The following is a 114,953-nucleotide window of genomic DNA, read 5'->3' as shown; positions in this document are numbered from 1 at the left end:
TTCGGGTTCCTGCTCAACCTGTCGTTCTGGCCGTTCTCCCTGGACCCGAACAGCTCCATCGCGTACGAGCCCGGCCTGCCGCTGCTCGAACAGCTCCAGCGCTACCTGGTGTTCTTCACCGTCACCTCGCTCGGCTGGGACACCGGCCGCGCGATCACCACGGCCGTCCTGGTGGTCCTCACCGGACCGGCCGTGCTCGGCGCCCTGCGCCGCGCCGCCCGCCGCGCCAGCTTCCACGCCGCTGCGGGCTTCGACCCGCCACCCTGACCCGGTTGCGGGGTCACACCGCATACGGTGTGGGCACACCGTATGCGGTGTGGGTCGCCGCCGGTGGGTAAGCTCGCGGACCGTGGATGATCTTGTGCGTCGGCTGTCGGAAGTGCGCGGAGTGGTGGCGGTGGTGCTCGGCGGGAGCCGGGCGCGCGGCGAGCACCGGCCGGACAGCGACTACGACTACGGCCTGTACTACCGGGGCGAGCTGGACGTCGATGCGCTGCGGGTGCTGGGCTTCTACAGCCACGCCTACGCGGGGGAGCTGGCGCTGTGCCAGGTGCTGGCCGACCCGACCGGCGAGGTGTCGGCAGTGCGGGAGCAGGCGCAGTACTACCCGCAGCCGCTGGCCGAGGCGCTGGTCGCGGGGCTGTGGGAGGCGGACTTCATGATCGGGGCGGCGCGCAAGGCGCCGCTGGACCGGGTGTACGTCACCGGCTGCCTGTTCCGCGCCGTCGGCGTCATGGCCCACGCGCTGCACGGCCGCGCGGGCCGCTGGACGGTCAACGAGAAGGCATCGTCGCGTCGGCGGCGAAGCTGGCGATCGCGCCGCCCGGGTTCGCGGCGGCGGCCGAGGCGGCCGTCACCGATACCGACGCTGCGGCCGAACTGCTGGACCGGGTGCGGGCCGCGACCCGCTGACGAGGCGAGACAAGGATTTAACACGCGGTTCAGTGCCATTTTCCATTCATAAACTTCCATTGTTGGTACGTCCGCGCAACGATGGCGCCTGATCGCCAACCCGCTGCGGAGGTACCCCCATGACCCTCGCCCTGCGCACCCCGGCCCGCCTGTCCTGGCCGCTGCGCGCCGCCCTCGTCCTGGCCATGCTGCTCACCGCCCTGGTCGTCCCCGCGACCAGCGAGCCCGCCTCGGCCGCCGTCTACAGCACGTGCACCATCTCCCGCTGCGCCGACGCGCGCACCGCCCGGTCCGGCTGGTCGGCCAAGGGCTTCCCGACGACCTCCGGCTGGTACTCGTGGAGCGGCGGGCTCTACAACTACACCGGCGGCCAGTTCTTCAACCGCGAGGGCCAGCTGCCGGCGGGCGCCACCTACTACGAGTACGACGTGTACCCGCGCACCAAGGGCGCCGCCCGCGACGCGTACCGCATCGTGGTCAACCGGGCGACCGGGGTGACCTGGTTCTCGCCGAACCACTACACCGACTTCTACCGGCTCTGAGACGAGGTCGCCGTGCCGACGCCCGATGCCCTGCCGCGCTGGCTGGACCTGCGCGACGGGCCCGCGCCCGCCGGTGACCGCACCGTCGGCGGACAGGCCTGCCGCACCCGGGCGGGCCTGTTCGCCGAGTTCGCCCGCGCGCTGGCCTTCCCGGCGCACTTCGGCGCCAACTGGGACGCCTTCGCCGACTGCCTGCGCGACGCCGTCCAGGCCGATCCCGTGCTCACGGTCGCCCACGCCGAGGACCTGCTCGTCGCCGAGCCGCACCACCTGCCCGTACTGCTGGACATCGTGTCCGTGCTCGCCCAGACCACGGCGCCGGTGACCCTCATCCTGCACGCCGTGCCGCCGTCCACGCAGCTCGTGGCACGGTTGCACGCGGCCCTGCCGCGCTGACCCGGACCGCGTACGCGGCGCGGTCCAGGTCGGCGCCGGTCAGTAGCCGGTCAGTAGCCGGACGGCAGGCGCGGGGTGTAGTGCTCCTCCAGCAGCCGGGCCTGGTCGTCGGTGAGCACGAGGTCGAGGGCGGCGGCCGCGTCGGCGAGGTGGTGCGGCTTGGTCGGGCCGACGATCGGGGCGGTGACCACCGGGTTGCGCAGCACCCAGGCCAGCGCGACCTGCGCCATCGGCACGCCGTGCGCCTGCGCGACGGCCTGTACGGCGTCGACGATCGGCTTGTTGAACTCGCCGTCGTAGCGCGACTGGAGCGGGTCGGTGGCGGCGCGCTGGGTCGTGTTCTGGTCCCACGGCCGGGCCAGCCGCCCCTTGGCCAGCGGGCTCCACGGGATGCTGCCGACGCCCTGATCGGCCAGCAGCCCGAACATCTCCCGCTCCTCCTCGCGCTGCACCAGGCTGTACTGGTTCTGCATGGAGACGAACCGGGTCCAGCCGTGGCGCTGCGCGGCGTGCTGCATCTTGGCGAACTGCCACGCCCACATCGACGACGCGCCGAGGTAGCGGACCTTGCCCGCCCGGACCACGTCGTGCAGCGCCTCCATCGTCTCCTCGACCGGCGTCTCCGGGTCGAACCGGTGGATCTGGTAGAGGTCGACGTAGTCGGTGCCCAGGCGGCTGAGCGAGGCGTCGACCTGCTCCATGATCGCCTTGCGGGACAGGCCGGAGCCGCCGGGTCCGTCGTGCATCTTGAAGAAGACCTTGGTGGCCAGGACGATGTCGTCGCGGCGGGTGTACTTGCGCATCGCGCGGCCGACCACCTCCTCGGAGCTGCCGACGCCGTACGCGTTGGCGGTGTCCCAGAAGGTGATGCCGAGCTCGACGGCCTGCCGGAACACCGGCTCGGCGGCCGCGTCGTCCAGGGCCCACTTGTTGAAGCCGCGCGAGGTGTCGCCGAAGCTCATGCAGCCGAGCGCGATCCGGCTGACCTTGAGACCCGACGTGCCCAGGCGTGCGTACTGCATGAGGATGATTCCCGTCTGCCGTGGTGGACGAGCCCGCCCGGCTCCGCGCTGTCGCGAGCCTGGACGCGGGCCACACCTGGACATTATCCGTCGTACCGCACAGTGATCACCTCACCGGCCGCCGGGGCGGGGCGGGATGGTGCCGGGGCGGTCGCAGCCGCTAGGGTGTACGCAGGAGCGCCGGGAAGTCTGGTCGGCACGGTATTCGCCGTCGACCAGAGAGGTTTCCTCCCATGCGCGCGTCTGATCTGGCCGTTCCGTGGCCGACCGTCGAGCTGTCCACTCCCGCGCTGGCCGCCGCGCGCATGCTCGCCGACGCCGACCTGCCCGGACTCATCGTGGTGGACCGCTCCGGGGCGCCGTTCGCGGTGCTGCCGGGCACGCAGGTGCTGCGGCTGGCGGTCCCCAGCTACTGCCAGGAAGACCCCACGCTGGCCCACCTGGTCGACGAGGCCGCCGCCGACGTGTTCATGCGCGGGCTCGGCGACCTGTCCGTGCGCGAGTGCCTGCCGCCGCAGCCGCATGAACTGCCGGTGGTCGAGCCGTCGGCGACGGCGCTGGAACTGGCCGCGCTGATGGCCCGCACCCGCAGCCCGCTGGTCGCGGTCGTCGAGCGCGGGCGGCTGCTCGGCGCGGTCACCCTGCACAACCTGCTGGACCGGGTGCTGCCGGTATGACCCTCCAGGCATGGCTGGCCGTGGCCGTCTTCGTCACCGCGTACGTGCTGATCGCGACCGAGTGGGTACACCGGGTCGCCGCGGCGCTGGGCGGGGCGGTGGCGATGGCGCTGATCGGCGCCACCGACGCGCACACGGCGTTCTTCTCGCCGGAGTCCGGCGTGGACTGGAACGTCATCGTGCTGCTGATCGGCATGATGCTGATCGTCGGGGTGCTGCGGCGCACCGGCCTGTTCGAGTATCTGGCGATCTGGTCGGTGAAGCGGGCGCGCGGGCGGCCGTACCCGGTGCTGGTCCTGCTCGTGGTCATCACCGCGGTGGCGTCGGCCGGGCTGGACAACGTGACCACGGTCCTGCTGATCGCGCCGGTGACCCTGTTCGTGTGCGACCGGCTCGGGCTGCCCGCGGCCCCGTTCCTGATCGCCGAGGTGATGGCGTCGAACATCGGCGGGGCGGCGACGCTGATCGGCGACCCGCCCAACATCATCGTGGCGAGCAAGTCGGGGCTGGGCTTCAACGACTTCCTGTCCGTCATGGCGCCGATCGTGGCGATCATCCTGGTGGTCTTCCTGGCGCTGTGCCGGTGGCTGTTCCGCGACGCGCTGCACCCGAACGCGGAGAAGGCGGCGGCGGTGCTCGCGATGCGCGAGCGCGACGGGATCCGCAAGCCCCGGCTGCTGGCGGTGAGCCTGGTGGTGCTGGCGGCGGTGCTGGCCGGGTTCGTGCTGCACCCGCTCCTGCACCTGGACCCGGCGATCGTGGCGATCATCGGCGGCCTGGTGCTGCTGGCGGCCTCGCGGCTGGACCCGGACGAGGTGGCCAAGGACGTCGAGTGGCACACGCTGCTGTTCTTCGTCGGCCTGTTCGTGATGGTCGGCGCGCTGGTCGACACCGGGGTGATCGACCGGCTGTCGCAGGCGGCGGCCCAGGCGACCGAGGGCCGGCTGTGGGGCACGACGATGCTGCTGCTGTGGGCGTCGGCGGGCCTGTCCGCGGTGATCGACAACATCCCGTACGTCGCGACGATGAGCCCGATCGTGGCCGACCTGGTGCACAGCGGCGGGCAGGGGCACAACGTGCTCTGGTGGGCGCTGCTGCTCGGCGCCGACCTGGGCGGCAACGCGACCGCCATCGGCGCCTCGGCCAACGTGGTGATGCTGGGCGTCGCCGAGCGCGCCCACCGCCCGATCACCTTCTGGCAGTTCACCCGGTACGGCCTGATCGTCACCGTGATCACGGTGGCCGTCTGCGTGCCGTACCTCTATCTGCGTTTCTTCTGACGGGGGAGGGCCGCTCCCCCTCAAGACGGGGGAGCGGCCCTCAATAGGTCACCAGCCGACGGCGATCAGCAGGTACTGCGGGTTGCCGTGGGAGATGAACGAGGACTGCTCGGTGACGTCGTCATAGGGGAAGCCGTACGCGAGCTTGTTGATGGCGTGGTCGTGCCAGAACCGGGCGTAGTAGTTGGCCGGGGCGGCCTGGTAGAAGTTGCTCACCGTGCCCCACTGCGACTGCGGCAGGTGCGCCACGTGCCGGTTGAGCGCGGCGCACATGTTCGGGTTGCCCGCCAGGACGCCCGCGCAGCCGGTGATGTCGGAGGTGGTCGCGGTGATCCCGACCGACGCCGCGTAGCTGCTCAGGTAGTTGGCGTACTGGCCGCCGGTGCGGAAGTCGGCGTCGCTGCCCGGCGTGATGATCCGGTACGGCGCCTGCACGGTGGCCAGGTGGTCGAACTCGGCCGGGACCTCGTTGACGAACTTCTGGAAGGTCACCGCCCGGTCCTCGGCGAAGGTGGCATAGTCCTCGCCCACGGACGCGTCGTAGCCGTCGTGGGCGTGCAGCCGCATCGCGAGCTTCAGGCCGAAGGCGTCGACGCGGGTGGTGTTGCCGTTGAACACCGACGGCCCGACCGTGAACTCGATGAAGTCGTAGTACAGGCTGTTCGGGGTGCCGAGGTAGAAGTACATCCGGCCGGCGGTGTTTACCGGCATGTCGAAGTACGGCTGGTCGGCGATGGAGTGGACGGTGCCGTTGTAGCTCCAGAACACCTGGCTGTCGGGGTACTTGCCGTTGGTCCGGTTGAGGATCTTCAGCATGACCACGTTCTGCGCCGCCGGGATGCTGCTGGTGTCGCCCCAGAAGTTGTTCGGGTCGGTCGGCGACGGCGACGTGCTCGGCTGCGGGCTCGGGCTCGGGCTGGTGGCGCCGGAGCCCAGCCGCACCGCGAACTCGAACAGCGAGTAGCCGTAGGCGGTGTTGCGCGCGGTGCCGTTCATGCGCACGTACCGGCCGTTGCCGTTGACGTCGAGGGTCTGGGTGCCGCCCGCGCCGGTGGTGGTGGAGTAGAGGTTCGTCCACGGGCCGGTCGCCGAGTTGGAGACCTGGAGCTGGAACGACTTGGCCGAGGCCGCCTCCCAGGTCAGCACGACCTGGCAGATCGGCTGCGCGGTGCCCAGGTCGACCTGGATCCACTGCGGGTCGGCGAACAGGCTGGACCAGCGGGTGGTGGTGGCGTTGCCGTCGAACGCCGCCGAGGCCGAGAACGTCGCGTTCTCCGCCGACGAGGCGGTGGCGGGCCGGTTCAGCGCGGCGTTGGCGGTGGTGCAGCCGCCGCCGGTCGGGAACGTGCCGAACACCTGGAACTCCCACAGCGAGTAGCCGTAGGCGGTGTTGCGGACGGTGCCGTTCACGCGTACGTACCGGCCGCTGCCGCTGACCGCCAGCGTCTGGACGCCGCCCGCGCCGGTGGTGGTGCTGTAGATGTTCGTCCAGGGACCGGTCGCCGAGCCCGCGACCTGGAGCTGGAACGACTTGGCCGAGGCGGCCTCCCAGTTGAGCACCACCTGGCTGATGGTGGCGGTGGCGCCGAGGTCGACCTGGAGCCACTGCGGGTCGGCGAAGGCGCTGGACCAGCGGGTGCCGGTGTTGCCGTCGACCGCCGCCGAGGCCGGGCTGGCGGCGTTCTCGGTGGAGGAGGCGGTGGCGGGCTTGCCCTGCGAGATGAGCGGGTCGGCGGCGCGGGCGCTGCCGGTGGCCAGGGCGAAGATGTACGCGGCCAGTAGCACCATGGTCGCGGAGATGACCGCGAACAGGTACGCCGGCCGCCGTCGGACGGTCGGTCGGAGCTCGATGGGCATGGAGGTCTCCCTGTCGTGCTGGACGTGCGGCACGGCCGGCCGGGAGGCCGCGTCGCGGCGGGTGCGGATCGATCATTCAGAGAGCGCTCTCTGGCAAGATTCGACCCGGATCGCATGTCTGTCAATACGATCGGCGTGCCACAGTTCGGGCGTCGATCCTCGACCGACTGTCGCGCAAGGATGGGCATGTCTCCTGGCCAGGATATTTGTTGTCGGCGACACCATTGCCGACCGTGGATCCCGCCGAAATCTCTCGGACACGATCCGGCAACGATGCAAATCGATATATGGCAATGGCGTGGATAGGGCAGGATGAGCGGTATGCCAGTCGTACAGGCCGTCGTGGTCGTCCCCGTCACCCCGGCTGTCGCGTTCGCGGTCTCGCAGACCACCGGCGCCGCCCGCTACCGGTGGGACCCGTTCGTGCGCGAGCAGCACCTGCTCGACGGCGCCGTCCGCCCCGCCAAGGGCGTGCGCACCTTCACCCGGTCCCGCCACGGCCTGACGATGACCAGCGAATACGTCTCCTACAACCCGCCCACCAACGTCGGCATGCGTATGGTCGACGGGCCGTGGTTCTTCGCGATGATGGCGGGCGGCTGGCGGTTCGCTCCCGCCGAGCAGCCCGGCCACACCGTCGCGACCTGGCGCTACCACTTCCGCACCCGTCCCGCGCTGATCCGGCCGATCGCCGACCGCATCGGGGTGTGGCTGCTCGGCCGCGACATCCGCCGCCGCATCGAGGGCTTCGCCCGCGGCTGCCAGGACCCGGCCGTCCTCGCCGCCACCGTCCCGCCCGCCGCCGTCCCGCCCGCCGCCGCCAAGGGCCGGGGCGCGGTCGGTTGATCGCCGCCTGCGGTCAGAACCTGACCTAAAAGCGCACCTTCTGACCTCAAACGGCGATCTTCGCGGGAAGATCACCGTTTGAGGGCTGAAAAGGTGGTGTCGCTGGGGCGGCGCCGGTAGGGAAGTGGCCGGACTTGGCGATCAAGGTCGGCCCGGGTCGTGTCGGCGGGTGGGGGCCGGGTTGGGTCAGTCGTGGTTTCCGTTGTCGCGGGGGAGGGCGGCGACTAGGGCGCCGGACAGCTCGGCGAGGCGGTCGTAGGCCTCGGGGGAGAGGCGGCCGTCGCGCCGCAGGTCCTGGAGCCGGTCGATGAAGTCCTCCGCCTGGCTGCGTCCCTCGCCCGCGTCCTTGCGGAGCCTCTTGTCGAGATCGGACAGCCGTTTGCGCAGGTCCCGTGCCGTTCGGTCGTCCACGGCACCGGAGTCGGCCAGCCGGTCGACCTCCTGTGTCAGCGAGCGCAGCAGCGCGTCGGGCCGGGCGGCCGCCACCGGCGACGCGGCCACCGAGCGGGCGGGGCCGGAGGTCGCCCCGGCCATCGGCACCCCGGCTCGCTGCCCGGCGGACTGGAGCAGCAGCAGGCCGAGCATCACTGCGGTGACCGCGCTGACCAGCCCGCAGGCGACCAGCACCGGCCGCAGCCAGCGGTTGCCGCCGCGCCGCCCGACCGGCACCGCGGGCAGGTCGACGGCGGTGGCGGGGCCCGGCACCGGCACCTGGGCGCGTCCGGCGGGCGGCTGCGCCGCCATCACCCGGGTCGTCGCGGGGCCGGCCGCCGTGAACAGCTGCGTGGCGGCGGTCTCGTCGGCGCGCAGCCGGTCGAGTTCGGCGGCGACCTCGGCCGCGCTTTCGGGGCGGTCGGCGGGGTCCGGCGCGGTCAGGCGGCCGATCAGGTCGGCCAGGGCGGGCGGTGCCGGGTGGGGCGGGACGGCGGCGGGTCCGGGCGGGGCGCCGGTGATGAGGGCGTACAGGACGCAGCCGAGGCCGTACAGGTCGGTGCGGGCGTCGACGGGGCCGCCCCGGGCCTGCTCCGGTGCGGTGTAGCCGGGGGTGCCCGCGACCAGCGCCGGGTAGGCGTCCTGCTCCCAGGCGGCGATGCCGAAGTCGCACACCTTCAGCGCCCCGGAGCCGGCCAGCAGCAGGTTGCCGGGGGTGATGTCGCGATGGACCACCCCGGCCGCGTGGGCGGCGGTCAGCGCGGCGCAGGTCTGCGCGGCGATGTCGAGGGCCTGCGCGACCGGCACCGGACCCGACTCCAGCACCTGCGCCACGGAGGGGCCGTCGACGAGTTCCATCACCACGTACGCGCGGTCCTGGCCGACGGAGACGTCGTATACGGCGACGATGGCGGGGTGGGCCAGCGCGGCGATGGTCTGCGCCTCGCGCCAGAACCGCTGGCGCATGTCGGGGTCGTGCAGCATCGCCGCGCCCAGCGCCTTGATCGCCACCGGGCGCCGCAGGCGCAGGTCCAGGCCGCGCCATACGGTGGCCATGCCGCCCTCGCCGATCTGCTCCAGCAGCTGGTACCGCTGGTCGAGCACTGTGGTCATGGCACGTCCCTCCCGGTCTGCCAGCCGTTTCTACCCGGCGGGCGGGTGGATGCAACAACAGAGGCGGGTTCTGTTGAAATGCCCACATCCGGGTGACGTTTGCGACCGCTGCGGCGCTGCTTGATCGGGGCCGTCGAATAGCTGGAGTGACCGGGCGCGGGGGTGCGTCCCTTGCTTCGGGTCGGCGGCCCACCCCTGCCTAGCATCGACGCTGGCCTATCAAGAGGACGGATCTTGGAAAATTGTCCTCTGGATAGGCCAGCGTCAATTTAAAACGGGGTGGGGAGGCGGGGCGGGGGTCAGCCGGTTATGTCGACCCGGTCGGCGACCACGAAGGTGTCGGTCGCCGACGGGCTGGCGGTCGCGGTGACCCGTACCCGCAGCGTGTGCGATCCGGCGGTCAGCACCGGGCTCGTCCACACCAGCAGGTTGCCCTGGCGGGCGCTGCTGTAGAAGTCGACCGCGGTCTCAGCCCCGCCGTCGATCGACACCATGGCGATGCCGTGCCTCGGATCGCGTACGCCGTACAGCCTGATCTGGGTACCGGTGAACGCGACCGTGAACTGGCTGTTCGCGGTGTTGCTCCAGCTGTTGGTGCCCGAGTAGAGGTCGGCGCCGCAGTTGGTGCACGACTGCCAGGTGCCGGTGTAGTTGAACTGGTTCTGCCCGGTGCCGGTGGCCCGGTCGTCGACCGTGGTCGTGCTCACGCCCGAGGTGCGGATCTTCAGATCGGCGATGCTGGCGTACTGCCCGTCGGACGAGCTGAGCACCCGCAGCCGCACGTACCGGCCGGACCTGGCCGTGAACGACACCGTCTGCGCGGCGGTGCTGTTGGCGAGGGTGCCGGTGGCCGCGGCCGAGCCCCAGTTGCTGCCGTCGGCGCTGACATAGAACTCGTACTGGCCGATGCGCCCGTTCGCGCTGTCCTGCCGGGGCAGGTACGTGAACCCGGCGACCGGGTAGCTCGCCCCCAGGTCGAGCTGGAGTTCGTGCGGGAGCGGGTCGATCCCGGTGGACCACCGGGTGTGCCAGAACGTCTTGGTGCTGCCGTCGAACGCGCTGATCGCGGGGCCGGACAGGGTCTGCCCGTCGCCGTTGAAGTCCTGGCTGTCGACGTAGCGGACCGAGTAGCGCGACTGCGGGATCACGTCGGGGCTCGCGGCGACCGGCGCGGACACCACGGTGGGCGCCGCGGCGAGCACCGTGGCCCGGTCCAGGGCCACCGGCCCGTTGCCGACGACCCGTACCCGCAGCGTGTGGCCGCCCTGCGCGAGCGTCGCACTGCTCCACAGGGCGGTGTTGGCCCGGCGGGTGCCGGTGAACGACACCGTCTGCTCGGTGCCGCCGTCGACCGACACCGCGGCCTGCCCGTGGGTGGTGTCGAGGATGCCGTAGAGGACCACCCGGGTGCCGGTGAAGGCGAGGGTGGCGGTGTCGTTGGCGGTGCCGCTCCAGCTGTTGTCCTTGCTGAACGCGTTGGCGTCGCCGCCGTTCTGCCAGCCGGTGCCCGCGTAGTTGAACTGGTTCTGGCCGGTGCCGGTCACCCGGTCGTTGACGTCAACCGGGAACCCGAACGTGTACGCGCCGCTGACCGGCACGATCGGGTCGGTGAACGCCGCCGCGGTGACGGAGGCGGTCGCCGAGGCCAGGCCGGGGGAGGCGGCGGTCGCGGCGATGGTGCCGGTCTGGCCGAGCGCCGTCTTGACGTACACGGCGCCGACGCCGCCCTCCAGCACCAGCGGGCTGCTGCCGACGACGGCGCCGGGGCCGGTGACGCTGAACGTGACGGCCGCGTTGCTGGTCGGCACGACCTGGTTGTTGGCGTCCAGGGCCTTGACCACGACCCGGGTCATGTCGCCGCCGTCGGCCTTGAGCGAGGCGTCGTCGGCGGCCAGGCTGAGCTTCACCGGCGCGCCCGGGGTGTACTGGGTGTCGGTGGCCGCGATCGCCCCGCCGATCCAGCAGTCGGCGCGCAGGCTGCCCGCCGCCCAGGTCACGTTGTCGAACTGGAAGAACGGGTGCGGCAGCGACGTGTACGCGTTGGGGCTGATCCGGCCCTTGGAGACGCCGTTGGCGAACAGCTCCACCTGCTGGCAGTTGCCCGCGACGTACACGGTGGTCGAGGAGCCCTGGGCCCAGTCGTGGGCGATCTGCACGAAGGCGCCGTACTTCGCCGGGTCGCGCTGGGAGGTGAAGGCCGACGCGGCCGGCTTGGCGATGCGGAAGATGTCCGATACGCCGTGGTAGCAGGTGGAGTCGATGCAGCTCTCGGTGTCGAAGGTGGTGTTGTAGTCGAACGCCGCCCAGCCCAGCGCCCCGGCCACGTTCGTACGCGAGGCAGCCTGGTTCTGCACGTTGAGGTGGGTGAGCATGGTGTGGGTGAGCACCTGCTCGGGGTCGTTGCTGCGGTCGGGGTCGGTGTGCCCGACCGACTCGGTGACCAGCCACGGCAGCACCGTCGGGGCGATGGAGCCGCCGGAGAAGTCGTTGAACGTGTAGACGTCCTCCAGCTTCTCGCTGCCGGTGAAGTTGCGCACGCCGCCGGTGGGCCGGGACGGGTCCAGCTGGTGGGCCAGCGCGTTGGTGCGGGTGTAGAAGTTGTGGTTGTCGCCGGACTCGTTGATGCGTACGCCCCACATGATGATCGAGGGGTGGTTGCGGTCGCGGGTCACCATCTCGCGCACGTTCTCCACCGCCACGTCCTGCCAGGCGGTGTCGCCGATGTGCTGCCAGCCCGGGATCTCCTCGAACACCAGCAGGCCGATCTCGTCGGCGCGGTCGAGGAACTCGGGGTCCTGCGGGTAGTGCGAGGTGCGCACGAGGTTGGTGCCCAGCTCGTACTTGAGGATGTCGGCGTCCTTGGCCTGGAGGCGGTTGGGCGCGGCGCGGCCGATGAAGGGGTACGACTCGTGCCGGTCCAGCCCGCGCAGCTTGACCGCGGTGCCGTTGAGGTAGAACTTCCCGTCGGTGGCGTTGAACGCCACCGTGCGCACGCCGATCCGGGTGCGGTGCTCGTCGACCCAGGTGGAGCCGTCGCGGACCTGGGTGTAGACGGTGTACAGGTACGGGTCGTCGACGTCCCAGCGGTGCGGGTCGGCGATCGCCGAGGTGTTGTAGTTGAACTCGAACGCCGAGTTCGCGGCGATGGTCTGGGTGCCGGTGCCGGTGGCGACCACGTTGCCGCCGGTGTCGACGACGCTGGTGACGACGGTGACCGACTTGGACGCGCCACTGTCGTTGCGGACGCTGGTCCGTGCGTTGACCGTGGCGCTGGACGCGCTGACGCTCGGGGTGGTGACGAACGTCCAGTCGGTGTGCAGCGGGTCGGCGACGATCATGTTGACGTCGCGGACGATGCCGCCCCAGACGAAGTAGTCGACCGCGCCGCCCTCCGGGGGCAGGTCGTTGCGGGTCATCGAGTCGACCTTCACGGCGACAACGTTGTCAGCACCGCCCACGGTGACGTACGGCGTGACGTCGACCGTGAACGAGGTGTAGGCGCCGTTGTGCTGGCCGGCGAGGGTGCCGTTGACGTACACCTGCGCGGCCTTGGCCACGCCCTGGAACTCCATCAGCACGCGGCGGCCGCTGTAGCCGCTCGGCAGCGCGAAGTGGCGCCGGTACCAGGAGGCGGGCACCTCGAAGTCCCCTCGGGGGAACCCCTTGTGCGGGTGGGTGCGGAAGTAGGGCAGCGTGACCGGCACGAACGCCGCTTCGCTCAGCCCCACGGCCTGGCCGTTGCCCGCGGGCACGTCGCCCGCGAACAGCCAGTTGGTGTCGAAGTTGAGGACCTGCCGGTTGGACGGCTGCGGGACATAGGGCGCGGCCCAGGACGTCGTCGGCGCGCCGACCAGGGCGATGGTCGCCACCGGTGTCAACAGCGCCAACAGGGCCGCCACTCTTCGCCTGCTCACATGGACTCCCTCGGGGACGGGTAAGGGACTTTGTTCGACCTTGTGTGATCGTGGTCGATCCCGTTCTACCCCGATACATGCCCATGGGTCAATGAAGGCGGCCCTGCGGCCTGCTGTCAGCCCTTCACACAGATGATCTGCTTGAGGCGGGCCTCGATCTTCACCAGGTCGGACTGCTGGGCCATGACCTGGTCTATGTCCTTGTACGCCGACGGGATCTCGTCGACCACGCCGCTGTCCTTGCGGCACTCCACGCCCTTGGTCTGCTCGGCCAGGTCGCGGGCGTTGAACTGGCGCCGCGCCTGCATCCGGCTCATCTTGCGCCCGGCGCCGTGCGAGGCCGACCGCAGCGCCGCGTTGGAGCCGAGCCCGCGCACGATGAACGACGACGCGCCCATCGAACCGGGGATGATGCCCAGCTCGCCGGAGCCCGCCCGGATCGCGCCCTTGCGGGTGACCAGCACCTCCGTGCCGTCGTGCACCTCCTCGGCCACGTAGTTGTGGTGGCAGGAGATCTCCGGCTCGAAGCTCACCTTGCGTACGTGCTTGGCGATGACGCCGCGCAGCAGCGACATCATGACCGCGCGGTTGCGCCGGGCGTACTCCTGCGCCCAGAACAGGTCGTTGCGGTAGGCGTCCATGGTCGGTTCGCCGGTGACGAACACGGCCAGGTCCGGGTCGGGCAGGTCGGCGTTGTGCGGCAGTTCCTTGGCCTTGGCGATGTGGTACTGGGCCAGGTCGTTGCCGATGCCGCGCGAGCCCGAGTGCAGCATCAGCCAGACCCGGTTCTCGGTGTCCAGGCAGATCTCGATGAAGTGGTTGCCGCCGCCGAGCGTGCCGAGCTGCTGCATGACGCGGCCCTTGCGGTGCAGCACGTGCTGGGCGGTCAGGTCGTCGAAGCCGGTCCAGAACCGGTGCCAGCCGCGCAGCCCGGTGTCGAGGTGGTCCACGTCGACCGAGTGCTTGTGCGCGCCCTGGCCGACCGGGATCGCCTTCTCGATGTCGGAGCGCAGCTTCGACAGGTCGTCGGGCAGCTGGTCGGCGCGCAGCGAGGTGAGCTGCGCGGTCATCCCGCAGCCGATGTCGACGCCGACGGCGGCCGGCGACACCGCGCCGCGCATGGCGATGACCGAGCCCACGGTCGCGCCGATGCCGACGTGCACGTCGGGCATCACGGCCACGGCGTGCGTCCATTTCAGGTCGGCGACGTTGCGCAGCTGCGCGAGCGCGCGCTCGTCGACGGTGGCCGGATCGGCCCACAGGCGCAGCGGTGCGCCGGTATCGGTGATCGTTTCGAAAGGCATGTCGTTCCCCCGGTCGGTGCTGCCGAGGAGGAAGTGTGCTCGATCGGCCCCCTCGGCGCGACCCGATATCCACTGTCGCGCGGCCAGGCTGCCCCCGTCCACCCCCGCCCGCACGGCGCGCCGAACGGCGGGGTGCGTGTTAGTTTGATGCCCACGCCCGCCGACGGCGGTCGCGCTGGCGGTGTTCGCAGCGATGCACGGCAAGGGGTTCCCGGATGCTCGATCAGCCCCGGCCCCGGGAGTGCGTGTCATGAGGACCGGCGCTGCCGCGGGCCACCCTGGCTTCTACCACCAGACCGCGTTGTACGGCTCCGACGAGGAGTTCCTCGGGTTCGTGGTGCCGTTCCTGGCCGACGGGCTGGCCGCGGGGGAGACCGTGGTCGCGGCGTTCGCGGGGCGGATGCAGGAGCTCGTGCGCGACGCGCTGGGCAGCGGCAGCGGCGTGCTGTTCCTCGACGGCGACGGGCACTACGGCAAGCCGGCCCAGGCGGTCCGGCGCTACCGCGAGCTGTTCGAGCAGCAGACGGCCGCCGGGGCGGCGCAGATCCGCGTGACCGGGGACGTGCCGCATCCGGGCGTCGGGGTGCCGTGGGAGTGGTGGGCCCGCTACGAGGCGGTCGTCAACCGGGTGTACGACGACTGGCCGGTGTGGGGGCTGTGCCCGTACGACACCCGCACCACCCCGCCCGAGGTGCTCGACCACGTGCTGGCGACCCACCCGCGGCTGGCCACCGCGGACGGCGACCGCGCCAACGGCGCCTACGAGGGACCCGAGCGGTTCCTCGGCCGCCAGCCGGTGGTGTGGCGCGACCCGATCGAGCAGGAGGCGCCGCACCTCATGCTGCGCGACCCGTCGCTGGCGGACACCCGGGCGGCGGTGACCCGGCTGGCGGGGCGGACCGGACTGGCGCCCGACGACGTGGACGCGATGCAGCTGGCCGCCTCGGAGGCGGTCACCAACGCGATGACGCACGGGCGCGGGCAGGTGCAGGTGTGGCTGTGGGCGGCGCCGCGGCGGCTGGTGGTGACGGTGCGCGACCACGGTCGGGGTCCGGCCGACCCGTGCGCGGGGCTCGTCCCGACCGGCGCGGACGTGGGCGGGCTCGGGCTGTGGCTGGCATACCAGGTGTGCAGCTACGTGTCGCAGCAGCGCGACGGGGACACGTTCACGTTGCGGCTGGTGACGGGCGAGCTGCCGCGGATCTGACCGCGGTCACCCCGGGGCGTTGCGGTTGGCCGGGCGCCGCGACCGCCGCCAGCGCCCGGACCGGCCGAGCCGGGGCGCTTGCAGCGTACGCCGCCGCACGCGGTTCACGCCGGTGCGCAGCACCCGTACCCCCGCGGTCACCGTGCGGCGCCCGGAGCCCGCGCGTGCCGCCCGCCACCACCTGCCCAGCAGCATCCCGCACCCTGCCGCGACCGCGACCACCGCCAGTACCAGCCCTGCCACCCGCACCTCCCCTCACCGCACCTGTCCCTGCCCTGCCAACGACAGACGTCGCTGCACGGCGCGGACGGGTTTGCGCGATCGCGTCCCGGCAGGTCAGCGACGTGAGCCGGACGGGCGGGACGAACCGCCGGGACGGGGGAGGGCCAATGCGCCCCGGCGTACAGGCGGACGTGCTACAAAGGCCGCGTGACCGCAGCCGTTCCGCCGCTTCGCCACGACGTCCGCGTGGCCGGGGACAGCGTCACCGCGGTCCTCGCCGGGGAGATCGACTTCGCGTCGGCGCCCGGTCTGCAGGAGTGGCTCGGGGCGCAGATCTCCGCCCATCCCGGTGCCCAGGTCCTGGTCGACCTGGGTGAGGTCGGGTTCATCGACTCGTCGGCCATCCACGTGTTCGTGCGGGCCCGCAAGCTGGCCGACACCGCCGGCGGCGGGCTGCGCCTGGTCAACACCGGCGGCATGGTCCAGCGGGTGCTCCAGGTCGCCGGGGTGTACGCGCACCTGTGCGGCGGCCCGGCCGCCTCCTGACCGGCCGAGCCTGACAGGTCCGTGGCCGGCGGCCGCGTTTACCGCCTCGGCGGTCGGGTATCGGGGAGCCGTTGCCCCGACCTACGACCGCTGCCGACAGGCAGGAGGCGAAACGATGATTCTGCTGGGATTGCTGCTGGTGCTCGGCCTGAGCGGGCTCGCCCTGACGGCCTTTCTCACCAATGACGGCCTGTTCACCACTCCGGTGGGTGCCGTCGAGTTGTTCGGCTACCACGCCGAGCCGACCGTCGGGCAGGTGTTCTCGGTCGGTGCCGCCGCCGGGGCGCTGGTCCTGATCGGTCTGATGATGATGTTCGGCGGTGCGGGCCGCCGTGCCCGCCGCCGCGTGGCGTCGCGCCGCGAGCAGCAGGCGCAGCGCGCCGAGCTGCGCGACCTGCAGCGCCGCCACGACAGCATCCAGTCGGAGCTGGCCGCGAAGCGCTCGGAGGATGCCGCCGACAGCGCGGAGCGTGCCGACGCCGACGCCGAGGCGGAGAAGGTCGCCGTCCGGTAACGGAAACAGCTGGTCAGGACAGGGGAGGGCCCGGCGGGTCCGCCCCTGTCGGCATCACGTCCGGCGTACGTTGGTGCCGGGCTGGCGTACGGACTGGACGGTCGCGTCGCTCTTGACGTCGGCGCCGACGACCTGGGCGATGGCGTTCTGCACGTTGACGCCCAGCGCCTCGACGGCCTTGGCGACCTGCTCCCAGGCTTTGAGCACCTCCTGCTCGTTGACCCGGTAGCCCTTGTTCTGGCCGCCGTCGCCGACCTCGACCTGCTTGCCGATCTTGTCCATGCTCCAGGGCGGCCCGGCCGACAGCGTCTGGATCAGGTGGCCGATGTCGCGGTGCAGGTCGGCGAGGTCCTGCCCGGCGAAGGCGATCTCCTTGCCCGCCCGCACCGCACCGGTCGTGTCGACGACGATCTGGCGCTCGTCAGCCATTGCCGTTCTCCTCTGCGGCCTGCTCGACGGCCTCGTCGGCCCGGCGCAGCAGCGACCCGAAGTCGCCGGTGCGCACGAACTCGGCCGCGCCGGTGTCCGGCGGGATGAACTCGCCGAGCAGCTGCTGCATCTGCTCGGCGGCCTGCGCCGCCGCGGTGTGGGTCAGGCCGGTGATCACCGAACCGAGTTCGCGGGCGGGGTAGCGGCGGTAGGCGTCGTCGTGGATGACCAGCTCCAGCAGCTGGCCCTGCGGGCCGACCTTCACCTGCACCAGGCGGTCCCTGGTCGCGGCCGTGCCGTGCAGGTCCTTCATGCGCGCCTGCAGGGTGCCCAGGCCGCCCCGCAGTCTGGTGTACCGGTCGTACACCTCGTCGAAGCGGGCCATCAGGTCGTCGTTGGCATGCCGGTCAGCGAAACGCACCGCTCAGATCCCTTCCAGTCCGATCAGTTCCAGCGTGCCGTCCTCGCGCACCCGCCGGGGCGCCTGCCCCAGCGTCAGCGCGGTCGCGGCGACGTCGAAACCCTCGCCGTAGCACCATTCGCCGCCCTGGTCGGCGGCGAAGACCCTGCCCGCCGCGTCGACGGCCAGCACCGCGCCGCAGTCGTCGCGCCCGATCGGGAACACGGCCCGGCCGAGCCGGTGCCCCAGGTCGGCCAGCACGGCGCCGACCCCGGCCAACCCCGCATGCCCCACCTGGTACGGCGTGATCCACTCCTTGACGCCGCGGCCGCGCACCGACACCGCCAGCGACGGCCCGAACTCGGCGAACACCTGCCGGGCCGCGGCCAGCGGCGGGAGCCCGGTCTGCTCGGCGATCTGCTCGACCACGGCCTCGGCCAGGTCGAGGCGCTGCGCGGGGTCGGGGAAGGCGCCCCAGCCCCCGGCGTGCAGCGCGGCCGAGACCAGGCCGGGAAAGCGGGTGCCCGCCAGCTCCAGGCGCGGGTCGGGCGCGACCGGATCGGTCAGGCGCAGCAGATCGGGTTCGAGCAGTCCGAAGTCGACCCAGGCGCGCAGGCAGCCGGCGCAGGGCGTGGCCAGGTCGGACTCGTCGACGGCGCCGTCGCGCACCTGCCGCAGCCGCACCCGCGCCCCGGCCAGCCCGGCGCGCGCCTGCTCGGCGGTCAGCCCCGGCCGGCCCGACGCGGCCCGCACGGCGTCGGTGCGCAGCAGCCAGTCCGACAGGACGATCAGCTCGGCGTGGCGGTCCTGGCCCCGCACGGCCATGCCGGTCGGCTGGGCGGCCAGCCACGCGCCGACGAGGCGGTGGTGGGCCGGGGCCCGGTCGACCTTGCTGCCGACCGCGGTGTGCACGCCGCCGTCGGCTGTCTGCAGCACGACGCTGCTGGTGAACGCGCTGTCGCGGCCGCCGGTGCGGCCCAGGCGCGCCACCGCGCCCACCGCCCGCCGGGCCGCGGTCGCCCGCCCCTGCGATCGCCACCGGTCGTGGGCCTGCTCGGCGCCGATGGAGCCGAACGCGACCTCCGCGCCGGTGGCCCGCTCGTACAGGGTCTTCGCGCCGCTGCCGGGCACGGGCGGCTGCCCGTCGGCGGGGGTGGTCCAGACCACGAACGCGTCCGGGAACTCCTGCACCCAGCCGCGCCACGGGCGGCCCGCCGGATCGGTGTACGACCGGGCCAGCCCCGCGGCGACCAGTTCGGCATCGTGCCGGGTGAACGCGCTCACGGCGCGAATCTACCGCGTACGCCCGGGACGCGCCGCACCGCTGCGGATGCCGGACCTGCCCGGGGCGGTCCGGGACTGCGACGGGGCGCCCGTTGCGATAGTTTGCAGGTTCGCGACAGGCGAGGGTGTCCGGTCAGGAGGGTGGCGTATGTCCGTTCTGCCGTCCCCGATTCCGAACCCGATGGAACTGCTGCACGTGCCCAGCGAGGTCCGCCCGCTGCTGGAGTGGGTGATCGGCGCCGACTGGCCCGACGGCAACGAGAAGACCATCTGGGATCTGGCCGACCAGTGGTTCCACGCCGCCGAGAAGGCCGCCACGCCGCTGCACGATGCCGCCGCGCAGGTCACGAACGCCGTCTACGCCACCGGCGGTACGCAGACGCAGCTCGGCGAGGCGATCAAACTGAGCTGGGACAAGCTCGGCGCCACCGAGGAGGCGGCGCTGCCGCAGCTCATCATGATCCTCGGGGTGATGGGCCAGGTCGTCGAGGGCGCGGGGCAGGACATCCAGGCCGCGAAGATCGAGTTCTACATCGAACTGGTCCTGTTCGTCATCGAGGTCATCTCCTTGATCGTCGCCGCGTTCTGCACCTTCGGCGCCGCGTCGGCGGGCATCCCCGCGGTGCAGGTCGCCACGCAGATGACCATCAAGGAGATCGTCAAGAAGCTGCTGAAGAAGCTCGCCGAGAAGGGCATGAAGGAGCTCACCAAGCAGGCGCTCAAGAAGATGATCAAGGAGGGGGCCAAGGAGGCCCTGGAGGAGCTGGTCACCGAGACCGCGATCCAGGGGGCGCAGATCGCCGACGGCCACCGCGACGGCTTCGACGTCACGCAGATCGGCATGTCCGGGGTGGCCGGGTTCGCGGGCGGTTTCGCCGCGGCGGGCGTCGGCCTGTCCATGGGCCCCGGCAACGGCTTCGCCCGTACGCTGCGCAACGACGTGCTCAGCGAGGTCACCGGCGACGTGGCGGGCAACCTGGCCACCGGCAACGTCCCCGGCTGGGACGACGTCGGCATGGCCGCCACCTCCGGCGCCCGCTCCAGCGTGCTCGGGCAGGGCACCCATTCTCTCGACGGGCTCACCAGCAACATCAACACCCAGGTCCAGAACCTGAACACGGCCGTCAACGGCGCCGACGGGTCGCTGTCGGTCGACACCGGCACCGGGCCGGTGCCGACCACCACCACGACCACGTCCGGCAATCCGGTCACGACGGTGAGCACGACCACCGGCAACGGCGGCAACCAGGGCGGACACACCAACACCGGCGGGTCGGCCGACCCGAGCTTCGGTCCGTCGCTGAGCGGCATCGCCCCGGCGACCACCGCCGGGGCCGGGTTCGACGCCACCGGCGCGGGGCCGGTGCGGTTCGACACCGTCGCCGACGCGACCCCGCCGTCGCAGCAGGCCGCCGCGCAGCAGGCCGCGATCCAGCAGAACGCCGCCACGCAGCAGGCCGCCTCGGGCGCACCGAGCCTGAGCCAGACGTCGACCGGGCAGCAGCCCGCCGCCGCACCCGCGCCGGGCACGAGCGGCAGCCAGCCCGGCTCGCCCCCGGCGGGCCGCCCCGCCTCACTGGCCGGACCTTCCGTGAGCACCACCGGCAGCCTGGCCGTTACCACCGGCACGAACCCGAACACCGGCCCTAGCGGCAGCACCGGCGTCAACACCGGCACCGGCACGAATACGAACACCGGCACCGGGACGTCCGCCCATCCCGGGACCTCGTCGCCGAACACGGCCACGAGCCCGGCCAGCACCGCGCCGCATCCGGGCAGCACGTCGCCCACCTCGCCCGGAACGCAGGCCAACCCGGGGAGCACGGGCACGGCGCCGACCGGCTCCACCGCGACGACGCCGGGTGGCCCGGCCTCCACCGACAGCCGTCCGCCGGGCACGAACACCGCGACGCCGGGGCAGGGCGGGCCGCAGTCCCCGGGCTCGGGCCGCGACGGGCATCCGGCGACGACCGGGAACACCGACACGCAGAGCCCCGGCCAGCTGTCCGAACACGACGCCACCCGGATCGCGCGTGCGGCGAAGATCACGGCGGCGATGCAGTGGGTGGCCACGCACCGCGACGCGCTCAGCCCGCACCACCTCGCCGGGCAGCTCGTGGACCTGGCCCGGGTGCGCATCCGCGCCCAGACCGACGTGCAGGCGCTCTACGCCGACCGCCGCACCGGCGACGCCGACCCCGACATCGGCGAGAACATCGTGCACAGCCGCCAGATCCTCAGCGACGCGCTGCAGGACGCGCACGACCGCACCACCCCGGCGCCGGGCGGGCTCGACCCGGCCGCGCAGCCGACCGGCGGGCCGCCCCCGGGGGTGGAGGAGAGCCGCAACTACGGCGACCCCGACGGCCACACCATGCCGACGGCCGCGCAGCAGCGCGACCTGGAGGGGTCGCTGCCGCGGACCGCCGACGGCTCGTTCGCCGCGCACACCGACCCCGAGACGGGGTGGGGTGACGCGTTCGACCCGGTGTCGCCCAGCGACGACCCGACCCGGGCCACCGCCTGCGTCGACCGGGCGCTGTCGTTCGCCTCGACGTACGCGGGCCAGCCGCGCGTGGCCGCCGGCCGTACGCCCACCCCGGACGGCAGCATCCCGCCGCCGCAGCCCGACGGGCACGTACGGATCCAGGACTTCCTGGGCGCGCAGTTCCAGCAGCTGGCCACCGGCCTGTCCGACACCGACCCGCAGCATGCCGCGGACGCGCTCACGGCCGGGTTCGACCGGTTGGAGCAGCAGCTGCTCGGCAACGGCCCCGGCTCGCAGGCGATCGTCTGCTTCTCCCGCCCGGACGGCACCGCCCACGTCGTCAACGTCATCAACCACCAGGGCGAGATCCGCTACTACGACGGCAGCGAGCGGATGGGCCGCCCGCCGTTCACCGGCGGCGTGGTGCAGATGGACGGCGTCGTCGTCGATTCGGACCTGCGGGCCACGCCGATCCCGGACGCCCCGCCCGGCCACTGGGCCGCCGACCCGGGCACGCTCGACGCCCCGGTGCCGGTCGCCCCGGGCTCCAGCACGCCGCCGCCGGCCAACGTGCCGCGCTTCCAGGCCGCCGACCTCCAGGGCACCGGCCAGTACGACTCGATGACGCAGCGCCGCGAGCTGATGCGCGGCGCCGACGGCTACGACCACTTCCCGGGCGACCGCCACGGCACCTACCGCCTGGCCACGGGCCAGCTGCAGAACATCGTCGGCGGCGGTTTCGCCTACGACGACAACAAGCTGCCCCCGCCCGGAGTGGTCGGGGCGGTCCTGCCCGCGCCGACCCCGGTCACCGTCGATCCGGCCACCCCGGAAGGGGCCAGGCTCACGGCCGAGGCCGCGGCGAACCGGCAGCTCCAGCTGGACAAGGACAACCTCTGGACCAGCCGCATCGCGGCGCTGCTGCCCGCGATCCAGGCGGCCGGGTTCGACCCCGACCGCAACGACTTCGGCGCGGAGAGCCAGAACACCGAGCAGTTCCGCGCCACCATGGAAGGGCGGCTGTCCGACGTCGAGTACGCCGAGCTGCTCGCGACGATGGCCGAGTACCGGGCGCTCAGCGACGACCTGGTGCGCTCCAGCGAGCGGCTGGGGCTGTTCGCCGGCGACTACCTGACCGAGCACGTGTACAACGGCAGCCGGCTGGTGACCGGCGGGGTCGACGAGCGGGGGCGCCCGGACAACTTCGACCGCATCCTGGTCGAGGCGGGCGACGTGGGCATCCTCATTCTGGAGGAGAAGGGTGCCGGGGCGAGCCTGGGCACCCGGTGGGTGCCGAACCCCGACCGCCCGACCGGGCCGAAGATCAAGAGCCAGCAGACCTCGCCGGAGTACGTCCACGGCGTGCTGGAGATCGACTACAAGCTCGCGGAGCAGCTGGCCGCCGACCCTGAGCTGGCCCGGCAGATGCAGGAGCTCGCCGAGGCGGGCAAGATCCGCTGCATCGTGGTCCGGGGCAAGGACGACGGCACGATCACGATCCAGGAGGCCGTGCTCGACCCCGACCGGCTCAAGGCCGACAAGATACGCTTGGCCGGCTACCAGGAATAGGAGCAGCAGTGACCCTCGTGCAGCCCATCGCCTCCCCGGTCGTGCGCGACGTGCTGACCACGGTGCGGGACTGGCGCTGGACCTGGTCGTCCGACGAGGTGCCCGCGTTGCTGGCTCAGCTGGGCTGGACCGTGGCCGTGGAGGTCCCCGGCGGGGCGATCCTGGCCGAGCCGCCGTGGGGCGTGCCGGGGCTGAAGCACTCCGTCGCGATGGCCCGCGGCGGCGTGCAGTACGTCGACATCAAGCTCAGCACCCGCGCCCCGGAGCAGTCGGAGCAGACCCTGGCCGACCTCAACGACGCGTTCGTGCAGGTCATCGCGGACGCCACCGCCGTGCTCGGCCCGGCCGACGAGTCCCGGCCCGGCCCGGCCCCGGCGCAGCGCTGGCAGCTGGACAACGGCGTGCTGACCGTCGTGCGCACCTCGTGGACGGTCGGGGCGACCTGGGCCGACGCGCGGTTCGCGCAGGAGCCGCTGACGGCGGGTGCCGCGTGACGGGCTGGGACGGCTTCGCCAAGCGGCTGCGCCAGGATCTGGCCCAGCTGTCGGCCGGGGACACCGTGCTGCTGCGGCACGGCTACCGGATCGTGCAGTTCCAGCAGCTCCCGCGCCTGCTGCGCGCGGAGGTCGTGAGCAACGCGTTCCTGCCGCCCGAGGAGCAGCTGGACCAGGCCCAGCAGGCGCTGCTGACCGCCGACGGGTGGCACGCGCCCGCGGGCCGCAACGACCCGAACTGGTCGTTCGACCTGCCCTGGCCCGCCACCTCGGCACAGTACGACGAGCTGACCGCGCGCCTGGTGACGGCGCTGCGCGACGTGATCGGCGCGGCCGCTCCGGCCGACCTGACGGTCGAGGCGTGGAACGACGGCCCGACCGAGCCCATCCCGCTCGACCTGGCCATCTGCGGCTGAACCGACGCCGGGCCACCGCCCGTGACCGCCACCACCCGTGACCGCCACCACCCGCTTTCCATAGACGTTGGCCTATTACATCGACTTCGATCTCGATTCAGTCGATGTAATAGGCCAACGTCTATCTGAAGGTGCCGCCGGTCAGGACACGTCGCGGGTACGGGTCAGCAGCGTGCCGAGCAGCCCGGTGACCACCGCCCAGGCGAGCAGCACCACCGCCCCGACCCAGTAGTGCGGCTGGTCCGGCAGGTCGGTGCCGCTGGTCATCAGGGTCGACGCCAGGGACGGCATCGCCCACTGGATGTTGTCGACCCAGGGCCAGTCCAGCACGTTGTGCAGCACGGTCACGATGATCGACACCGCGATGGTGCCGACGGTGTAGACGACCATCGCGGTGATGGTGGCACCGATCTGGCTGCGGATCAGCACGCCGATGCCGATGCCGATCAGCGCCCACAGCGCGTACGCCAGGCCGTTGAGCAGGATCGCCCGCACGACCTCCCACTCGCCCAGGGCCGGGGTGATGTCCTCGGCGTTGAGGAAGATCACCGTGGCCGGGATCGTCAGCGCCGTGGTCACCAGCCACAGCACCACGCCGAAGAAGCCGCCGACCGCGGCCTTGGCCAGGATCACCGAGCTGCGGTGCGGGGTGGCCAGGAACGTGGTGGTGGCGGTCTGGTGGTAGAACTCGTTGGTCACCGTGATGATGCCGATGAGCATCACGAACATGAGCCCGAAGTACTGGCCCGAGGTCACCATGTACGAGGTCAGCGCCTTCGGGGCCGTCATCGCGGCCAGCTGCGCGGCCGTCGCGGGGTCCATGCCCTCGGTGCTCTCGGGTGGCGCGTGCAGCACGCCGAAGTGCATGTTCAGCGCGTTGACGGTGAAGGCCAGCACGAGCAGGCCGAGGGCGCCGAGGGAGAACAGCCACCACACGTTGGTGGTGCGGATCTTCAGGAACTCGCTGCGGATGAGCCTCACCGGATCGCCTCCTTGCCTGCCGTGAGGTCGAGGAAGACGCGCTCCAGGTCGGGGCGCTCGGTGACCAGTTCGTGCAGGGCCACCCCGGCGCGCAGCGCGGCGTCGCCGACCTGCTCGGCGGTGACGCCCGACAGCACCAGCGCGCCGTCCTCGCCGGGCGTGCCGGTGATCCCGTCCAGGGCGGCGAGCAGGGCGTCCGGGTGGGGCGTGCGTACGCGCACCGTACCCGCGCTGCCCGCCTGGCCGATCACCTCCTCGACCGTGCCCTGCGCGACCAGCCGGCCCGCGGCGATGATGACGACGTCGTCGGCCAGCAGCTCCATCTCCGACAGCAGGTGGCTGGAGACCAGGACGGTGCGCCCCTCGCCCGCGAGCTTCTGCAGCAGGTCGCGCATCCAGCGGATGCCCTCGGGGTCCAGGCCGTTGGCGGGCTCGTCGAGGATGAGCACCCGCGGGTCGCCGACCATGGCGGCGGCGATGCCCAGGCGCTGGCGCATACCCAGGGAGTAGCCCTTGAACTTGCGGTTCGCGGCCGAGGTCAGCCCGACCAGCTCCAGCGCCTCGTCGGCGCGGGAGGCCGGCAGGCCGGCCGCGGCGCAGACCACCCGCAGGTGGTTGCGTCCGGTACGTCCCTTGTGCGCGCTCGACGCCTCCAATACGGCACCCACGGCGCGCAGCGGATCGGCGAGGTCGGCGTAGCGTGCGCCGCCGATCGTCGCCGCGCCCGCGGTCGGGGTGACCAGGTTCAGAATCATGCGAAGAGTCGTGGTCTTGCCGGCGCCGTTCGGACCGAGGAACCCGGTCACCCGACCGGGCCTGACGGTGAACGAAAGCCCGTCCACGGCCCTGACCTGCTTGTAATGCTTGGTCAAGCCGGAGACGACGATCTCACCAGTGGTGATCTCATTGCCCATCCGGCCAGTGTGGTGGTGCGGGTCAAGTCCGCCATCGGGGATTTCCCTGATAACGGGCCACATGTTCGAAACATTCGCGAAAACTAGGGACGACGTCTTCGCGGCGAAGTTAGCGTGCGTGCACTCGGCGCCGCTCCACTTTCGACTACCCGGAGATGTGATGTCCCGTTCCCTCACCGGCCGCGCATTGGCCGCAGCCGTGGCGGTGGCCACGGCCGCCGCGTTGACGCTGCTGGTCGCGCCGCCCGCCCAGGCGGCCGTCAGCGGTCGCAACCTGCCGGCCAACGGCAAGATCCGCATGTTCATGGGCCAGGACTCCAGCACCCTGGCCGACTACAAGCGCGACGTGCTCGACCCCAGCGCCTCGGTGCCCCGGCCGGGCGGCGTCACGCTGTACACCAACCTGCTGCTCGGCGGCACGCCCGGCCCGCTGGCCGGCTTCTACGGCGCGGTCGACTACGGCTCGGGCACGGTCGACTTCCCGGCGACCCTGAGCCAGTACCCGGGTGCCGCGCTGGCGGTGGGCCTGTACCTGTCGGACGCGACCAGCGGCTGCGGCAACCAGCCGCTGCGGGCCATCATGGGCCGCAACGACGCCGACGTCACCTCGGGCAACCCCAGCCTGATCACCTCGTACCGGGCGAAGGTCGACGAGATGGTCAACTGGCTGAAGAACACCGGCCGCGAGGTCTTCCTGCGCATCGGCTACGAGTACGACGGCCCGTGGAACTGCTACAGCGCGGACTTCTACAAGGCGGCGTTCCAGTACATCAAGGGCCGGATCGACGCCCTCGGCGCGGCGAAGGTCGCCACGGTGTGGCAGTCGGCCGCGTGGCCGATCAATGAGAGCCCGAACAACCCGGAGTACAACTACATCGTCACCGCCGCCAACCACTTCGACGTGTGGTACCCGGGTGACGCGTACGTCGACTGGGTCGCGATGTCGGCGTTCTACGGCGCGACGTACAACCAGGTGCAGTGGAGCTGCAAGACCCCGGCGACCTCGCCGCGGGCGCTGCAGGACCGGGTGCTGTCGTTCGCCCGGTCGCACAGCAAGCCGGTCATGATCGCCGAGGCGTCGCCGCAGGGCTTCACCACCGGCGCCAAGACCTCCAGCTGCATCTTCACCAAGAACCCGCAGCCGACCACCGGCGACAGCATCTGGAACATCTGGTACGCCGACTTCTTCGGCTACATCGCGGCCAACGCCGACGTGATCCGGGCGGTGGCGTACATCAACACCAACTGGGACGCCCAGACCCAGTGGCAGTGCAACGGTGCCCCGGCGGGCCAGCCCGGCTGCGCCAACGGCTACTGGGGCGACTCGCGGGTGCAGGCCGACGCGACGATCAAGAGCCGGTTCATCACCGAGATCGGCAACGGCCGCTGGGTCAACGGCACCGGCACCACCGCGCCGGAGCGCACCATCCGGGGCGTCGGCTCCAACCGCTGCCTGGACGTGTCGGGCGGGCGGACCGCCGACGGCACCAAGGTGCAGCTGTGGGACTGCCTCAACAACGGCGCCCAGAAGTGGCGCGTGGAGTCCGACGGCTCGCTGGTCAACACGAACTCGGGCAAGTGCCTGGACGTCGCGGGCGGCGGCACCGCCAACGGCACGATCGTGCAGCTGTGGACCTGCCTGGGCAACGGTGCGCAGAAGTGGACGGTCAACGGCAACGGCAACATCGTGAACCCGGCGTCGGGCAAGTGCCTGGACGCCGACGGCTGGGGCACCGCCAACGGCACCCAGATGATCATCTGGACCTGCGGCAGTCCGGTCCAGTCCAACCAGAACTGGGTCGTGTCCTGATCCGAGCACGACCCTGAGGCCCGGCCGGGACCGATCCCCGGCCGGGCCTTCCCCCGTCCGCGCCGCCGCGCCTGCGTCCGCGTCTGTGCGTTCGTGCAGTTTCGGGGAAAGTGCACGAATCTTGGGCGGCATTCGTGCAGTTTCCCCGAAACTGCACTCTGATCAGGACGGTGGATCCGCCGGGACACCGCTGGTGAGTATGGTTTCGGGCGTGACGGACCCCTCCCCGGAACTGCGCCGAGCCGACTGGTTCGAGCTCTTCTTCGACCTGGTCTTCGTGGTGACCGTCGCGGTGCTGGCCCACGGCCTGCACGGCGATCCCGGCTGGCGCGACCTCGGCACCTTCCTGGTGCTGTTCTTCCCGGCCTGGTGGGCCTGGGTCAACCTCACCCTCTCGGTCAACCTGTTCGGCTCCGACACCGGCTGGAACCGGACGGTGCTGGTCGCGGCCATGCCCGGTCTGGGGCTGATGGCGGCCGCCGCGCCGGAGGGGCTGGGCGCGCGGGCGTGGGTCTTCGCGCTCGGCGCGGCCTGGGTGCGGGTCGCCGTGTTCGCGCTGTGGTGGCCGCAGGTCGGCCGGTCCCGCTGGGAGTTCCCGGCCTGGCGCCCGATCGTGTACTGCCTGGTGCCGGCCGCGATCTGGGCGGTGTCGGCGTTCGCGGACGGTCCGGGGCGGTTCGCGCTGTGGGGCCTGGCCGTCGCGCTGGAGGTCGCGCTGCTGAGTTTCGGCACCGCCCAGTCACAGCTGATGTACCGCCTGCTGTCGGTCGATCACCTGATCGAGCGGGTCGGCCTGTTCATCGTGATCGTGTTCGGTGAGAGCGTGTTCGCCGTCGTCACCGGGCTCGCCGAACACCTCAGCGGCCCGGCGGCGGCCGCGGCCCTCGGCGCCTTCGTCGTGGTGGCGTTGCTGGCGATCACCTTCTTCCGCTGGAGCACCCCGAGCGCGGAGCGCGGCTTCGCGCGGGCGCAGGCGCTGGGGGCGCGTGCCAACATGCGCGAGGCGGTGCTGTATCTGCCGTTTTTGCTGGTCAGTGCGATCACCGTGCTCGCGGCGGCGCTGGGTACGGCGGTCGCCGAGCCCGACCATCACCTGCCGTCGGGCAGCATGGCCGGGCTGGTCGGCGGCATCGTGGGCTACTACGCGGTCACCGGCGCCATCGCCCAGCGGCTGGGCGAGTCGTGGCGGTCGCTGCTGCGCTGGCTTCCGGCCAGCCTGCTGCTGCCGGCCGCGGTGCTGGTCCCGGCAGGTCTACTGCTGCCCGCCTGGGCCGCGACCCTCACGGCCGCAGCGGTCGTGCTGGCGCTGTTCGCCATGTCGAAGCTCACCGAGGGGAAGGCCGTGCCCGCTCAGTGACCCGGGTAGCCGAGTCGCGCAAGCGCAGCACCGACCTCGGCCAGCCCGACGGCCGGGTTGAGTGCACGCACCATCGTTTCCGTGAGGGGGCACAGCTCCACCACGCATTCGACGGCGGCGCGGTCCGGATCGGCGTCGTACACCGTCTGGGCCAGGTCGAGGTACCAGTCGGTGACGCCGTCGCAGACCGGGCGCAGCAGCCACGAGCCGTCAGCTCCCTCCTCGTCGTCCTCGGCGGGTGAGAGGTCGATGTCTCGGCCTGCCGACCAGCGGTCCGCGCCGTCGAGGCGCCACAACACGAACGTCGCCACGAAGGACTTCGTCCCGGAGTGGAAACGCGGGTCGAGCAGGTACGGGACGAACGCCGTGGGGAGCCCGTCGAGCAGGCCGGGCCAGGTGGCCTGGTGGTACGCCGACATCGACGACTCGTGATAGACGCCCCGGATGAACACGCCTGCGGACGAGAACACGATGTCGTACTCGTCGCCGCAGCCGTCGTCCATCCGCGCCGTGGTCTCGCCGTCGGACTGAGCGAAGGTGAAACGTTCGCCATCTGCCACGACGGCGTCCAGCGCGGCCAGGGCCAGGCAGTGGCGGCGCAGCACGTCGACCGGCGGGAGCGCTGCCGCGATGTCGTATACGTTCATCGCGGCAGCGTAAGGCAGCGCCGGTCCCGGTCAGGAGACGACCATGTTGCCCATCATGGCCATGTCCTCGTGTTCGAGGTTGTGGCAGTGGAAGACGTACCGGCCGGGGTAGCCGTCGAAGCGGGCCGCGATCTCGACCAGCTCCGCCGGGCGCAGGTCGACGGTGTCCTTCCAGCCCAGGTCGTATGGCCCCGGCCCGCCGCCGCCCCGGCGCAGCACCTGGAACGGGGCCAGGTGCAGGTGCACCGGGTGGTGCAGGTCGGAGACCAGCTGCCACACCTCGACGGTGCCCAGCTTCGGCGCCGCGTGGACGGCGCCGGGGCTGAACCCCAGCCCGTTGATCTTCCAGCCCGCGACGTGGTGGCCGACGCTGTTCTCGACGTTGCCCGCCCCGAACCGCATGGTCCGGGTGACCACCGCGTCGGCGGCGCGCAGCGGCGTGATCTGGCTCAGCGTCGCCGGGACCGAGCTCGGGTCCTCGGCCCGCGCGCCGACCCGGAACCGCATGACCTGCCCGGTGCGGCCGCCGCCGAACTCGTTGACGAGCTCGACCAGGGTCCCGGCCGGATACCGGGCGAAGTCGACGACGACGTCGAAGCGCTGCCCCGGCGCCAGCTCGATCGCGTCGTGGGCCACGGGTTCGGCCAGCAGGCCCTGATCGGTGCCGATCTGCACGAAGGCGTCGCCGCCGGGCGGCGCCGGGTGCAGGGCGAGCCGGAACCGGCGCGCGTTGGCGCCGTTGAGCAGCCGCAGCCGGTGGCGCGCCCCGGGCACCTCGGCCTGCGGCCAGGGCGCCCCGTTGACCAGGATCACGTCCCCGAGCACCCCGGCGACGTGGTCGCCGCTGACGCCGGGCTCGGCCAGCAGGGTCGGATCGAGGCTCGGGTAGGCGAACGAGCCGTCGGCGGCGAAGGCCCGGTCGGCCAGCAGCAGCGGCAGGTCCCGGTCGCCGGTGGGCAGCGGCAGGGCCTGCTCCTCGTCGTCGGTGTGCAGGTGGAACCCGGCCAGGCCGCGCCAGACCGCCGGGCCGGTGAAGTCCATCCGGTGGTCGTGGTACCACAGCGTCGCGGCCCGCTGGTCCATCGGATAGATGTAGTCGCGTTCGCCGTGGCGGATGTCGCCGGCGTGGTCGCCGTGCGGGTGCGGCAGGCTGCCGTCCGCGGGCATGACCAGGTCGATCGGGTACCCGTCGTGCTGGGCCGGGGTGCGGCCGCCGTGCAGGTGCACGACTGTGGGCACGGGCAGCTCGTTGCGGTGGCGCACCACGGTGGTGCGGCCGCGCCGCGACCGGATCGTGGGCCCGGGGAAGGTGCCCTGGTAGCCCCAGACGGTGGTGTCGAGGCCGGGCAGGATGCGCACCTTCGCGGCGCGCTGGGTGATCTCGTAGTAGTCGGTGGTGGCGTCGCTGCGGGTCGGCGCGAGCTGCGCGGGTCGCGGCAGAGCCATCGTGTACGGCTCGGGCAGCGCCGCCTCGCTGCGCAGCTGCACGCCGGTGGAGCTGGCCCCGCTCATCCCGGCCAGCCACGGCACCCCGATCGCGGCGGCCGCGCCGGTCACGCCGACGGCGCCCAGCACCCGGCGCCGGGTGTGCCCGCTCATGCCGCGACCTGCGCTTCCTGCCGGACGGGTGCCCCCGGTGCCGCCGCGCGGGCGGGCCGGTAGCGCCAGCTCCAGACGGTCAGGAAGGCCGCGAGCAGGATCACCGACACGCCGAGCGGGATGTGCACCGCGAGCAGGCGGGCGTACCCCATGCCGATCTGGAGTCCGGTGAGCAGGAACAGGCCGGCCGTCGCGAGCATCGGCCACCACGGGCCGCGGCCGGGCCAGCGCAGCAGGATCGCGGCGAACGCGGCGGCGAGCAACGCGAACCCGGCGAACGTGGCGTTGGCGGCATGGGCGGCCAGGGAGGCGTAGATGCCGGACAGGAACTGCCCGGCCAGCACCGCCTGGAGCAGCAGCAGGACGGCGGTGAGGGAGATGAGCAGCCGGTACGGCCACACGGGCCAGCGCGGGGGCACTTAGGGCTCCTGAGGGGTGAGGGAGCGGCTCCCCTAAGGGTTAATCCCTTAAGAGATAATCTCGTTTGAAACTGTTCGGCGCCGACTATAGTAGGCCTCCGTGACCACGCCCATCGGGGATCCCGCCGACTACATCGTCGGGATGCTGCTGCGCCGGGCGCATCGGCGGGCCTCGCGCGTGTTCGGGCAGGCGCTCCAGCCGCTGGGCGTCGAGCCGCCGCACTTCGGCGTGCTGCTCACCGTCGACCGGCTCGGGCCGATCAGCCAGCGCCGCCTCATCGACGAGCTGGGCAGCGACAAGTCGGCCATGGTGCGCATCGTCGACGAGCTGGAGCGCCTCGGCTACGCCCGCCGCCGCCCCGCCGAGGGCGACCGCCGCGCGTACGCCGTCGAGCTGACCCCGGCCGGGCGCCAGGTGCTGGCCGACGGCATCGCGGTGGCCCAGGTGGCCGCCGAGGAGATCCTGACCGGCCTCGACTCCGCCGAGCGCGCCACCCTGAAGTCCCTGCTCCGCCGCATCCTCACCGACCCCGAGCCCTGACCCGTCCGCCGCCTGGGCGGTGAGGTGCAGTTTCGGGGAAAGTGCTGGAATCTTGCCCCGAATTCGTGCAGTTTCCCCGAAACTTCAGCCACCTCCATCCATTGGGGACGGATGCAACCTGGGGTGTAGGTGGGGGTCAATCCGCCGGTAGATGTGAGCTGCGCCGGGGCGGTTCTAGGGTGGGCTGGACGAGGGGAAAGCGGGGGCGTGCGCGGGTTGGTCCGCGCATGCTCCCGCGCAGTCCGGAGCGGCACCGCTCGCCGCGCCGTCCGGGGTGGTCGCGTACGTCGGCCGTACCCATGGGGCAGCCCGCCGTCCGCCGCCGGAGGCTCTGGATCGCCGGCCGTGGACGGCGGGTCTGGGTGGCCGTCGGCTGTCCACCCCGGCCCGCGTCCTATCGGCCCGCGCCGCGACCGGGCGGCGGCGCGGGCCGCGACAAAGCGTCCTGCGGCCCGTATGACGAGGAAGGGACTGCCGATGACCGACGGACTGCTGCTGCGCGGCGGCGAGGGCGAGCTGATGGGTGTTCGTGCGGGCACCGGTCGGTCCGTGCCGCCGCCCGCAGCGGGGCTGCGGTTCGGGCTGACCGGGTGCCCGCACGCCCCCGATCGCCGCCACCACTGGTGACGGCAGGGCTCCATCCTGTCAGGCCGCAACCGTCCGCGCATTGTTCTCAGGAAGGGTGTCCGCCTACAACCAGCGCGGTAGGCGGACTACAACCAGCGCGGTAGGCGACGGGTCACGACCGGGGGCCACCTGGCGTCACCAGGCCCGTCTCGTACGCCACCACCACCGCCTGCGCGCGGCTGGACAGCGACAGCTTCGACATGAGCCGGTTCAGGTGCGTCTTGACCGTGGCCTCGCTGAGGAACAGCTCGCCCGCGATCTCGGCGTTGGACAGCCCGCGCGCCACCAGCCGCAGCACGTCCAGCTCCCGGCTGGTGAGCACGGCCAGATCCGGCGCGACCGTGCCCGCCGCCGACGAGACGACGTGCGCCTCGATCAGCCGCCGCACCACCGAAGGGGTGAACAGCATGTCTCCGCCCGCGATCGCCGTGATCGCCGCGAACAGCCGCTCCGGACTGGTGTCCTTGAGCAGGAACCCGCTGGCCCCGGCACGCAGCGCGGCGTACACGTACTCGTCGAGGTCGAAGGTGGTCAGGATGAGCACCTTCGGCGGCTCGCCCTCGGCGTCGCCCAGGATCTGCTCGGTCGCGGCTATGCCGCTCATACCCGGCATGCGGATGTCCATCAGGATCACGTCGGGCCGCAGGCTCGCGGCCAGGGCCACGGCCTCCTCGCCGCTGGCGGCCTCGCCGACGGCAGACAGCCCCGGCGTCGCCTTGATCATGGCGACCAGGCCTGCCCGGATCAGCACCTGGTCGTCGACGACCAGCACGTCAATCATCATCACGCTCCCGCAACGGCAGAGAAAGCGACACCAGGAAACCCCCCTCGGGGCGCGGACCGGCCGACAGCGTGCCGCCGTAGATCCGGGCCCGCTCGCGCATACCGATCAGGCCGTGCTGAACCGTATCCGGTTCGGACGGCGCAGGCGGCCGCCGCCCGTCGTCGGCGACCAGCACCGTCAGCCGCGACGGCGCCCACCGTACGGTCACCGTCGCCTCCGGCGGGTCGGCGTGCTTGAGCACGTTGGTCAGCGACTCCTGGATCACCCGGTACACGCACAGGCCCAGGCCCGGCGGCAGCGGCAGCTGCTCGCCCTCGACGACCAGCTCCACCGCCGCGCCCGCCGCGCGCACCCGTTCCAGCATCTGCGGCAGCCGGTCCAGGCCCGGCGCGGCGTCGAACGGGGTGTCCTGCGTGGACACCCGCAGCACGGCCAGCATCCGGCGCATCTCGCTCAGCGCCTCGTGCGCCGTCTCCGCGATGACCTCCAGCGACCGGCGGGCGGTGCCCGGGTCGGTCTCCAGGACATACCGGCCGAGCCCGGCCTGCACCGAGATCACCGACATGTGGTGGGCGACGACGTCGTGCAGCTCGCGGGCGATGCGCCCCTGCTCGTGCGACACCGCCTGGTGCGCCCGCTCCTGCTGCTCGCGCCGCAGCCGGGCGGTCAGGTCGGCGAGCTGGCGACTACGTTCGGACAGCCGGTTGGCGTTGTCGCCGAACACCCACCCCACCAGCACCATGAACACCGCGACCAGGGCACCGACCAGCCGTTTCTCATTCGCGACCAGATGCTGCGCGTAGACGAGCAGCGCCATGGCCAGCAGCGCTCCCGGCACGGACAGGCGGCGCGGGCGCAGCTCGGCGACGGTGAACACGGCCAGGGCCAGCGTGAACGTGACGACGGAGTGGTAGTAGCCGATGGCCAGGTAGACGGTGGAGGCGGCGAGGCTGGTCGCCAGCGCGGCGACCGGGGCGGAGGCGCGCACGTACAGCGGCGCGACGTACGCGACGATCAGCACGATGCCGAAGGCGTCGAGCCGCTGCCAGTGGCCGCCGTCGTCCGGCCAGTTCGCGGCGAGGAACAATGCGGCCACCAGCAGCCACGACACCACGATGACATCGCCTATTCGCCGCCAGCGCATCCGCAGAACGTAGCCGGGCGGGACCGCGCTGTCATCAACCCGTGGCGGTTACCCGATACCGCAGAAATTCGAGCCCGCGGACCCGGGGGCCAGCGCAACCTCAGACCGGCTGGTCAGCCCGGACGGCGTCCCCACGCCGAGATCAGCGGTGCGAGGGTGAGGTCGAGTTCGCCCGCGTCGACGGCGGCCAGGTGCGCGTCGATCTCGGCGTCGTCGGCCAGCCCTGCGGCGAGCAACTCGGCGCGGACCATGCGCACCGTCGCCGCCTCCAGCCGGTCGCAGGCCACCCCGCCGAACGGGAAGCAGCCGGCTGCCGCGACGTCGACCAGGCCCGCCGCCCGCAACACCCGGGGCAGCGTACGGCCGAAGCGCAGGTCGGCGCCGCGGCGGGTCATCAACTCGCGGACGGCGCGCCGCATCCGGTTGGCGCGCTGCTGCGCCGGGCCGACCTCGTCGAGGCAGGCCAGCGGCTGCAACTCGGTGTCGGCGTCCTCGATCAGCAGCCAGCCGCCGGGCCGCAGCGCCGCCACCATCGTCGCCAGCGCCCTGGCACGGTCGGGCAGGTGAACGAGCACGAGCCGGGCGTGCACCAGGTCGAACGTGCCCGGCTGCGGCGGCGGGTCCGCCACGACGTCGTGCCGGAGCACCTCGTAGCCGCCGTGCGGGTCCAGCCAGGACGGATTGATGTCCGTGGCCAGCACATAGCCGGTCGGTCCCACCGCCCCGGCGAGCGCCGTGGGAACGCTGGGGCCACCGGCGCCGACCTCCCAGCAGCGCGAGCCTGCCGTCACGCCGAGCCGGTCGACGTGCCCGCGCGTGACACCGTCGAACAGCTCGGCCAGCCAGGTGAACCGCTCGCCCGCCTGCACCCGGGCGTTGTCGAGCAGGTAGCGGTGATCCGGAGAGGAATCGGGGCCGAACCCGGCCTGCGTTGAACTCATGCCCACATCCTCACGATCCACGCCGTGCGGTGCCAGCCCGACACGGACCTGTCCACGTCCTGGCCCCGTAGCGCTCCGGCTCGGTGACCTGCTACCAGGGCACGCCCTTGCCGTGGGTGCCCTTGGCCGACTTCGTCATGGTCTTCGGGTACACGTAGACGTAGCAGCGCACGTCGCGAAGCTCCGGCCAGGCCTTCTTGTCGCGCATCGGCGAGCTGTAGAGGTTCCGCACCTGGTTCTGCGACACCCCGACGAACTTGGCGACCACCGCGCGGCAGCCTTCGTGGATGACGTTCCAGGTGCGGTCGTTCGACGGAAACTGGGTGCCGGCCGGGAACACCATCGCCCCGGCGTACTCGGCGTTGTGGGGTTTGGCGCAGTCGACCGCGACCACACCGAAGATCTGGTCGCCCGTCTGCTTGGTCGTCTGGCAGCCGCGCCGCAGCGACCTGGGGATGCCTCCCGACATGTCCTCGGTCGACGTGGTCGCGATGTAGAACTCGTCCTGCGCCAGCAGGACGCACTCCCACCAGCGGGAACCGTCGCCGTCGCGGGCGGTCAGGCCGTGCACGACCCGGATCTCCAACCGGCCATTGCGCCAGTCCTCATGGAGAAAGCCTGTGGCCATCGCATCGCAGTCGCGGTAGGCCTTGGTCTCCGCGGCGTCGGTCGCGCCGTCGGGCCCGAGGTCGCCGACTCCGGCGATCTGGACCTCGTGCCGCTCGGTGCAGGCGACCACCGTGTCGTCGAGCCGGTTCTTGGCGGCGGCGGTGTAATCGCCGGAGACGTGCAGGCAGGTGCCGACCTTCGGCTGGTACGGCTCGGGCGCCGCGACCGCGGCCCAGTTGTTGCCCAGGTCGCCGTCGAGGCTGGGCGGCAGGGCGGGCGTACAGCCCGCGGCCAGCAGCATGGTGGCGAACGTGATCGTTGCTAGGCGGCGACGCGCCATGGTTGTCCTCCCCGTGAAACAGACGTCGAGACTGTACGGGACAGGCCAGGGCACGAAGATCGGGCAGCCGCGCCCACGCACGCCGCTGAGGAAGGCCCCGGCGCTTCACGTCAGGGGCCTTCCGATTACGCGGGTGGTCATTGCGGAGGATGGTTCTCCCGGATTCGCGCGATCACCTCGCGGTAGCCACCGGTCGGCTGCAACAGCCAGGCAGGTACTTCGGCTGGCGTGACGTACGCCTGGGCCTGGTCGTCGCGGATGCGCTGGGGGAGTGTGTATTCCTCGGTCGGAATATCGGCCCAGGACGGCCTGTCGCCGGTCATCCGGTGGCCTCGATGACACGTTCAGCCCAGAGGTAGACGGTGCACGGCCACCACGTGGTGACGCTGAGGGTGCCTTCGGGTGCGAAGAAGCAGCCGCAGCAGATCCCCTCGAAGTCAACGTGAGCCGCCATCACCGCGACGGCCGAATCGATGGCCGGTTCCAGCTCAACCGCGCCAGTGAGCATCGTTGATCCCTCCCCAGTGTCCGCGTACGGTCGTTAGTGGCTACGAGGCGGAAGGTCTTGGACGGCTCCCCCGCCCCGCGCCTGAAACCAGCGTCCGCGTTCCGTGACAGGCCAGGTAGGCGTTGCCTGTGGCTGCGGAGGCCAGGCAACGCGCGAGATCGAGGGGAGCGAGGGCCTTGGACGAGACCTTCGGCCAGGTTTTGGCCCGCATGCGGGCGGCGTCCGGCCTATCTGTGCGGAGCCTCGGCGCCGCGGCAAAGGTGGACCCGGGTTTCATCAGCAAGATCAGCAACCACAATGCGACCGTCTCGCAGAGTGTTGCCCAGGCGCTCGACGTGGCGCTCAGGGCGGGCGGCGAGTTGATGTTGGCGTGGCAAGCTGAGGACGCGCGACGGCGGATGGCAGAGGTAACGTCGGATGCCATGAGGCGTCGCACTTTGATGGCCGGAACCACCGGCCTTATCCTCGGCGGACTGCTGCCGGGACGAGCGGAGGCCGGCCACCGCCTGGGCCTCGCCGACGTCACTCAGATCCAGCGCCACATCGATCGGCTCATCGCGATGGACTATCAGTTCGGCGGCGAGGGCCTGTGGCAGGCGGCCGTCGGCTACGCCCGCGAGGCCTACTGGTGGCTGGACAACGGCATCTTCACCGATGAGGTGGAGGCGGCCCTGCTCAGGGTTACCAGCCGCGTCCAGATGTGTGCCGGGTGGCTCTCCTTCGATTCCGGTCAGCACGACGTGTCGCGAAACAGCTTCAACGAGGCGCTGGGGCTTGCTCAGCAGGCGGATGACGCGGAAGCGGAGACGCACGCACTGGCCAACCTCGCGTACCTGTCCAACTACCTTGGGAGCCCGAAGCAGGCTCGACGGTGGGCCGACGCCGCAGGGCGCGCCGCCGCACCAACGGGCGAGCACGCCAGATTGCCGGTTCTTCCGCTGCTGCGCGTGGCGATGTCATCCGCGCTCACTGCCGACAAATCTGCCTTCGAGAAAGCCATGACCAGCGCGCGAAGGCACCTCAACCGGGACGTGGATCAGCCCGTGGCCGAGTGGCGGGCCTTCGTCACCTGGCATGAGCTGGACGGCGTCGAAGGAACCTGTGCGATGGAGCTGGGTGAGACCGAGCGGGCCATTCGGCTGCTGCACCAGGCCATCGAAGCCCACCCTGACGGGTTCGCGCGCAACCGGGCGACCTACAAGGTGCGTCTGGCACGAGCGAATCTGGATGCCGAGAACGTGGAGGAAGCGGTGTCAGCTGCGGACTCCGCGCTCGATGACGTCTCCAGCAATGTGACGAGCTGGCGTCTGGGCGCCGAACTGGGCACGGTCGCACAGCGGATGGCGGCCTACCACGACATGCCGGCCGTCGAACGATTCCTCACCAGGTACAAGGCCCTGGTTTAGCCACCACAAGGAGCAAGGCTTTGAGCCAGTACCCGGACCTGCGCATCACCACCCACGATGCCGCCGGTCTCGCCGCAAACATGGACGCCGTCCTCGCCACCTTCGCCGAGGTCTACGTCCATGAGGTCGCCACCGACCCCTTCTACTCCCTGCCCCGCTACCAGGAGCGGCTGAACGCGTACGCCTCACGCGCCGGGTTCAGCCTCGTCATGGGCCACCTCGACGACGAGCTGGTGGGCTACGCCCTCGGCTTCCGGCTCCCGTCTGGTTCCGGCTGGTGGAGCGGGTTACAGGACGACGTCGACCCCGAGCTGGTGACCGAGGACGGCACACGCACCGTCGCCATCTGCGAAATCATGGTCAGGGAGCCGTTCCGGCGACGCGGCTACGCCCGCCTGCTTCACGACGCCTTCCTGCGCGACCGCACAGAGGCGCGCGCCACGCTCCTGGTCGACCCAGACAACACGCCTGCCAAGACCGCGTATCTGTCGTGGGGATGGCAGCGCCTCGGTGGCGTCCGCCCGTTCGCCGACTCGCCGACATACGACGGGATGTTGCTTGCCCTTCAGGAGGCGGCGCGGAGCTGACCCGGCCGAGGAGCCACCCGCTCGCTGCGTCACGCAGGCGGGTGGTGTCCGAGGCACGAACTGCGCTTGCCCGCGTGGCTAGCGCCCTGCGGCTGCGCTGATCGTCTGACCGGCGACTGGATAGAGTCAGCCTGTGTACCCAGTCCTGATTCAGGGCGAGCGGATCGGCCTGCGTGAGTTCAAGGAACGCGACCTCGATGCCTCCATGGCCGTCGTCGGTGATCCGGATGTGACCGTTGCGCTCAGCTTCGACACCCGCACCCGCGAACAGCAGGCCGAACGCCTTACCGCCGACATCGCACGCGCAAAGACCGATCCACGACCGGACTACTACCTCGCCATCGCGGACAGGCAGACCGACGAACTGATCGGCTTCATCCGCATCGGGATCGGTGGCCACCGCAGCGGGGAGCTGGGCTATGCGATTCGGAAGGATCGCTGGCGTCAGGGCTACACCGCAGAGGCCGCTCAGCTGATGCTCAAGTTCGGCTTCGGCGCACTCGGCTTGCACAGAATCCAGGCGGCATGCGGGCCTGCCAACGTCGCGTCACAGGCATTGTTAGATCGCTTGGGCTTCGAGTACGAGGGCCGCATGCGAGACCATGTCTTCACGAATGGCACCTGGCGAGACTCGCTGCTCTACTCGCGTATTGGAGATGCTGAGTCCGCCTAGACCGATTGGTCGACTGCGCCGACCGCTCGCGGTGGGCTTCCCCATCGGTGGCGTCCGACCGATCGCCGACTCGTACGACCGGATGTTGCTCGCACTTCATGAGGCAGCCCGGAGCTGAACCGGCCGAAGGTGCCACCCGCCTGCTGCGGTGTTCGCGGCGGGTGGCTTCCCTTCATCGTGGTTCCGGACACCCTGCTGTCATCCGCGTGGTCAGCAGCCTGCCTCGTGCCTCAGGTCCGGTTCCAGCGTAGGGACAGGCCGACGGCGGCGAAGGCCAGCAGCGCGCCGAACAGCACGAACCACACGGTCAGCTCGACGTCGCGGCGCTGGGTGATGATCGTGTCCGGCAGATCCCCGAGCACCTTGCCGAGCTGCTCGGCGTCCTCGGCCCGGTAGTACTCGCCGCCGGTGGCGTCGGCGACGGCCGTCAGCGTCTCCTCGTCGATGAGCTGGGCCCGCCGCCCGCCGCCACCCCCGAACCGCCCGTCCGGCGGCCGGATGATGGTGCCCTGGTCGATCTGGTCGACGCTGCACACGATCGGCGCCGGGTCGGTGGTGCCGAAGCCGATGGTGTAGATCCGCAGCCGCCGGGCCTTGGCCTGCTCGGCGGCGGTCTGCGGGGTGACGCCCTGGGTGTTGGCGCCGTCGGTGAGCACCACGATGGTGTCCGGGGCGTACTGTCCGGCGACGTCACCGGGGTCGGGCAGGTCCACCCCGGTGGGCAGCACCTCGGGATTGATCTCGGCGATGGCGTCGATGGAGGTCAGGATCGCCTGCCCGATGGCGGTGCCGCGCGAGGTGCGCAGGCTGTCGATCGCGTCGAGCAGCACCTGCTTGTCGGCGGTCGGCTCGACCAGCAGGCCGGAGATGCCGGAGAAGGCGACCAGCCCGATCCGGGTGCCGTCGTCCTGGGCGAGGACGAACTCGCGGGCGGCCGCGCGGGCCGCGGTGATCCGGTTGGGCGGCACGTCGGTGGAGCACATCGACTGCGACACGTCGATGGCCAGCACGATCGACGTGGAACTGGTCGGCACCAGCATCGAGGCGTGCGGGCGGGCCACGCCGACGCCGAGGGCGGCCAGCGCCGTCAGGAACAGCAGCACCGGGATGCGGCGCCGCCACGCCGACGGGCCGGGCACGGCCGCGCGGATGAGGGCGAGGCTGGACACGCGTACGGCCAGCTTCTTGCGCCGTCGCCGCAGCAGCCACCGGGCGAGCAGCAGCAGCGGCACGGCCAGCAGCGCGGCCAGGGCCCAGGGCCAGGTGAGGGCCATCAGACGATCCTTCCGTGCCAGCGGATCATCAGCAGTGCCCCGGCCAGGAGCAGCAGCAGCGCCGCCCCGGCGAGCAGGGCGGTGAGTTCCACCTGTTCGGGATGGGTGGACACGCGCAGGTCGATCGCGTCGGACAGGTCGTGCAGCGCCTGCGCGTCGGCGGCCGGGTGGTACGAGCCGCCGGTGATCGCGGCGACGCCCGCCAGGGTCTGCTCGTCCAGGGCGGTGGCGACCTGGTAGCCGTCGACCTCGATGGTGGTGCCCTCGGCGGTGCCGATGCCGACCGTCTCGATGTGCACCCCGGCATCGGCGGCCAGCTGCGCGGCGGACGCGACGTCGGTGCCGGGCCCGGGGGTGTCCTGGCCGTCGGAGAACAGCACGATCGTGGCCGAGCCCCAGTAGCCGAGGTCGGGTGCGGCCGTGTCGGGCGGCGGCAGCGCCACCGGGCGGCCGACGATCGCGCCGAGCGCGGTCAGGATCGCCTGGGTCAGCGAGGTGCCGCCGCTGGTGGTGAGCCGGGAGATGGCGTACACGGCGGCGTCGTGGCGGTCGCTGGGCGGCAGCGTGATGAGGCCGCCCTGGCCGAAGATGACCACGCCGACGTCGACGGTGTCGGGCTGGGCCTGCACGAAGTCGGTGGCGGCAGCCTGGGCGGCGGCCAGCCGCGACGGGGTGACGTCGGTGGCGGCCATGCTGTTGGACACGTCGAGGACGAGCACGACCGTGCTGGACAGGTGCGGGATCGGCAGCTCGGCGCTGGGCCGGGCCAGCGCGGTCAGCAGCAGCGGCAGCGCGGCCAGGAACAGGGCGTACGGCAGGTGGCGGCGCAGCCCCGCGCGGCGGCCGGGGGCGGCCAGGCCGTAGCCGCCGGTGCGGCGGGCGGCGGCGCGGCGGCGCTGGACGTGGACGTAGGCGACCATGGCTGCCGCGGTGAGCAGCGCGGCGGCTACGGCCAGCAGCGGGTACATGATGGTCATCGGCGCCTGCGCTTCGTTCGCCATACCATGTCGATCAAGGCTGTGACCAGGTCCTCGTCGGTGGTGACCCGGTGGGCGGCGGCCGTGCCGCGCCGCAGCGCCGCGTCCAGACCGGACTCGCGGGCCTGGGCCTGCTCGGCGAAGCGCTGCCGCAGCAGCGGGTCGCCGGTGTCCAGCATCAGCTGCTCGCCGGTCTCGGCGTCCTCGACCAGCACCAGCCCGAGGTCGGGCAGTTCCAGCTCGGCCGGGTCGACGATGCGCACCGCGACGACCTCGTGCCGGTGCGCCAGCATCGCCAGGGCCCGCTCCCAGCCCGGGTCGCCGATGAAGTCCGACAGCACCAGCACCAGGCTGCGGCGCCGGGCGGTGGTGGCGGCCAGGCGCAGCATCGCGGCCAGGTCGGTGGTGGCGCCGGGCGGCGGCGCGGCGCGGCCGATCTCGTGAGCCAGCCGCAGCGCCTGAGTACGGCCCGTGCGCGGCGGGATGATCCGCTGGGAGGCGTTGTCGAACAGCACCGCCCCGACCGGGTTGCCCTGCCCGGTGAACAGCCGCGCCAGGCAGACCGCCAGGTCCCGCAGCACGGTGTCCTTGCCGTGCTCGGCGGCGCCGACGCGCATCGACGCCGACCGGTCCAGCACCAGCCACGCGGTGAGGTCCCGGTCCTCGGTGTAGCGGCGCACGTACGGCTCGTCCAGCCGCGCGGTGACGTTCCAGTCGATGTGCCGTACGTCGTCTTCCGGGGTGTATTCGCGCAGGTCGGCGACGTCGATGCCGACGCCGCGCCACAGGGTGCGGTGGGCGCCCTGCACCCGCCCGTCGAGGCGGCGCAGCACCTGCCACTCCAGGCGCCGCAGCAGCCGGTCGGAGGCGCCGGGCGGCCCGGCGCCGATGGTTGCCCCGCCCACGGTCAGCGGCCCTGGAGTGCGAGCACCGGCTGCGGCAGCGCGGCCAGGATCCGGTCGAGCAGCCAGTCGGCGCTCACCTCGTCGGCCAGCGCCTCGTAGGACAGGATCAGCCGGTGGCGCAGCACGTCCGGGGCCAGGTCGAGCAGGTCCTGCGCCAGGGCGTAGTCGCGGCCCCGGATGAACGCCAGCGCGCGGGCGGCCAGCACCAGGTTGATCGAGGCGCGCGGGCTGGCCCCGAACGTGACGTAGCGGGCCAGGTCGCCGAGGCCGACCAGGGCCGGTTCCCGGGTGGCGTTGGTGAGCCGGACGGCGTATTCGATCAGCGACGGGTCGATGTAGACGCGGTCGGCCTGCTGCTGGAGTGCGATGAGCTGCTCGGGGCCGGTGATGGCCTGGATCGCGGCGGTGGCGCCCAGGGCCCGCTCGACGATGACGAACTCCTCGGTCGGGTTCGGGTACCCGACGATGATCTTCATCATGAACCGGTCGACCTGTGCCTCGGGCAGCGGATACGTCCCGTCGGACTCGATCGGGTTCTGGGTGGCCAGCACCAGGAACGGCTCGGGCACCCGGTGCGTCTCGCGCCCGATGGTGACCTGGTGCTCCTGCATCACCTCCAGCAGCGCGCTCTGCACCTTCGCCGGGGCCCGGTTGATCTCGTCGGCCAGCAGCAGGTTGGTGAAGACCGGCCCGAGCGACACCTGGAAATCGCCGCTGTGCTGGTGGTAGATCCGGGTGCCGACGATGTCGGCCGGGACCAGGTCGGGGGTGAACTGCACCCGCTGGAACTGCCCGCCGACCGCCTCGGCCAGCGACTTGACCGCCAGCGTCTTGGCCAGGCCGGGCACGCCCTCGACCAGGATGTGCCCGCGCGCCAGCAGCGCGACCAGCAGCCGCTCCAGCAGCAGGTCCTGCCCGACGATGACCTTCTTGACCTCGTAGAGCACCTGCTCGACGGTGGTCGGGCCGGGGGCGGCAGCGTTCATGTGTGGTTCCGTCCTCATCGGGGGTTCGGGGGTGCGTGCTAGAGCAGGGGCGGGCGGCTGCCGCCGGCCACGGCGACGCCGATCGGCACGGCGAAGCCGACGCCGATGAAGGTGCCCGCGTCGGTCGGGTTGGCCAGCGCCACCACGATGCCGATGGTCTGGCCGCGCGCGTTGACCAGCGGGCCGCCGGAGCTGCCCGGGTTCACCGCGGCGTCGAACTGGATCAGGCCGGCGAGCTTGCCGCTGTCCTCGGTGGTGATGGTGCGGTCCAGTCCGGACACGACACCGGTCGTGGTCGAGCCGGTCAGGCCGAGCTGGTCGCCGATGGCCACGACGGTGTCCCCGATCGCCGCACCGCTGCCGAGCACCGCCGGGACCAGCAGGGACGGCAGCTCGGCGGGCAGCAGGGTGGCGATGTCGCGGCCGGGGTCGGTGCTCGTGATCGCGGCCTTGCTGCGCGTCCCGTCGGCGAACACCACCTCGATCGCGGTAGCGCCGCGTACGACGTGCAGCGCGGTCAGGATCGTGCCGTCGGCGTTGGCGACCACGCCCGTGCCGCTGGCCGACTCCGCCTTGCCCGCCTTGTCCTTGCCCTGGACGTACACGGAGACGACAGACGGCACCATCGCGGCGTGGATCTCGGCGATGGTCGGCGGTCGTTCGGCCGACTTCGACGGCGACGGCCGGGCCGCCGGTTCGCCCGATGTGGACGCACCCCAGCGGAACGCCGTGATCGCGGTCAGCACCAGCGCGGCGGCGGTGACGGCGGCGAGCAGGGCGCGGGAATGCCGCCGATACCAGGGGATCGGCGCGGGCTCGACCGCCACCGGGCTCTCCGGCGCGGGGGAGCGGGGCGGGGCGGGCTCGACGGGGGGCCGGCTCAGCATCACCCGAGCCTATGGGTGTTTGCTCGAAACACGGTAGGAGTCGCAGACCCCCTTGGTGCTTCCCGCGGCGGGCCTGCCACGCTGTCGCCATGGATCAGCTGCGTATCGGTGTCCTCGGCGCCGCCCGGATCAACCGCAACGGCATCGTGAACCCGGCGCGGGCGGTCCCCGAGGTGACGGTCGCGGCGGTGGCGGCCCGCGATCCCGGCAGGGCCCGCGAGTTCGCCGCCAAGCACGGTGTGCCCGTGGTGCACCGGGACTACGAGGCGCTGCTGGCCGATCCCGAGCTGGACGCGGTGTACATCCCGCTGCCCAACGGGCTGCACGAGCAGTGGACGCTGCGGGCGCTGGCGGCGGGCAAGCACGTGCTGTGCGAGAAGCCGCTGACCAGCAACGCCGAGCAGGCCCGGCGGGTGCAGGCGGCCGCCGACGGGTCCGGGCTGGTGGTGATGGAGGCGTTCCACTACCGGTATCACCCGCTGATCCGGCGGGTCGAGCAGCTGCTGGCCGAGGGCGCGATCGGGCCGGTGCGGCACGTGCGCTCGGCGATGTGCTTCCCGCTGCCGCGCTTCGGCGACATCCGGTACAACCTGGCCCTGGCCGGGGGCGCGACGATGGACGCGGGCTGTTACGCGATCCACGTGCTGCGGCTGCTGGGCGGGGGCGAGCCGCAGGTGGTGTCGGCGGCGGCGAAGCTGCGCTCGCCCGGGGTGGACCGGGCGATGACGGCGCAGTTCCGGTTCGAGGGCGGGGCGACCGGGCAGATGACGGCCAGCATGTGGTCGTCGAAGCTGCTCGACTTCGCCGCCTTCGTCGAGGGCGAGCGCGGTTCGATCCGCATCCCGATGTATCTGATGCCGTCGGTGTGGCCCCGGTTCACGCTGGTGCGCGACGGGCGGCGCACGGTGGAGAAGGTGCCGGGCGAGGCGACGTACACCCACCAGCTGCGGGCCTTCGCCGACGCGGTCCTGCGCGGCGCCCCGGTGCTCACCCCGCCCGCCGACTCGGTCGCCAACATGACCGTCATCGACGCCGTCTACCGGGCTGCGGGCCTCGACCTCCGGCCCTGACCCGCCGCACCCCTCAAGATCAGCTGACTTGCCGGGCAACTGGGCGAATCCGGGGCTGTTCAGTGCCCGATTGCCCGGCAACTTGGCTGGTCTTCGGCGCGGCGGTGAGGGCGCCGGCGGCGGTGGCGGTCAGGGCCAGGGCCATTCCCGCGAGCTGTACGGCGGTCAGTGACTGGTCCAGCACCAGCCAGCCGACGGTGACGGCGGTGACCGGGCTGAGCAGGGCGAGGAACGCCGCCGAGGCGGCCGGGATCCGGTCCAGCCCGCGCCACCACAGCCAGTAGGCCACCGCGGTGTTCACGGTCGCGAGGTAGCCGTACCCGGCGAGGTTGGTGGTGGTCAGGTGCGGCGGCAGTCCTTCGACGGCCAGCGCGAGCGGGGTGATGAGCAGGCCGCCGACGGTGAGCTGCCATGCGGTGAGGGTCAACGGGCCGACGCCGTCGGGCCTGCCCCAGCGCTTGCCCAGCACCGTCCCGGCGCCCATGGCGGCGGCCCCGGCCAGCCCGGCGACCAGGCCCAGGGCGTCGAACCCGGCCGACTGCGGCCGCAGCACCACCAGCGCCACCCCGGCCACGCCGAGCAGCCCGGCGGCCACGGCGCGGGGGCGGGCCGACTGGCCGAGCAGTGCGGCGGACAGTCCGATGACGATCAGCGGCTGCACCGAGCCGAGCACCGCGGCCACCCCGCCCGGCAGGCGGTATGCGGCCAGGAACAGCAGCGGGAAGAACGCGCCGATGTTGAGGGTGCCGAGCACGGCGGCCCGCCACCACCAGGAGCCGTGCGGCAGGGTGCGTACGGCGGCGAGCAGCAGCAGCCCGGCGGGCAGGGCCCGCAGCGCCCCGGTCAGCAGCGGCCGGTCGGGCGGCAGCAGCTCGGTGGTGACGATGTAGGTGGTGCCCCAGGTCAGCGGCGCGAGGGCGGTCAGCAGGAATCTCATCGTGCCGCTCCGGCCAGGGTGCGGACCGTCACGGCCACCGGTGCGGGCGCTGGGACGGGCGCCGGGACGGGTTGTGGGTCGGTGTACACGGCAGCCTGCGGCAGGGTGCGCTCCAGCCGGACCAGGACGGCCGCGCCCAGCGCGGTGCTCGCGGCCAGGACCAGCCACGGCAGCCGCCCGTCGGCGGCCAGCAGCGCGGTGAACAGCGACGGCGCGATCGTCGACGACAGCGCCCAGGACAGCTGGTAGGTGGCCAGGTAGCGGCCCCGGGCGGCCTCGGGAGCGGCGCCGACCGACAGCGCGCCCGCGCTGGGGCTGTGCACCAGCTCGCCGGCGGTGTAGAGGACGAGCATCGCGACCAGGCCGACCGGCAGCGCCGGACGGGGGAGCAGCTCCAGCAGGGCGTACCCGAGGAAGGCGGCGCTGAACAGCAGCGCTCCCGCGGCGGCGACCCGGGTGCGGCGGGCGTACCGGCGGGTGAGCCGCCCGACCGGCACCCCGGCGAACGCGCACAGCGCGGTGTTCACGGCGAACAGCGGCCCGGCGATGGTGGCGGGCAGGTCGAGGCGGCTGACGGCGTACGCGGGCAGCAGCAGCGTCAGCGCCGCGTAGCCGAGTGCGATGAGGAAGTTCGCGCCGGTCAGTGCCGCGTACGGCCGGTCGCCGAACACGGTGCGGTAGGTGGCCCGCGCCCGGACCGCCGGGGTGGCCGCCCGCGCGCTGCGGACCCGGGCCGACAGGAGCGCCGCGACCAGGAAGCTGGCGGCGTTGAGCCAGGCCGCGAGGACGAAGCCGCGGTCCCCGGCGAACGCGACCACCCCGGCGGCCAGCAGCGCTCCCGCGCCCAGCCCGCCGTTGCGGACGCTGCGGGTCAGCGCCATCAACCGGTCGCGGTGCGCGCCCTGCGCGATCTCGCCGACGAGCGCCTGCTGCACTGCGGGGAAGGCGCGGTCCCCGGCGGCGGTGAGGGTGGCGATCGCGGCGAACGCCGGCAGGCTGGTGCCCAGCGGGAACGCGGCGAAGCCCAGCGCTCGGAGCAGGTATACGGCCTGGCGGCTGCGGTGCGCGCCGAACCGGTCGACAGCCAGCCCGGCCAGCGGCAGCCCGGCCATGCCGACCAGGCCGGCTCCGGTCAGCACGGCGCCGATGGCGGTCAGCGGCAGGCCGGTCACCCGCTGGAAGAAGATCAGGCTGAACGGGACGTACATCCCCGAGCCGACCGCGTCCACCAGCATGCCCGCGATCAGCGCCCGCTCTCCCGGCACCCGTCTCACGACGTCCTCCCCAATAGGTTGTCTGCAAGTAACTTAGCACTAAGCTAGTTAGCGTCAAGATACTTACTTGACTGTGAGGCATGGCATACTGGCCGCATGCACGCAGACGGTGTGGACGCGATCGGCGACCAGTGGCGCGCCGAGCGCCCCGACCTCGGCGAGCTGCTGCCGATGGAGCTGTTCGGCCGCGTCTACCGCATCGCGGCGGCGATGGGGGAGCGGGTCGAGCGGGTCTACCAGCCCTTCGGCATCAGCCGGGCCGAGTTCGACGTGCTGGCCACGCTGCGGCGCTCGGGCGAGCCGTTCACCCTGTCGCCCAAGCAGCTGTCGGACACGCTCATGCTCACCACCGGCGGCATGACCGGCCGGCTGGACCGGCTGGAGCGGGCGGGGCTGGTGGAGCGGCAGCCCCACCCCGACGACCGCCGCTCGCTGCGGGTGCGGCTCACGCCGTCGGGGAAGGACACCGTCGACCGCGCCGTCGCGGCCGGGCTGGAGCTCCAGCGGGAGATCCTGGCCAAGCTGCCGCCCGCCGACGCCCGCCGCCTGGCCGAGCTGCTGCGCGACCTGCTCGCCGCCGTACGCTGAGGGCGCATGTGATCAACAGGACGTGGACCGCCCCGGTCCGCGCTGCCTAGGCTGGCATCCGTGACGAGCGTGCTGATCCTGCCCGGTTTCGAGAACTCCGGCCCCGCGCACTGGCAGAGTGCCTGGGAGCGCGAGCACGGGTTCGTCCGGGTCGAGCAGGACGACTGGTTCACGCCGCTGGTGGCGGACTGGGTGCGTACCCTCGGCGCGGCGATCGCGGCCGCGACCGGCCCGGTCGTGCTGGCCGCGCACAGCCTCGGCTGCGTCACCGTCGCGCACTGGGCCGCCTCCGGCGCCGACACGGCCAAGGTGGCCGGTGCGCTGCTGGTCGCCCCGGCCGACATCGACACCGCCGACGTCCCGCCGCTGTACAACTTCCGGCCGATCCCGCTGGCCCGGCTGCCGTTCCCGAGCATCGTGGTGGCGGGCGACGACGACCCGTGGGCGGCGCTGCCGCGCAGCGAGCAGTTCGCGGCCGCGTGGGGCTCGCGACTGGTCGTGGTCCCCGGCGGCGGCCACCTCAACGCCGACTCGAACCTCGGCTCCTGGCCCGAAGGCCTCGCCCTGCTCCACGCCTTGCACCCCTGACCCACCCACCCCAGCCCCTCCGCCCCGCCCGGCGTGAGCGCGGTGCGCGGCCGTCAAGATCGCGCAAGTTGCCGGGCAATCGGGGGTATCGGGCCCCGGATTACGCCCGATTGCCCGGCAACTTGGCTGATCTAGGACGGGCAGCCGGCGGTGGCGAGGCAGGCCTCGTTGCCTTCGGGGTCGGCGAGTACCCAGTGGGAGGGGGCGTGTTCGGCGGTGAGCAGGTGGCCGCCTGCCGCCAGCGCCGCCGCGAGGCGCGATTCGGCCTGGTCGTACGGCACCCACACGTCCACGTGCACCCGGTTGCGCTGCGGCCGGGGCGTGTCCATCTGCTGGAAGTAGAACGGCGCGCCGCGGCGGCGCGGGTCGATCAGGTCCTCAGGACTGCCCGCCCGGTCGGCGTACCCGAGCAGTGCCCGCCAGAACGGCACCACCTGCGGCCCCACCAGCGCGTCGATCGTCACCTGCACCGTCTGCGGCGCGGTCGGATCGGCGACGGCGCCCAGCTCGCGGGCCAGTTCGGCGATCAGGCGGGCGGCGGCCAGGTCCGCGTCGGTCAGACCGTAGTAGTCGTCGGTGACGGTGATGAGCCGGACCGTCAGCTCGCCGCCGCGCAGGTCCAGGTCGGGGACGAGTCCGCCGAGGTCGAGCGCGCCGATGGCGGTGGCCAGGCGCAGCGCCTCGGCGAGCGAGCCGGTGCGGTAGCAGGCGCAGGCGCCTTCGCCGGTGACCCGCCAGTCGCCGGTGCCGTCGGCCTCGTGGAACTGCCGGGGCCGGATCGGTGCGCCGGTGACCTGGACCATGTCGTCTTCCCTTCCGTCGAGGCACCGGATCCGGTGCCTTCGCGGAGAACTATCGCCCGGATACCCGACATCTTTTGTCGTATACGTGCGAACATCGGCGGATGCGTGCGGCCCGGATGATGACCCTGCTCCTGCACCTGCAAGTCCGCGGTCAGGCCAGCGGCGGGGACCTGGCCCGGCTGCTGGAGGTCAGCGAGCGCACCGTGCAGCGCGACGTCGAGGCGCTGCTGGCCAACGGCATCCCGGTGCGCGCCGTACGGGGACCTGCGGGCGGGTACCGGCTCGACGGCGGCTACCGCACCCGGCTGACCGGGGTCGGCCTGGACGAGGCCGGGGCGCTGGCTTTCCTCGGGCTCGCGGGCCCGGCGCGGGAACTGGGGCTCGGCGAGATGCTGGAGGGCGCCCGGATCAAGGTCTGGGCCAGCCTCACCGGCGCCGCCCGGGAGCGGGCCGCCCGCAGCGTGGAGCGGTTCCACCTCGACCCGTACCGCTGGTACGGCACGCCCGAGCCGGTGCCCTGCCTGACCGAACTGGCCGAGGCGGTGTGGCGCGACCGGCGGGTGCGGATCAGCTACGTGCGCGCGGGCGAGGCCGCCGACCGGGAGGTCGATCCGCTGGGGCTGGTGCTCGCCGCGGGCGACTGGTACCTGGTGGCGCTGCGGGACGGGCGGCGGCGGACGTACCGGGTGTCGCGGGTGGCGACGGTGGAGCCGCTGGACGGGCCGGTGGTCCGCCCGGACGGGTTCGACCTGGCCGAGGTCTGGGCGCAGGCGCGCCGTGAACTGGAGCGGGAGGTCACGGCGGTCGAGGTGACGGTCCGCGTCGAGCCTCGGGCGCTGCCGCGGCTGCGGCGGGCCGTGCCGGTGCACGGGCAGCCGCTGGTGCCGCTGACGGCCCCGGCGGAGCTCGACCTGACCGTCCCGTTCGAGAACGAGCACTGGGCGTGCGCCGCCCTGGTCGGGCTGGGCGCCGCCGTCGAGGTGCTGGCGCCGCCGGAGATCCGCCGCCGGGTCGCGGCGGAACTGCGCGCGGCTGCGGACCGCTACCGGGACGCGCCGGGCTGACCGGCCGAGGTCAGGCGGCGGTGGTCTGGCGGCCCAGGGTGGAGGCGCGTACCCGCAGCTCGCAGGGGACGCGGATCAGTTCGTGCCGCTGCGGCTCGCCGTTGACGGCGTCGAGCAGCCGCTGCCCGGCGACCCGCCCCATCTCCAGCAGCGGCAGGGCCACGGTGGTGAGCGGCGGCCGCTGGTGCACGGCCAGCGACCGGTCGTCGAAGCCGACGACGGCGACGTCCTCGGGGATGCGCAGGCCGCGCTCGTGGATCGCGGCGAGCGCGCCGATGGCGAGGTCGTCGCTGGCGCCGAAGATCGCGTCGGGGGGCTCGGGGGCGTCCAGCAGCGCGTTGGCCAGGGCGTACCCGTCCTCCGGTGACCAGGAGGCGGCGTGGCGGACGAAGGCCGGCTCCAACGGGACTCCGGCGGCGGCGAGGGTGGTGGTCAGGCCGTCGAGCCGGTCGGCGGTGGCCTCCCAGGAGGCGGGTCCGTTGATGAAGCCGATGCGGCGGCGGCCGAGGTCGACGAGGTGCTGGGCGGCCAGCGCGGCCCCGCCCCGGTCGTCGGGCAGCACGCTGGGCACGGGTTCGGCGGTGCCGTACTCGTAGAGGAAGACGTACGGCGTCGCGGGCAGCGGCAGCGCCGGGCCGGAGCGGGGGCGGACCCGGTTGCCGGACATGATGATGAGCCCGTCGACCTGGCGGTCGAGCAGGCGGCGCAGGTGCTTGCGCTCCTTCTCGGGGTCGCCGTAGCTGTTGGCGAGCAGGACCGAGACGTCGTACGCCGAGGCGGCGTCCTCCACGCCGCGCATGAGCGCGTTGGTGAAGATCCCCTCCAGGTCGTCGGTGAGGATCGCGATGGTGTCGGTGTGGCGCGAGCGCAGGCCGCGCGCGACGGCGTTGGGGCGGTAGCCGAGCCGCCCGATGGTGTCCAGGACCCGCTGGCGGACCTCGGCGCCGACGTCGGGCCGCTCGTTGAGCACCTTGGAGACGGTGGCGGTGGAGACGCCCGCTACGGACGCCACGTCGCGGATCGTCACGCGGGCGGATGAGCTGTGCGCTGCGGCCACCGGGCTCCCTAATCGGTTTCGTAAACAGGACAGGCCGGGACTGTAGCAGAAACTCCAGCCCATGCTCTTGACATCGGATGGACGCACTGCTGTAACGTTCGGCCAACGAAATCGATTAAGTAAACCGGAAGGCGAACGATGGCGCTGAGTGTATCGGCCGGAACCCGGCCGCGGCGGCGCGGACCGCAGGCCCGCCGCCAGCGGCTCGGGCTGCTGTTCGTGCTGCCGGCCGTCCTGCTCGTGCTCGGCATCTTCGTGGTGCCGGTGATCGTCACCGCGGTGATGTCGTTCTACGACTGGTCGCTGCTGGGCGACCGCACGTTCGTCGGCCTGGACAACTACACCCGCCTGGCCGGGGACACCCAGTTCTGGCAGAGCCTCGGCTTCACCACGCTCTACACGGTGATCGTCACGGCGGCGCTGCTGCTGGTCGGGTTCGCGCTGGCGCTGGCGGTGCGTCACCGCAGACGCGGCGTCGGCCTGCTGCGTACGGCGTTCGTGATGCCGGTGGTGATCGGCTTCGCCACCGCGAGCTACCTGACGCTGTGGCTGCTCGACGACCGCATCGGCATCGTGCCCGACCTGTTGCGCCGGGTGGGGCTGGTGGACGGCAACGTCTCGGTGTTCAGCGACTTCTCCAGCGCGCTGGCGGTGGTCGTGGTGCTGGTGGTCTGGAAGACCGTCGGCCTGACCATGCTGCTGCTGATGTCCGGGATGCAGGCCATCTCGAAGGACTTCTACGAGGCGGCCCAGGTCGACGGCGCCCGCCCGGCCCGGATGTTCCGCTCCATCACGCTGCCGCTGCTGCGGCCGACGATCGGGCTGGTCCTGATCCTGACCGTGATCGGCAGCTACCTGGCGTTCGACCAGTTCTTCATCCTGACCCAGGGCGGGCCCGACAACAGCACCATCCCGGTGGTCTACCTGATCTACCGGGCGGGCTTCATCGACTTCAACCTGGGCTACTCGGCCGCGATGTCGATCGGGCTCATGGTCATCCTGCTCATCCTCACGAGCATCCAGCTGCTGATCGTGCGTACCCGGGAGGACCAGTGACCACGCCGACCGCCGTGCTGACCACGCCGCGCGAGCAGGCGCGCCCGCGCCGCCGCCGGGGCCGTCCGGAATGGCTGCCCGCGACCGCCTTCTACACCGTCTGCGGGCTGCTGGCAGTGCTGTTCGTGGCGCCGCTGGCCTGGCTGGTGGTGTCGTCGTTCAAGACCGGCGCGGAGTTCGCGCAGACCCCGCCGACGCTGCTGCCGACCCGGCCCAGCCTGGAGAACTACCAGCGGCTGCTGGACGCGGGCCTGTGGCGCAACGTGGTCAACAGCCTGCTGGTCACCGCGGGCACCGTGGTCGCGGCGACCGCGCTGGCGGTGCTGGCCGGCTACGGCTTCGCCCGGTTCCGGTTCCGCTTCCAGGGCCTGCTGTTCCTGATCGTCCTGTCCACGCTCATGATCCCGTTCCAGTCGATCGTCCCGTCCCTGTACGTGATCCTCGACGACCTGAACCTCACCAACTCGCTGTTCGGGCTGGTGCTGGTGTACACCGTGTTCGCCCTGCCGTTCGGCATCTTCACGATGCGTGCCGCCTTCGCGGCGGTCCCGGCGGCGGTCGAGGAGGCGGCGATCGTCGACGGTGCCGGAGCCCTGGCCACGCTGTGGCGGGTGCTGGTGCCGATCGTCGCGCCGGGGGTGGCCACGGTCGCCCTCTACTCCTTCTTCACCGCGTGGAACGAGTTCCTCGCGGCGCTCATCTTCACCACCCGGCAGGAGCAGTACACCCTCCCGGTCGTACTGGCCAACCTGCAGACCGGCGCCGGCGGCACCCTGAACTGGGGCGTGCTGGAGACCGGCGCGGTCTTCGCCGCGGTGCCCTGCATCGCGATCTTCCTCATCCTGCAGCGCTACTACGTCGCCGGGCTCACCGGCGGCGCCGTCAAGGGATAGCACTTCCACAGAGGAGCAATAGAGATGTACGCAACGCCCCGGCACCGCCGGCTGGCGGTGATGGCGGCCGCCCTCGTCGCGGCCAGCCTGACCGCCTGCGGTAACACCAGCACCCCCGAGGCCTCCGCCCCGGCCCAGCTCACCGGCTCCGGCCCCGCCACCCTGTGGGTCCGCGCCGCCGACGAGCCGATGGACAAGGCCCTGGTGGCCGCGTGGAACGACGCCAACCCCACCCGCAAGATCACGATGCTGACCGTGCCGGACGCGCAGTACGTGCAGAAGTACGTGCAGGCCGTGCGCAGCGGCGACGCCCCCGACCTGGCCGCAGTCGACATCGCCAACGTGAAGTCGCTGACCACCCAGCACCTGCTCACCGACATCACCGCGCAGGTGGACGCGCTGCCGTACAAGGCCGCGCTCGCCCCGGCCGGGGTCGACATCAGCAGCGTCGACGGCCACGTCTACGCGCTGCCGCACCAGCTCGACGTGTCGCTGCTGTACTACAACAAGACCCTGTTCACGAAAGCAGGTCTCGATCCGGCCAGGCCGCCGGCGACGCTGGACGAGCTGGTCGCCGCCGCGCGGAAGATCACCGCGCTGGGCGACGGCACCTACGGCTTCTCCTTCGCGGGCAACTGCGCGGGCTGCAACGCCTACACCCTGCTGCCCTACATCTGGGCCAGCGGCGGCGACATCATGAACGCCGACGGCACCAAGGCCACGCTCGACGACCCGGCCGTGGCCGCCGCGCTCAACGCGCACAAGACCATGTGGGACGAGAAGCTGATGCCCGCGGCGGTCAAGGACGACAACGGCGCGACCTGGCTGTCCGGCTTCCAGTCCGGCAAGATCGGCATGATCGCGCTCGGCAGCTTCGCCGTCAGCATCTACAAGGCGCAGGCGGGCCTCGACTTCGGCGTCACGCCGATCCCCGGCACCAAGGGCACCTCGTCCTTCCTCGGCGGCGACGTCATCGGCATCTCCAAGGGCGCCAAGAACGCCCAGACCGCCTGGGACTTCATCGCCTGGAGCATGTCCGAGGACGTGCAGAAGACCGTCGTGGCCAAGACCGGCCAGCTCACGGTGCGCACCGACACCGCCGACAACCCCGCCACGCAGGCCGAGCCGCGGCTGCTGACCGCCAACCAGCTCATCGCGCAGGCGAAGGTGCCGGTCACCGCGAAGTACAACTCGCTGTTCATCGACCCGACCGGCCCGTACCTGCAGTTCATCCGGGACTGGGTGTTCGTCGGCGACCCCGCGAAGGCCGTCGCCGACGGCCAGAGCGGCTTCGCCAGCCGACTCGGGTCCTGACCCGCAGCACCCGCCCGTACGCCAGACAAACGCACGTCGAGGAGAACGAACCATGCAAGACCTGAGCTTCCGGTGGCCGCACCAGCGGTTCGACACCCCGCTCGGCCCGGTCAGCGTCCGGGTGCACACCGGCGAGAACGTCTACGGACTGGACCCGGACCGCCTGAACACCGTCCGGCAGGGCGACACCACGACCGTCGTCGCCGACGGCCTGGTGTGGGCGGGCGGTCAGCAGCGCGGCTCCGGCCGGGTCACGGTCGAGTTCGTCGAACAGGAGTCGGGCGTACGGGTCCGGGTGCGCGCCGAGCACCTCGACGGCATCCGCTGTGTGGCGGTGGTGCTGCACGACCAGCCGACCGGTGACGTCACCGGCCTGCGCGAGGGCGACCTGCCGGTGCCCGGCACCGGCCGGGTCGTGCAGTACCCCAACGGCTGGTTCGACCTGGCCACGCCGCTGCTCGGCCTGCGCCGCCCGGACGGGGCGATCACCGTGGCACGCAGCCTGGACACCCAGGTGCGGGCCAAGCGCTTCGCCGTCGTGCCGCACTTCGACGCCCCGGAGCTGTGCGAGTTCGAGCTGATCGCCGACGCCGACGCCAGCCGCCCGAGCGCGGTGTTCGAGGTGCCGGAGTGGGACCTGCGCCGGGTCGGGGACCTGGGGCAGGTGCTGGCCGAGCACACCGAGCACGTGCGGCAGGCCTACGACCTGCCCAGCTGGGAGCAGCGCGCCGACGTGCCGGACTGGCTGCGCCAGACGTCGCTGGTCCTGTCGCTGAACGGCATGCACTTCACCGGCCGGGTCTTCCTCGACTACGACGGCATGCTCGACACGATCCGGCGCCTGTCGGAGCAGATCGACCCGCAGCGCATCCTGGCGTACCTGCCGGGCTGGGAGGGCCGCTACTACCGCTGGTACGGAAAGTTCGGCACCGACGAGCGGCTCGGCGGCCCGGACGGGTTCCGGCGCCTGATCGAGGGCGCGCACTCCCTCGGTGCCCGGATCATGCCGATGTTCGGCGCCAACGTGGCCGCCCGGGACCTGCCCGGTTTCGAGCACTGGGCCGCGCCCGGCCAGCTGCTCAACGCCAGCGGCCACATGCCGATCGGGTCGGTCGACTGGGACGCCTCGCGCCACTTCGACCACTCGTGGGGCTCGCTGGTCAACCCGGCGTACGAGCCGTGGCGCCGCCACCTGGCCGAGCAGATCGTCCGGCTCTACCAGGAGTTCGGCTTCGACGCCGCGTTCCTGGACATCTCCGCGATGTACAACAACGACCCCCGTGGCAGCACCACCGCCGGGCTGCGCGCCCTGGTGGAACTGATCCGGCAGGACAGCCCGGAGCTGCTGATCGCGGGCGAGGCCTGGTTCGACGGGATCGGCGGGATCATCCCGCTGGTCCAGGACGGGCACCGCGACACCGTGCCCACCCACCACGACCAGCCGGACCAGGCCCTGTTCACCGGCACCAACCGCTCCTTCGGGCACGTGTGCCTCGGCGATCCGGCGTTCGGATCCACCGGCGTGCACGAGGCGGGCTACAACCGCCACTGGCGGCTGCCCGTACGCGAGGGAGTCATCCCCACCCTGACGGTCGTCGACGGCACGCTCGACGCCGCCCCCGAACGCGTCGCGCTCGTCGTGCAGGACGCACACGAGTACGCCGCGAAGTTCCTGCACTGACCCCCGGGCGGGTTCACCGGCGGCTACCGGCTGACCCAGTACAAGGCGGTCGCGTACGAGGTGTACACCGACCAGACCGTCACCGGCCTGGCCAACGGCACCTACACGCTCACCGCGCAGGCGGTCGGCGGCGGCGGCCAGAGCGGCGCCTACCTGAGCGTCAAGAACTACGGCTCGGGCGTGCCCGAGCTGACCGCGCCGATCCCCGGCACCGGCTGGCCGAACTGGCGGCAGGTGGTGATCTCCGGGATCGTCGTCACGAACGGCCAGCTCACGGTCGGCCTCTACTCGGCCGGCAGCGGCGGGCAGTGGCTGTCGGTCGACGCGTTCACCCTGGTCCGCCAGTGACGGCGGACCGGTCCCGGCACGCGGACCCCACCTGGCGGTAGGTGGAGGCTCCGCTGAGAGAAGGGCACCTTCAGTTCGCTTCTTGCGAAAGAAGGTGCCCTTCTTGACATTGTCTCGTAAGAAGCGTGCGTAAATCGCTCCGACAGACGATCATGTACGGATGACCGACTTCATCCCGCCGCCCGCGCCGCGCCCCACGGTGACCTACGCCAACTGCACCGTCGCCGACCACGCCGGCTTCCGGCCGCTGCATCTCGACCTGCACCTGCCGCCGGGCGAGGGCCCGTTCCCGGTGGTGCTGTGGGTGCACGGCGGCGGCTTCTTCAGCGGCAGCCGGGTCTGGATGCCCGATTCGGTCGCGCCGTACGACTTCCACCAGCGGCTGCTGGCCCGCGGCTACGCCGTGGCCGACGTCGACTACCGGCTGGCGCTGGAGGCGCCGTTCCCGGCCCAGCTCGTCGACATCCAGGCGGCCATCCGCTGGCTGCGGCACTACGCCGACCAGCTGAAACTGGACCCGAACCGGTTCGCGGCGCTGGGCGAGTCCGCGGGCGGCTTCGTGGCCGCGCTCGCGGGGCTCGTCGGCGAGGGCGACACCGCGTTGCAGGCGGTGATCAACTGGTACGGCGTCGTCAACCTCTTCGCCTTCGAGCGCGAGGACGAGGACGGCGACCCCGACCCGATCACGGTGCTGTTCGGCGGCCCGATCCGGGGGCGCCGCGAGTTCGTGCGCTGGGGCGACCCGCAGTCGCGGGTGCACGCGGGCGCGCCGCCGTTCCTCAGCATCCACGGCGACGCCGACACGCAGGTGCCGCTGTCGCAGAGTGAGGGGCTCACGCAGGTGCTGCGGGAGCACGGCGTACGCGCCGAGCTGCTCACGGTGCCGGGGGCCGACCACTGCTTCGTCGGCCACGACGACATCGGCGGCCTGATCGAGGCCGGGGCCGACTTCCTCGACGATGTGTTCAAGGCGGGCTGAGGCGCGACACGCCCTCCCCGTACCGGCGAGATCCGGCCTTTTCGCGCGGTTGGCGACGATTCCGGGCGATGATCGACGGGAGTACGCCACCACCGGCCCGGATATGCCACCGGGCGGGTACGTCGAGCCGGTCGGGGAGGGGGCGGGCATGGTCGACACCGAGGATGCCGAGCCGATGCGGGCGGCCTTCGACGCGTTGCTGGCCAACGAGGAGATCCGCCCGCTGTTCCAGCCGATCGTGGAGCTGCGCTCCGGCGCCGTCGTCGCGTACGAGGCGCTGGCGCGCGGCCCCGCGGGCAGCATCTTCCACCTGCCCGCCGCCCTGTTCCAGTACGCGGTCGCAGCCGGGCGCCTGGCCGAGCTGGACTGGGTGTGCCGGGCCGCGGCCTGCCGCGCGGCGGTCGGGCGGCTGCCCCGCGAGCTGCCGCTGTTCGTGAACGTGGAACCGGCGACGCTGTCGATGCCGCCGCCGCCGTCGGTGGTCGAGCACGTCACCGCCGCGATGCGGGACCTCCAGGTCGTCTTCGAGATGACCGAGCGCGCCCTGTCGGGTGGGGAGGCCGAGCTCGTCGCCGCGGTCGACTGGATCCGCCGCCGGGGCGGGCGGGTCGCCCTCGACGACGTCGGCGTCCACTCGGAGAGCCTCGCGGTGATGGCGCTGACCTCGCCCGACATCGTCAAACTCGACCGGGGCGTCATCCACGCCACGGACAGCCCGCAGGCCGCGTCGGTCATCGCCGAGGTGCGCGCCCACACCGACCGCACCGGCGCGGCGGTGCTGGCCGAGGGCATCGAGACGGCCACCCACCTGGCCCACGCCGTCCAGCTGGGCGCGACGCTCGGGCAGGGGTGGCTGTTCGGGCGGCCGCAGCCGCTGCCGGAGAAGTTCGCCGAGACGGAGTACACGCTGCCGCGGATCACGTGGGCGGCCCAGATGCACGAGGTCCGGGAGCCGCTCAACGGCCGGTGACCTGTCCGGTTGCCGCTCGTCGGGTCGCGTCGGCGGCGGCCGGACTTACCGTGTGCCGCATGAGGCCTCCGCTGCGCCGCGCCGCCGCCGTCTGCACGCTCGTGATCGGACTGTGGTGGGGCGCCGCCCCGGCCCACGCCGAGACCGGCGGCCTCGGCGTGGCGGTCGCCGACGGTCCTGCCGGAATGGTGGCCCGGTTGACCAACGGCGCGTCGGCGCCCTGCCAGGTGGCGGCGGGCGGGCTGGGCGCGGTCTCGCTCACCTCGGTCATGCAGGACGGGCAGCAGGTCGCGCCGCTGGGCGGGCCGACCGCCACGACCGAGGACTTCGGCTACTACCTGCGCCAGACGCTGCGGGTGTTGGGGCCGGGCGAGAGCGTGGACGTGCCGCTGCCGACCGTGGACTGGGACGGCGGACGCGCGGTGGAGACCGTGCTGTGGACCCGCGCGGGCGGAACTTTCGGCCGCCTGTACCCGCTGAAGAACGGCTCGGCCGCGCAGCTGGCCGCGGTCTACGTCGCCCCGGACCTGGCCGTCACGGGCGCCCCGCTGTGCGTCGCCGCAACCGCCCCGGTGGGGGCTGCCGCGATCGCCGCCGACCCGAAGGCGGGCTTCCCGCGGCTGCTGGTGATCGCCGGTGCCGCGCTGCTGCTGGCAGCACTGCTCGTCGTGCTGCTGGTGCGTCGGCGGCGCCGGCCGGGTGCGGCCGCCGTCGTGCTGCTGCTACTGGCGGGCGCGGTCGTGGTGAGCTGGCCGCCGAGCGGCGCGCACGCTTTCGTCGTGCCCGACAAGAGCTTGGAGAACGACTGGGCCGAGTGCCGGACCTACTTCCAGCAACCCGGCCACGACCCGATGGGCATCATGCCGACGATCCTCGCGCCCGACTTCAAGGTCGAGCTGCGCCGGGTCAGTCCGGCCCCGAACGACCCGCTGCCCACCCGCACCGACGCGATCAGCCCGAACTGGGTGCTGCTCATGTGGGACCCCAACGACCACCACAAGTTCGTCGGCAAGGGCGGCGAGGCCAACAAGTGCAGCTCGCTCTACCACGAGCTGTTCCACGCGTACGAGCACCACAAGCGCACCTTCAGCTACCACCAGTGCGTCACCAAGGAGGAGGGCGCCACCGGGCTGTCGATCGCCGAGGTGCGCGCCACCCTGGCCGAGAACAAGTTCCGCAAGATTCACAATGACCCCGAGCGCGACCACTACGGCGACATACCGCTGCCCAAGGGCGAGTGCCTGCCGCCGCCCGAGCCCGGCTGCACCGACCCGGCACGGCTCAAGGAGATCCACAACGCCGACTTCGTCGCCGGGCTGCCCGCCACGTCGGTCCTGGCGAAGGCGTGCGCGCTGACCTCCGGCGATCCGCACCTGCTCACCTTCGACGGCACCCGCTACGACTTCCAGGGCGCGGGCGAGTTCGTGCTGGCCCGCGACGGCACCGGGGCGTACGAGATCCAGGTGCGCCAGGAGCCGTGGGGCGGCCAGCGCATCGTCACCATCAACACGGCCCTGGCCATGCGCGTCGGCGGGAACGTGGTCGAGTTGCGCGCCGACCCCGGCCGCGCGGTCACGCTGCTGGTCGACGGCACCGCCCAGCCGATGCGCACGTTCACGCTGCCCGGCGGCGGCCGGTTCGTGGTCGACCTGGGCGCCAAGCGCCATGTGGTGTGGCCCGACGGCTCCGTGCTCACCGTCGACACCTACGGCGGGCAGCAGCTGACCGTCGAGGTCCAGCCTGCCTCCACCCTGTTCGGGAAGCTGGAGGGCCTGCTCGGCGACTTCGACGGCGACCCCGCCGACGACGTACGCCCGCGCGGCGGCGACCCGCTGGCCGTCCCGCCCGCCTTCGCCGACCTGTACCCGCGCCTGGCCGACTCCTGGCGCGTCGACGCCGCCACCTCGCTGTTCACCTACGCCCCGGGCCTCGGCACGCAGTCCTACACCGACCGCACCGTCCCCCAACGGCCGGTCGACGCGGCGGACCTGCCCGGCCGGGCCGCCGCCGAGACCCTGTGCCGTGCGTACGGCGTCGCCGACGCCCCGGTGCTGGCCGCCTGCGTGCTCGACGTGGCCCTCACCGGCCAGCCCGAGTACGCCGCGGCCGCCGTGCACAGCCAGGGCGTCGGCGGCGGACCGGGCGGCATCGGCGCGACCGTGGCCAGACCGGGCGACACCGCCCGGGTCCAGTTCCCGGCCCGTGCCGGGCAGCGGGTCTTCGTCGACGTCACCACCACGCTGCCGGACCAGTGCACGCCGCTGCGGCTGCTCGACCCGCAGGACAAGGTGCTGCGGACCGGCTGCGTCGCGGGCGGCCGCGGCTACCTCGACGCCACGGACCTGCCCGCCGACGGCACGTACACGGTCCTGGTCGACCCGGCCGACCGGCCCGGTGACGTCGGCGACGTCACGGTCACCGTCATCGAGCTCGCCGACCAGCACGGCACCATCACCGTCGGCGGACCCGGCGTGGTCGCGCGGATCGACCAGCCGGGCAAGACCGCCGAGTTCACGTTCACCGGCGGCGCGGGCGACACCGTCACGCTGGAGCTGAGCGAGGTGTCGCTGCCCGACGAGTGCAACAACGTCGCCCTGTACGGGCCGGACGGGGTGCTGCTCGCGTACGCGTGCACGCTCGGCGGCAGTGGTGCCACCAAGCCGGTGACGCTGCCGTCGGCGGGCACGTACCGGGTGGTGGTCGACCCGGTGGACCGGCACGTCGGCACGGCGGTGCTGCGCCTGGTGAAGTGACGGCCGCACCCATCGCTGACAGCGGGTTTACCCGGTCCGAACCTGCGTGGCGGAGACTGGCCGGCATGCGGGCACGAGTCGTGGCACTGGCCGTCGTGGCGGCCGTCCTGCTGGCGGGCTGCCAGCCCCGGCGCGGGGCGCAACCGCCCGTGCCCGCCGGGGCGTCGGAGCACCGGATCAGCATCGACGGGCGCGAGCGCACGTATGTGCGTGTCTCTAAAGGACCTACTCGGCTCATACTTCGGGGTTCCAGCGTCTTCGCAGCTCAGGAGGGGCGCGGGCTGTGGCTGGCTGATTGAGCCATACCGCGATCTACTGGTCTGTGCTGGGCTCGGGAGTCGTTGCAGCCTAGACCAACGCGAAACGCTTTGAAAGTTGCTCAATCGCGCAGACAATGCTCAGGTGGCCGATTCGATCGCATGGGCAGGCAAGGAACTTGGGTTCCAGATCCGCAACGGCGAGGACGAGTACTTCATATCGGACTCTGGCGGTGGCGACTTTGTAGCGGTGCTGAGCGATGTCGCCGATCTCCGTATTGGCGATCTCCATGCGGCGATGCGCGAAGTACATAAAACCGCGATCGATACCACCGCGACAATTATCGATGGCGACGCCGACGCGCTAGCAAGCTTTATCGTGGACGCGCTGCCCACTAAGAAAATGCGCGTATTCGATGAAGTCTGGTTTCATATTATGTGCAACGGCGACCTTTGGTTGTTTATGAGCGTTCCAACGCCATCGTTCGCGTCAGACAAGATCTGGAATGCGATCCTCGTGCCAATAGCCGAGCGAAATGGTCTGCGCCTCGTTCAGGTTAAAGAGGTCGACGACGTTGGAGGATGGCGTTGCAGAATATTTCTCGACGCTACCAATCCAGATATGACGATTGGCGACGCCATGCGCCTACGCAGCACGATTGCCTACGTTGTGCATATCAGATTGTATTCTGAGCCTTCCGTCAACCGACCGGCATCTCTTGATTGGGAAACGGCCCGAGACCTGGTACTTTCCGGCCACCCAGACTACCTGATTGGACATGCTGAATCATCGTGGCTTGATTCTGAGCCAAGATCTCACCATCTCCGGTCCCCTTAGAAACACTGGAGAAGGTGAGATCTTGGCTCAGATTGGCTCTCGGCGGGCCGTAAGGACGCATTCGATGCGCCCGACCCCCCGCGCGCGCCGCCACCGGCACACGGACCGCGCCCCGTCCGCCCGCGCTCGCATCGTCGCGCACCCGCGCCGAATGCTGGGCAACCTTCTGGACCATCACGCCAGTTTAACTGAGAAATATGTTTAGAACTGCTAGCGCACTCACGTATAGAAGCGGGGAAATCAATAAGAAGAAATTCCAGAAATCCCGTTTTAGTATCTGCCTGTAGTTTTTGTTGGAATATCGGGGCCTATTCTCTCTCGAGTCCCGCCAATCATAATATAAGGCAAGGACTGTCGTCGTTAACACCAATGGCCAAGCGAGCAAGAGTCCCAACGCCCTAATCGGCATCGGGGCCGATTTATCGGTTACATAGACTTTGTTTACCCGCAGACCGGAGGACATGAAAATTAACCCGATTGCCATATAATCGCGAAGCAATTCAGGAAAGCTTATATGCAAACCAATCCAACCAAGCGGATATACGATAAGGAGATCGAGTATCCACTTTTCCGCTGGGCGGACTGTGTCATCCCAGAAGCCCGCGATGTTAAGTAGAAAGCTATGCCAACTTACGTCGAATGCGCTCTTTATTGTCGCCATCAGCCCGATGGTGGCGAGAGCTGCTGATACGTGTTGGCGGACATGCCGCAAGCTGCGCACGAGCGTAGATACCTGATCGGCCGTGTCGTCACTGTGCACGCTCTTCCTCTTACTGCTCGCGCCAGCGTCTGGGCTCATGACGTGCATGGTGTCATCTGATCGCTACATTTACATCAACCGTTGACAGGTGAGGCCCGCAACTACCTCGACCATGCGTGTGAGCTGCCCAGTTTGGGCGGTCCTTTAGAGACACGCACATACACGCTGTACGTGCCGCCGAACCTGCCGGAGGGCGCGGCGGTGCCGCTGGTCGTGGTGCTGCACGGCGGGTTCGGCACCGGGTCGCAGGCGCGCGGCTCGTACCGGTGGGACGAGCAGGCCGACCAGGGCGGGTTCGCGGTGGCGTACCCGGACGGCCTGGTCCGGGCGTGGGCGGTCGGCGGCGGCTGCTGCGGCCGCCCCGGTGAGCAGGGCGTCGACGACGTCGCGTTCATCGCGGCGATGGTGGCGCGGGTGGGGGAGACGCTGCGGGTCGATCCGGCGCGGGTGTACGCCACCGGCATCTCCAACGGCGGGCTGATGGCATACCGGCTGGCCTGCGACACCACGCTGTTCGCCGCGATCGGGCCGGTCGCGGCGACCCGGCTGGGCGGCTGCGACCACCCCGCGCCCGTGTCGGTGATCCACGTGCACGGCGACGCCGACCACAACATCGCGCTCGACGGCAGCCCCGGCGACGGCTTCGCCACCATCGACGGGCCGCCCGTGCCGGAGGTGATCGACGGCTGGCGCGCGGTCGACGGCTGCGCCGCCCCAGCCGTCACCACGGCGGGCGGGGTGACCACGGCGCTGTCGTCCTGCCCCGACGGCCGCGCGGTCGAGCTGATCGTCGTCGCCGGGGCCGGCCACCAGTGGCCCGGCTCGGTCCCCAAACCCGTCCTGGAACGCGCCCTCGGCCTCGACCCGCCGTCGACCGCCCTCGACGCCACCGCCGCCATCTGGACCTTCTTCGCCGCCCACCCCCGCCCCACGTCGCGCTAGGGCGCCGCGGCGTTCGTGCAGTTTCGGGGAAAGTGCTGGAATCTTGGCTCGGATTCGTGCACTTTCCCCGAAACTGCACAAACCTCATCGCCCGGTCGGCGCGCGATCGGACGGTGGGAGAGGATCTCGTGTGTGGAGACCCCTGCCGGCACCGGCCGTTCGCAGCCGTCGGTGACGGACCATTACGCGGTCTACCGGCATCTCGCGCTGCGGGAGTTCGGTACGGACATGCGGCTGGGGCTCAACCTGGCGTTCTACCGGACGTTCGCGGTGCCCGCGATCGCGCGGCTGCTGCTGGACACCGGCGAGCTGACCGAACGCACCCGCAAGCGGGCCGACGACACCGGCCTGATGATGTACGAGCTGATCGCCCACGGCCCCGACCACCCGCGCGCCCGCCACGTCATCGCGATGCTCAACCGCATCCACCGCGTCTACGACATCAGCCCCGACGAGTACCGCTACGTCCTGGGCACGTTCGTCTTCATCCCGACCCGGTGGATCGACCGCTACGGCCCGCGCCGCCTGCGTTCCGAGGAGCGGGCGGCGACCTGGCACTTCTACCGCGCGGTCGGGCGGCTGATGAACATCGGCGACCTACCCGCGACCTGGGCGGAGTTCGAGACCTGGTTCGACGCGTACGAGCGCGCGAACTTCGCCCACGACGACGCCGCGACCAGGCTGATCGACGCGACCCGCGACGTGCTCGCCAACCGGTTCCCCAAGCCCCTGCGCCGCTTCGCCGCCGCCGCGGGCGACGCCCTGCTCGACGAGCCGGTGCGCCGGGCGCTCGGCGTGCCCCGGCCGAACCCCGCGATCCGGGCGGCGGTGCACCTGCTGCTCAAGCTCAGCGCCCTGGTCCGCCGCCTGCGGCCGGTGCCGGAGCCGTTCTTCGTGCCGGGCCGGCCGTCGCGGACCTATCCGGACGGATACCGGCTGGCAGATCTCGGCCCCGATCCGATCAGGCCGGTCGCACGGCGGTGATCAGTTCAGGGCGAGGGGCACTGGCGGACGGGCCCTAGCATCTGGCCCGTGGCACAACGGGGGACCTGGTGGCGCCGCCACCGCCGGGCGGTATGGGTGATCGCGGCCCTGGGCCTGCTGGCGGGCGGGCTCGGCGCCGTGCCCGCCGTGGACATGGCGCTGGTGCCGCCGCCGGAACCCGGGCCGGTCTGCCCGCTGCTGCGGGCTGAGCTGCTCGACCTGATGGTGCCCGGTCGGGTCTCGGCCGAGGAGGGCACGGTCGACCTCGATCCGGACCGGCCCTTTCGCGGTGCCTGGTGTCTGGTCCGCACGGCAGGAGAACCCGGGACGGACCCTGGGGCGGTGTCCCTGGGGGTGACCGTGTCCGCGACCGGCCGGAAGGGCTGGGACGGTCCGCTGGCCCTGTCCGAGCTGGCGCTGGCGGATCGGGGCTTCCTGAACTCGCGGGTCTTCCGGTTGCCGGAACTCGGCCCCGGGTCGCGCTACTGGACCGGCCGCGACGGCACGGTGTACGTGGCGACCCGGCTGGCCACGTACGTGATCGTGGTCGACTACCTCAATCTGGATCTCCCGCCGCAGCGGCGGGTCGAGGCGGCGGTCCTGGCCGCGCGGGAAGTGCAGGCAAAGCTGTGATCAACGATGGCACGTCCCGGGCGGGCGCCACCGCATGGGCCCTGGCCCAGACCCGCATCGACCGCCCGGCGCCGAACTGGTTCGTCCGCAACCTGATCGCGGCCCTGGTCATGGTGGTGTGCCTGTTCGGCGGCTACCGGCTGGCCGTCAACCTGGTCGAGCCGGTGACCCGCTGGCAGATCGAGCAGGCCGACCGCGACGCCGTACGGCCCCCGCTGCCGCCCCTGCCGACGGCCCCGTTCAGCGGATCGCGTTGATCAGCGGATCGCGTGGACCGGTCAGTGGCAGGCGGCGGTGCCGGTGTCGGTGAAGGTCTTCCCCTCCTCCGGCACGAACCTCCACTCGTAGCCGTCGGTGTGCAGCGTGAACGCGATGACGCCGAACGTGGCGTTGTCGCGCACCTCGCTGTTGGGCTGGATGGTCCCGAACTGGTACAGCCCGCCCCCGCCCGTCCCGACCACGAAGGTGCGGATGCCGTGGGCAGGGTCGGCCCGCCCGGCCGGGTCCATCGGCGCGAAGCGTTCGTACTGGTGGTTGTGTCCGGCGAGGACGACCTCGGCGCCGCTGTCGTAGAGGGCCTGGAACAGCGGCAGGGTCGAGGTCTCCGGGGCGTGGTTGGCGCCCGAGGTGAACAGCGGATGGTGCCAGTACGCCAGCGTGCAGTGCCGACCGCTGGCGGCCAGGTCGGCGCGCAGCCACCGCTCCTGCGCCGACCCGGCTGCCATGTCGATGTTGGAGTTCAGCGACACGATGTGCCAGGTGCCCAGGTCGTAGGAGTAGTAGCCGAGTCCGGGCGGCCCGGCGGCGGCACCGAAGTAGTCGTAGTAGGCGCTCGCGCCGGGGGTGCGGTAGTCGTGGTTGCCCGGGGTGGGCCGGGTGCGGGTCTTGTGCCGGCCCCAGGTCGGGCCGTACAGCGACGCGAACTGCTTGGCGGTGCCGCTGTCGTACGCGTTGTCACCGAGGGTGAACACGGTCCCGCCGATGCCGTCGAGCAGCGCCGCGGTGGCGCTGTCGCCCTTGCCCGAGGTGGCGATGTCGCCCGCGCCGACCAGCACCGGATCGGCGGCCCAGCCGGGCGGCCCCGTCGGTGTGCCGTCCGGGCCGCAGCCGGTCAGGCCCAGCAGCAGCGCGGCCAGCGCGGCGAAAACGTGTCTGCGCATGATGGGGCGATGGTAGGCAGGCCAGGCTGAAAGCACGCTGAACGCGGTACGCGCAACGGGTGACGTCAGCGCGGCGTGTTCTCGTCCGGCACGAACGGGGACCCGTGGCCGGGCACGATCAGCGACGGCCGCAGCGCGAGCACCCGCGCCCGTGACGCGGTCAGCGCGTCGGCGTCGGTGGCGCGCGGGTCGTGCACCGGGCCGCCGGAGTGCCACCACACGTGGGTGAGCGCGACCAGGCCGTCGGCGGTGTCGACCAGCGTGGTGATGTCCTCGGCGGTGTGGCCCGGGGTGCGGATCAGCCGGATCGAGTCGGTGAGCGCGAACCCCTCGGCGTCGCGGCTGACCCACTGGTCGTCGAGGTAGTAGGCCCAGTGGTCGTGGTAGCGGGCGTTGAGGAACAGCGCCGCGTTGATGGTGTGGTCGGGGTGGTGGTGGCTGAACACGACGTCGGTGACGTCGCCGGGGTCGATGCCCAGGGCCCGCATCGGCGCCAGGATCTGCTGCCGGTCGGCGACCATGCCCGGGTCGACCACGGCCAGGGTGCCGCCGTCGCGCAGCAGCACGACCGAGCTGGCCACCCGGTCGCCGACGTAGCCGTTGTTGAGCACCCACAGTTCCGCGGTCACCCGCGTAGGCTATCGCGATCATCGTGCGGTACGTGCATCGGTATCCGGTTGGCCCCGATTCGCCGCTGCCCGCGTGGCTACGATGGGCGGGTGTGGGGCGCTGACCAGCCAGCACCGGCCGCGGGTCGCGCCGACGGCGGCCGTACATGAGCGCGGTGCGGCGGTGGCTGGCGGCACTCGCGGCGTGGTGGCGTGACGGCGGGCCGCTGCTCGACCGGTTCGCCCGGCTCGGGCCGCGGCTCATCTTCGCGTTCCTGGCCGTGTCGCTGCTGCTGCCGCTGGTGGGGCTCGTGGCCGTACGCGAGCAGCACTCGGCCGGCGCGCGCGCCGCGCAGGCCGAGGGGGAGCGGGTGGCGCGGCACATCGCGCACAACATCGTCCGCCCGCTCGGCCCCGGCCAGCCCCGGATGTACCAGCGGCTCGACGAGTTGCAGCAGTACATCGGCGACCTGCACCAGGATCTGGGCCGCGACGTCGAGGTGGTCGACCGCGACCTGCGCATCCTCGCCGACGCGGTGCCCGGCCGCCAGGGACAGCTGCTGCGCGACGATCCGCTGGGGCAGGTCGCCGCGACGATGCGCGACGGCGTGCCGCGGGCGTTCACCGAGCGGGGAGACGACTACCCGCACGGCATCGAGGTGGTCGCGGTCCCGGTCCGCGGCACGAAGAACGCGATCGTCGGGGCGGTGCTGCTGGAGTACACGTCCACCTATCGGGAGCTGACCGGTGCCGGGGTCCACATCACCCGGGCGATGGCGGCGGCGAGCATGCTGGGCATGACGGCGGCGCTGGTGCTGGGATACCTGCTGGCGTACGGCATCGTCCGTGACGTGCGCCGGCTGACCCGGGCCGCGGACCTGCTGGCGGCGGGGCACGACGACGTACGGGTGGCGGTGGGCTCGCGTGGGGAGCTCGGACGGCTGGCGGCGGCGTTCAACACGATGGCCGAGCGGATCAGCGAGCAGAAGGCGATGCTGACCGACCTGGCCACCAGCGACCCGCTGACCGGGCTGCGCAACCGGCGCTCGTTCCACGCACAGCTGGAGACCGAGCTGGACAAGGCCCGCGCGCTGGGCAGCGCGCTGTCGGTGCTGATGCTGGACCTGGACGAGTTCAAGTCCATCAACGACCGGTACGGGCACCTGGCCGGGGACGCGGCCCTGAGCCAGGTGGCGGCGGCGATCCAGCAGCAGCTGCGCGCCGACGACGTGGCGGCGCGGCTGGGCGGCGAGGAGTTCGGGGTGCTGCTGCACACCGGCAGTGAGCGGGCGTTCGAGGTCGCGGAGCGGCTGCGGGCGGCGGTGGCGCGTACACCGATCCGGTACGAGGAGCTGGAGCTGTCGATCACGGTGAGCATCGGGGTGGTCAGCTGCCCGGTGCACGGGCAGACCAGCGCGGCGCTGCTCCAGCGCGCCGACGAGGCGCTGTACCGGGCCAAGCGGGACGGCCGCGACCGGGTGTGCGGGCCGCCGGACGCACCGGCTTAGGCGTTTGCGCCGGTATCGGGGTGTAGCGCCCATAAGCTGGGCACCGAGGAGGCGGCGATGGAGTTCGGGGTCGGCTACTTTCCCACGCACGACGGGATGCGGCCGGGCGAGGTGGCCCGGCTCGTCGAGGAACGCGGCCAGGACGCCCTGTTCTTCGCCGAGCACAGCCACATCCCGGCCAGCCGCGAGTCGCCGTACCCGTTCGGCGAGATGCCGCCGAAGTACTGGCACTGCTACGACCTGTTCGTGGCACTGACCGCCGCCGCCGAGGCCACCTCGCGGCTGCGCGTGGGCAGCGGCATCTGCCTGGTGATCCAGCGCGATCCGATCCACACCGCCAAGGCGGTTGCCAGCGTCGACCACCTGTCCGGCGGGCGCTTCGAGTTCGGCGTGGGCGCGGGGTGGAACCGCGAGGAGATGCGCAACCACGGCACCGACCCGAAGGTGCGCATGGCGGTGCTGCGCGAGCGGGTCGAGGCGATGAAGGCGATCTGGGCCGATCACGAGGCCAGCTACCAGGGACAGCACGTGTCGTTCGACCGGATCTGGTCGTACCCGAAGCCGGCCCAGTGGCCGCACCCGCCGGTCCTGGTCGGCGGCACCGGCCCGACCGTGCTGGAGCGGGTGCTGTCCTTCGGCGACGGCTGGCTGCCCAACTACGGCGAGGACCCGGGCGTGTTCGCGCGCGTCGACGAGCTGCGGGCGCGGGCGCAGCGGCCGGTGCAGGTGCAGTTCCTGTCGGTGCCGCCCGACCCGGCGGTGCTGGAGAAACTGGCCCGCGCCGGGGTGCACCGGGCGATGGCCTGGCTGCCGTCGGGCCCGCGCGGCCCGGTCGAGCGGGCGCTGGACAAGTGGGAGAGCGCGATCGGGGAGTTCACGGTCGGGTGACCCCCGCGCAGCGATTCGCGACGGTACGCGTGGCCCGGCTGGCCACCGTCGCCGAGTCGGGCGCGCCGCGCCTGGTCCCGATCGTGTTCGCGCTCGACGGCGACACGATCTACAGCGCCGTGGACCGCAAGCCCAAGCGCACCACCGCGCTGCGGCGGCTGGCCGACGTCGCCGCCCGGCCCCGGGTCGCGGTGCTGGCCGACCACTACGAGGAGGACTGGTCGCGGCTGTGGTGGGTGCGCGCCGACGGGGCGGCCCGGGTGCTGCCGCTGCCCGATCCGGAGGCCGCACACGCGCTGCGGCTGCTGACCGCCCGCTATCCGCAGTATCTCGACGAACCGCCGCCAGGCCCGGTGCTCGCCGTGGCCGTGGACCGCTGGACGGCGTGGGCTGCGAGCCGTTGACAGCCTTTCGAACATGTGTACTAGTATGCAGCGTATGCGGAGCGTGGCGTCGATCCTGCACGCGGATCTCGACTCGTTCTACGCGTCCGTGGAGCAGCGCGACGATCCGCGGCTGCGCGGACGGCCGGTGATCGTCGGCGGCGGCGTGGTGCTGGCCGCCAGCTACGAGGCGAAGGCCTGCGGCGTGCGCACCGCGATGGGCGGCCGCGCCGCGCTCGCCCTGTGCCCGCGGGCGATCGTGGTCGAGCCGCGGATGGCGGCGTACACCCAGGCCAGCCGGGACGTGTTCGAGGTCTTCGACGACACCACGCCGATCGTCGAACCGCTCTCCATCGACGAGGCGTTCCTCGACGTCGGCGGCCTGCACCGCATCAGCGGCAGCCCGGTCGAGATCGCCGCCAGGCTGCGCCGCGAGGTGCTGGAACGGGTCGGCCTGCCGATCACCGTCGGCGTCGCCCGGACCAAGTTCCTGGCCAAGGTCGCCAGCCGGGTCGCCAAACCGGACGGGCTGCTGGTCGTGGCGCCCGACGACGAACTGGCCTTCCTGCACCGGCTGCCGGTCGAGGTGCTGTGGGGCGTCGGGCAGGTCACCGCCGCGAAGCTGCACCAGCGCGGCATCCGCAAGGTCGGGCAGGTCGCCCGGCTGGGCGAGGCGGCCCTGGTGTCCATGCTCGGGCAGGGGTCCGGCCGCCACCTGCACGCCCTGGCCCACAACCACGACCCGCGCCCGGTCGTCACGGGCCGCCGGCGGGGCTCGATGGGCGCCCAGCGGGCCCTGGGCCGCGGGCCGCACGGCGCGGAGTTCCTGGACGCGACCCTGGCCGGGCTGGTCGAGCGGGTCACCCGCCGGATGCGCCGGGCGGAGTGCCCCGGCCGTACGGTCGTGCTGCGGCTGCGCTTCGCCGACTACACCCGCGCCACCCGCTCGTTCACCCTGGCCAAGGCGACCGACCAGACCGAGGCGGTCCTCGGCGCGGTGCGCGCCCTGCTGGCCACCGCGACGCCGCTGATCGCCGAGCGCGGACTGACCCTCATCGGCGTATCGGTCGGCAACCTCGACCGCGACGGCCACGTCCAGCTGGAACTGCCGCTCGCCCAGGTGCACCGCGACGCCCTCGACACGGCCGTCGACGCGGTCCGCGAACGCTTCGGCACGGCTGCCGTCCAGCGCGGCACCCTGCTTGGCCGAGACCCCGGCCTGACCATGCCGATGCTCCCCGACTGACGACGGCGAAGCGCGCCAATGCCGCCGTGCCCCGCTATCGGAGACGGTCACGTTCCTGAGCTGATCGGCAACCCGCGACCCGATGGCCCGGTCGGTACGGATACCCGCCGAATGATCAGGCCACGACGTCGAGTATGACGCGGCCGAACGTATTTCCCAGCGGTACGGGGAGGGATCGGCCGCCCTACGCGCATAGGTTCGTGGGCATGACCGACGTGACGTACACCCGCCTTGGCGCGGATGCTGCTGCTGGCGTGATGGATCAGTTGTGTGAGGTCTACGCCGACGCGTACGGCGAGGTGTCTGAGGAAGACACGACCGTCAAGAGCAGCGCGTTTCGCGACCGTGCGACCAGCGCGCTGAGCGCGCGCAACTACGAGCTGGTCACGGCGCGAGTGGAGGCCGAGCTGGTCGGGTTCGTCTTCGGGTACAGCCTGCGACAGGACCGCGACTGGTTCGCCGGTCTCACCCCCGATCCCGAGCCGGGGTTCACCGATGAACTCGGCGGCGAGCGCACCGTGGTCCTGGCCGAGGGTCGGTTCCAAGCCCGGACGGCCCGGTGCGTACTACCGCGAGTACGCCGTGTTCATCCACCCGCTCCGCTAGCGGACCGGAGCTCCGCGCCTATCGACCGGAGGCGCTGATCTCTGCGCGAAGATCGGCGTCTGCGGTCAATCCGTGCACTCCAGGGCTACATGCCGACCGGAAACAGCGATCTTCGCCCGCCGCCTGCCTGCGGCAGCGGCGTCTCGGCGGTGGAACGGGCGAACGCGCCCCGGGCGGGGCCGGGGCGCGTTCGGTGGGGGCGGTTTTGGGTCAGTCGACCCGGTGGTATGCCTGGGTCAGCAGGCCCACCGCCGTCGACGGGTTGCCCAGCAGGAGCTGGTGTTCCGCGTCGGCGGTCAGCGAGGCGGTCAGCGGCATCCCGGCCGGACCCGCGTCGACCACCGCGGCCTGCACGATGTCACGGGCGACCGAGACCAGCGGTTCGTCGTAGCCGAACCCGTCGCGCGCCGACCGCTGGAGCGAGCGGGCCGCGTCCTGCAACGCGCTCAGCACCTGCCCGCCGTTGCGGGCGCTGCCGTCGGCCCGCCAGTTGCCGGGCACCAGTGCCCGGTCCAGCGAGCGGACCGCCGCCGCGGCGTCGCGGTCGTCGCCGAGAGCGGCCAGCGCGGCACGCAGCGACTGGAGCCGCGCCCGGCCGCTGTCGGTACGCAGACCCCAGCCGTACGCGAACAGCGGGTCGTAGTACCGGTCGCCGAGGTTCAGCGGGAGCTGGCTCTCGCTGAGGAACCAGCTGACCGGCAGTCGCCCGGTGAACGGCTTGTCGCCGAAGAGGACGTCGGCCACGCCCGCGCCCTCGCTGCCGGGCAGCCACGACGCGACCACGCCGCTCGCGCGCGGCACCACGCCGGTGAGGTCGAGCGGCCGCCCGGAGACGGTCAGCACGACGCAGCGCAGCGCGCCGCACACCTTGTCGACCGCGGCCCGGTCGGCCGTGGACAGCTGGAGGGTGTGCCCGTTGCCGACGTCGCCGATGCCTTCGGCGTACGGGGTCTCGCCGACCACGACCACGCCGACGCTGGACCCGGCCATGGAGGCCGAGGCGTCCTTGCTGTACGTGATGGTCGCGCCCGGGGCGACCTGCCGCATGCCGTCGAGGATGCTGGTGCCGGTGCGCTGGTCGCCGGAGCCGCCCTGCCAGCTCAGCGTCCAGCCGCCGGTCTGGTTGCCCAGGTCGTCGGCGTTGGACCCGGCCACGTAGACCTTGGCGTTCTTGGCCAGGGGCAGCACGTGGTCGTTCTTGAGCAGCACCTGCGACTTGGCCGCGGCCTGGCGGGCCACCTGCCGGTTGGCGGCGCTGCCGATCGCGGCCAGGTCGGTGCGGTCGGCGTACGGGTGCTCGAACAGGCCGAGCGCGAACTTCTGGGCCAGGATCCGGGTCACCGCGTCGTCGATGCGGGCCGCGGTGACGTCGCCGCTGGTGGCGAGCTCGGTCAGCGCGGTGGTGAAGCCCTGCACGTTGAACGGCACCATCACCATGTCGATGCCGGCGTTGACGCTGACCTTGACGTCGTTCTTGTAGTCCGGGCCGAGCTGGTCGATGCCGGACCAGTCGCTGATCACGAAGCCCTTGAAGCCGAGCTGCTGCTTGAGCACCCCGGTGAGCTGGTCGGCGCGGCCGTGCATCTTCACCGGCGCGCTGTCCTCACCGAGGATCTGCAGGCTGGAGTAGGACGGCATGACCGTGGCGACGCCCTTGCGCACCGCGGTCTTGAACGGGGCGAGGTGGATCGCCTCGATCTGGTCGCGGGTGCCGTAGGTGACGCCCTGGTCGGTGGTGTACGACCCGTTGGTGGAGGAGCCGTAGCGGGTGCCGCCGTCGCCCAGGTAGTGCTTGGCGGTGGCCAGCACGGCGCCGCGGTCGGCGAGGTTCCCGTCGTGCTGGAGGCCGTCGATGATGGTCTCCAGCAGCTGCACCAGCGCCGGGTCCTCGCCGAACGACTCGTACGACCGGCCCCAGCGCTCGTCGCGGGTCACGCACAGGCAGGGCGAGAACGTCCACGGGATGCCGGTGGCCCGGGTCTCCCGCGCGGTGATCTCGCCGTCGCGCTTGACCAGGTCGGGGTCGCGGGTGGCGCCCATGCCGATGTTGTGCGGGAAGACGGTGGCGCCGTCGAGGTTGTTGTCGCCGTGCACCGCGTCGATGCCGTAGAGCAGGGGGATCTGGAGCGGGGTGGCGCGGGCGTGCAGCTGGAAGTTGTCGATCATGTCGGCCCAGGCGGCGGGCGTGTTCGGGTTCGGCACCGAGCCGCCGCCCGACAGCAGCGACCCCAGCCGGTACGTGATGATCGGGGTGCCGTTGCCCACCGCGCCCCGCTCGGCCTGGGTCATCTGCCCGACCTTCTCGGCCAGGCTCATCCGCGACAGCAGGTCGGCCACGCGCTGCGCGACCGGCAGGCTCGCGTCCAGGTACGGCAGTCCGTGCGCGTTGACGACCACGGTGGCGGTGTCGGCGCCGAGCGTGGCGCCCTCGGCGGTCAGCTTCACCGGGATGGTCTTGCCGACCGAGGCGGGCGTGCCGCCGACGGTCGCCACGCTGATGTGCTGCACCGTGCCGGAGGCGGTCCCGGCTGGGAAGGTCAGCGTGCCGGTGGCGGCGTGGAAGTCGGTGCCGTCCACGGCGGTGCCGCCGCCGGTGGCGTAGTGGACGGTGATCGCGTTGCTCAGCGGCCCGTCGCCGGGCTGGGTGGCGGTCACGGACACGTCGACCGAGCCGCCCGCGTCGGTGGTGTACGCGTCCTGCGCCAGCCCGACCCGGGGCTGGGCGCTGCCGTACAGCGAGATGTCGTCGATGAGCAGTTCGCCGGTGACGTTGCTGCCCAGGTTGACCGCGTAGCCCCACATGTTCGTCAGGGTCAGCGTGCCGTCGGTGGGGGCGCCGCCGGGCTGGTAGTCGGTGCGCTTGGTGAAGCTGCCGAACGGGATCTTCACCTGCTGCCAGTCGGCGGTGTCGGCGAAGTGCGACTCCCACAGCTCGGAGTGCTCGCCGTCGGGGCCGCCGTCCTTGACCTCGACCTGGATCTGGCGGCCGGAGCCGCTGCCCTTGGCCCAGAAGCTGAACCCGCCGTAGGCGGTCCAGTCCTGCGAGGCGGGCAGGTTGTGCGAGTGGCCGCCGTACGCGGTGGTGGTGTAGACGACCTTGAGCGCGTGGTTGTCCATCCCGGCGCCGGGCCGGTCGCCCGCGGCGGCCTGGGACAGCTGCGGGGTGCTGGCCGCGTCGTTGCCGAACGGGAAGATGCCGGGGCTGGACGTGGTGATGGGCAGGTCGCCCTCGTAGTCGGCCACGATCGGCAGGCCCGCGGCGTACGCGGGGCCGGGGGAGGCCGACAGCAGGGACGCGGCGAGGGCGGCCGCTGCCACGGCGGCCAGATGCCTTCGGCGCGGGATCGGGAACATGCCGGCTTTGCCTGACATGGGGGACACCTCCGAGAAGCAGTTCGAAGGACGCCGACCAGTCGACCGAGCGGAGCCGAGCTGCGATCCGGCGCGCGTGCCGGACCAGCGACCATCATCGATTATGACGATCGGACAATAACGATTTTCGCCGATGCCAGTCAAGCATCCGGCGGGCGGTCCGGTGGTCAGAGAGCGCTCTCCTGCATCTGGCCGTGAAACAGAGCGGAAACCTCGTGGTCAGCGGTACGGAGTCCGGATCGGCCAGTCGGCGGGGTGTCGACGCGCGCCGAAAGGCCTTATCGGGCACTGGCGTGGCCCATATGAGCAGCACATATCAGAGTGGGCTGGGTGATACGCCGGAAAGTTCGGAGTTGGCGGTCGGCTGCCAAACTCGGGCTGTCCATATTGACAAGGTTGTTTGCAGAAGTGGACCATCCACCGGAGAGCGCTCCCTCTCCGGTCGTCTCCCGGCTGCCCGCCGGGGGCGGACCGCCTGCCCGCTCCGTCCCCACTAGAAGGGCAACCCCATGACCGTTTCCCGCACCGGCTGGCGCCGGCTGCGCGTGGCCGCGATCTCGTTCGCGGTCGCTGTCGGCGGCGCCGTCGTCGCCGCGCCGCCGGACGCCCACGCGGGCCTGCCCGCCGTCCCGGCCGGCTGGACCCAGGTGTACGGCGAGGACTTCAACGGTGCCGCCGGCTCCGGCCTCAACACCGGCAACTGGCTGTACGACCTCGGCCACGGCTACCCCGGCGGCGCCGCCAACTGGGGCACCGGCGAGATCGAGAACATGACCAACAGCACCCAGAACGTCTACCTCGACGGCAGCGGCAACCTGGTCATCAAGCCGATCCGCGACGGGGCCGGCAACTGGACCAGCGGCCGGGTCGAGACCCAGCGCACCGACTTCGCCGCCCCCGCGGGCGGCAAGCTGCGCCTGGAGGGCCGCCTCCAGCAGCCCAACGTCAGCGGCGCGGCCGCCGCCGGGTACTGGCCCGCGTTCTGGACGCTGGGCGCCGCCGCGCGCGGCACCGGCGCCAGCGGCTGGCCCGGCATCGGCGAGATCGACCTGATGGAGGACATCAACGGCCGCAGCTCCGAGTTCGCCACCCTGCACTGCGGTGTGGCCCCCGGCGGCCCGTGCAACGAGTACACCGGCCTGGGCAGCGGCGAGCGCGCCTGCGGCGGCTGCCAGACCGGCTTCCACACGTACGCGATGGAGCTGGACCGCAGCACCTCGCCGGAGCAGATCCGGTGGTACCTGGACGGCAACAACTTCTTCACCGTCAACGCCAACCAGGTCGACGCGACCACCTGGAACAACGCCACCCACCACGGCTTCTTCATGATCCTGAACGTGGCGATCGGCGGCTCGTTCCCGGGCGCGTTCGGCGGCGGCCCCACCGGCTCGACCGTGTCGGGCGTGCCGATGATCGTGGACTACGTCGCGGCGTACACCGCCGGTGGCGGCGGTGGCGGTGGTGGCGGCGGCAAGGCCGTCAAGAACGCCAACGGCCTGTGCCTGGACGTCCGCTCCTCGGGCACCGCCAACGGCACGCCGATCCAGATCTACACCTGCAACGGCACCACCGCCCAGCAGTGGACCTACGTCGAGGCGGGCACCACGCTGCACGTCCTGGGCAAGTGCGCCGACATCTCCGGCGGCGGCACCGCCAACGGCACGAAGATCCAGCTGTGGGACTGCAACAACACCGGGGCCCAGGTGTTCATCCACCGGGCCGACGGCTCCTACTACAACCCGCAGTCCAACCGGTGCCTGGACGACCCCGCCGGGTCCACCACCCCGGGCACCCAGGTGCAGATCTGGGACTGCAACGGCCAGAGCCCGCAGAACTGGACCCTTCCGGTCTGACGGCGGAGCCTGACCGTACGGCACCTTCCGGCAGCATGAGAGCCGGGCGCGGCACCCCGCCGCGCCCGGCTCCTGCTCATCCGACCGGTAGCAGCCCGGACAGCACGGCGCGGCTCCACGCCGCGATGGTGAAGCCGTCGTTGAGCTCGCCCGACCGGATCAGCTCGGCCAGCTCGGCCGGGGTGACCCGGACGGTGCCGGTGATGCCCTCGGCCGCCTCGCCCGCGGCGTCGTAGAGGTCGATCTCGACATAGAACAGGTGCACCGTGTCCGAGGTCAGGCCGGTGTCGGGCTGCACCACGCCCAGCGCGTGCGTGCGCACGGCGGCCGCGCCGAGTTCCTCGCGCAGCTCCCGCTCGGCGTTCTGCTCCGGCGTCTGGTCCTTCTCGCCGAACCCGCGCGGCAGCTCCAGGTGCCACTGCCGGGTGCTGTGCCGGAAGTGCCGGACCAGGATCACGTGGTCGCCGTGGCGGGGCAGGACGACGACGCCGTCGGTGTTGCGCGCGACGCGCCGTACGTACGTGCCGAGGTGGCCCGACGGGGTGCGCACCGGATCGCGCAGGATGATCTGGAACGGGTCCTCGTAGACCACCCCGTGCAGCGCCCACGCCGCGGGCATCCCGTGCGCCTCCAGCTGCTGCCCGAACTGCGCCTCGGCCGCGGCCACCTCGTCCGGCTCGGAGAGGATCGGGAACGGGGCGCCGGGCGGGTTGGTGAACAGCTCGGGTCGCTCCTCACGCAATTTCCGGTAGCGCGCGACTCTCGCCTCGTCGTCCAATGGGGACTCCGTTCGTCGTGGTCCTGATCGGCTGCGCGAGGATGGCAGGGCAGCCCGTTCGGGTGGTGACGTTAGCGGGCCGCGTCCATAGTGTCGTGTCGGTCGGTCCGGCGTACGTGTCGAGGTGGTGCCGTGTACAGCGATCGCATCAAGCAGTTCGCCGAGCAGTTCACGATCGAGGAGCTGATCCGCCGGTACGACGCGGACTTCGACGTCCCGCTGCGCCAGCGGTACGCCGTGGGCATCCTGCGCATGCTCGGTGCGTTCGACCCGGTGCCCGGCGCGGACGGGCACGCCCGCGCCTGCCGCGTGGGGGCGCACTGGTGCGAGATCGTCCGCTGCGACATCGGCTACGACCTCATCGAGGGGCTGCGGTTCGTCGACGCGTCCAGCGCCGATGCCGAGCTGCTGGTCGCGGGGCTTGCGGCCGACCCGGGGCGCGGGTTCGACCGCTACGCCGCGGCGCGCTGGCACGACGGTGCCGGGAAGATCCGGTACCGGCTGGGCAGCTACGCCCGTGCCCGGATGGGCTTCGAGACCGCGGTCGCCCTCGCCGAGGGCGGCGACCTGTGGTGGTGCCTGCCCGACCTGCGCAGCAACCTGCTGCGCGCCTCGTTCGACGAGGAACGGCAGGCGGCCGCCGCCCGCCAGGACGCCGACAGCGTCGGGGCGCTGCGCGACGAGCTGATCGACCGGCTGCACGCCGAGATCGAACGCGTGCGGGCCCTGGCCGCCGCGCGCGGGCTGGACCTGGCGAGGACCGACTCCCGCCACCCCCACGAGCAGCGCGAGTTCGCCCGCGGCTACTCCAGCGTTCTGTACAACCTGGCGTACGCGCTGCGCGAGCGCAGCCAGTCCGAGCAGTCGCTGCAACTGGCGCGGGAGTCGCTGCGCGAGTCGCTGGCGGTCTCGCTGCGGCTGGGCGACCGCTACCGCATCGCGCAGTCGCGCAACCAGCAGGCCCTGGCCGGGGCCGACGACGCGCTGGAGCTGTTCGAGCAGGTCCGGCAGGGCGACTGGCCGCGCGGGCGGATGATCGCGCGCCAGCAGCTGGCCGACCGGCGCGGCGGCGAGCCCGGCGCCGACGACCTGCGGCTGCTGCTGTCCGAGCTGGCCGCCGGCGAAGCGGCGGCGTTCGGCGCGGGCACCGACATCGAGCTGCACGCGTACACGGTGCAGGTCTACGAGAAGATCCTCACCCGCGACGCCGGGCAGATCCCGGCGCAGCGGGCCGGTGAGTTCAGCCAGGACCTGGACGGCCAGTACGAGAAGATGGAGCGCTCGGTGCGGCGCGCCGTCGCGATGCCCGCCTACAAGCGGGCGTACGCCAAGGCGGTGCGCCCGCGGTTCCTCGCCCGGATCCACGACCTGGTCGGCGGCGCGTCCCCGACCCCGGGCCAGGTGGAGGAGGCGTTCGGCCTGGCCGAGGAGTCCTCGGCCCGCGAGCTGCTGGACATGCTGGCCTCGGCCGGGCTGCCGCAGCTGGACACGCCGCCGTCGGTGGCCGCGCCGCTCGCCGAGGGCGAGCCGGACCCCGCCCCCGCGCCGGTCGCGGTCGAGCACCCGGCCACCCGCGGCGGTGCGGCGGTCGCAGCCGCGGCCGCCGACGGGGCCGACGACGCGGACGATGACGAGGCCGACGATGAGGCCGGGGACGCCGGGCGGCGGGCGGTGGTCCGCAGCGCCGACAGCGGTCCCGACGACGAGCGGCTGCGCCGGGAGCTGGCCGCCCGCGAGACCGAGTTCGAGCAGCAGTTCCTCCAGCGACCGCTGGAGGCGGCGCCGCACGACCCGGAGATCGCGCACCGGGTGCGGATGTACACGGCCAACAACCCGGGCACCTGCGTGGTCCGGTACGTCGCCTACGGCCCGCGCCAGGCCGCGCACGTCGGCGCGTTCGTGTTCCGCGGCAACCGGCTGGTGTTCGTGCCGGTGGCGTCGTACGCGCAGGTGCGGGAGCTGGCCGGGCGGATGCCGACCGACCACGGGCCCAGGCTCGCGGAGTGCCGCGCGATCTGGGACGTGCTGATCGCCCCGGTCTGGGACGCGGTGAACTCCGGCGGCACCCCTGACCACCTGGTGCTCGTGCCCACCGACGACGTGTTCGCGGTGCCGCTGCACGTGGCCACCGAGCCGGGCACGCAGGTGCCGCTGGCGGCGCGGCTGCCGCTGTCGCAGTCGGTCAGCGCCACCGCGTACGTCGGGCGCGGGCGCCACCTGCTGCGCCGGCAGCCGGTGAGCCCGCAGGACGACCTGGCCGCGATCGTGGTCAGCGACGGTGCCGCCAGCGGCCGAGAGCTGGCCCGCGCCGGCTGGCCGGCCGAGCACCTGATCGTGGTCGGCGAACGTGCCGGCCGGGGTCGGCCGGGTCAGCAGGCACTACGTCGCCGATCTGGGCGGGGTCACCGCGATCACCGAGGCCAAGCCGGAGTTCTTCGTGTACGCCGGGCACGGCCAGTTCCACCCCGCCTTCGCCGAGCTGGGGCCGTACCTGATGCTCCAGGACGGGCACCTCACGCAGTACGACGTGGCGCTGCGGCTGCGGCTGCCGCGCAACAAGCTGACCGTGCTGGGCGCGTGCCTGGCCGGGCAGGGCGCCCAGACCGCGGGCGGGGACGTGGTCGGCTTCCTGCGTTCGCTGATCGCCACCGGAGCCGGGGCGGTGGGTGTTCCACTGTGGAGTGTCCAGGATAGAGCGGTGGTCGACACGGTCGGTACGCTGCTGTCGGCCAGCCGGCGCGCCCTGAGTGACGCGGACAACCCGATCTTCGACGTCGTCGGCGAGCTGCACCGGCACTACGAGTCCGTCGTGGACGACAACAAGTCCTTCACCCGGCGGGTCGAGCGCATGCCGATCAGCCTTTACCTCTGACCGCGAGGAGCTCGACGTGGCCGAACTCGACGACATACCCGACCTGCTGGCCCGGCTGGAGCAGGTGGAGCTGACCGACGACGTCTGGGAGGCGGTGGACACCGCGCTCCAGGAGCTGAGCGACGCGCTGCGTGAGGGCGACGACGACGCCGCGCAGGCCGCCGTGGAGGACCTGGAGGACAGCCTGGGCGGGCGGCGCCTGAGCCGCGGCGTGCAGCCGCAGCTGGCCGCCCGGCACACGCTGATCCTGGTCAACCGGGTGCTCGACCAGATCGGACTGTCCAGCCCCGCCGAGCGGGCCGACCAGCCGCGGCCGCGCGCCGACCAGGAGCGTTCGTGACCGGCCCGGTGCGCCGCCCTGCGGTGCTCGCGCACGGTTTCCTCACCGCGAAGGCGGCCGCCGACCCCGCCTCACCCGCCGGGCAGGCCCTGGCCCGGACCTGGCAGCGCATCCGCGACAGCGGCATGACCGCGCCGGTGCACGGCTGGCCGACCGAGCTGTCCACCGACTCGCCCGGCTACGCCGAGCGGGAGGTCGTGCTCGCGGCGGTGTGCCAGGTGCTGCCCGACGGGCTGCGCGAGGCGTACGTGTACCGCGCCCACGACGTCATCGGGATCTCCGTCGTGCAGTCCGAGGGCGACGCCCGGACCGACTGGTCCGGGCTGGACACGCCCTGGTTCGACGGCTGGCCGCACGGCGGCTCCGGCGTCCTGGGCACGGCCACGGTGTACCTCGGGCTGCTGCCGGGGCTGGGGCCTGCCTCGATGCCCTCGGCGGATGCCGCCGCGCTGGCGGCGCAGTTCGCCGCGGCCGTGCCCGGCGGCGACGGCTGGGCGTCGCACTGGTGGCGGCCGACCCGGGAGCTGATGCTGTGGGAGCTGCCGCCCGGCGACGACGCACCGGTGCCGACCGACCGCCGCCTGGCGGCCGTGGCCGCCGTGGACGACGAGCCGGCGACCGACGAGTTCTTCTGGGGCGCGACCGCGGCCGGGCTGCCCCCGCTGACCCGCTACCTGCTCCAGGTCGCGAAGGTCCGCTACGAGTCGGGCGTGCTCCAGTCCCGGCTGGCCCGGCTGCACCTGCTGATGGCGCAGGCCGCCGAGCGCTGCGACGAGCTGGCGTCACTGGTGCATCGCGACGAGCTCGACCTGGCCGGGCTGCGGGAGGCCGACGGGAAGCTGCGCGAGCTGCGGGTAGGCCGCGACGGGCTCGTCGCGGCGCTGGGCGACGTGCGCGCGATGGCGGGCACGGTGCGCATCGCGCAGGCCAACATGCGCGCCGCGCTGGAACCGGGCGGGCGCGGCTCGGCCGCCGGACCGCTGGAGAACGACCGCCAGACGGTGCGCTGGGCCAACCACCAGCTCCAGGTCGAGCAGTCGTACCTGTCGGCGTCGCTGGCGCAGGTGACCGAGCTGGGGCAGGCGTTCGGCCGCAACCTGGAGGAGCGGTTCCGGGTGGTCGACGAGAAGGTGCGCGAGCGGCAGGAGAACCTGGTCTGGTTGCAGACCGTCGTCATCGGCGCGCTGCTGATGATGCTGGCCGGCATCCAGAGCGTGGAGTACAAGGTGCCGCTGCCGGGGGCGCTGCTGGCCCCGTCGGTGTGCCTGCTGGCCGCGATCGCGCTGCTGCTGCCGTGGGCGCTGCGCCGGGTGCGGGTCCGCGAGCGCCGCTGGGTGGCCGTCGACGTCGCCTTCGTGGTCCTGTTCGGCGCGACCGGCGGGTGGCTGGCGACCTCGCTGGTGGCGCAGGCCGTACGCGGTCACGGCGCCCCGTGGCAGTGGTCGCTGGCCGCGGCCGCGTTCGGCAGCATCGTGGCCGTGGCGGTGCAGCGCTGGTGGCCGGGTTCGGCGCAGCCTGAGCCGACGCGCTGACCTCAGCCGGCCTGGGCGAGCTGGAGCAGGAACTCGGCGTTGCTGGAGGTCCTGCTCAGCCGCTCGACCAGCTGCTCGCCCGCCTGCTGGCCGTCGAGTCCGCGCATGGCGCGGCGCAGGCGGCGGACGAGTTCGAGCTCGTGCGGGTCGAGCAGCAGCTCCTCCCGGCGGGTGCCGGAGGCGTCGACGTCGACGGCCGGGAAGATGCGCCGCTCGGCCAGGGCGCGCAGCAGGCGCAGCTCGGCGTTGCCGGTGCTCTTGAACTCCTCGAAGATGACGGTGTCGCCCAGCGAGCCGGTCTCGACCAGGGCGGTGGCGATGATGGTCAGCGAGCCGCCGCCCTCGATGTTGCGGGCGGCGCCGAGGAACCGCTTCGGCGCGTACAGGGCACCGGCCTCGATGCCGCCGCTCATGATGCGCCCGCCGGGCGGCGCGGCCAGGTTGTAGGCCCGGCCCAGCCGGGTGATCGAGTCGAGCAGCACCACCACGTCGCGACCGTGCTCGACCAGGCGCTTGGCGCGTTCGATGGCCAGTTCCGCCACGGCGGTGTGCTCGGCGGGCGGCCGGTCGAACGTGGAGGAGACGACCTCGCCGCGTACGGTGCGGCGCATGTCGGTGACCTCCTCGGGGCGCTCGTCGATGAGGATCGCCATCAGGTGGCTGTCGGGGTGGTTGACGGACACGGCGTGGGCGATCGCCTGGAGCATCTGGGTCTTGCCGGCCTTCGGCGGGGAGACGACCAGGGCGCGCTGTCCCTTGCCGATGGGGCTGACCAGGTCGATGACGCGGGTGGTGAGCACGTTCGGCGCCGTCTCCAGCCGCAGCCGCTCCTGCGGGAACAGCGGGGTGAGCCGGTAGAAGTCGGGCCGGTCGGCGGCCTGCTCCGGCGCCAGCCCGTTGATCGTGTCGACGGCGGTGGCGGTGGGGCGGCGGGCGGCACGGTCGGCTGTGCCGGCCGGGGCGGCCATGGTGCCGGTGACGGCGTCGCCGCGGCGCAGGCCGTGCTGGCGGACCAGCGCGGGCGGCAGGTACGGGTCGTGCGCGTCGGGCAGCCAGCCGCGCAGGCGTACGAAGGCGTGCTGGTCGCGGGTGTCGACGATGCCGCTGAACGCCGTGACGGCGTCGTCGGGCCGGGGTGCGGCCGGGGCGGAGGTGCTGCCGCGGCGGCGGGACCGCGCGGCTGGTTGGGGCTTCTGTGCCAGTTCGGTCACGGTGGTGCTCCTGGTGGATGGGCTGCTGCGGGCACGGTCGTGCCGCGGCGGTGACAGCGCGCGACGCGGGCTGCTGCGGGTACGCCGAGTCGGGAACTCCGGGTACTGCTGTGCGCGTCGGTGGCGCGGTGGAAAGCCGTGCGGGAACGGAAAGTTTCGCCGCTGCGACTGGTTGATCGGCAATGCCCGTGGGGTCTACACCTCCGGCATGGGCTGCTGAGGCCAACGTAGCTCATCGCGGCGCGGGCGGCAAGCGCATACCGCGACCTGCGGCGTGTCCCACGGCTTACATCGACTCTTGTGGCATTCCGCCCTCGCACCTACTCTCTGCGGTTACCGCAGACTCCTCGAAGGTCGATGGAGATCACCTGGGTTCGGGATGGGAATGTCCATGGACGCTGACGACATCCGCGCTGCCACCGAAGTGGAGAACGCGCACTGGTGGTACCGCGAACGTCGCGCGATCATCGCCCGCGAGCTGCGCCGCATCGGCACGCCGGGCAAGGCGATCGAGATCGGAGCCTCCGGCGGCGGCAACAGCCAGACGCTGCGCGACATGGGCTGGGACGTGCTGGTCACCGAGTACATCCAGGAGGGGGTGGAGATCGCCCGGGAGCGCGGGTTCACCGCGATCCAGGCCGACGCCCGCGACCTGCCGCTGGACGACGAGTCGTTCGACCTGCTGGTCGCCTTCGACGTGCTGGAGCACATCGAGGAGGACCACCAGGCCGCGGCCGAGATCAGGCGGATCCTGCGTCCCGGCGGGACGGCGCTGATCGCGGTGCCGTGCGACATGGCGCTGTGGTCGAAGCACGACGTCGCCACGGGGCATTTCCGCCGCTACGACCGCGACAGCCTGCGCAAGCTGCTGGAGGGCGCGGGGATGGTGGTCGAGACGCTGTGGAGCTGGAACGTGCTGCTGCGCCCGGTGGTGAAGATGCGGCGCAAGAACGCCAGCGACGAGCAGAACGAGCACGACATCGTGGCGGTGCCGCCGCTGGTCAACTTCGCGCTGAGCGTGATCATCAAGATCGAGCGGCTGCTGCCGGTCAAGTCGCTGCCCGGCGTGTCGCTGATGATGCGGGCCACCAAGCCCGCGTAACGGCTCGTCCCGGCCTGATGGCATCGACGATGGTCGACGGTGACGGGTCGGGCCGGGGTGGTGCCGGTCGGCGGCCTGCGTCACAATGCTGCGGTGGGTCTGCGCCCCGGCCGCCGAGGCCGGCGCGGCCCCGGCGGCGGGGCAGCGCCGCGACCCGGCTGACCCCGTCCGCGGCGTGCGGACCCCTGGAGAATCGGAGCAGGTAGTGTCCGACGTCGATGTCGAAGCGGTGCCGACCCCGTCGGAGGACGCCCCGCGGCACCCCGACCAGCAGGCACCGCCCTGGTGGCAGGTGCGGCTGCCGAACGCGCTGACCGGACTGCTTCTGCTGCTGATGTCGTGGTTCGTGCTCGCGCAGGGGCGCTTCCACGGCCGCACCTACGACGAATACATGCAGGACGACTACGGCGCCCGGGTGCTGAAGTTCTACCTCACCTGGGGCGAGGACCGCTCGTTCCTCGACTTCCCCGACTACATCTACATGCCGCAGCACGGCTCCGGCGCCGAGGTGATCATCGCGTTCTTCCAGCACCTCACGGGTGAGGTGTGGCAGACGCGCACCGTCGTCGGCGGGGTCATGGGCGTGCTCGGCATCCTGATCATGGCGCTGGCGGGCCGGGAGATGGCCGGGCCGTGGGGTGGCTTCGCCGCCGCGCTCGGGCTCGCGCTGTACCCGCGATACACCGGCCAGCTGACCAACAACTCCAAGGACATCCCGCTGGCCGCGGCGATGCTGCTGGTGCTGTGGCTGGTGTTGCGGCTGATGCGCCGCTGGTCGCAGCCCGACCGCAAGCACGAGGTGCTGGAACTGGCCGCCATCGGCGCCTCGATCGGGTTCGCCGCCTCGATCCGGGTCACCTCGCTGCTGTGGTTCGGCCTGCTCGGCCTGCTCGCGCTGGGCTACTGGGTGCGGCACGGGCGCAGGCTGCGCGGTGCGGCGCTGCGCACCGAGCTGAGCAACCAGTTCAGCGCCGCCATCGTCATCGCGCCGACGGCATACCTGGTCATGTCGCTGATGTGGCCGTACCTGCTGACCAACCCCGGCGACGGCCTGAAGTCGTCGATCGAGTCCATGTCGAAGTACAACTGGGACCACGACATCATGTTCGCCGGTGAGATGGTCCGCTCCACCGACCTGCCGTGGGACTTCGCGCCGCGGTGGCTGGTGGTCGGCTCGCCGCTGCCGGTGATCGCGCTGACCGTCGCGGCCGCGGTGGCGGCGGTGGTGGCGCTGGTCCGGCGGCAGCGTCTCGACGGGCGCCTGCTGCTGATCGGCGCGTACATCGTGGTGCCGATCCTGATGGTGGTCGTCGCGCACGCCACGCTCTACAACGGGCTGCGGCACTTCCTGTTCGTGGTGCCGGGCATGCTGCTGCTGTCGGCCACGGTGCTGGTGCGCTGGATCCGGCAGTCGTTCGACTCCGGCCGGGCCGTGCTGGCCTTGGCGCTGATCGGCGCGGCCGTGCTCGGGCAGGCGGAGGTCGTCGTGTCGTCGGCGCGCATCTACCCGTACGAGTACTCGTACTTCAGCCCGCTGGTCGGCAGCTACGACCGGGGCCACCTCAACTACGAGAGCCTCTACTACGGCTCGTGCACCCGGGCCGCCGCGGTGTGGCTGAGCGAGAACTACGCGAAGTACACCAGTGAGACCAACCCGACGTTCCGCGACGAGAACCAGTGGAACTCGCTGGCCAAGGCGGACATGCCGGACAACTTCGTCGACATCGGCGACGGGACGCCGCTGTTCCGGATCACCTCCGGCGAGCCCGGTGCCGGATACCGCGAGATCCATGCTGAGGTGCTGCTCGGCGAGAAGATCTGCCGCGTCTCCGTGCTCGACCCGACCGCGTACTGACCCGGAGTGCGGGTCACCGGCGCCGCGCCGGTGACCCGCACCCGGTCACTCGGGTTCGGGCAGGTCGTACTCCTTACGCAGCTTGCGGGCCAGCCGGGCCTCGCCCTGCTCGTCCAGCGCGCGGGACAGCCAGCCCGCCGCATCGCGGCGGCCGCCGTGGTCGCGCGGCAGCGCCTCCAGCACCCGGCGCAGCACCGGCTCGGCGGCCGCGGACTGCCCCGACACCACCAGCACCTGGCCCTGGCGCAGGTCGCACATCAGCGCCTCGCCGTAGGCCTCGATCGACCGGAACAGCCCCGCCGCCGTGGTCACCCGGGCGACCGCGGCCAGATAGTCCGGTTCCTCGTTGTTGGTCAGGATCTGCGCCGCCTCGTAACCGGCCATGGCCCGTTCCCAGGTCAGCTCCGCCTCCTGCTCCTGCGGCACCTCGGTGACGGCCATCAGCTCCTGCAACCGCGCCGCGGCCGCCCGCGCCTCGTCGGGGCGCCCGGCGTGGAACAGCGCCATCGCCTGGCGGCGGCGCGCGTGCACCGTCGCCAGCGCCAGATCGGCCTGCCCGTACGCCTGCGCGGCGGCGTCGAACCGCTCGGCCGCCTCGCCGTCGCGGTCGACCTGCCACAGCAGCTCACCGGCCCGTGCCAGCAGGTGCGCCCGGTAGGCGAGCTGCTCCACCCCGGTGACCAGCGGCAGCAGCGCCTCGATCTGCCCGACCGCGACGTGCGGCTCGCCCAGCTCGGCGTAGACGCGCGACAGCAGGTCGCGCAGCTCGGCGAGGATCTCGGTGCCCTCCTCGTCCTGGTGCCGGACGAACCAGGCGACCGCCTCCTCGCCGACCTCGGCCGCCTCGCCGAACCGGCCCGTCGTCGCCAGGGCCAGCGCCAGCCGGTGCCGGGTGTAGGCCGCCGGGCGCGCGTGGCCAGCCGCCTCGGCCAGGCAGATGTGCTCGACGATGTCGTCGATGACCTCCCCGGCCCGGTCGGTGGTGACCAGCATGAACGCGGCGTCGGTCCGGGCTTCGCGGCGCAGCCGCGGGTCCTGTGCCACCGCCGCCGCCTCCTCGAACGCCGCGATCGTGGCCTGGTTGTCGCCCCGCTCGCCCAGCGCCCGCGCCAGGCCCATCAGCGCGTTGGCGAGCTGGTCGCGGTGCTCGGTGCCGCGCAGCAGCCCGACCACCTCGCGGATGCGCGCCAGCGCCCGGTCGCCCTCGCCCAGGTGGTGCAGCACCGCGGCGTGCAGCTGCATCAGCTGCACCCGCCGGCCCAGCGACACCCGCCCGGGCTCGGCCTCGGTGCGGGCGATCAGGTCCTGCGCCCGGTCGTGGTCGCCGGTCATCGCCGCCACCCAGGCGGCGCGCCCGAGCGCACCGTGGCGCACCTCCGGATCGCCGGACACGGCCAGGACCTGCTCGGTCGCCTCGTACGCGGCGCGGATGTGCGTCTCGTCGCCGGTCAGCCGCAGCATGGTGATCGACCACTGGGCGCGGGCCGACCACTCGCGGGCGAGGTCGCCCGCGCGCACGAACGCGTCCACAGCCTCCTGCAGCGCCTCCGCCGCGCCGGGCAGGTCGTCCTCGCCCAGGTGCGCGGCGCGCAGCCGGGCCAGGCGGCCGCGCTGCGACTCGGTCAGCCCGGCCGGGCCGTACGCGGCCACGATCCGCTGCCCCAGCGCCTTGGCCTGGGCGTCCCGGTCCTGCCGCGACCACTCGTCGACGAGGTCGAGCTGCTCGTCCAGCGGCGCGTCGGCGGGGGCCGCCGACAGGTCGACCACCGCGTCGGCCGGGGCGGGGTCCGGGGCGGGGGTGTGCGCGGCGGTGACCGACAGCGGCAGGTAGTCCACCAGCGGCGCGGCGTCCATGAGCGCGGCGACCCGGCCGCTCTGGAACGTGTTGCCGTTGCGGGCGTCGAAGCGCCGCGCCAGCCCCTCGGCCCGTTCCCGCAGCTGCGGCAGCAGCTCGGCGACCGTCACCGGCCCGGCCGGCCGCCGCACCGGCAGGCCGCCCTGCCCGTCCTCGACCAGCCGCCGCAGCACCAGGGCGGCCGAGGCGGCGAACTCCATCTCGGTCTTGGGCGTGGGCGCCTGCTCCAGCCACGGCAGGTGTCGCTCGACCAGTTCCAGGCCGCGCACCTGGTTGCCGGTCAGGCCGCAGAACTCCAGGTGCGTGGCGATCCGGCCGAGGTCGGCCTTGTTCTGGCTCAGCGCCCGGTATGCCCGCCGGTGCGCGTCGCGCGCCAGGTCGTGCCGCCCGGTCCGCACGTACGGCAGCAGCAGGCTGGTGAGGATGCCGTGCGGCTGCTCGGCGCAGGTCGACCGGCCGTCCAGCGCCGGCTGCGCCACCGCGATCGCGTCCTCGTCGCGTCCGCGCCAGGCGTGGTAGTACGCCTTGGACGACGGGTCGCAGCCCGCGCAGTCGGACAGCTGGTCGCGCGGGGCCGCGTCCCACATCCGGAACCAGTGGTCGGCCAGGGTGGTGTCGCCCAGGTGCCAGGCGACGGTGTGCCGGTAGGCGTACACGGCGTGCAGGCTGTGGCCGGCGGTCTGGTAGCGGCGCTGCATGTCGTCGAGCACCGCCTGCGCGCGGGCCAGCGGCATCTCCGGGAACAGGGGCAGCGCCGAGACGACGAACTTGAAGTGCCACAGCAGCAGGTGCGCGTCGCGCTGGCTGCGGCGGCCGGGGTCGGCGTCGTACACCGACAGGCAGCGGGCGAACGTCACCATCGCCTTCATCGGCTCGCCGCCCTGGTGGTAGGCCGTGGTCGCCAGCGCGTTGGCCGCGTAGTCCAGGTCGGCGTCGCCGAGGGTCTCGGCCCCGGCCAGCGCCTGCTCGGCCAGCACGATGCGGGCCGGGCCGTCCTTGGTGTCCCAGGCGCGGTGGATCAGCTCGTGCAGCTGGTCGTGGGTCGTCATGAGTCCTCCCGGGGGATGTGCGGCACGGCGAGGTCGATGAGGTCGAGGAAGGAACGGTTGAGCAGGGCGGTGTCGGCCGGGCGCAGCGGGTGGTGGCCGAACAGCAGCGCCTGGCCGTACAGCGACTGCACGGTCAGGCCGACCAGCTCCGGCGTCGGCAGTCCGATGACGCGGCGCACCAGCGGGTTGCGGTGGTTGAGCACCAGTTGCGGGCGCACCTGCGCCTCCGCCTTCTCGAACGCCGACAGCACCCCGGCCCACAGCTCGTCGGCGCTCTGCGCGGTCTCGCGCAGCCGCCGCTGGAACGTGGCGTCGCGGTCGGTCAGGTACAGCGCGGGCATGCTCGGCGGGTCGAACGACCGCAGCACCACCTCGCAGCCCAGCGGGTCCAGCGTGCGCTGGGCGGTGGCCAGGAACGGCCGCAGGTCCAGCTCGGTGCCGGGGTCGAGGGTGTCGAACCGGGTCGACAGGTCGCTGGGGTCCAGCCGGTCCACCAGGATCGACGGGTCCAGCAGCGGCAGCCGCTCGATCAGCTCGGCGTCGTAGGTGTAGCCGGCGTTGACCACGAGCAGGCCCTGCGCCGCGGCGACCGCGGCGAGCTGCCGGAACTCGTCGATGTTGGCGCTGTAGCGGACCACGTCGTGGCGGCGGCGCACCTCGCTGAGCGTCATCCGGCCGAGGTTGGTCTCCATCGGCCACCACTGGTCGACCAGGCGCAGCATCTCCTCGTCGTGCATGGCCAGCGCCTTCACCCCGAGGTGGTGCACGGCCAGGAACCGGTGCATCCGGTCGGGGTCCTGCCGGGCCAGGTTCACCAGCCAGCCGCGCAGCTGGTCGCCGAGCTGCTCGCGGACCGACTCCAGCAGGCTGTCCTCGTACAGGGCCTCGCGGCTGGCGGTGGGGCGCAGCTCACTGGCGTCGACGACGCAGCGGGCGAAGAACGCCCACGGCGGCAGCACGTCCTCGGCGCCCTCGGCCAGCAGCATCCGCTTGAGGTAGACCCGGTGCCCGGACTTGGCGGCGGGGTTGACGGCGGTCGGCAGCACCAGCGCGACGCCGGTCAGCCCGGCCTCGGGCACGTTCAGCTCGATCACGTCGAACGGGGTGAACCCGAACGTCTGCTCGGCCAGGGCGGTCACCGCGGCGCGGCTGCCCGCCTGCCAGGGCAGGGTCTCGGCGGTGACGAGCTCGCTGTCGACCCGTACGGGGTAGGGCAGCATCTCGCCGTAGAGCCGGGCCAGGTCACGCACCCGCTCCGCCTCCAGCCAGGCGACCGCGTCACGGCGGGGGAGCAGCGTGACCGTGGTGCCGGTCTCCTGCCGGTCCGGGCCGGTCGCGACCTGGTAGCGGCCGTCGGAGTAGCCGGTCCAGTACACCGTGGGATGGCCCTCGTGGCGGGTCTGCACCCTGATCTCGTCGGCGACCAGGAAGCACGACAGCAGGCCGATGCCGAACTGGCCGAGGAACTCGTGCCGGGAGAAGCCGAGCTCGTCACGCTTGCCGCTGCGGCCGATGGTGGCCAGCAGCTCGTGCACCTGCTGCTCGGTCAGCCCCAGGCCGGTGTCGTGGACGCGCAGGGTGCCGTCGCCGGTGGTGGCCGGGGTCTCCAGCCATACCGAGGCGGGAGCGGTAGGGACGTCGGCGCGGCGGGCGGTGATGGCGTCCACGGCGTTCTGCATGAGTTCGCGCACGTAGACGCGCGGGCTGCTGTAGAGGTGATGGCTCAGCAGGTCGACGATGCCGCGGAGATCCACCTGGAAGGACTGGCTCACGAGCCCGAGGCTACCGGCGGCCCCCAACGTGCGGGGACCGGGCTTTCGGCCGAATGATCATGCCGCCTGGTACGGGCCGCGCCCGCGCCACCCGCCTCACCCGCCCCCGCGTCGCCCGTTGTTTCGTGCAGTTTCGGGGAAAGTGCACGAAACCCGGCCATGATTCCTGCACTTTCCCCGAAACTGCACGAACTCAGGGCCGGGTCGCGGCGGCGCGCGGGGCCTGTGTGAGAGCTTCGGCGGGGGTCTGGCCGCGGCGGTACACGACCAGCAGGATGATCGCGAACAGCGGCATCAGGATGTCCGACGGCAGCGCCCACACGTTGGACGGGGCGTGGTTGCCGTGGAGGACGAGCTGGTTGAAGTGCCCCCAGGCGTCGCCCCAGAACGAGATCGCCAGTGCGGTGACGGCGGCGGTCAGCCAGGTGCCGCGCAGCCGCCGCCAGGCGCAGCCGATGCCGAGCACGCTGACGGCGATGTCGTTCCAGCCCACCTCCCACTGGAACATCGACCGCGTGTAGCCGATCTGGTCGGCGAGCTGACCCGACTGCGGCCCGATGTGGCCCAGCCCGGCCAGCACGCCCCAGGCACCGCCGCCCACCATGATCCACAGTAGGGCCAGCTCGACGACGCGATGCCTGGTACGGCGCCCCGGATGCTTGTCGAGGGCCACGTGGATCAGCCAGCCGACGACGATGGTGAACCAGATGGCAGCGAAGAACGGCATGACTCACCTCCCGCAGTCCTGACGGTACGCCGGCCGAGGCCGCGACCGGCCCCACTCCGACGGCTCCGCCGCCCGCCCCGTTTGTAATCGACGCTGGCCTATCTAGAGGAGGATTTTCCGAGATCCGCCCTCTAGATAGGCCAGCGTCAATGCAAAACGGGGCGGCGGGCACCGTGCGCCGGTGCCCGACCGCCCCGTCGGCTGGTGGACGCTCAGGCGTCGATCCGCTCCCGGGCCGGGCCGGGCTCGACCGGGGCGAAGGCGGCGCTACGCGGCGTGGTCCGGGCGTGCACGAACCCGGCGATCGCCAGCAGCGCCATGACCAGGGCGGCCAGGTACGCGACCAGGGCGGCCTGGCCTGCCTTGGTGCCGAACTCGCTGAAGCCGTACGTGGTCAGCAGCAGCCCGCGCAGGGTCTCGCCCTTGAACACCGTCTCCCGTTGCGCGTTGACGTCGGCCAGCTGCTGCTGGAGTGCGGCGAGGTCCGGGTCGTTCGCCTTGGCCGCCGCGGCCACCTTGTCGCGCAGCTCGGCCTGCGGGGTGCCGAGGTCGGCGTAGGTCCTGCCGCCCGCGATGCCCTTGAGGTGCAGGCCGATGAACTCGTTGGCGTAGACCTCGGCCTGCTTGCCGGTGCTGAGCTGCTGCCCGGCGTACTCGACCAGGCCGGGCTGCCTGCGCTCCTCCTCGGTGAGGGTGTCGAGGGTCTTGAAGGTGATGTGCTGCTCGCGCAGCTGCGCGGCGACGTAGCCGTCGGCGAAGTCGGCGTTGGCCTTGAGCACGAAACCGGCCACGGCCAGCAGCACCGCGATGAGTACGCCGCCGAGGCTGAACATGATGTCGAGGGTCCGGCGCTTCACTGTCGTCTCCTTGGGACGCTGGGGGTCTGCACCCAGCATTCGCCGCCCGCCGGCGTCCCGGCAGAGTTGCTGGACCCGTCCCGTCAGGACCAAAGGCCTTGCCGCGCCGTGCCGGGCGGCCCACTCCGTCCCTAGTGGACGTCACCGTTCCGGCTGGTGGCGGCGGTGACGAGCGCGCGGGCGGCGGCCTTGGCGGCCTCGGCCGCGGCCGGGTCGGCGTCGAGGACCCCGGCGGACAGGCCGCCGTCGAGCAGCAGGGTGAGCTGGCGGGCGAGCAGGTCGGGGTCGGCCGCCCCGGCCCGCCGGGCGAGGTCGGTGATCCAGGCGCGTACGACCCGCTTGTGCTCGACGGTACGGGCGTGCACGTCGCTGCCCGCCACCGACTCCGCCGCGGTGTTGATGAACGCGCACCCGTGGTAGCCCTCGCGCCGGCAGGCGCCGGCCAGCGCGTCGAACATGCCGACGAGCTGGTCGCCGGGGTCGTCGCCGGCCGCTCGGGCGGCCGCCCGCAGCCCGCCGAACCACGCCTGGTCCACCCGCTCCAGGTAGGCCAGCACCAGATCGTCCTTGCGCGGGAAGTGCTTGTACAGCGTCGCCTTGGCCACGCCGGACTCGGCGATGACGGTGTCCACGCCCACGCCGCGCGGCCCGTGGGCGTAGAAGAGGCGGAACGCCGTGTCCAGGATGCGGTCCCGGGCGGGCTGAGCGGCGGTCTGCTGGGCGGTGCGGTCCATGGGTCCACCTCCGTGTCGGCACAGGTCATCGTACAGACAAGTCCGTCTGTACGGCATCGTCTGGTTTGATGAGGAAGGCATGCTTGCCAGCGGTATGGCAGTAGACAGACCTGTCTGTTAGTCTCGGCGCCGAGTCCGATGTGGGAGGGGCAGTCGATGAAGATCGCAGTACTGGGAACCGGATCGGTGGGCCGGACGCTGGCGTCCGCGTTCGCCCGGCTCGGGCACGAGACCGTCGTCGGCACGCGCGACGTCGCCGCCACCGTGGCCCGCACCGAGCCCGACGGCATGGGCAACGCGCCGTACCGGACGTGGGCACAGGCGAACCCCGCGGTGGGGCTGGCCGGGTTCGCCGAGGCCGCGGCGGGAGCCGAGCTGGTCGTCAACGCGACCTCGGGTGAGGCGTCGCTGCCCGCGCTGCGGGCCGCCGGTGCCGGCAACCTGGCCGGCAAGGTCGTCCTGGACGTCGCCAACCCGCTGGACTTCGCGCAGGGCTTCCCGCCCACGCTGTCGGTGCAGAACACCGACTCGCTGGCCGAGCAGCTCCAGCGCGCGTTCCCGCAGGCCCGGGTCGTCAAGGCGCTCAACACCATGACCGCCTCGGTCATGGCCGACCCGCGTGCGCTCGCCGACGGCGAGCACACCGTCTTCGTGTCCGGTGACGACGACGCGGCGAAGAAGCTGGTGACCGGCCTGCTGGAGCAGCTGGGCCACCGGGACGTGATCGACCTGGGCGGCCTCGCCACCGCGCGCGGCGCCGAGATGCTGCTGCCGCTGTGGCTGCGCCTCTACGGGGCCCTGGGCACCGCCGACTTCAACATCAAGGTCGTCCGCTGACGGTCCTCGCTCCAGGCGAGTTGCCGGGCAATCGGGGGAATCGGAGGCCCGCATTCCCCCGATTGCCCGGCAACTCGGCCGAAGGGGCGGCGGCCTGATCCGGCCGCCCGCGTCAGGGGCCGCCGTACGCTCATTACGATCGGGCTGTGGAACCGCAGTGGTCGTCGCTGGGCTTGTCCCCGCTGTCGCGCGTGCAACTGGATGAGCTGCTCCAGGAGCTGCTGGACCGCGTCTCGGAGGTGATGGCCAGCCGCGAGCGGCTGCGCAGCCTGCTCGACGCGGTCGTGGGCATCGGCACCGACCTGGACCTGCGCTCGACCCTGGAGCGGATCGTGGTCGCGGCGTGCCAGCTGTCCGGGGCACGCTACGGCGCCCTCGGGGTGCTGGGCACCGACGACCGGCTGGTCGAGTTCATCACGCACGGGCTGTCGCCGGAGCTGCACGCCGCCATCGGTGACCTGCCGACCGGGCATGGCGTGCTCGGCCTGCTGATCTCGCATCCGGAGCCGGTGCGGGTGCCCGACATCTCGGCGCACCCCCGGTCGGTGGGGTTCCCGCCGCACCACCCGCCGATGCACAGCTTCCTGGGCGTGCCGATCCGCATCCGCGAGCAGGTGTTCGGCAACCTGTACCTGGCCGACAAGGCCAACGCGCCGGAGTTCACCGACGACGACCAGGAGATCACCATCGCGCTGGCCGCGGCCGCGGGCGCCGCGATCGAGAACGCCCGCCTGTACGCGGTCGCCCAGCGGCGCCAGCGGTGGCTGGCCGCGACTGCCGAGATCATCACGTCGCTGGGCGAGGACACCACCACCGCCGACGCGCTGGACCTGGTCGCCCGCCGCACCCGCGAGGTCGCCGAGGCGGCCCTGGTCGCGATCCTGCTGCACGACGAGCCGACCGCCACCCTGCGCGTGGCGGTGGTCGACGCGGCGGAGGCCGTGCCGGGGCTGGCCGGGTCGGTGCTGCCGGTGGCCGAGACCGGGTTCGCGCCGGTGCTGGCCGGGCAGCAGGTCGTGTCGCTGGACCACGTGGCGAAGTCGGCGCCGTGGCCCGCGGGCATGCCGGACCTGCGGGCGGTGGCCGCGCCGTTCGCCGCCGGCCAGGGCGTGCTGCTGGTGGCGTACTCCGGCCCGGCCCGCGCCGATGACACGCTGCTGCTGACCGCGTTCGCGGGACAGGCCGGGCTGGCGCTGCAACGGGCTCGGGCCCGCGAGGACCGCGAGCAGCTGCTGGTGCTGTCCGACCGCGAGCGCATCGCGCGCGACCTGCACGACGTGGTGATCCAGCGCCTGTTCGCGACCGGGTTGCAGCTCCAGATGGCGGCCTCGATGCCGTCGGTCCGGCCCGAGCTGGCCGACCGGATCGGCGCCGCCGTCGACGAGCTGGACAGCACCATCCGCGACATCCGTGGCGCGATCTTCGAGCTGCGCAGCCCGGCCGGGCAGTCGCTGCGGGCCGAGCTGCGTGCCCTGGCCGACGGGGCGGCCGACTCGCTGGGGTTCCGGCCGGACCTGGTGCTCGACGGTCCGCTGGACAGCGCCGTGCCCGACGAGCTGCGCGCGGACCTGCTCGCGGTGGTGCGCGAGGCCCTGTCCAACGTGGTGCGGCACGCGCACGCGACCCGCGTCGGCGTCCACGTCAGATTCGGCGGCGGCACCCTGTCGGCGGCGGTCTCCGACGACGGGCGCGGTGGCGCGGTGGCGCGCGGCGGCCTGCGCAACCTGGCCGAGCGGGCGGCGCTGCGGGGCGGCACGCTGGCCGTCGAGCCGGGGCGGCCGTCCGGCACGGTGCTGCGCTGGAGCGTGCCGACGGACTAGGGGCGGCCCTGGCCGCCCAGTCTCACCGCGAACACCGCCGCCTGGGTACGCCGTTCCAGGCCGAGCTTGGTGAGCAGGCTCGACACGTAGTTCTTCACCGTCTTCTCCGCCAGGAACATCTCGGCGGCGATCTGCCGGTTGGTCAGCCCGTCGGCGACGTATCCGAGGATCTTGCGTTCCTGGTCGGTCAGCGCCTTGAGCTGGTCGGGCTCGTGCCGGGGGTTGCGGATGCGGTCGAGCACCCGCGCGGTGACGGCCGGGTCGAGCAGGGACTGGCCCGCCGCGACCCGGCGTACGCCGTCGACCAGGTCGGTGCCCTTGATCTGCTTGAGCACGTATCCGGCGGCGCCGGCCATGATCGCGGCGAACAGGGCCTCGTCGTCCTCGTACGAGGTGAGGATCAGCCCCTGGATGGCCGGGTCGACCGACCGGACGTCACGGCACACGTCGATGCCATTGCCGTCGGGCAGCCGCGCGTCGAGCACCGCCACGTCGGGGCGCAGCGCCGGGATGCGCCGGGTCGCCTCGGCGGCCGAGCCGGACTCGCCGACGACCTCGATGTCGCCCGCGGCCTGTAGCAGGTCGCGCAGACCGCGCCGGACGACCTCGTGGTCGTCGAGCAGGAACACACGGATCACTCCTGCATTCTGCGCCCCCAGCAGCCACGCCGGGCAGGGACCAAAGTCCCGCCCTGGCAGGACCTGCGGCGCCGCACTCAGGGCCCGCGCCTCTGCCGACCAGGGTCTCACCGGGTCGACAGTGAGGTCAGGAGCTCGCGTGGGGTCGAGCGGCCCGTGCCACACCAGGGGGAAGACATGATCACCACCAGTCGCACCGGTGCGCGGCCCGGCACGCGCGGCATCCGCGTGGCCATGAGCACCGCACCGGTATGCGTGCACGCCACCGCGCCGCTGGCCCAGGCCCTGGCCATGATGGGCCGCAACCGGCTGCGCCACCTCATCGTCCTCGACGAGGCCGGGCGCTGCGCCGGGGTCCTCGACGACCGCAGCATCGTGGCCGCCTGGGCCGCCGACCCCGGCGCCCTGGACCACCTGCGGGTGGCGGCCGTGCTGCCGGCCCCGGCCGCGATCCTGGGCGACCGCGCCACCGTGGTCGACGCGGCCAGGCTCATGGGCGACCTCGCCGTCGACGCGGTGGCGGTCGTGGACAGCCGCGGCGTGCCGATCGGCATCGTCACCGGCGGTGACCTGATCGGGCTGCTGGGAGAGCGGTGACGCCATGTCGCTCACGTACGCCACCGCCGAGGACGCGCTGCGCGGCGCGGTCCGCACCGCGCTCGCCGCGCCGTCGATCTTCAACACGCAGCCCTGGCAGTGGCGGCTCGACCCGCCCCGCGCCCGCCTGTACGCCGACCGCAGCCGACAGCTGCTGGTGGCCGACCCATCCGGGCGGCTGCTCACGGTCAGCTGCGGCGCGGCGCTGCACCACGCCCGGACCGTCCTGGCCGCCGGCGGGATGATCGTCGACACGGTCCGGCTGCCGGACCCGGCCGACCCGGACCTGCTCGCGGAGCTGACCGTGGACGGCCGCGGCGAGGCGGACCTCGACCACCTGCTGGCCGCGGGCGCGATCCGGCGGCGGCGCACCGACCGCCGCCCGTTCAGCACCCGGCCGGTGCCGGAGGCGGTGTGCCGCGGCCTGATGCTGGCCGCCGCGCGTGAAGGCGCCCACGCGGTGGCGGTGGGGCGCGACCACATCGCCGTGTTCGCGCTGGCCGCGGTCCGGGCGAGCGCGACGCAGCTGTCCGACCCCGACTACCGGGCCGAACTGGCCGACTGGACCCACCGGCCGCCGTGGAGCGGCGACGGTGTGGACGCGTCGGGGGCGGTCCGCGCGGTGCCGCGGCGGGTCCCGGTACGCGACTTCGCGCCCTTCGGCGGCGCGGGCCTGCTGCCGGGGCGCGAGGACGACCGGGGTGCCCGCTACCTGCTGATCCATACCGACACCGATACCCCGCTGGACTGGATCCGGGCCGGGGAGGCGCTGTCGGCGGTGCTGCTGGCGGCGGTGTCGGTCGGGCTGGCCACCGCGCCCGTCAGCGACGTCACCGAGCTCGCCGCGACCCGTGACCAGCTGCGGGAGCTGCTGCCGGGCCTGGGCCACCCGCAGGTCGCGGTGCGCATCGGCTACCCGCCGCAGGGCGAGCCGCCGCCGCGGACCGTCCGGCGCCTGCCCGAGGAGGTCATCGACCCGCGGGGGCGCTGACCTCCACGGCGGACTGTCGCGTTCCACGGCCGGGCGGCCGCCACCGGCGGATAATCGGGGAGTGCGCCGATATGCCGTGCTGGCTGCCGTGGTCGTGCTCGCCTGGAGTGCCGCACCGGGTGTGGCCCGGGCGCGGCCGGACGGCGCACCGCCACCACCGCCGAGTCCCCGATGCGCGCCGTTCCCGGCGGCGTTCGATCCGGCCCGGTTCCCCGGCACGGCGGTGACCAACACCTGGCTGCCGCTGACGCCCGGGGTGCGGCGCGTCTACCAGGGCACCGCCCGCGACGACAGCGGGCATCCGCAGTCGCACACCATCGTGTCGACGGTGACCAGCCTGACCAAGACCGTCGCCGGGGTGCCTACCGCGGTGCTGCTGGAGCAGGACGTCCAGGCCGGTGAGCTGGACGAGCAGGAGCTGGCGTTCTTCGCCCAGGACAGCGACGGCAACGTGTGGGGGCTCGGGGAGTATCCGGAGGACTTCGAGAAGGGCAAGTTCGTCGGGGCGCCGGACACCTGGATCGCGGGCGTCGACGGCGCGAAGGCCGGGGTGGCCATGCCCGCCGGCCCGGAGCTGGGGCAGACGGCGTACCAGCAGGGCGACGCGCCCGACATCGACTTCCTCGACTGTGCACGGACGCTTCAGACCGACCAGAGGCTGTGCCTCAAGACCGGCTGCCACGACCACGTGATGATCGTCGACGAGTGGAGCCCGCTCGACGTCGCCAGCGGCCACCAGCGAAAGTACTACTCTCCGAACATCGGCAACATCAAGGTGACCGCGGCCGGCGACCCCGAGGGGGAGACGCTGGAACTGGCGAGCGTCGACACGCTGGACGCCAGGGCACTGGCGACGGTGAACGCCCAGGCCCGGGCGATGGACCGCAACGCGTACCAGACGACCACCGTCTACGCGGACACGCCGCCGGTGTCCTGAGCCGCCGCGGGCACGCCTGCCCGCCCGGTATGCTCCCTCGTGGTCCGCGCGGTGGGGGAGGCTCGATGGCTCGTCAGCCCACGATGGCCGACATCGCCGCCCGCGCCGGTGTCTCCCGGGTGGCCGTGTCCTACGCCCTCAACGGGCGTCCCGGCGTCTCCGACGAGGTCCGCGAGCGCATCGTGCGGATCGCGCGGGAGGTCGGCTTCAGCGCCAACGGCCCCGCCCAGGCCCTGCACGGCACGGTGGTGCGGGCGGTCGGGCTGACCATGCGGCGGCCGTCGGCGGCCTTCCACATCGAGGTCTTCCGCCGCGAGCTGATCAGCGGTGTCCAGGCGGAACTGATGACCCGGGGCATCGGCCTGGCGCTTCAGTTCGTCGACAGCCTCGACGCCGAGCTTGAGGTGTACCGCAGGTGGGGCGCGGACCGCCGGGTCAGCGGGGTGCTGCTGTGCGACCTGGTCGCCGACGATCCCCGGGTCGACCTGATGGCCGCGCTGGACCTGCCCGCCGTGGTCGTGGGCGGTCCGGTCAGCGGGCCGCGCCTGAGCAGCGTCTGGAACGACGACGCCGCCGCGGTGACCGAGTCGGTGCTGTATCTTGCCGCGCTGGGCCACCGCCGGATCACCCGGGTCGGCGGCCCGGCCGAGATGCTGCACACGAGGCAGCGCAACGAGGCGTTCCTGGCCGCGTGCGCGCAGGCCGGGGCGCACGGCCTGGTGCTGGCCTCCGACTACACGGGCGAGGCCGGTGCGCAGGCGACCCGGCGCATCCTGAGCGCGCGCGAGCAGCGGCCGACCGCGATCTGCTACGACAACGACGTGATGGCGGTGGCGGGCCTGGCGGTGGCGGCGGAGATGGGCCTGGCGGTGCCGGCCGACCTGTCCATCGTGGCGTACGAGGACTCGCCGCTGTGCCAGGTCGTGCACCCGCCGCTGACGGTGCTGCGCCGCGACATCGTCGCCTACGGCGCGCACGCGGCCCGGCTGCTGTTCGACCTCATCGCGGGGCTGCCCGCCCGGTCGGTGCTGGACCACGTCGCCACCCTGGCCGTGCGCGAGAGCACCAGCCCGGCCCCGGCCTAACCGCCGGTCGTGCGCGCGGCCCGCCGGTGCGGGGCGGCAGCCCTGGCCGGTGGGGGAGCGGTGCTGCCGCGCGGGCTCAGGTGTGCGGGCTCGTCGTGCAGGTCGGTGACCGGCTTGCCGTCGATCGCGGCCAGCAGCAGCCGTGCGGCGTGGGTGCCGTACGCGGAGATGTCGCGGGTCAGCGCGGTCAGCGGCGGGTGCACCAGGCGGCAGATGGGCGAGTCGTCCCAGGCGATGATGGACAGGTCGGCGGGCACCGCCAGGCCCATCTCGTGCGCGACGGCCAGCCCGGCGATGGCCATGATGTCGTTGTCGTAGATCAGCGCGGTGGGACGGTTGGCGGAGCTGAGCAGCCGCCGGGTGGCCCGCGCGCCGTCCTCGCCGGTGTAGTCGGTGGAGACGGTCACCGCGCTCTCCAGCCCCAGCTGCTCGGCGAGCCGGGCGAAGGTCTGGCTGCGGATCGCGGTGTGCGACAGCTCGGGCAGGCCGCCGACGCGGGCGATGCGCCGGTGCCCCAGGGCCGCCAGGTATTCGACCGCCTCGACCAGCGAGACCCCGTCGTCGGACCAGATGCTGGCCAGGGCGCCGCTGGCGGCGGGAGGTCCGATGACGACGGCGGGCAGGCCCAGCCGGGTCAGGGCCTCGACGCGGGGGTCGCCGTCGCGTACGTCGCAGACCAGGACGCCGTCGACGCTGCGGTCGCTCCACCAGCGCTGGTATGCGGCGATCTCCTGGTCGCTGCCCGAGACCATCTGCAGCAGCAACGCGTACGAGTGGATCGACAGTTCTGCCTCCAGGCCGCTGACCAGCTCCATGAAGAACGGCTCCACGCCGAGGGTCTTCGCCGGGCGGTGCAGGGTCAGGCCGACCACGTTGGACGGTGCCCCGGCCAGCGCGCGGGCGGCGCTGTTGGCGCGGAAGCCCAGCGTGTCGGCGACGGCCAGGATGCGGCTGCGGGTGGTCTCCGACACGCCCGGCTGGCCGTTGAGGGCGTAGGACACCGCGCCCTTGGACACGCCCGCGGCCTTGGCCACGTCGGCGATGGTGGGTCGTTTCAACGGTGGTCCTCGTATCCGGTCGCGTCGCGCGGGTGGGCAGTGCCGCACGAGGCGGAACTTTCTCGGTTCACCAATCCTAGCGCAGCAGCGGCGTACGCATAGACCTGCGGACCGGCATTCCCGGGCGACCCGCTCGCGCCGGGCGGACCGCAGCGGGCTGCGCCGACCTGTTGCGGCAGTTCAGGTCTGCCGTGGCTGCGACACCGACTGACGGGGCCGCGTCGCCGCGTTGACAGCCCTGAAACCCGGTCGTAAAGTCTGGGCACTTACTCGGTTCAGTAAGGAAAGTTCGATTGACGAGCAGGGCGCCCCCGGCCGCATCTCGGGCCTGCGCGGGTGCTCCTGGAGATGGAGTTGTGGACATGAAAAGACGTGCGCTCGCCGCGGTGCTGCTGTCCGCAGCGCTGCTGGCCGCCGGCTGCTCCAGCGGCGGCGGGGCCGCCACGGGTGACGACAGCGCGCTGTCCCCGGCGGACCCGGCGAAGGTCTCCGGTGACATCACCGTGCTGACCAACCGCACCGACCTGGTCACCGACGGGACGATGCAGAAGTACGCCGACCTGTTCAAGCGGGACTACCCGAACGTCAACGTGAAGTTCGAGGGCGTCACCGACTACGAGGGCGAAGTCAAGATCCGGATGAACACCGACAAGTACGGTGACGTCCTGCTCATCCCGAACTCGGTCGTCACCACGGACTACCCGAAGTTCTTCGCCTCACTGGGCGCCGTCGCCGACATGGACGGCAGGTACACCGCGGCGGGCACCGGCAAGGGCCGGGTCGGCGACAAGGTCTACGGCCTGGCCGGGTTCTCGTTCATCAACGGGTTCGTCTACAACAAGGACGTCTGGACCGCCGCCGGGGTCACCGAGTGGCCGAAGACGCGCGCCGAGTTCGTCGCGGCCCTCCAGGCGATCAAGACCAGGACCGGCGCGACGCCGTACTACACCAACTACAAGGACGGCTGGCCGCTGAGTTCCTGGTCGTCGGTGCTCGGCTCGGCCACCTGCGACGCCAAGGCCAGCGACAACCTGCCCACGACCAACCCGTGGGCGGCGGGCGGCGACCTCAACGCGGGCGACACCCTGCTGTACGACATCGTGAAGAACAAGCTGTCGGAGTCCGACCCGACCACGACCAACTGGGAAGACTCCAAGGGACTGCTCGCCACCGGCAAGATCGCCACGATGTGGCTGGGCTCCTGGTCGCTGGTGCAGATGCAGGACGCGGCGAAGAAGGCCGGCAAGAGCCCCGACAGCATCGGCTACCTCCCGTTCCCGGCCCAGGTCGGCGGCAAGTTCTGCTCGGTGGTGGCGCCCGACTACCAGTCGGCGGTCAACATCCACTCGCCGAACAAGGCCGCCGCGCGCGCCTGGATCGACTGGATCCTGGAGAAGTCCGACACGGCCGCGGTCAACCAGGCCGTCTCGGCGATCAAGGGCGCCCCGCTGCCCAGCGCGCTGAAGCCGTTCACCGACGCCGGGGTGCAGTTCATCGACCTGGCCCAGGTCAACGCGGCCAAGGTCAGCGAGATCGACAACCAGTCCGAGGTGGGCATCGGCAAGCCCGAGTACCGCCAGCACCTGATCGACGTCGCCCGCGGCGCCGCCAAGGGCGATCTCGACGCGATCTTCGCCGACCTGGCGAAGCGGTGGTCGGAAGCGGCCAAGAACGTCGGCTGACCCGATCCCATCCGCGGTGCGGGGCGCCGGAGCCGGCCGAAGCGGGGCCGACCGGCCCCCGCACCTCCCAGCACATACGCGGGCAATCTCGGAAGGTGACTGCCGCATGACCGACCTCAAGAGCGGCCCCCGCGCCGAACCGGCGCCCGTCCCGGCGGCGGCCGCGCGGACCCCGGCCGCCGCGCCGCCCGCGCGCCGGGTGTCGTGGGCCGACCGGCTGACGCCGTGGGCATACCTGGCCGCGGCGCTGGTGCTGCTGGTGGCCTTCACCTACGTGCCGGTCGCGAACATGATCTCCTACAGCTTCACCGACTGGGACGGGGTCAGCCCCGACCGCGACTTCGTCGGCGTCGACAACTACGTGGAGCTGTTCACCCGCCCAGACCTGTTCCACGTCTTCTTCGTCAGCCTGTTCTACCTGGCCGCGGCCGCCGTGCAGATCGTCGTCGCGCTGTACTTCGCGACGATCCTGACCTTCAGGACGAGGTTCCGGAACCTGTTCAAGGGACTGCTGTTCTTCCCGTACCTGATCAACGGGGTCGCGGTGGCGTTCGTCTTCCTCTACTTCTTCAAGGAGGGCGGCACCCTGGACTCGGTGCTGGCCCTGCTCGGCGCGCACCCGGGGCAGCTGTGGCTCGGCGACCCGGACCTGGTCAACGTCTCGCTGTCCGGCGTCTCGGTGTGGCGATTCCTGGGCCTGAACTTCGTGTTGTTCCTCGGGGCGATGCAGTCGATCCCCGCCGAGCTGCACGAGGCGGCCGAACTCGACGGCGCCACCCGGTGGCAGGTGTTCCGCAGCATCATCGCGCCGAGCATCCGGCCGATCATCGGCCTGAGCGTCATCCTGGCGATCTCGGGCTCGCTGTCGGTCTTCGAGATCCCGTTCGTCATGACCCGCGGGTTCGGCGAGAGCAAGACGTTCGTCATCCAGACCGTCAAGCTCGCCTTCGACTTCAACAAGATGGGGCTGGCCTCGGCCATGGCCGTGGTGCTGCTCGCCATCATCCTGCTGATCACCTGGGTGCAGCGGCGCCTGGTGCCGGACGAGAGGGCCGACCGATGACCGCACCGACCACGGCCAGGGCCGCCTTCGACCGCCGGGAGCGCCGCGCCGCGCTCCTGCGCCCGGTCGCGGTGACCCTCAAGTACCTGTCCCTGGTGGCCGCGTCGATCGTGGTGCTGCTGCCGCTGCTGACGATCTTCCTCACCTCGCTGAAGACCGAGCAGGAGATGGCGGCCGGCGACACGCTGTCGCCACCGCGGAACTGGTTCAACCTCAGCAACTACGCCACCGCGTTCACCAAGGGCGAGATGCTCGCGGCGTTCGGGAACACGGCGTTCATCCTGCTCTTCTCGATCACGGGAACCGTCGTGATCGGCTCGATGGCCGCGTACGCCATCGAGCGGTTCACCTTCCGGTTCAAGAAGCTCGTCGTGGCGGCGTTCCTGGTGGCCACGCTGGTGCCCGCGGTGACCACGCAGGTGGCGACGTTCAAGGTGGTCGACGCGCTGGGGCTGTTCGACACCAGGTGGGCGCCGATCCTGCTGTACATGGGCACCGACATCGTGGCGATCTACATCTTCCAGCAGTTCATCCGGGGCATCCCGGTGTCGCTGGACGAGGCGGCCCGCATCGACGGCGCCGGCAGCTTCAAGATCTACCGTACGGTGATCTTCCCGCTGCTCAAACCGGCCGTCGCCACCGTTGTGATCATCAAGGGCATCACCGTCTACAACGACTTCTACATCCCGTTCCTGTACAACCCGTCGCCGGAGCTGGGCACCATCTCCACCTCGCTGTTCCGGTTCAAGGGGCCGTTCGGCGCCCACTGGGAGACCATCTCGGCGGGCGCGGTGCTGGTCATCGTGCCGACCCTGGTCCTCTTCCTGGTGCTGCAACGGTTCATCTACAACGGCTTCACCACCGGAGCCGCCAAGTAGGCGCCAGCAAACTTTCTCGGTTCAGCCCTCGCCTACCCGGCGCGCGGCGACCCGCGTCCTTGCGCGAGTTGCCGGGCAATCGGGCGTAAGAGTGCCCAAGATACGCCCGATTGCCCGGCAACTCGGCGGGGGGGTGTGGGCGCTTTACATTGATGAATGTCGATCATTGACACGTTTTGGGTGACGGCTTTACAGTCGGTTTACTTACACGGTTTTGTAAATAAGGTTATCTGGAACCTCCCCGGACCGGGGGCGTTCGTCGAAGGAGTACCACTGTGAGCAACCACCGCAGCCTGCACGACGGCTGGACCCTGTCGGCCGTCGCGGGCGTCCGCGACATCACCTCCGTCCCCGCGACCGTGCCCGGCTGCGTGCACACCGACCTGCTCGCGGCGGGACTCATCGACGACCCCTACCGCGACGACAACGAGAAGCGGCTGACCTGGATCGGGCGTACGGGCTGGAGCTACCGCACCGCCTTCGACTGGCGCCCCGACGGCGCCGCCCGCACCGACCTGGTCTTCGACGGCCTGGACACGGTCGCCACCGTCCACCTCAACGGCGTGCGCGTCGCCGAGACCGCCAACATGCACCGCAGCCACCGCGTCGACGTCGGGCCGGTGCTGGTCGAGGGCGCCAACACGCTGGAGGTCGCGTTCCGGGCGCCCTACGAATACACCGACGAGCGGCAGGCCGCCTACGGGCCGCTGCCGGGGCCGTATGACGAGCCGTACCAGTTCATCCGCAAGATGGCCTGCAACTTCGGGTGGGACTGGGGTCCGACCCTGGTCACCGCCGGGATCTGGCGGCCGGTACGGCTGCACTCGTGGTCGGGCGCGCGCATCGCCGAGGTCCGGCCGCACGTGCGCGCCGACGGCGTCGACGTCCACGTCCGGGTGGAGCGCGAGGGCGACGCGGCCGTCACCGTGGCGGCCGAGGTCGCCGGGGTGCGCGCCGAGGTGGCGCTGACGGCCGGGCAGCGCGAGGCGGTGCTGCGGCTCGACGTCGCGGACGTACGGCTGTGGTGGCCGCTCGGCTACGGCGACCAGCCGCTGTACCCGCTGACGGTCACCGCCGGGGACGACACCTGGACCCGCCGGATCGGTTTCCGCACCGTGGAGCTGGAGCCGGACGCGTTCCGGATCAGCGTCAACGGGCGCCCGGTGTTCGTGAAGGGCTTCAACTGGATCCCGGACGACTGCTTCCCGCACCGGGTCACCTCCGAGCGGCTGGCCGAGCGGTTCGGCCAGGCCATCGGCGCGGGCGCCAACACGCTGCGGGTCTGGGGCGGCGGCCTGTACGAGTCCGACGGCTTCTACGACCTCGCCGACGAGCTGGGCCTGCTGGTCTGGCAGGACTTTCCGTTCGCCTGCGCGGCCTACCCGGAGGACGACCTGATGCGGGCCGAGGTCGAGGCCGAGGCGCGTGAGAACGTGGCCCGGCTGGCCAGCCACCCCAGCCTGGTCGTCTGGTGCGGCAACAACGAGAACATCGAGGGCCACCAGCACTGGGACTGGCGCGAGCCGCTGGCCGGGCGCGACTGGGGCGCCGGGTTCTACTTCGACCTGCTGCCGCGGGTGGTCGCCGAGCTCGATCCGACCCGGCCGTACTGGCCGGGCAGCCCGTACTCCGGCGCCCCGGACCGCGACGTGCACGACCCGTCGACGGGCACGATCCACATCTGGACCGTGTGGGGCAGGGAGGACTACACCTTCTACGGCACCTACACGCCCCGGTTCGTCGCCGAGTTCGGGTTCCAGGGCCCGCCCGCGTATGCCACACTGCGCGCCGCCGTCTCCGACGACCCGCTGGCGCCGGACTCGCCCGGGACCATGCACCACCAGAAGGCGACCGACGGCAACGCCAAGCTGCTGCGCGGCCTCGGCGAGCACCTGCCGCGGCCGGAGTCCTTCGACGACTGGCACTACTACACCCAGCTGAACCAGGCCCGAGCCATCGCGTACGGGGTGACCAGGTTCCGGGCGCTGATGCCGTACTGCATGGGCACGATCGTGTGGCAGCTCAACGACTGCTGGCCGGTCACCTCGTGGGCGGCCGTCGACGGCGACGCCCGCCGCAAACCGCTGTGGTACGAGCTGCGCCGCGCCTACGCCGACCGGCTGATCACGTTCCAGGACGGCGACGTCGCCCTGGTCAACGACACCGACGAGCCGTGGCGGGCGGACCTGGCCCTGACCCGCCTGGACGTGGACGGCCAGCCCTTGGCCAAGGACGCCGCGCCGGTCGAGGTCGCCGCCCGGTCCGTCGCGCGGGTCCGCCTGGCCGACGCCGTCGCCGTGCCCGCCGATCCGGCCCGGGAGCTGCTGCTGGCCGAGGCCGACGGCCTGCGCGCGCTGCGGATGTTCGCCGAGGACCCGGCCATGGTCTACCCGGTCGCGGCCTTCGACGCCACTGTCGAGCCGACCGCCGACGGCGTCGACGTGCGCCTCACCGCGCTGACGCTGCTGCGCGAGCTGGCCCTGTTCCCCGACCGGCTCGACCCGGCTGCGACCGTCGACGAGCAGCTGGTCACGCTGCTGCCGGGGGAGAGCGTCACCTTCCACGTGACCTGCGACCGGCCGCTGGACCCGGCCCGGCTGCTGGCCTACCCGGTGCTGCGTACCGTGAACGAGGCGAGACCGTGAGCGCCGTGCTGGCCGTCGACATCGGCGGCACCACCTTCGCCGCCGCGGCGATCGGCGCCGACCGCGGCATGATCGCGCGCGTCGAGGTGCCGATCGGCACCGACCCGACCGCGACCCTCGCCACGCTGATCGGCGGGTTCGCGCCGGACGGGCTGATCGGTGTCGGCATCGGATCGGCCGGGCCGCTGGACCCGGCCTCCGGCTCGGTCAGCCCGGTCAACATCCCGGCCTGGCGCCGCTACCCGATCGCCGCCGCCGTCGCCGACCTGACCGGGCTGCCGGTCGGGCTGGCCGGCGACGCCCAGTGCATGGCGCTGGGCGAGTACTGGCACCGCGCCGCCGCGCCGTCGATGCTCGGGCTGGTCGTGTCCACCGGCATCGGTGGCGGCCTGGTCCTGGACGGGGAACCCTACTTCGGGCGTTCTGGCAACGCCGGGCACATCGGCCACATCAGCATCGACCCGGCCGGGGCACGCTGCCCGTGCGGCGGCACCGGCTGCGTGGAGACCGTCGCGTCCGGCCCGAGCATGACCGCGTACGCCCGGTCGCGGGGCTGGACCGGCCCCGACGCCAGGGCACTGAGCACCGACGCCTCCGCCGGGAACCCGGTCGCGCGGCTGGCCTTCGCCCGCGGGGCCGCGGCCCTGGCCACGGCCATCCTCACCACGGCCGCCCTGGTCGACATCGACACGGTCGTGGTCGGCGGCGGCGTGGCCGCGGCGGGCGAGGTCCTGTTCGGGCCGCTGCGGCAGGCCCTGGCCGAGCAGGCCGGGCTCGGCTTCCTCCAGCACGTCACCGTCACCCCGACCACGCTGGCCCGCGACGCCGGCCTGTACGGCGCCGCCGCCCTCGCCTTCGCCCTCGCGGGCGTTCCCGTCTAGCCGCCCCGCGCGCGGGCAGCCGGTGCTCCTGCCCGCGCGCCACGACTCCCTCGCCGTCCGCGGTGAGGGCACGGCGTTCCACGCCGAACCCGGAATCCGATCCTCCCCGTCCCCCACAAGGAGGTTCCACCATGCGCAACCGCACCGACCGAACCGGACCACCGGCCCTGCGCCGGGCCCTGGCCGCGCTCGCGGCCCTGGCCCTGGCCCTGGTGCTGGCCCCGACCGCCCCGGCCCAGGCGTTCCCCGCCTCGACCCGGGCCCAGCTGATCAGCTTCCTGAACGGCATCTCCGGGCAGAACATGCTGTCCGGGCAGCACAACCGCGAGCCCAACGCCGACCCGACCAAGTACACGCGGGTCGCGCAGTCGATCACCGGGCAGACGCCCGGCCTGTGGGGCGGTGACTTCCTGTTCGACGCCGCCGACGTCAACGCCCGCCAGACGATGGTCAACGAGGCGATCCGGCAGTGGCAGGGCGGCTCGGTCGTCGCGCTGACCTGGCACATGTGCCCACCCACGATGGGCTCGACCTGCAACTGGGACAACAACATCAAGAGCCGTCTGTCCGACGCCCAGTGGAACGAGCTGGTCACCAACGGCACCGGGCTCAACAACGCGTTCAAGAGCCGGCTCGGCGAGGCGCTGCCGTACCTGCGGCAGTTGCAGACCGCCGGAGTGCCGGTGCTGTTCCGGCCGATCCACGAGATGAACGAGGGCTGGTCGTGGTGGGGCGGGCGCCCCGGCGCCAACGGCAGCCGGAAGCTGTACCAGATCACCTATGACTACTTCACCGGCCAGGGCCTGAACAACCTGGTCTGGGTGTGGAACGTCAAGGACGTCAACATGGGCTCGATCGCCGACTACTGGCCGGGTGCGTCCTATGTCGACGTCGCCTCGCTGGACATCTGGGTCAAGCTGGAGCCGAGCCAGTCGGACTACCAGGCGATGCTCAACATCGCCGGGGGCAAGCCGATCGCGCTGGCCGAGGTCGGCCGGGTGCCGAGCCCGACCGTCATGAACGCGCAGCCCCGGTGGGCGTGGTGGATGGTGTGGGCCGAGTGGCTCACCGACCCGGCGTACAACAACAACGCGGCCGTGCAGGCGTCGTACTTCCACTCCCGGGTGTTCAACCGGGGTGAGTTCAGCATCGGCGGCGGTGGCGGCGGCGGTTCCCGCACCGGGGCGATCACCGGCGCGGCCAGCGGCCGGTGCGTCGACATCCCCGGCGCGACCACCGTCAACGGCACCCAGGTGCAGCTCTACACGTGCAACGGCACCAGTGCGCAGTCGTGGACCGTGGGCACCGACGGCACCGTGCGCGCGCTGGGCAAGTGCCTGGACGTCAACGGCGGCGTCAACGCCGACGGGACCAAGGTGCAGATCTGGGACTGCCTCGCGGGCAACACCCACCAGCAGTGGACCTACAACAGCACGGCCCGCACGCTGGTGAACCCGGAGACCGGCCGATGCCTCGACGCCACCGGCCAGGGCACCGCCGACGGCACCAAGCTCCAGCTCTGGAGCTGCAACGGCCAGACCAACCAGCAGTGGAACCTGCCCGCCTAGCGGCCTGACAGGCACCCGGTCGGCGGGCGGCTGCCCCGCCGCCCGCCGACCGGCCCACTCAACCGACAGGACCAGTCCCGAGTGGCCGCGTACCCGTGCGGCCGGGCACCGCCTGTCCCGATGAAGGAGAATTATGCTGAAATATAGGTTCAGCGCGGCCTCGCTGGGCGCACTCGCGTTGCTGGCCACGCTGCTGGTCGCGGGTGCGGCCCCGGGCGCCGCCGCCGACCCGGTCGGGCCGATCATCGGCCTGGGCGGCAAGTGCGTCGACGTGGCCGGCGCCAATCCGGCCGACGGCACGCAGGTCCAGCTCTACACGTGCAACGGCGGCACGGCCCAGGCCTGGACGATCGGAGCCGACGGCACGATCCGCGCGCTGGGCGGGTGCCTCGACGTCAGTGGCGGGACCAGCACCGACGGGACCAAGGTCCAGCTCTGGGCCTGCGTCGCGGGCAACGCCCACCAGCAGTGGACATACAGCAGCACCGCCGCGACCCTGGTCAACCCGCAGACCGGCCGCTGCCTCGACGCCACCGGGCAGTCCGGCGCCGACGGCACCAGGCTCCAGATCTGGGCCTGCAACGGCCAGGCTAACCAGCGCTGGACCCTGCCCGGTGCCCCCACGGCCACGACCGGTCCGATCACCGGCGCCGCCTCCGGCCGGTGCGTCGACCTGCCCGCCACCGCCAACGGCACCCAGGCCCAGCTGATGGCCTGCACCGGTGGCGCCGCGCAGGCGTTCACCCCCGGCTCCGGCGCCACCCTGCGCGTGCTCGGCAAGTGCCTGGACGTCAACGGCGGGATCAACGCCGACGGGACCAAGGTGCAGCTCTGGGACTGCACCGTGGGCAACACCCACCAGCAGTGGACCTACGACACGGCGGGCAGGACCCTGGTGAATCCCGAGACCGGCAAGTGCCTCGACGCCACCGGCCAGGGCACCACCGACGGCACCAGGCTCCAGCTCTGGACCTGCAACGGCCAGGCCAACCAGCAGTGGACCGTGCCCGCCGGCACGTCCGGCCCGCTGCCGTGCACCCGTGCGTTCGGCTCCGGCGAGCGCACCGTGCCGGTCACCCTCAACGGCACCACCTACCAGGTCACCGTGTACGTCCCCGCCGGTGCCGCCGCCGACGCGCGGCTGCCGCTCGTGCTCAACCTGCACGGCACCTCCGGCACCGGCGGCAACCAGCTCGCCTACAGCGAGATGCGCGGCGCCGCCGACGCGGGCCGGTTCCTGGTCGCGGCACCGAACGGCGCGTTCGTCAACGGCGGCGGCTACGCCTGGAACGTGCCCGGGGTCGGCAGCCCGCCGCCCGGCCGGGACGACGTCGCCTTCCTGGCCCAGGTGATCGCCACCATGACCGGCACCGCGCTGTGCGCCGACAGCAGCCGCGTCTACCTGACCGGCTACTCCGGTGGCGGCCGGATGACCTCGGCGTTCGCGTGTGCCCGGCCGGACCTGGTCGCGGCGGTCGCCCCGGTCGCCGGGCTGCGGGCCGGGCGGCCCGACCCGGCCGACACCTCCCGGCCGGACCCGGCGTCGTGCCGGCCCGCGCGGGCGGTGCCGGTGATCGCGTTCCACGGGCAGCAGGACGCCACCAACCCGTACTCCGGCGGCGGGTCCGAGCTGTGGCAGTACTCCGTCCCCGTCGCGCTCGCGCGGTGGGCGGCGGTGGACTCGTGCGCGGGCTCGCCGGTGGCCACCGCGGTGTCGGCGCACGTGTCGCGGACCGCCTACCAGGGCTGCCGCGACGGAGCCGACGTGCAGCTGTACGTGATCTCCGACGGCGGGCACACCTGGCCCGGCACCGCCCAGGCCTCGCCCGGCAACGGCAACACCACCCGCGAGATCAGCGCCAACACCCTGATGTGGCAGTTCTTCCAGCGCTTCCGCCTGCCGACCGCCTGACCGCAGGCGGAGTCCCCGGCCGCGTCCCGTCGGCCGGACATCCGCACCTCCGCATCCGAAAGGCGACCACCACCATGGCTTCACGCCGACTCACCCGGCTGCTGGCCGCGGCGACCCTCGCCGCCGCCCTCGGCCTGACCTCAGCACCGGCCCAGCCGGCGCTGGCGGCACCGCCCGGCGCGCCGGGCGTCACCCGTACCGACGTGATCAACTATTTCCAGGGCATCAGCGGCCGCAACTGGCTGTCCGGGCAGCAGGACGGGCCCAACAGCAACCCGACCCAGTGGACCAACAAGGTCCGCGACATCACCGGCCTGTTCCCGGGGGTGTGGGGCGGCGACTTCGGGTTCAGCCAGAGCGACATCGACAACCGGCAGCGCGTGTTCGACCAGGCCAAGGCGGCCTGGGCGGCCGGGACCATCCCGGCGATCACCTGGCACGCGTGCGTGCCGCTGGTCGCCACCTGCAACTTCGAGGGCGGCACCTGGCCGGTGAAGGGCAGCTGGCTGTCCGACAGCCAGTGGAACGAGCTGGTCACCGACGGCACCACGCTGAACACCTCGTGGAAGCGGCGCCTCGACCAGACCGCGCCCTACTTCCAGCAGCTCAAGGACGCCGGGATTCCGGTGCTGTTCCGGCCCTCGCACGAGATGAACGAGGGCTGGGCCTGGTGGGGCGGGCGCCCCGGCGCCACCGGCAGCCGCAAGCTGTTCCAGATCACCCACGACTACCTGGTCGGCCGGGGCTTCGACAACATCGTCTGGGTCTGGAACGTCAAGGACGTCAGCGGGGGCGCCGCCCGGGTCGCCGACTACTACCCGGGTGACAACTATGTGGACCTGGTGACCCTCGACGTGTGGGTGCAGTACTTCCCCTCGACCGAGTGGTACCAGGCGATCCAGAACATCTCCCACGGCAAGCCGATCGCGCTGGCCGAGGTCGGCCGCACCCCCACCCCGGCGCAGCTGGCCGCCCAGCCCCGCTGGACCTACTTCAGCGTATGGATGGACTGGCTGACCAAGCCGGAGTACAACACCGACGACGGGGTCAAGGCCACCTACTACGACGCGCGCGTGCTCAACCGGGGCGAGATCTCCATCCCGGTCGGCGGCGGTGGCGGATCGGGCGGCACCGGGCCGATCGTCGGCATCGGCTCCGGCCGTTGCGTCGACGTTCCGGGCGCGGCCACCACCAACGGCCTGCAGGTGCAGCTCTGGACCTGCAACGGCACCACCGCGCAGAGCTGGACGGTCGGCACCGACGGCACGGTACGGGCGCTGGGCAAATGCCTGGACGTCGCCGGCGGCGGCAGCGCCGACGGCACGAAGATCCAGATCTGGGACTGCACCGCCGCCAACCTGAACCAGCAGTGGACCTACAACGCCACCACCCGGCGCCTGACCAACCCGGCCACCGGCAAGTGCCTCGACGCCACCGGCCAGGGCACCGCGGACGGCACCAAACTCCAGCTCTGGACCTGCAAC

General features: G+C 72.1%; 102 protein-coding genes and 2 pseudogenes (2 of these 104 cut by a window edge). 63 read left to right on the top strand and 41 right to left on the bottom strand.

Annotation, left to right across the window (positions count from 1 at the left end; translation table 11 throughout):
• From Cs7R123_RS06500 to Cs7R123_RS06485, 4 genes are all read left to right on the top strand, one after another.
• Positions 1–267: the 3' end of an ECF transporter S component gene (locus Cs7R123_RS06500; protein ID WP_212824236.1), read on the top strand. It extends 531 nt beyond the left edge of the window; only the last 267 of its 798 coding nucleotides appear in the window; its start codon lies beyond the left edge, outside the window; it ends in the stop codon at positions 265–267.
• Between the two features lie 82 nt (positions 268–349).
• Positions 350–964 (top strand): nucleotidyltransferase domain-containing protein, encoded by a 615-nt coding sequence (locus Cs7R123_RS06495; RefSeq protein ID WP_244871650.1) that lies wholly within the window; start codon positions 350–352, stop codon positions 962–964.
• Between the two features lie 67 nt (positions 965–1,031).
• Positions 1,032–1,454, top strand: coding sequence for a ribonuclease domain-containing protein (locus Cs7R123_RS06490; RefSeq protein ID WP_212824234.1), 423 nt, complete (start codon positions 1,032–1,034; stop codon positions 1,452–1,454).
• Positions 1,455–1,466: 12 nt separating this feature from the next.
• Positions 1,467–1,850, top strand: coding sequence for a barstar family protein (locus tag Cs7R123_RS06485; RefSeq protein WP_212824232.1), 384 nt, complete (start codon positions 1,467–1,469; stop codon positions 1,848–1,850).
• A gap of 50 nt (positions 1,851–1,900) precedes the next feature.
• Here Cs7R123_RS06485 and Cs7R123_RS06480 read toward each other — a convergent pair whose 3' ends face one another.
• Positions 1,901–2,872 (bottom strand): aldo/keto reductase, encoded by a 972-nt coding sequence (locus Cs7R123_RS06480; RefSeq protein WP_212824230.1) that lies wholly within the window; start codon positions 2,870–2,872, stop codon positions 1,901–1,903.
• 233 nt (positions 2,873–3,105) lie between these two features.
• Here Cs7R123_RS06480 and Cs7R123_RS06475 point away from each other — a divergent pair, with 233 nt between their 5' ends.
• Positions 3,106–3,549 carry a CBS domain-containing protein gene (locus Cs7R123_RS06475; RefSeq protein WP_212824228.1) on the top strand — a complete coding sequence of 148 codons (444 nt, stop codon included), beginning with the start codon at positions 3,106–3,108 and terminating at the stop codon, positions 3,547–3,549.
• Complete coding sequence (locus Cs7R123_RS06470; RefSeq protein WP_212824226.1) at positions 3,546–4,829, top strand: SLC13 family permease; 1,284 nt, start codon at positions 3,546–3,548, stop codon at positions 4,827–4,829. The genes Cs7R123_RS06475 and Cs7R123_RS06470 overlap by 4 nt, the downstream gene beginning before the upstream one ends.
• 48 nt (positions 4,830–4,877) lie before the next feature.
• Here Cs7R123_RS06470 and Cs7R123_RS06465 read toward each other — a convergent pair whose 3' ends face one another.
• On the bottom strand, positions 4,878–6,686 hold the full coding sequence (locus Cs7R123_RS06465) for a discoidin domain-containing protein (protein ID WP_244871649.1): 1,809 nt from the start codon (positions 6,684–6,686) through the stop codon (positions 4,878–4,880).
• Between the two features lie 321 nt (positions 6,687–7,007).
• Here Cs7R123_RS06465 and Cs7R123_RS06460 point away from each other — a divergent pair, with 321 nt between their 5' ends.
• Positions 7,008–7,532 (top strand): SRPBCC family protein, encoded by a 525-nt coding sequence (locus tag Cs7R123_RS06460; RefSeq protein ID WP_212824224.1) that lies wholly within the window; start codon positions 7,008–7,010, stop codon positions 7,530–7,532.
• A gap of 186 nt (positions 7,533–7,718) precedes the next feature.
• Here the strand turns inward: Cs7R123_RS06460 and Cs7R123_RS06455 are convergent, their stop codons facing one another.
• The 3 genes from Cs7R123_RS06455 to Cs7R123_RS06445 form a co-directional block, all read right to left on the bottom strand.
• On the bottom strand, positions 7,719–9,077 hold the full coding sequence (locus Cs7R123_RS06455; protein WP_212824222.1) for a serine/threonine-protein kinase: 1,359 nt from the start codon (positions 9,075–9,077) through the stop codon (positions 7,719–7,721).
• Between the two features lie 299 nt (positions 9,078–9,376).
• Complete coding sequence (locus tag Cs7R123_RS06450) at positions 9,377–12,991, bottom strand: glycoside hydrolase family 2 TIM barrel-domain containing protein (RefSeq protein ID WP_212824220.1); 3,615 nt, start codon at positions 12,989–12,991, stop codon at positions 9,377–9,379.
• Between the two features lie 116 nt (positions 12,992–13,107).
• Positions 13,108–14,295 carry an RtcB family protein gene (locus Cs7R123_RS06445; protein ID WP_212824218.1) on the bottom strand — a complete coding sequence of 396 codons (1,188 nt, stop codon included), beginning with the start codon at positions 14,293–14,295 and terminating at the stop codon, positions 13,108–13,110.
• A gap of 250 nt (positions 14,296–14,545) precedes the next feature.
• Here Cs7R123_RS06445 and Cs7R123_RS06440 point away from each other — a divergent pair, with 250 nt between their 5' ends.
• Positions 14,546–15,502, top strand: coding sequence for a sensor histidine kinase (locus tag Cs7R123_RS06440; RefSeq protein ID WP_212824216.1), 957 nt, complete (start codon positions 14,546–14,548; stop codon positions 15,500–15,502).
• 6 nt (positions 15,503–15,508) lie between these two features.
• On the opposite strand, the gene Cs7R123_RS06435 is transcribed toward Cs7R123_RS06440, so the two are convergent.
• Positions 15,509–15,745, bottom strand: coding sequence for a hypothetical protein (locus Cs7R123_RS06435; protein WP_212824214.1), 237 nt, complete (start codon positions 15,743–15,745; stop codon positions 15,509–15,511).
• 186 nt (positions 15,746–15,931) lie between these two features.
• Between Cs7R123_RS06435 and Cs7R123_RS06430 the strand changes: the two genes are divergently transcribed.
• Both Cs7R123_RS06430 and Cs7R123_RS06425 read left to right on the top strand, forming a co-directional pair.
• Positions 15,932–16,270 carry an STAS domain-containing protein gene (locus tag Cs7R123_RS06430; protein WP_212824212.1) on the top strand — a complete coding sequence of 113 codons (339 nt, stop codon included), beginning with the start codon at positions 15,932–15,934 and terminating at the stop codon, positions 16,268–16,270.
• 115 nt (positions 16,271–16,385) lie between these two features.
• Positions 16,386–16,784: a hypothetical protein gene (locus Cs7R123_RS06425; RefSeq protein ID WP_212824210.1), complete on the top strand. Its 399-nt coding sequence runs from the start codon at positions 16,386–16,388 to the stop codon at positions 16,782–16,784.
• A 54-nt stretch (positions 16,785–16,838) separates the two neighbouring features.
• Here Cs7R123_RS06425 and Cs7R123_RS06420 read toward each other — a convergent pair whose 3' ends face one another.
• Genes Cs7R123_RS06420 through Cs7R123_RS06410 form a run of 3 tightly spaced genes read right to left on the bottom strand, consistent with a single transcriptional unit; the run spans position 16,839 to position 18,897 of the window.
• Positions 16,839–17,213: a hypothetical protein gene (locus Cs7R123_RS06420; protein ID WP_212824208.1), complete on the bottom strand. Its 375-nt coding sequence runs from the start codon at positions 17,211–17,213 to the stop codon at positions 16,839–16,841.
• Entirely contained in the window at positions 17,206–17,634 is a 429-nt protein-coding gene (locus Cs7R123_RS06415) for a YbaB/EbfC family nucleoid-associated protein (RefSeq protein WP_212824206.1), read from the bottom strand. The genes Cs7R123_RS06420 and Cs7R123_RS06415 overlap by 8 nt, the downstream gene beginning before the upstream one ends.
• A gap of 3 nt (positions 17,635–17,637) precedes the next feature.
• On the bottom strand, positions 17,638–18,897 hold the full coding sequence (locus Cs7R123_RS06410; RefSeq protein WP_212824204.1) for an SUKH-3 domain-containing protein: 1,260 nt from the start codon (positions 18,895–18,897) through the stop codon (positions 17,638–17,640).
• Between the two features lie 148 nt (positions 18,898–19,045).
• Here Cs7R123_RS06410 and Cs7R123_RS06405 point away from each other — a divergent pair, with 148 nt between their 5' ends.
• Genes Cs7R123_RS06405 through Cs7R123_RS06395 form a run of 3 tightly spaced genes read left to right on the top strand, consistent with a single transcriptional unit; the run spans position 19,046 to position 23,864 of the window.
• Entirely contained in the window at positions 19,046–22,954 is a 3,909-nt protein-coding gene (locus Cs7R123_RS06405; protein ID WP_212824202.1) for a toxin glutamine deamidase domain-containing protein, read from the top strand.
• An 8-nt stretch (positions 22,955–22,962) separates the two neighbouring features.
• Positions 22,963–23,448 (top strand): DUF6301 family protein, encoded by a 486-nt coding sequence (locus Cs7R123_RS06400; RefSeq protein WP_212824200.1) that lies wholly within the window; start codon positions 22,963–22,965, stop codon positions 23,446–23,448.
• Positions 23,445–23,864, top strand: coding sequence for a hypothetical protein (locus Cs7R123_RS06395; RefSeq protein ID WP_212824198.1), 420 nt, complete (start codon positions 23,445–23,447; stop codon positions 23,862–23,864). The genes Cs7R123_RS06400 and Cs7R123_RS06395 overlap by 4 nt, the downstream gene beginning before the upstream one ends.
• Positions 23,865–24,005: 141 nt before the next feature.
• Here Cs7R123_RS06395 and Cs7R123_RS06390 read toward each other — a convergent pair whose 3' ends face one another.
• Positions 24,006–24,845, bottom strand: coding sequence for an ABC transporter permease subunit (locus tag Cs7R123_RS06390; RefSeq protein ID WP_212824196.1), 840 nt, complete (start codon positions 24,843–24,845; stop codon positions 24,006–24,008).
• Positions 24,842–25,759: an ABC transporter ATP-binding protein gene (locus Cs7R123_RS06385; protein ID WP_212824194.1), complete on the bottom strand. Its 918-nt coding sequence runs from the start codon at positions 25,757–25,759 to the stop codon at positions 24,842–24,844. Before Cs7R123_RS06385 ends, Cs7R123_RS06390 begins: the two co-directional genes overlap by 4 nt.
• A gap of 160 nt (positions 25,760–25,919) precedes the next feature.
• Between Cs7R123_RS06385 and Cs7R123_RS06380 the strand changes: the two genes are divergently transcribed.
• Together Cs7R123_RS06380 and Cs7R123_RS06375 are read left to right on the top strand one after the other, a co-directional pair.
• Positions 25,920–27,569, top strand: a complete 1,650-nt coding sequence (locus Cs7R123_RS06380) for an RICIN domain-containing protein (RefSeq protein ID WP_244871648.1) — start codon at positions 25,920–25,922, stop codon at positions 27,567–27,569.
• 211 nt (positions 27,570–27,780) lie between these two features.
• On the top strand, positions 27,781–28,926 hold the full coding sequence (locus Cs7R123_RS06375) for a low temperature requirement protein A (RefSeq protein ID WP_212824192.1): 1,146 nt from the start codon (positions 27,781–27,783) through the stop codon (positions 28,924–28,926).
• Here the strand turns inward: Cs7R123_RS06375 and Cs7R123_RS06370 are convergent.
• From Cs7R123_RS06370 to Cs7R123_RS06360, 3 genes are read right to left on the bottom strand one after another with little or no spacing between them, the layout of a single operon-like run.
• Positions 28,920–29,573 carry a hypothetical protein gene (locus Cs7R123_RS06370; RefSeq protein ID WP_212824190.1) on the bottom strand — a complete coding sequence of 218 codons (654 nt, stop codon included), beginning with the start codon at positions 29,571–29,573 and terminating at the stop codon, positions 28,920–28,922. The genes Cs7R123_RS06375 and Cs7R123_RS06370 overlap by 7 nt on opposite strands.
• Positions 29,574–29,603: 30 nt before the next feature.
• Entirely contained in the window at positions 29,604–31,172 is a 1,569-nt protein-coding gene (locus tag Cs7R123_RS06365) for a multicopper oxidase family protein (RefSeq protein WP_212824188.1), read from the bottom strand.
• Positions 31,169–31,591 carry a hypothetical protein gene (locus tag Cs7R123_RS06360; RefSeq protein WP_212824186.1) on the bottom strand — a complete coding sequence of 141 codons (423 nt, stop codon included), beginning with the start codon at positions 31,589–31,591 and terminating at the stop codon, positions 31,169–31,171. The genes Cs7R123_RS06365 and Cs7R123_RS06360 overlap by 4 nt, the downstream gene beginning before the upstream one ends.
• Positions 31,592–31,691: 100 nt before the next feature.
• On the opposite strand from Cs7R123_RS06360, the gene Cs7R123_RS06355 reads away from it, so the two are divergent.
• Both Cs7R123_RS06355 and Cs7R123_RS06350 read left to right on the top strand, forming a co-directional pair.
• Complete coding sequence (locus Cs7R123_RS06355; RefSeq protein ID WP_212824184.1) at positions 31,692–32,132, top strand: MarR family winged helix-turn-helix transcriptional regulator; 441 nt, start codon at positions 31,692–31,694, stop codon at positions 32,130–32,132.
• 477 nt (positions 32,133–32,609) lie between these two features.
• Entirely contained in the window at positions 32,610–32,759 is a 150-nt protein-coding gene (locus Cs7R123_RS06350; protein WP_212824182.1) for a hypothetical protein, read from the top strand.
• Positions 32,760–32,871: 112 nt separating this feature from the next.
• Here Cs7R123_RS06350 and Cs7R123_RS06345 read toward each other — a convergent pair whose 3' ends face one another.
• From Cs7R123_RS06345 to Cs7R123_RS06320, 6 genes are all read right to left on the bottom strand, one after another.
• Complete coding sequence (locus Cs7R123_RS06345) at positions 32,872–33,540, bottom strand: response regulator transcription factor (RefSeq protein WP_308442873.1); 669 nt, start codon at positions 33,538–33,540, stop codon at positions 32,872–32,874.
• Positions 33,533–34,687 (bottom strand): sensor histidine kinase, encoded by a 1,155-nt coding sequence (locus Cs7R123_RS06340; protein WP_212824178.1) that lies wholly within the window; start codon positions 34,685–34,687, stop codon positions 33,533–33,535. Before Cs7R123_RS06340 ends, Cs7R123_RS06345 begins: the two co-directional genes overlap by 8 nt.
• A 113-nt stretch (positions 34,688–34,800) precedes the next feature.
• Positions 34,801–35,628: a methyltransferase domain-containing protein gene (locus Cs7R123_RS06335; RefSeq protein ID WP_244871647.1), complete on the bottom strand. Its 828-nt coding sequence runs from the start codon at positions 35,626–35,628 to the stop codon at positions 34,801–34,803.
• 91 nt (positions 35,629–35,719) lie between these two features.
• On the bottom strand, positions 35,720–36,577 hold the full coding sequence (locus Cs7R123_RS06330) for a septum formation family protein (RefSeq protein WP_212824176.1): 858 nt from the start codon (positions 36,575–36,577) through the stop codon (positions 35,720–35,722).
• A 137-nt stretch (positions 36,578–36,714) separates the two neighbouring features.
• The gene (locus Cs7R123_RS06325) at positions 36,715–36,900 is read right to left on the bottom strand and encodes a hypothetical protein (protein ID WP_212824173.1); all 186 of its coding nucleotides are present in this window, start codon (positions 36,898–36,900) and stop codon (positions 36,715–36,717) included.
• Positions 36,897–37,085 (bottom strand): hypothetical protein, encoded by a 189-nt coding sequence (locus Cs7R123_RS06320; RefSeq protein ID WP_212824171.1) that lies wholly within the window; start codon positions 37,083–37,085, stop codon positions 36,897–36,899. Before Cs7R123_RS06320 ends, Cs7R123_RS06325 begins: the two co-directional genes overlap by 4 nt.
• A 176-nt stretch (positions 37,086–37,261) precedes the next feature.
• Between Cs7R123_RS06320 and Cs7R123_RS06315 the strand changes: the two genes are divergently transcribed.
• The 3 genes from Cs7R123_RS06315 to Cs7R123_RS06305 all read left to right on the top strand — a co-directional run bounded on the left by Cs7R123_RS06315 (position 37,262) and on the right by Cs7R123_RS06305 (position 39,751).
• Positions 37,262–38,491 (top strand): helix-turn-helix domain-containing protein, encoded by a 1,230-nt coding sequence (locus tag Cs7R123_RS06315; protein WP_212824169.1) that lies wholly within the window; start codon positions 37,262–37,264, stop codon positions 38,489–38,491.
• Positions 38,492–38,511: 20 nt separating this feature from the next.
• Positions 38,512–39,078 carry a GNAT family N-acetyltransferase gene (locus Cs7R123_RS06310; protein WP_244871646.1) on the top strand — a complete coding sequence of 189 codons (567 nt, stop codon included), beginning with the start codon at positions 38,512–38,514 and terminating at the stop codon, positions 39,076–39,078.
• Between the two features lie 133 nt (positions 39,079–39,211).
• A complete protein-coding gene (locus Cs7R123_RS06305) occupies positions 39,212–39,751 on the top strand; it encodes a GNAT family N-acetyltransferase (protein WP_212824167.1) in 540 nt (179 codons plus the stop codon).
• A gap of 230 nt (positions 39,752–39,981) precedes the next feature.
• Here the strand turns inward: Cs7R123_RS06305 and Cs7R123_RS06300 are convergent, their stop codons facing one another.
• From Cs7R123_RS06300 to Cs7R123_RS06280, 5 genes are read right to left on the bottom strand one after another with little or no spacing between them, the layout of a single operon-like run.
• Positions 39,982–41,025: a VWA domain-containing protein gene (locus Cs7R123_RS06300; RefSeq protein ID WP_212824165.1), complete on the bottom strand. Its 1,044-nt coding sequence runs from the start codon at positions 41,023–41,025 to the stop codon at positions 39,982–39,984.
• On the bottom strand, positions 41,025–42,026 hold the full coding sequence (locus Cs7R123_RS06295; protein ID WP_244871645.1) for a VWA domain-containing protein: 1,002 nt from the start codon (positions 42,024–42,026) through the stop codon (positions 41,025–41,027). The genes Cs7R123_RS06300 and Cs7R123_RS06295 overlap by 1 nt, the downstream gene beginning before the upstream one ends.
• Positions 41,999–42,907 (bottom strand): DUF58 domain-containing protein, encoded by a 909-nt coding sequence (locus Cs7R123_RS06290; protein WP_244871644.1) that lies wholly within the window; start codon positions 42,905–42,907, stop codon positions 41,999–42,001. The genes Cs7R123_RS06295 and Cs7R123_RS06290 overlap by 28 nt, the downstream gene beginning before the upstream one ends.
• A 2-nt stretch (positions 42,908–42,909) precedes the next feature.
• A complete protein-coding gene (locus Cs7R123_RS06285; protein WP_244871643.1) occupies positions 42,910–43,893 on the bottom strand; it encodes a MoxR family ATPase in 984 nt (327 codons plus the stop codon).
• A gap of 38 nt (positions 43,894–43,931) precedes the next feature.
• Positions 43,932–44,780, bottom strand: coding sequence for a S1C family serine protease (locus tag Cs7R123_RS06280; RefSeq protein ID WP_212824161.1), 849 nt, complete (start codon positions 44,778–44,780; stop codon positions 43,932–43,934).
• 89 nt (positions 44,781–44,869) lie between these two features.
• Here Cs7R123_RS06280 and Cs7R123_RS06275 point away from each other — a divergent pair, with 89 nt between their 5' ends.
• Positions 44,870–45,850, top strand: coding sequence for a Gfo/Idh/MocA family protein (locus tag Cs7R123_RS06275; RefSeq protein ID WP_212824159.1), 981 nt, complete (start codon positions 44,870–44,872; stop codon positions 45,848–45,850).
• A gap of 19 nt (positions 45,851–45,869) precedes the next feature.
• Here Cs7R123_RS06275 and Cs7R123_RS06270 read toward each other — a convergent pair whose 3' ends face one another.
• Positions 45,870–46,787 carry an EamA family transporter gene (locus Cs7R123_RS06270; RefSeq protein ID WP_212824157.1) on the bottom strand — a complete coding sequence of 306 codons (918 nt, stop codon included), beginning with the start codon at positions 46,785–46,787 and terminating at the stop codon, positions 45,870–45,872.
• The gene (locus Cs7R123_RS06265) at positions 46,784–48,061 is read right to left on the bottom strand and encodes an MFS transporter (RefSeq protein WP_212824156.1); all 1,278 of its coding nucleotides are present in this window, start codon (positions 48,059–48,061) and stop codon (positions 46,784–46,786) included. The genes Cs7R123_RS06270 and Cs7R123_RS06265 overlap by 4 nt, the downstream gene beginning before the upstream one ends.
• A 96-nt stretch (positions 48,062–48,157) precedes the next feature.
• Here Cs7R123_RS06265 and Cs7R123_RS06260 point away from each other — a divergent pair, with 96 nt between their 5' ends.
• Both Cs7R123_RS06260 and Cs7R123_RS06255 read left to right on the top strand, forming a co-directional pair.
• Positions 48,158–48,649 carry a MarR family winged helix-turn-helix transcriptional regulator gene (locus Cs7R123_RS06260; RefSeq protein ID WP_212824155.1) on the top strand — a complete coding sequence of 164 codons (492 nt, stop codon included), beginning with the start codon at positions 48,158–48,160 and terminating at the stop codon, positions 48,647–48,649.
• A gap of 60 nt (positions 48,650–48,709) precedes the next feature.
• The gene (locus Cs7R123_RS06255) at positions 48,710–49,237 is read left to right on the top strand and encodes an alpha/beta hydrolase (RefSeq protein WP_212824154.1); all 528 of its coding nucleotides are present in this window, start codon (positions 48,710–48,712) and stop codon (positions 49,235–49,237) included.
• Positions 49,238–49,368: 131 nt separating this feature from the next.
• Here the strand turns inward: Cs7R123_RS06255 and Cs7R123_RS06250 are convergent, their stop codons facing one another.
• Entirely contained in the window at positions 49,369–50,040 is a 672-nt protein-coding gene (locus tag Cs7R123_RS06250; RefSeq protein WP_212824153.1) for a VOC family protein, read from the bottom strand.
• A 101-nt stretch (positions 50,041–50,141) separates the two neighbouring features.
• Here Cs7R123_RS06250 and Cs7R123_RS06245 point away from each other — a divergent pair, with 101 nt between their 5' ends.
• Positions 50,142–51,104: a YafY family protein gene (locus tag Cs7R123_RS06245; protein WP_212824152.1), complete on the top strand. Its 963-nt coding sequence runs from the start codon at positions 50,142–50,144 to the stop codon at positions 51,102–51,104.
• A gap of 10 nt (positions 51,105–51,114) precedes the next feature.
• Here the strand turns inward: Cs7R123_RS06245 and Cs7R123_RS06240 are convergent, their stop codons facing one another.
• A complete protein-coding gene (locus tag Cs7R123_RS06240; protein ID WP_212824151.1) occupies positions 51,115–52,116 on the bottom strand; it encodes a LacI family DNA-binding transcriptional regulator in 1,002 nt (333 codons plus the stop codon).
• A gap of 183 nt (positions 52,117–52,299) precedes the next feature.
• Between Cs7R123_RS06240 and Cs7R123_RS06235 the strand changes: the two genes are divergently transcribed.
• The 13 genes from Cs7R123_RS06235 to Cs7R123_RS06175 all read left to right on the top strand — a co-directional run bounded on the left by Cs7R123_RS06235 (position 52,300) and on the right by Cs7R123_RS06175 (position 66,826).
• Entirely contained in the window at positions 52,300–53,217 is a 918-nt protein-coding gene (locus Cs7R123_RS06235) for a carbohydrate ABC transporter permease (protein ID WP_212824150.1), read from the top strand.
• A complete protein-coding gene (locus tag Cs7R123_RS06230; protein ID WP_212824149.1) occupies positions 53,214–54,110 on the top strand; it encodes a carbohydrate ABC transporter permease in 897 nt (298 codons plus the stop codon). The genes Cs7R123_RS06235 and Cs7R123_RS06230 overlap by 4 nt, the downstream gene beginning before the upstream one ends.
• 24 nt (positions 54,111–54,134) lie before the next feature.
• A complete protein-coding gene (locus tag Cs7R123_RS06225) occupies positions 54,135–55,424 on the top strand; it encodes a sugar ABC transporter substrate-binding protein (RefSeq protein WP_212824148.1) in 1,290 nt (429 codons plus the stop codon).
• A 52-nt stretch (positions 55,425–55,476) separates the two neighbouring features.
• Positions 55,477–57,105 (top strand): hypothetical protein, encoded by a 1,629-nt coding sequence (locus Cs7R123_RS06220; protein ID WP_212824147.1) that lies wholly within the window; start codon positions 55,477–55,479, stop codon positions 57,103–57,105.
• A gap of 60 nt (positions 57,106–57,165) precedes the next feature.
• Complete coding sequence (locus Cs7R123_RS06215; RefSeq protein WP_212824146.1) at positions 57,166–57,453, top strand: hypothetical protein; 288 nt, start codon at positions 57,166–57,168, stop codon at positions 57,451–57,453.
• A gap of 160 nt (positions 57,454–57,613) precedes the next feature.
• Entirely contained in the window at positions 57,614–58,432 is an 819-nt protein-coding gene (locus Cs7R123_RS06210; RefSeq protein ID WP_212824145.1) for an alpha/beta hydrolase, read from the top strand.
• Between the two features lie 148 nt (positions 58,433–58,580).
• Positions 58,581–59,402, top strand: a complete 822-nt coding sequence (locus Cs7R123_RS06205) for an EAL domain-containing protein (protein ID WP_212824144.1) — start codon at positions 58,581–58,583, stop codon at positions 59,400–59,402.
• 59 nt (positions 59,403–59,461) lie between these two features.
• Positions 59,462–62,155, top strand: a complete 2,694-nt coding sequence (locus tag Cs7R123_RS06200) for a VWD domain-containing protein (protein ID WP_212824142.1) — start codon at positions 59,462–59,464, stop codon at positions 62,153–62,155.
• A 402-nt stretch (positions 62,156–62,557) separates the two neighbouring features.
• Complete coding sequence (locus tag Cs7R123_RS06195; protein WP_212824140.1) at positions 62,558–63,250, top strand: hypothetical protein; 693 nt, start codon at positions 62,558–62,560, stop codon at positions 63,248–63,250.
• Between the two features lie 841 nt (positions 63,251–64,091).
• Positions 64,092–64,952, top strand: a complete 861-nt coding sequence (locus Cs7R123_RS06190) for a PHB depolymerase family esterase (protein WP_308442872.1) — start codon at positions 64,092–64,094, stop codon at positions 64,950–64,952.
• Positions 64,953–65,084: 132 nt separating this feature from the next.
• Entirely contained in the window at positions 65,085–65,936 is an 852-nt protein-coding gene (locus Cs7R123_RS06185; protein ID WP_212824137.1) for an oxygenase MpaB family protein, read from the top strand.
• 48 nt (positions 65,937–65,984) lie between these two features.
• On the top strand, positions 65,985–66,569 hold the full coding sequence (locus tag Cs7R123_RS06180) for a hypothetical protein (RefSeq protein WP_212824135.1): 585 nt from the start codon (positions 65,985–65,987) through the stop codon (positions 66,567–66,569).
• Complete coding sequence (locus tag Cs7R123_RS06175) at positions 66,566–66,826, top strand: hypothetical protein (protein ID WP_212824133.1); 261 nt, start codon at positions 66,566–66,568, stop codon at positions 66,824–66,826. The genes Cs7R123_RS06180 and Cs7R123_RS06175 overlap by 4 nt, the downstream gene beginning before the upstream one ends.
• A 21-nt stretch (positions 66,827–66,847) precedes the next feature.
• On the opposite strand, the gene Cs7R123_RS06170 is transcribed toward Cs7R123_RS06175, so the two are convergent.
• Positions 66,848–67,729: a metallophosphoesterase gene (locus tag Cs7R123_RS06170; RefSeq protein ID WP_212824131.1), complete on the bottom strand. Its 882-nt coding sequence runs from the start codon at positions 67,727–67,729 to the stop codon at positions 66,848–66,850.
• Positions 67,730–67,794: 65 nt separating this feature from the next.
• Positions 67,795–68,358, bottom strand: a complete 564-nt coding sequence (locus Cs7R123_RS06165) for an MBL fold metallo-hydrolase (RefSeq protein ID WP_212824129.1) — start codon at positions 68,356–68,358, stop codon at positions 67,795–67,797.
• Between the two features lie 146 nt (positions 68,359–68,504).
• Here Cs7R123_RS06165 and Cs7R123_RS06160 point away from each other — a divergent pair, with 146 nt between their 5' ends.
• From Cs7R123_RS06160 to Cs7R123_RS06140, 5 genes are all read left to right on the top strand, one after another.
• The gene (locus Cs7R123_RS06160) at positions 68,505–69,845 is read left to right on the top strand and encodes a GGDEF domain-containing protein (RefSeq protein ID WP_212824128.1); all 1,341 of its coding nucleotides are present in this window, start codon (positions 68,505–68,507) and stop codon (positions 69,843–69,845) included.
• Positions 69,846–69,902: 57 nt separating this feature from the next.
• Positions 69,903–70,733, top strand: coding sequence for an LLM class F420-dependent oxidoreductase (locus Cs7R123_RS06155; protein ID WP_212824127.1), 831 nt, complete (start codon positions 69,903–69,905; stop codon positions 70,731–70,733).
• Complete coding sequence (locus tag Cs7R123_RS06150; protein ID WP_212824126.1) at positions 70,730–71,137, top strand: TIGR03668 family PPOX class F420-dependent oxidoreductase; 408 nt, start codon at positions 70,730–70,732, stop codon at positions 71,135–71,137. Before Cs7R123_RS06155 ends, Cs7R123_RS06150 begins: the two co-directional genes overlap by 4 nt.
• A 34-nt stretch (positions 71,138–71,171) precedes the next feature.
• On the top strand, positions 71,172–72,362 hold the full coding sequence (gene dinB, locus Cs7R123_RS06145; protein WP_212824125.1) for a DNA polymerase IV: 1,191 nt from the start codon (positions 71,172–71,174) through the stop codon (positions 72,360–72,362).
• A 206-nt stretch (positions 72,363–72,568) separates the two neighbouring features.
• The gene (locus Cs7R123_RS06140; protein WP_244871642.1) at positions 72,569–73,006 is read left to right on the top strand and encodes a hypothetical protein; all 438 of its coding nucleotides are present in this window, start codon (positions 72,569–72,571) and stop codon (positions 73,004–73,006) included.
• A gap of 172 nt (positions 73,007–73,178) precedes the next feature.
• Here the strand turns inward: Cs7R123_RS06140 and Cs7R123_RS06135 are convergent, their stop codons facing one another.
• On the bottom strand, positions 73,179–76,340 hold the full coding sequence (locus Cs7R123_RS06135; protein ID WP_212824124.1) for a glycoside hydrolase family 3 N-terminal domain-containing protein: 3,162 nt from the start codon (positions 76,338–76,340) through the stop codon (positions 73,179–73,181).
• A 509-nt stretch (positions 76,341–76,849) separates the two neighbouring features.
• On the opposite strand from Cs7R123_RS06135, the gene Cs7R123_RS06130 reads away from it, so the two are divergent.
• Positions 76,850–78,193 carry a glycoside hydrolase family 16 protein gene (locus Cs7R123_RS06130; RefSeq protein WP_244871641.1) on the top strand — a complete coding sequence of 448 codons (1,344 nt, stop codon included), beginning with the start codon at positions 76,850–76,852 and terminating at the stop codon, positions 78,191–78,193.
• 76 nt (positions 78,194–78,269) lie between these two features.
• Here the strand turns inward: Cs7R123_RS06130 and Cs7R123_RS06125 are convergent, their stop codons facing one another.
• The gene (locus tag Cs7R123_RS06125; RefSeq protein ID WP_212824123.1) at positions 78,270–78,971 is read right to left on the bottom strand and encodes an NUDIX hydrolase; all 702 of its coding nucleotides are present in this window, start codon (positions 78,969–78,971) and stop codon (positions 78,270–78,272) included.
• Between the two features lie 2,347 nt (positions 78,972–81,318).
• Between Cs7R123_RS06125 and Cs7R123_RS41060 the strand changes: the two are divergent.
• From Cs7R123_RS41060 to Cs7R123_RS06110, 4 genes and pseudogenes are all read left to right on the top strand, one after another.
• Positions 81,319–81,648: pseudogene (locus tag Cs7R123_RS41060) on the top strand (CHAT domain-containing protein); the annotation flags it as partial.
• A 21-nt stretch (positions 81,649–81,669) separates the two neighbouring features.
• Positions 81,670–81,843 carry a hypothetical protein gene (locus Cs7R123_RS40030; protein ID WP_244871639.1) on the top strand — a complete coding sequence of 58 codons (174 nt, stop codon included), beginning with the start codon at positions 81,670–81,672 and terminating at the stop codon, positions 81,841–81,843.
• A gap of 16 nt (positions 81,844–81,859) precedes the next feature.
• Complete coding sequence (locus tag Cs7R123_RS06115) at positions 81,860–82,183, top strand: CATRA system-associated protein (RefSeq protein ID WP_212824119.1); 324 nt, start codon at positions 81,860–81,862, stop codon at positions 82,181–82,183.
• On the top strand, positions 82,180–83,715 hold the full coding sequence (locus tag Cs7R123_RS06110; protein WP_212824117.1) for a CATRA conflict system CASPASE/TPR repeat-associated protein: 1,536 nt from the start codon (positions 82,180–82,182) through the stop codon (positions 83,713–83,715). The genes Cs7R123_RS06115 and Cs7R123_RS06110 overlap by 4 nt, the downstream gene beginning before the upstream one ends.
• A 2-nt stretch (positions 83,716–83,717) precedes the next feature.
• Here Cs7R123_RS06110 and rho read toward each other — a convergent pair.
• A pseudogene (gene rho / locus Cs7R123_RS06105) lies at positions 83,718–84,890 on the bottom strand (transcription termination factor Rho); the annotation flags it as partial.
• A 427-nt stretch (positions 84,891–85,317) separates the two neighbouring features.
• On the opposite strand from rho, the gene Cs7R123_RS06100 reads away from it, so the two are divergent.
• Both Cs7R123_RS06100 and Cs7R123_RS06095 read left to right on the top strand, forming a co-directional pair.
• Positions 85,318–86,028: a bifunctional 2-polyprenyl-6-hydroxyphenol methylase/3-demethylubiquinol 3-O-methyltransferase UbiG gene (locus Cs7R123_RS06100; protein WP_212824115.1), complete on the top strand. Its 711-nt coding sequence runs from the start codon at positions 85,318–85,320 to the stop codon at positions 86,026–86,028.
• A 205-nt stretch (positions 86,029–86,233) separates the two neighbouring features.
• Positions 86,234–87,883: a glycosyltransferase family 39 protein gene (locus Cs7R123_RS06095; protein WP_212824114.1), complete on the top strand. Its 1,650-nt coding sequence runs from the start codon at positions 86,234–86,236 to the stop codon at positions 87,881–87,883.
• A 45-nt stretch (positions 87,884–87,928) separates the two neighbouring features.
• Here the strand turns inward: Cs7R123_RS06095 and Cs7R123_RS06090 are convergent, their stop codons facing one another.
• The 5 genes from Cs7R123_RS06090 to Cs7R123_RS06070 form a co-directional block, all read right to left on the bottom strand.
• Entirely contained in the window at positions 87,929–90,787 is a 2,859-nt protein-coding gene (locus Cs7R123_RS06090) for a hypothetical protein (protein WP_212824113.1), read from the bottom strand.
• Positions 90,784–92,559, bottom strand: a complete 1,776-nt coding sequence (locus Cs7R123_RS06085; RefSeq protein ID WP_212824112.1) for an HSP90 family protein — start codon at positions 92,557–92,559, stop codon at positions 90,784–90,786. Before Cs7R123_RS06085 ends, Cs7R123_RS06090 begins: the two co-directional genes overlap by 4 nt.
• A 193-nt stretch (positions 92,560–92,752) precedes the next feature.
• Positions 92,753–93,286: a DUF6790 family protein gene (locus Cs7R123_RS06080; RefSeq protein WP_212824111.1), complete on the bottom strand. Its 534-nt coding sequence runs from the start codon at positions 93,284–93,286 to the stop codon at positions 92,753–92,755.
• Between the two features lie 212 nt (positions 93,287–93,498).
• On the bottom strand, positions 93,499–94,143 hold the full coding sequence (locus tag Cs7R123_RS06075; RefSeq protein ID WP_212824110.1) for a hypothetical protein: 645 nt from the start codon (positions 94,141–94,143) through the stop codon (positions 93,499–93,501).
• 131 nt (positions 94,144–94,274) lie between these two features.
• Positions 94,275–94,877 (bottom strand): TetR/AcrR family transcriptional regulator, encoded by a 603-nt coding sequence (locus tag Cs7R123_RS06070; RefSeq protein ID WP_212824108.1) that lies wholly within the window; start codon positions 94,875–94,877, stop codon positions 94,275–94,277.
• A 156-nt stretch (positions 94,878–95,033) separates the two neighbouring features.
• On the opposite strand from Cs7R123_RS06070, the gene Cs7R123_RS06065 reads away from it, so the two are divergent.
• A complete protein-coding gene (locus Cs7R123_RS06065; RefSeq protein WP_212824106.1) occupies positions 95,034–95,714 on the top strand; it encodes an NADPH-dependent F420 reductase in 681 nt (226 codons plus the stop codon).
• 173 nt (positions 95,715–95,887) lie between these two features.
• A complete protein-coding gene (locus tag Cs7R123_RS06060; protein WP_244871960.1) occupies positions 95,888–97,534 on the top strand; it encodes a GAF domain-containing protein in 1,647 nt (548 codons plus the stop codon).
• Here Cs7R123_RS06060 and Cs7R123_RS06055 read toward each other — a convergent pair.
• Complete coding sequence (locus Cs7R123_RS06055) at positions 97,531–98,172, bottom strand: response regulator transcription factor (protein WP_212824104.1); 642 nt, start codon at positions 98,170–98,172, stop codon at positions 97,531–97,533. The genes Cs7R123_RS06060 and Cs7R123_RS06055 overlap by 4 nt on opposite strands.
• A 177-nt stretch (positions 98,173–98,349) precedes the next feature.
• Between Cs7R123_RS06055 and Cs7R123_RS06050 the strand changes: the two genes are divergently transcribed.
• The 4 genes from Cs7R123_RS06050 to Cs7R123_RS06035 all read left to right on the top strand — a co-directional run bounded on the left by Cs7R123_RS06050 (position 98,350) and on the right by Cs7R123_RS06035 (position 101,782).
• A complete protein-coding gene (locus Cs7R123_RS06050; RefSeq protein ID WP_212824102.1) occupies positions 98,350–98,769 on the top strand; it encodes an HPP family protein in 420 nt (139 codons plus the stop codon).
• 4 nt (positions 98,770–98,773) lie between these two features.
• Positions 98,774–99,760, top strand: coding sequence for a nitroreductase family protein (locus Cs7R123_RS06045; protein WP_212824100.1), 987 nt, complete (start codon positions 98,774–98,776; stop codon positions 99,758–99,760).
• A 61-nt stretch (positions 99,761–99,821) separates the two neighbouring features.
• Positions 99,822–100,697 carry a hypothetical protein gene (locus Cs7R123_RS06040; protein ID WP_212824098.1) on the top strand — a complete coding sequence of 292 codons (876 nt, stop codon included), beginning with the start codon at positions 99,822–99,824 and terminating at the stop codon, positions 100,695–100,697.
• Positions 100,698–100,762: 65 nt separating this feature from the next.
• A complete protein-coding gene (locus Cs7R123_RS06035; protein ID WP_212824096.1) occupies positions 100,763–101,782 on the top strand; it encodes a LacI family DNA-binding transcriptional regulator in 1,020 nt (339 codons plus the stop codon).
• Here Cs7R123_RS06035 and Cs7R123_RS06030 read toward each other — a convergent pair.
• Positions 101,779–102,840, bottom strand: coding sequence for a LacI family DNA-binding transcriptional regulator (locus tag Cs7R123_RS06030; RefSeq protein WP_212824094.1), 1,062 nt, complete (start codon positions 102,838–102,840; stop codon positions 101,779–101,781). The two genes, Cs7R123_RS06035 and Cs7R123_RS06030, sit on opposite strands and share 4 nt — an antisense overlap.
• A 362-nt stretch (positions 102,841–103,202) precedes the next feature.
• On the opposite strand from Cs7R123_RS06030, the gene Cs7R123_RS06025 reads away from it, so the two are divergent.
• The 8 genes from Cs7R123_RS06025 to Cs7R123_RS05990 form a co-directional block, all read left to right on the top strand.
• The gene (locus Cs7R123_RS06025) at positions 103,203–104,522 is read left to right on the top strand and encodes an ABC transporter substrate-binding protein (protein ID WP_212824092.1); all 1,320 of its coding nucleotides are present in this window, start codon (positions 103,203–103,205) and stop codon (positions 104,520–104,522) included.
• A gap of 106 nt (positions 104,523–104,628) precedes the next feature.
• Positions 104,629–105,585 (top strand): carbohydrate ABC transporter permease, encoded by a 957-nt coding sequence (locus Cs7R123_RS06020; RefSeq protein ID WP_212824090.1) that lies wholly within the window; start codon positions 104,629–104,631, stop codon positions 105,583–105,585.
• Positions 105,582–106,463, top strand: coding sequence for a carbohydrate ABC transporter permease (locus tag Cs7R123_RS06015; protein ID WP_212824088.1), 882 nt, complete (start codon positions 105,582–105,584; stop codon positions 106,461–106,463). The genes Cs7R123_RS06020 and Cs7R123_RS06015 overlap by 4 nt, the downstream gene beginning before the upstream one ends.
• Before the next feature lie 275 nt (positions 106,464–106,738).
• The gene (locus Cs7R123_RS06010) at positions 106,739–109,108 is read left to right on the top strand and encodes a glycoside hydrolase family 2 protein (protein WP_212824086.1); all 2,370 of its coding nucleotides are present in this window, start codon (positions 106,739–106,741) and stop codon (positions 109,106–109,108) included.
• A complete protein-coding gene (locus tag Cs7R123_RS06005; RefSeq protein ID WP_212824084.1) occupies positions 109,105–109,989 on the top strand; it encodes an ROK family protein in 885 nt (294 codons plus the stop codon). The genes Cs7R123_RS06010 and Cs7R123_RS06005 overlap by 4 nt, the downstream gene beginning before the upstream one ends.
• Before the next feature lie 131 nt (positions 109,990–110,120).
• A complete protein-coding gene (locus Cs7R123_RS06000; RefSeq protein ID WP_212824082.1) occupies positions 110,121–111,557 on the top strand; it encodes a glycosyl hydrolase in 1,437 nt (478 codons plus the stop codon).
• A gap of 133 nt (positions 111,558–111,690) precedes the next feature.
• Complete coding sequence (locus Cs7R123_RS05995; protein ID WP_212824080.1) at positions 111,691–113,469, top strand: ricin-type beta-trefoil lectin domain protein; 1,779 nt, start codon at positions 111,691–111,693, stop codon at positions 113,467–113,469.
• Positions 113,470–113,543: 74 nt separating this feature from the next.
• Positions 113,544–114,953, top strand: the 5' portion of a protein-coding gene (locus tag Cs7R123_RS05990) for a glycosyl hydrolase (protein WP_212824078.1). It continues 36 nt past the right edge of the window; the window shows 1,410 of its 1,446 coding nt (coding positions 1–1,410); the start codon lies at positions 113,544–113,546; its stop codon lies beyond the right edge, outside the window.

The sequence above is a fragment of the Catellatospora sp. TT07R-123 genome (genome assembly GCF_018327705.1).
GTDB lineage: Bacteria > Actinomycetota > Actinomycetes > Mycobacteriales > Micromonosporaceae > Catellatospora.
This window is presented reverse-complemented; position numbering and strand designations above follow the sequence as displayed.

Bases quoted from the DNA above. Each gene is read 5' to 3' on its own strand.
- Cs7R123_RS06490 (WP_212824234.1), top strand. From the start codon at position 1,032: ATGACCCTCGCCCTGCGCACCCCGGCCCGCCTGTCCTGGCCGCTGCGC.
- Cs7R123_RS06480 (WP_212824230.1), bottom strand. From the start codon at position 2,872: ATGCAGTACGCACGCCTGGGCACGTCGGGTCTCAAGGTCAGCCGGATC.
- Cs7R123_RS06475 (WP_212824228.1), top strand. From the start codon at position 3,106: ATGCGCGCGTCTGATCTGGCCGTTCCGTGGCCGACCGTCGAGCTGTCC.
- Cs7R123_RS06470 (WP_212824226.1), top strand. From the start codon at position 3,546: ATGACCCTCCAGGCATGGCTGGCCGTGGCCGTCTTCGTCACCGCGTAC.
- Cs7R123_RS06465 (WP_244871649.1), bottom strand. From the start codon at position 6,686: ATGCCCATCGAGCTCCGACCGACCGTCCGACGGCGGCCGGCGTACCTG.
- Cs7R123_RS06460 (WP_212824224.1), top strand. From the start codon at position 7,008: ATGCCAGTCGTACAGGCCGTCGTGGTCGTCCCCGTCACCCCGGCTGTC.
- Cs7R123_RS06455 (WP_212824222.1), bottom strand. From the start codon at position 9,077: ATGACCACAGTGCTCGACCAGCGGTACCAGCTGCTGGAGCAGATCGGC.
- Cs7R123_RS06445 (WP_212824218.1), bottom strand. From the start codon at position 14,295: ATGCCTTTCGAAACGATCACCGATACCGGCGCACCGCTGCGCCTGTGG.
- Cs7R123_RS06440 (WP_212824216.1), top strand. From the start codon at position 14,546: ATGAGGACCGGCGCTGCCGCGGGCCACCCTGGCTTCTACCACCAGACC.
- Cs7R123_RS06425 (WP_212824210.1), top strand. From the start codon at position 16,386: ATGATTCTGCTGGGATTGCTGCTGGTGCTCGGCCTGAGCGGGCTCGCC.
- Cs7R123_RS06420 (WP_212824208.1), bottom strand. From the start codon at position 17,213: ATGGCTGACGAGCGCCAGATCGTCGTCGACACGACCGGTGCGGTGCGG.
- Cs7R123_RS06405 (WP_212824202.1), top strand. From the start codon at position 19,046: ATGTCCGTTCTGCCGTCCCCGATTCCGAACCCGATGGAACTGCTGCAC.
- Cs7R123_RS06385 (WP_212824194.1), bottom strand. From the start codon at position 25,759: ATGGGCAATGAGATCACCACTGGTGAGATCGTCGTCTCCGGCTTGACC.
- Cs7R123_RS06380 (WP_244871648.1), top strand. From the start codon at position 25,920: ATGTCCCGTTCCCTCACCGGCCGCGCATTGGCCGCAGCCGTGGCGGTG.
- Cs7R123_RS06370 (WP_212824190.1), bottom strand. From the start codon at position 29,573: ATGAACGTATACGACATCGCGGCAGCGCTCCCGCCGGTCGACGTGCTG.
- Cs7R123_RS06365 (WP_212824188.1), bottom strand. From the start codon at position 31,172: ATGAGCGGGCACACCCGGCGCCGGGTGCTGGGCGCCGTCGGCGTGACC.
- Cs7R123_RS06350 (WP_212824182.1), top strand. From the start codon at position 32,610: ATGACCGACGGACTGCTGCTGCGCGGCGGCGAGGGCGAGCTGATGGGT.
- Cs7R123_RS06345 (WP_308442873.1), bottom strand. From the start codon at position 33,540: ATGATTGACGTGCTGGTCGTCGACGACCAGGTGCTGATCCGGGCAGGC.
- Cs7R123_RS06340 (WP_212824178.1), bottom strand. From the start codon at position 34,687: ATGCGCTGGCGGCGAATAGGCGATGTCATCGTGGTGTCGTGGCTGCTG.
- Cs7R123_RS06335 (WP_244871647.1), bottom strand. From the start codon at position 35,628: ATGAGTTCAACGCAGGCCGGGTTCGGCCCCGATTCCTCTCCGGATCAC.
- Cs7R123_RS06330 (WP_212824176.1), bottom strand. From the start codon at position 36,577: ATGGCGCGTCGCCGCCTAGCAACGATCACGTTCGCCACCATGCTGCTG.
- Cs7R123_RS06325 (WP_212824173.1), bottom strand. From the start codon at position 36,900: ATGACCGGCGACAGGCCGTCCTGGGCCGATATTCCGACCGAGGAATAC.
- Cs7R123_RS06320 (WP_212824171.1), bottom strand. From the start codon at position 37,085: ATGCTCACTGGCGCGGTTGAGCTGGAACCGGCCATCGATTCGGCCGTC.
- Cs7R123_RS06300 (WP_212824165.1), bottom strand. From the start codon at position 41,025: ATGGCCCTCACCTGGCCCTGGGCCCTGGCCGCGCTGCTGGCCGTGCCG.
- Cs7R123_RS06295 (WP_244871645.1), bottom strand. From the start codon at position 42,026: ATGGCGAACGAAGCGCAGGCGCCGATGACCATCATGTACCCGCTGCTG.
- Cs7R123_RS06285 (WP_244871643.1), bottom strand. From the start codon at position 43,893: ATGAACGCTGCCGCCCCCGGCCCGACCACCGTCGAGCAGGTGCTCTAC.
- Cs7R123_RS06280 (WP_212824161.1), bottom strand. From the start codon at position 44,780: ATGCTGAGCCGGCCCCCCGTCGAGCCCGCCCCGCCCCGCTCCCCCGCG.
- Cs7R123_RS06275 (WP_212824159.1), top strand. From the start codon at position 44,870: ATGGATCAGCTGCGTATCGGTGTCCTCGGCGCCGCCCGGATCAACCGC.
- Cs7R123_RS06270 (WP_212824157.1), bottom strand. From the start codon at position 46,787: ATGAGATTCCTGCTGACCGCCCTCGCGCCGCTGACCTGGGGCACCACC.
- Cs7R123_RS06260 (WP_212824155.1), top strand. From the start codon at position 48,158: ATGCACGCAGACGGTGTGGACGCGATCGGCGACCAGTGGCGCGCCGAG.
- Cs7R123_RS06250 (WP_212824153.1), bottom strand. From the start codon at position 50,040: ATGGTCCAGGTCACCGGCGCACCGATCCGGCCCCGGCAGTTCCACGAG.
- Cs7R123_RS06245 (WP_212824152.1), top strand. From the start codon at position 50,142: ATGCGTGCGGCCCGGATGATGACCCTGCTCCTGCACCTGCAAGTCCGC.
- Cs7R123_RS06235 (WP_212824150.1), top strand. From the start codon at position 52,300: ATGGCGCTGAGTGTATCGGCCGGAACCCGGCCGCGGCGGCGCGGACCG.
- Cs7R123_RS06225 (WP_212824148.1), top strand. From the start codon at position 54,135: ATGTACGCAACGCCCCGGCACCGCCGGCTGGCGGTGATGGCGGCCGCC.
- Cs7R123_RS06220 (WP_212824147.1), top strand. From the start codon at position 55,477: ATGCAAGACCTGAGCTTCCGGTGGCCGCACCAGCGGTTCGACACCCCG.
- Cs7R123_RS06210 (WP_212824145.1), top strand. From the start codon at position 57,614: ATGACCGACTTCATCCCGCCGCCCGCGCCGCGCCCCACGGTGACCTAC.
- Cs7R123_RS06205 (WP_212824144.1), top strand. From the start codon at position 58,581: ATGGTCGACACCGAGGATGCCGAGCCGATGCGGGCGGCCTTCGACGCG.
- Cs7R123_RS06200 (WP_212824142.1), top strand. From the start codon at position 59,462: ATGAGGCCTCCGCTGCGCCGCGCCGCCGCCGTCTGCACGCTCGTGATC.
- Cs7R123_RS06170 (WP_212824131.1), bottom strand. From the start codon at position 67,729: ATGCGCAGACACGTTTTCGCCGCGCTGGCCGCGCTGCTGCTGGGCCTG.
- Cs7R123_RS06160 (WP_212824128.1), top strand. From the start codon at position 68,505: ATGAGCGCGGTGCGGCGGTGGCTGGCGGCACTCGCGGCGTGGTGGCGT.
- Cs7R123_RS06155 (WP_212824127.1), top strand. From the start codon at position 69,903: ATGGAGTTCGGGGTCGGCTACTTTCCCACGCACGACGGGATGCGGCCG.
- dinB (WP_212824125.1), top strand. From the start codon at position 71,172: ATGCGGAGCGTGGCGTCGATCCTGCACGCGGATCTCGACTCGTTCTAC.
- Cs7R123_RS06140 (WP_244871642.1), top strand. From the start codon at position 72,569: ATGACCGACGTGACGTACACCCGCCTTGGCGCGGATGCTGCTGCTGGC.
- Cs7R123_RS06135 (WP_212824124.1), bottom strand. From the start codon at position 76,340: ATGTCAGGCAAAGCCGGCATGTTCCCGATCCCGCGCCGAAGGCATCTG.
- Cs7R123_RS06130 (WP_244871641.1), top strand. From the start codon at position 76,850: ATGACCGTTTCCCGCACCGGCTGGCGCCGGCTGCGCGTGGCCGCGATC.
- Cs7R123_RS06100 (WP_212824115.1), top strand. From the start codon at position 85,318: ATGGACGCTGACGACATCCGCGCTGCCACCGAAGTGGAGAACGCGCAC.
- Cs7R123_RS06090 (WP_212824113.1), bottom strand. From the start codon at position 90,787: ATGACGACCCACGACCAGCTGCACGAGCTGATCCACCGCGCCTGGGAC.
- Cs7R123_RS06080 (WP_212824111.1), bottom strand. From the start codon at position 93,286: ATGCCGTTCTTCGCTGCCATCTGGTTCACCATCGTCGTCGGCTGGCTG.
- Cs7R123_RS06070 (WP_212824108.1), bottom strand. From the start codon at position 94,877: ATGGACCGCACCGCCCAGCAGACCGCCGCTCAGCCCGCCCGGGACCGC.
- Cs7R123_RS06065 (WP_212824106.1), top strand. From the start codon at position 95,034: ATGAAGATCGCAGTACTGGGAACCGGATCGGTGGGCCGGACGCTGGCG.
- Cs7R123_RS06050 (WP_212824102.1), top strand. From the start codon at position 98,350: ATGATCACCACCAGTCGCACCGGTGCGCGGCCCGGCACGCGCGGCATC.
- Cs7R123_RS06045 (WP_212824100.1), top strand. From the start codon at position 98,774: ATGTCGCTCACGTACGCCACCGCCGAGGACGCGCTGCGCGGCGCGGTC.
- Cs7R123_RS06035 (WP_212824096.1), top strand. From the start codon at position 100,763: ATGGCTCGTCAGCCCACGATGGCCGACATCGCCGCCCGCGCCGGTGTC.
- Cs7R123_RS06025 (WP_212824092.1), top strand. From the start codon at position 103,203: ATGAAAAGACGTGCGCTCGCCGCGGTGCTGCTGTCCGCAGCGCTGCTG.
- Cs7R123_RS06020 (WP_212824090.1), top strand. From the start codon at position 104,629: ATGACCGACCTCAAGAGCGGCCCCCGCGCCGAACCGGCGCCCGTCCCG.
- Cs7R123_RS06015 (WP_212824088.1), top strand. From the start codon at position 105,582: ATGACCGCACCGACCACGGCCAGGGCCGCCTTCGACCGCCGGGAGCGC.
- Cs7R123_RS06000 (WP_212824082.1), top strand. From the start codon at position 110,121: ATGCGCAACCGCACCGACCGAACCGGACCACCGGCCCTGCGCCGGGCC.
- Cs7R123_RS05995 (WP_212824080.1), top strand. From the start codon at position 111,691: ATGCTGAAATATAGGTTCAGCGCGGCCTCGCTGGGCGCACTCGCGTTG.